Here is a 90,954-nt window from a genome sequence, read left to right on the forward strand (position 1 = left end):
GGTAAGAATCGTGTGCAAGGTATTGAGTTAGGCTTGTCTGGTAATGTGACTGAGAAGTTGAGTGGTCAAGTGGGTTTTGCGATGATGCACTCAGAAACACTGGAAGCATTTGACCCGGCAGATGAAGGTAAAGCAAAAGCCAACTTTGCCAAGCGTAGCTTTAACGGGCAATTGAAATATCAATCCACACCGAAATTTGCATTCGGTGGCGGTGTTACCTACTCAAGCGGCATGTTTGGTGGACAGCCCGATGCAGCAGCGAATACGGATATCAGTATTCCGGGCTACATTGTCTATGATGCCTTTGCGAGTTATGACATCAATAAAAACATGACCGTACGCGCTAATATCCTTAACCTGTTTGATAAGGATTACTACACGGCCTTGTACCGTGGCGGTAGCATCGTATACAAAGGCGATGCACGAAGTGCAAACGTAAACCTGACTTATAAGTTCTAAATTCGGGTTATGATAGCGGGCCTACGGGCCCGTTATTTTTTTGGAGTTTTCTATGCTTATTGCCATTCCTTCTGTTTTCTCCAAAACGGAAATCAGTAAGCTAAATCAGCACCTGGCACAAGGTGAGTGGACCAGTGGTCAAACCACTGCTGGCGAGCAGGCTCGCACTGTAAAGCAAAATCAGCAACTGGCAGATGACTCAACACTTGCTCAACAACTGGGCGATATCGTTTTAGATGTCTTGGCGCGTCATCCTCTATTCGTCTCAGCCGCGTTACCATTAAAAATTTTCCCACCGATGTTTAACCGTTATCAGGGCGGAGAGACGTATGGTCAACATGTTGATAACGCGGTACGTTTTGTACCGGGTACGGCAACACGTGTGCGAAGTGATTTATCGGCTACCTTATTTCTTAGTGAACCTGAGGACTACGAAGGTGGAGAGTTAGTGATTGAAGAGCAGTTTGGTCAACAACAGGTAAAACTCGGGGCAGGGGACATGATTTTGTATCCTTCAAGTAGTCTGCATCAGGTCACGCCAGTAACAAGCGGTAACCGAGTATCAGTTGTGTTATGGATGCAGAGTATGGTGCGTGATAATGAACAACGCGCTATGTTGTTCAATCTGGATCAGAGTGTGCAGTCGTTGACCCGCCAACATGGGCATCAGGATGAGAACGTCATGCAACTGACTGCTTTATACCAAAACCTAATCCGTCAATGGGCAGATACATGAGTATGCAGTATGTCCCGTTCTTAGATGCCATTCCGCAAGATTTAGTGAGTGCCTCAGACTATGCACGTTATGCTAAAGAGCATCTTCCTCAGGCGATTTATGAATACCTAGTTGGTGGTGGCGCTGATGAAATTACACTCAACCGCAATAGGCAGAAATTAGATGAGATCCTCATCAATCCTAGTTTACTTCAGGACTGCACGAATGGCGGCACTGATACAGTCTGTCTGGGCGAGAAATTCCGTCATCCCTTACTACTAGCGCCTGTTGCATTTCAGCAGTTAGCACATCCTGATGGTGAGATAGCAACAGCACAAGCAGCCGATTTACTTGAAACCGGCATGATCGTCAGTACGCTGGCGACACAGCCACTGGAAGACATTGCTGAAAATTTAACGCAGCCGAAATGGTTTCAATTATATATCCAGCAAAGTCGTGACTTTACCTTGAGTCTGGTACAGCGCGCAGAAAAAGCCGGTTACACAAAATTGGTGGTAACAATTGATGCACCACTACACGGTATCCGTAATCGTGCTCAACGCGCGGGCTTTGTCTTGCCCGAAGGCATCTCGGCAGTCAATTTAAAAGATCGACCGCCATTGCCCCGTCAGAGCTTCGATCCAAGTCAAAGTGTGGTGTTTCAGGGAATGATGAGTGAAGCACCGACGTGGGATGATATTGCTTGGTTACAACAACAAACCTCTCTACCTATTATTTTGAAGGGTGTGCTGTCGGTGGATGATGCTATCAAAGCCAAGGCGATGGGAATTGCAGGCATTGTTGTTTCCAATCATGGTGGTCGTACACTTGATTGTCTGCCGGCTTCGATCGAGATGTTGCCATTAATTCGGCAAGCGGTAGGGCCTGACTATCCATTAGTGTTTGACGGTGCTGTCGAACGTGGCACCGACATTTTTAAAGCATTGGCCTTAGGGGCAAATTTAGTTTGTGTTGGCAGGCCACAGTTCTATGCTTTGGCCGTCGCGGGCGCTTTAGGTGTAGCACACTTATTGAGGGTGCTAAGAGAAGAGCTGGAAGTGTGCATGAGTCTGGCCGGCACTCCTCAAATCGCCGATATTCACGCTGATAAACTCTGGCGCCCCTAGTATCAACCGTATCCTATGGCGGCTGAGTACAAGCCATGCCTCATTAAAGAGGAAGCGTTTCAATTACAAGCAATATTGTCAGTGTGTGTAATCTTGCACCGAGATGCAGAGCATAATGCTATGCTTTGCACACACAACGATATATTCGAGGATTGAATGCGAGTTGATTGGCATCAAAGCTATGCGGCTATCTGGCGAAGTCATAGCAACAAACTCAAACCCGTACATCGGCTGGATCCCGTTCGGCTTGCCGATTTGAAAGGCATAGATAAGCAAAAGCAAGCGATAGTCGATAACACCCAACACTTTATTGATGGTAAAACCAGTAACCACGCGTTGCTTTGGGGTGCCCGTGGCACGGGCAAGTCATCGCTGATTAAAGCCTTGTTGAATGAGCTGGCACCGAGTGGATTGCGTGTGGTGCAAATAGATAAAGATGACTTGGGTTATCTGCCTGAAATTCTGGATGCACTTGAGCAGGAAGATGAACAGTTTCGTTTTATTATTTTCTGCGATGACTTGTCTTTTGAAGAGGGCGAGTCCAGCTATAAACCACTGAAAACATTATTAGAGGGTGGGCTAGAACTGCCTCCAGAACATGTGCGTTTGTATGCAACGTCAAACCGACGTCATTTACTGCCGGAAAAAAAATCAGAAAACCAACTGAGTGGTCTGGTTGATGGTGAAATTCATTATGCCGATAGCTTGGAAGATAAACTGGCCTTATCGGATCGGTTTGGCCTGACCCTATCTTTCTACCCGGCAAATTGGGAAAGCTATTTTGATATCGTGATGTCTTTATTTACTGGCGTGACTGTCGATAAGGAACAGTTACATGAAGCGGCTAGACTCTATGCGATGGGCCGGGGTAGTCACAGCGGTCGGACCGCAAGGCAGTTTTATCAGTTTTATCGAGCCAGTCTGAGCGATTAAGCGCTGATAAGCAGACTTACATGATGACCGTCAGCCTGTGGCTGGTTTTCATATTGCCAATCTAATCGTTTACAAAGCTTTTCAGTGAGTTGTAGCCCTAAACCAAAACCCTGATCCTGACTCTTCACATCGTTGTTAAATAGCTGGCACTGATTATCGATTACCACTTGATTGCCTTGTTGTTGAATAGTGATGTGCCCTTCCCAGGTATGTTGGAACGCATTGCGGATGAGGTTACCGATAATAATTCTGACGGCGGCGGGTGATTGAGTTATCTCGGTGGGGCTGGTGTGAAGTTCGATTTTAACTGGCTTGTCTCTTAACAAATAACGCATTTCATCCACTATCTGCGAAATCAGCTGATCAAGGCTGAAGCGTTGTTTTTCGAGTTGCTGTGGTTGTTCTCGACTCAACCACAACAAAGTCTCAGTCAAATGCTTCATGGTCAGGCTGGCGCGATCAATCCGGTCAAAGATTTGCATCTGTTTATCAGGTAAAGACTGGCCGTGCTGTTGTCCTAGTTTATGAGATAACTCAACATTGTTTCGAATAATACTGATGGGGGTACGTAACTCATGACTGGTAAAACGCAGGAACTGCTGTTCACGTTCTAAAGCAGAATGAACCGTCGATAATGAACGCTGTATCAGCGCTGCCATTTCATTGAGTTCTGGATAAGAAAAATCAGGAATGTCTTGTTTCAATTGATCGGGCGAGAGCTCATGCGTCCAGCGAGTCAGTCTCGACACCGGTTGTGAAACATGGCGGATCAACACCCAGACAATCAGTGCTAATAGCACTGAAATACCGATACTCAGCAGTAAAACCAACTGCCGACTCTGTTTAGCATTTCGACCGATTAATGGTGATACTTGGTCGCGGCTGATTGAGCGACTGATAAAAAAGACTTCATCACCCATGTTGAGCTTAATGAGAAAATTGATAAGATCCGGCGGCGTAAACCAGGTTTTATGGGCTTGCTTTTGGAGTCGAGCAGATAACTCAGGGGCCACAGTGAAAGCTTGGCGAATGGCTGCGGGTTGCTGTGCCCAGTCCTGACTGATGAAATAACCACTAAATTCCTGACCTTGTTTACGTTCCTGTTTAGACGTTGTATCAACATAACTGGCAAGGGCTGTTTCCATATTTGAGGCAAGCAGGCTATCCATACCCCGGAAAAAAAATTGTACGCTAAGCATGGAATAGCCCAACACGATGACAAGGCCCATCGCTAAAAAGGCCACTGCAATCGAGAGTTTAAGACTGAGTGGTCGTTTCATTATCTTGTCTCAAGGCAAAACCATGACCGGCAATGGTATGGAGAAGAGGGTGCTCAAAAGGAGCGTCAATCGCCTTACGTAGATGAAACAGGTGCACTTTCAGACTGTTGCTATCTGGTGTTTCATCGCCCCATACGGCGACTTCAAGCTGTTGTTTTGTCACCACGGCAGGCGAAGCTCTAAGCAGGGTTTCAAGTAGTCGCCAACTGGTTGGTGACAGCTTCAGGGGTTGCGTTGCCCGAGTGACGGTTCGAGTATGTAAGTTCATTTCCAAATCAGCACAGCTCAATAGCTGTACCTGTCCGCTTCTTCTGCGAGCGAGCGCTTTGAGTCTGACGACTAATTCGTCGAGTTCGAAGGGTTTCACCAGATAATCATCGGTGCCAGCTTTAAACCCCGCTAACTTATCATTGATTTGGTCTCTTGCTGTTAACATCAAAACGGGAATGTCTTTGCCTTGTTGCCGAAGTTGTTCACAAACATTCAGACCATCCATCCGGGGAAGGTTTAAATCCAGCAGCAGCACATCAAACTGGTTCTCAGCAAGCAGGTTAAGACCGGCAATACCATTACTGGCATGATCACAACGAATCGACTCAAGGCTAAGGTAATCGATGACGGTTTGTGCCAAGTCCAAATCATCTTCAATAAGTAATGTGGTTAGCATGGTGTGGACTTTATAGGTTGAGGACTATTTTTGCCAACGCCAAACAGTTTGGCGATATCAATCTGAATCAGTAATAAGCTGGGTATCAAAATTAATGTAATGATTGTAGCAAACATGATTCCATAGCCAAGTGATACCGCAGCAGGAATCAGGAACTGTGCCTGACGTGAGGTTTCACCTAATAGTGGCATAAGTCCGGCAAAGGTCGTGACTGAGGTCAGTAATACTGCACGTAAACGACCACGACAGGCTTCGCTGATAGCTTGTTTAACATCCGGAATTTCCTGTCTGATGTCATTAAAACGTGAGACCAGTAGCAGGCTGTCATTGACCACCACCCCACTGAGAGCAATGATGCCATTCAATGACAAAATGCCAAGTGACAGATCATTGAGCCAGTGGCCTAAAATAGCACCGACGATACCAAATGGAATAGCCGTCATAATGATAAAGGGTTGTATGTAAGAGCGAAGCGGGATCGCCAGTAACATATAGATAACTAACATTGCGATAGCAAACATTTCAACCATCGAGGATTGCGTTTCTGCCTGCTCTTCCGCTTCACCGCCAAACTGCACATCTAAGCCGGGGTATTGGCGAAGTAGTTGTGGCACAGTTTGTTGTTGTAAAGCACTAACCAGTTCCGTTGATGATAACTGCTCTTTATCAACATCAGCGGTGATATAGACCGCCCGTTTTTTGTCGATACGAGTAATACTGTCGCGGGTATAGCCAAAGCTTACCGTGGCAACGCTGGAAACTGACACGACATCACCGTCAGGCGTTCTGACTTTCGCATTAAGCACGTCAGATGGGTTTTGGCGTTGTGCTTCCGGGTAGCGAACTTTAACTTCAATTTCGTCATTATTACGTTGAAAGCGTTGTACAACCTGACCACTGAAGGCTTGTAGGATTTGTGATGCCAGCATATCCGTGGTCATGCCCAACGCCAGACCTTGCTGATTTAATTTAAGATGCAGCTGAGGCTGGCCAGGTGCCAGGTTATCTTCAATGCCACTCACGGCCGGTATGGCAGATAAGGCTTGTTTAATGTCTTCTCCAGCCAAAGCCAGAATTTGATCATCATTGGCACGTAACTCCACACGCAGGTCATCGGTTGATCCACGAGCATTTCTGACACTGATGCTGCGCGCTGCTTCAGGCATAGCAATCAGTTGTTGCCAATGGCGAGTAAATTGATTGATATCATATGGAGCCGATTTTTCCAGCTCAACAGTGACTCTTCCTGACTGATCGGCTTCAGATAATATTTGCAGATTGGCAATACTATTATTGCCGCCCAGATCACGATCCGTCTGGTGTGCCTGCTGTTCCATAAATAACAAATTACTGTGGGTTTGACCAAAGCTGGCATCATTTTGCATGATGAGTTCAGCGCGTACCGTATCGCCTGGAATGGTGGGGAAAAAACTGAGTCTGACGGCACCGGTCATTGGCATGGTAATGACCAGAATAAACAATGCAAAGAACATCAACATGACACTGTATCGAAAATTCAAAGCGTGCTCGATAACGGGACGATAGCAACGGGCGGAAAACCATTGAAGTCCGTCGTCCATCAGCTTTTGTAGCTTGTTCCAGTGATGTAACACAACGTTTTCAGGCTTCTTATGTTGTGTGTTGAGATGAGCAAGGTGAGCTGGCAGGATCAGCTTAGACTCGATAATAGACATGATCAGACACAAGGTGACCACGGCGGCAAACTGTGCATATAACTGGCCTAAGCCACCTTCGAGTTGCGCGAGGGCAAAAAAAGCAGCAACAGTGGTGAAGACGCCAAATAAGGTCGGGACGGCAACTCGCATTGTGCCCTTAATGGTATTGGCTAAGGTATCTCCCTCTTTGGAGCGAACCTCATATATCGATTCCCCCACCACGACAGCGTCATCGACAATGATCCCTAAGGCCAGGAGAAAGCCAAAGGTTGTGAATTCATTTAAAGAAAGCCCCAGGAAGCTATCACCCATTAGGTACAGCGTGCCAAAAAACACAAAGGGTAGGCCCATCGCGACCCAGAAAGCGACGGTCAGATTGAGAAACAACGCCAGTAAAATAAACACTAGGGCAATACCGGTTAAGGCATTTTTAATGAGAAGCTGAAGCCGATCTTCAATTTGTACGCTGCGGTCGTACCAGCTTTTTAAACTGACATTTTCGGGCAACTTGCCTGTTTGCTGCCAGTTTTGGGTGACCTGTCGGGCAGCCGCCACTGAGTCGCTAATGTCTTCCATACCGGTGGTAATGACTTGTATCGAAATACTATCCTTACCCTGATAGCGTGATAACACAGAGCTATCGTCATCAAAACTATCACGAATCACGGCAACATCGCCCAATAGGAGTTGTTGTCCGTTAGTGGTGTTCATCAAAGGAATCAGGCTAAAGTCTTGTTTCAGATACGCCTGTTCAGATGCTTTGAGTTGCAGGTAGGTAGACTCATTGCGAAGTACTGCGGTCATGGTATTTGAAGAGCCAGCATTAATGGCTGCTTCAACATCCGACAGAGATAAACCGTAAGACTGCAATTTACCCTCGTCTATTTCAATCACCATCATGGGATCCAGCCAGCCTGAAATAGTGACGCGACTGATCTTTGAGTGAGCGACTAAATCGGTTTTCAACTCATCAGCTAATTGCTGCAGACTATGGCGATCGGTATCACCGTATAGTTGTAACCACAGGGCATGCTCTTCGCGTTGGGCCTTTTCAATAACAGGGTTTTTTGCATCGGCGGGAAATGTCGAGATCGCGTCAACTTTTGTTTTAACATCGCGTAATAGCGTGTCAAGATCATAGTTATTCTGCATTTCGACGGTGACAGTAACACCAGAACCGGTAGAGCTACTGGTAATGCTTTCTATACCACTGACGTCTTCCAGCTGCTCTTCAATTTTAATTGCCAGACCTTCTTCTGACTGTGTGGCAGACCCACTATCATAAGAAACAGAGATAGTGAGGGTATCAGGCTCTCGACTGGGGAAGGCCTCTTTTCTTAATTGGCCGGTTTCAAGCACACCAATAATGATGACCAGAATCATCAATAAGTTGGCTGCAACAGGGTTGGAGGCGAACCAACCGATAATGCCACCTTTAGAGTTTGGATTATTCATAGTCGTTATTTTCTACTTGGTTTACAGCCATACCCTTTAAGTAACTATTCAAAGGGTGAGCCAGAACGGCTTTGCTTGTGTTGTTAAACTCTGCTGGTGGTTTGATGTAAATGTCACTGGCTTTGGTGAAAGCGGTCGTGGCAGTGAATTTATCCAGAGTGCTGTCATCAGTGACATACCAGATTTCACCTCGCTGGCTTAATGCAGAACTTGGCAGTTTCCATAAGCCATCGACGGTTAAACCCTGAATTTCGGCTTTGACAAAGGTGCCCGGATACAGTCTGTTTTCCTGATCAAAGGGCTTATCGACGGCAAGCACTAAAGCGCGTTGGCGAGTATCTCCATCAAGGTGTTGTTCGCTACGTAATACATAGCCTTGCCATTGTTGATCATGCTCGACACTGATTAAGGTCGCTGGCCATTTAGTGGTGTTTAACATGTCATGAGAAGGCAGCTTTTGCCAGTCAGTGGCTGCCAGTGAAACGGCAACCTCAACCCGATCGGTACTGTAAAGTTCAGCTACTTCAGTGCCGGTCTGAACATAACTGCCGGGGGCAATTTTACGATCTACCACTAGGGCATCAAATGGCACTTTAAGCAGTGATTGTGCTAGATCTTGTTCAGCACTCTTCAGATTTGCCTGGGCTTGTTCGACGCTCTGTTTAGCAGCCTCAAGCTGCGGTTTTCTTAGTACCAAATCAGAATCAGGCTGCCCCTCAAGTCCGGAGGACTGCCATTCAGTCAAGGCCTGTAAACCTTGTCGTTCTTCTTCCAGCAACGTGACCTTGGCTTCAGCTAATGCTTGTTTTGCTGAATTCACGGCTGCCTGATAATCACTGTTTTCAAGTTGGGCTAGCCAGTCACCTTGATGCAGCCGTTGACCGTTCTCAAACTGCGTATTAATTTGCTCAACCTGGCCGGCTACTTGCGCCGTCAAGGTAATATCGAAATGTGCTTGCGCGGCACCGAACGCTTCGATTTCAGCGGTATAACTGCCTGTTTCAGCAATAATTACCGAGACCTCAGGATTGGCTACCTTATCGGGTTGCATCGGCATAGGCCGTTCAGACTGGGCGGCCATCATAGTACGAGCATAGAAGATCACCGCCACTAGCAATACGATGGCGAATAGGAAAACAATCAATTTTGTTGGGTTAAATTTCACGATGTCACTCCAAGGCCCAAAGCCAGACCTAAGTTAATGCGGTTGCTGAGTTGTTGATAGATAAGGTCATCAAGCTGTGCCTCAAGATCATAGGTTTGCTGTTGTATGGCGAGCAGATCAAGAATATCTACCAGACCATTTCTATAGCTACGCTGATATTGCTCAAGACTATTTTGAGAGTTTTTCAGTGCTTGACGAATATGTTGTTGCTGAATATCTAAAGTTGTTTCGAGACTCAAGGTTTGTTCAATTTCATTTATCGCAGTCAACAAGGTTTCTCGGTAGCTCTGATAACTGTATGCCGTATTCAGCTCTGCAATTTCTGTGGCAGCTCGCAGTTCGCCACCCTGAAACAACGGCGCAGTAAGCTGGCCAAGCAATGACCATACAGGAGAGGCTAGTAGTGACTCATGGGGTGTCGATGCGCTGTCAGTCAGCGCCGCGCCCAGATCAAGACTGGGTAAAAGATCTTTGTAGGCAACTTCCGTCCTAAGCGATGCAGCCTGAATAGCAATATAGGCTGCTTGTAAATCCGGCCGTCTAGCCAATGTTTGTTGTGGCATGTCAGCCAGACTCAGCTGTACCTCAGGATAGGTCGGAGTCTCAATGATCGACGGTAGTTCAGATTGGCCTAAGAGTTGTCTGAACTGTCTGTGTTGTTGACGGTAGGACTCGCGATTATTTTCGAGTGAAGCTTTCGATTGAGATACGGCACTCCGGGCATTATCGAGATCTTCCAGGTTGCCTATACCACTGCGGTAACGCTGCAAAATGAAGGTTTCATTTTGAGTCAATGTGGACAGACGTTTTTGCTCAATTTCAATTGCGTGTTGTGTGGCGGTCAGATTCAGCCAGGCATTAATGACCTGAGAAGCCAGCGTGTCGCGTGCGGATTGATACAATAAGTGCTGTTGTTCGATATCAAGGCTGGCAGCCTGACTGTCTGCTTTCAGCTTGCCCCATAAATCTAGTTGCCAGTTAATACTGATGTCACTGCTATAACTCGCTGTCGTATCCTGCTCATTAGCGGCAGAGAAACCGGCCGAAATCTGTGGCAACCTTGCTGCATCTGTCTGACTTAACTGTGCTTGTCGTATTTGTAACGTTAACAAGGTTTGTTGCAAGCTGGGGTTGTTTGCAAAGGCGGTCTCTAGCAATTGATCCAGTGACTCAGACTGAATCAGGTCAGTTAATGCGGTCTGGGTTGTTGCCGTGTTGATTTGCGTCCAGGGCGTGACCTGACTCTGCTCATGTTGAATTTGTTGCAGATAATCTTCTTGCGCGGGCATCGTGACACATGCTGTAACAAAACAGAGAGTCGGTAGAAGACTGCACAAGCGTCGATAGCGGGTTGATAGTGACATACGTTTAAATCCAGTTTGCAATAACAGCCGTAAAAGACTGGTTGAGTTTGCAAGCAGATTAAACGGGTCACGGTTAAAGTCGGGTTAACGCATAACAAAAAGTGATGTTATTTACCGGCTTGTACTAAAAAACGCAAAAGTGGAGCGGTGGCAGCACAGGTGAACATCACTAAAGCCATTGGGAACGCAGTGCCATCGCCTAAAATCCCGACAATGGCGCCTGCTATGGCACCCGTTGTGAAACCTGCCGCACCAAGTAAAGCAGTGGCTGTGGCACTGTTGGTCGGAAAGAATTCAACCGTGCTTGAGGTTGCATTGGAAACAATAAGACCCATAATGCCGATAAAAATAATGATCAATGGCGTCACTATGTACAAACTGGGCGTGCTGCTCAAACTGACATAGGCTAATAGCAAACTGGCTGTAATAACTTGACCTGCCTGTCCTACACTAAGAATCACTCGGGGCTGATGTTGTTTTAACAAGCGCACATTAAGCCGGTTAAACAACATCATTGCCACCACATTGGTACCAAATAGGAACGGATAGACTGTTTCGCTGACACCGAAAAAACCCATATAAACGGACGGTGAGCCAGTGATAAAAGCAAACATACCGCCGAGAGCGAAACATTGTGAGAATAGAAAGCCGACTGCGTATCGGTTTGATAACACCATCCAGTAGCGCCTGAAGGCATTAGGGCGATCCTCAGTCTTGATACGGGTTTCCGGCAGCTTGAAAAATAAAGTGGCGCCGATAAGTAGCCCGTAGAGCAGTAAGAAATCGAATACCAGTCTCCAGCCACTGATATGCAATAGCAGCATTCCAATTACTGGCGCCAATAAGGGCGCCAGCATCATAATAATGGCCATATTTGATAGATGTCTGGCGCTTTCCTGCCCTTTACTGAAGTCCCGAATAATGGCGGCAGAGTTCACTACAGCTAGGCCACCGCCTATCGCTTCGATTATCCTGAACCCCCATAACCAGGCGATAGATGGACTGAGAATAATGCCTAAGGTCCCCAGACAAAATAAGCTGATACCAATTCCGGTAGCAGCCCGACGGCCGAAATGATCGGAAAACGGACCACCTATGATTTGTCCGATAGCAAACCCAGCGAGAAACAAACTCAAGGACAACTCAATGTCATGGATGCTGACTGTAAAAAAATCGGCCATTTGCGGCATGGCAGGCAAGTAAGCGTCGATTGCCAGTGGTGCCATAGCCGTCAATGCAGCTAATAACAGGATCATGGAGCGGACGGATAAGCTAAATGTTGTCATGATTCGGTATCTAGTCGACAGTCAATATTCAGCATGGTTTTTTTGAGTAAGCGTTGCAGTTGATTTTTTTCAGCTTCTGTCAGGCCACCGAGTAGCTGATCAGTCAACTGGAAATGATGTGGGTAAACCGTATCAATGACTTGTTTTCCGGCATCTGTCAGCGACACTTTGATACTACGCCTGTCCTCAGTGCAGTGTTGTCTAACGATCAGTTGTTTCGTTTCTAATCTGTCTAATCGACTGGTCATTGCACCTGAACTCAACAGCATAGCCTGATGAAGTTGCGACGGTGTTAAATCTGCCTGGGCTGAACGCTTTAATGCAGCAAGCACATCAAACTCACCTTGATTGAGCTTGAATTTGCTATGCAATTTACCGAGCTCAGCTTCCAGAGTTTTGTTTAAACGTAGAATTCTGGCGATGATTTGTAAGGCGGAATAGTCTGCTTTCAGACCAAGTTGCTGCCACTGATCAGAAATGATGTCGATATCGTCATTGTTTTGCAGGGACATTGGGCGTTAACTTTTTGCCAAAATGCCATTCTATGCTGATAGCTTTATATAAACAATCTTTATATAAAGATAAAATGGCTAAAGCAATTAAAACAGCTTTAAATTGTGTCTATGTGAATAATCAGCGAAAATAGCGTGTTTTACTCCTTTCTTTAAGAGCCGTACTTCATGTCATCCAGTCCAGTGCAACAAGCTGCATCCAAGCGCCGAACCTTTGCGATTATCTCGCATCCTGATGCGGGTAAAACCACGCTGACAGAGAAATTGCTGTACTTCGGTGGCGCTATTCAGATGGCGGGTAGTGTGAAGTCACGTAAAACAGATCGTCATGCGACCTCTGACTGGATGGAAATGGAGAAAGAGCGGGGAATTTCCGTAACCTCGTCAGTGATGCAGTTTCCCTATAACGATCGTATCGTCAACTTACTTGATACGCCGGGCCATGCTGACTTCTCCGAGGATACCTACCGTACCCTTACCGCAGTTGACTCAGCCTTGATGGTGATTGATAGCGCTAAGGGTGTTGAAGAACGAACAATTAAATTGATGGAAGTCTGTCGCTTACGTGATACGCCGATCCTTACCTTTATTAATAAGTTGGATAGGGAAGGGCGCGATCCTATTGAATTGATGGATGAAGTGGAAACGATCCTCAATATTCAGTGTGCACCTATTACCTGGCCGATTGGGATGGGTAAGGGCTTTAAAGGTATTTTCCACCTATTGAATGACAGCGTGCATTTATTTGAGCCGCACAGCAAAGAAGCGGGCGAAGTTATTGAAGGTTTGAATAACCCAAGATTAGATGAGCTGTTTGGGAGTATGGCTGAGGAGTTGCGTGAAGAGATTGAGTTGGTGCGTGGTGCCAGTCATGATTTTGATTTAGATGCCTTTTTGGCCGGACGCCTAACGCCAGTATTTTTTGGCTCTGCCATGAATAATTTTGGTGTCACTGAATTGATGGATTCCTTTGTCGAATATGCGCCAGCACCACAACCTCGAGCAACGAAAAGTCGTGAAATTGCGGCCGAGGAAGAGGTCTTTAGTGGGTTTGTGTTTAAAATTCAGGCCAATATGGATCCTAAGCACCGCGATCGTATTGCCTTTATGCGTGTGTGCTCAGGTAAATATACCAAAGGCATGAAAATGCATCAGACTCGTATTGGCAAAGATGTAACCGTCGCCAATGCGGTAACGTTTATGGCCGCAGAACGCGAACAAGCAGAAGAAGCGTGGCCGGGTGATATTCTGGGCTTACACAATCATGGCACGATTCAGATTGGTGATACCTTTACCCAAGGTGAAGATCTTCAGTTCACGGGGATCCCTTACTTTGCACCGGAATTGTTCCGTCGCGTTCGACTCAAAGACCCACTGAAAAACAAAGCCTTGTTAAAAGGGTTACAACAATTGAGTGAAGAGGGAGCAACACAGCTTTTCCGTCCGCTTGATAATAACGATCTCATTTTAGGTGCTGTCGGTGTGCTGCAGTTTGATGTGGTCGTGCATCGTTTGAAAGGTGAGTACAACGTTGAATGTGCCTATGAACCGGTGCAAGTCTATACGGCCCGCTGGGTGTATGCAGACGATGAACGTAAACTGGAAGAGTTTAAGAAAAAAGCCTCGACCAATTTAGCTTATGATGGGGCTGGCAATCTTACTTACATCGCACCAACCCGAGTGAACCTCGACTTAACGGTAGAGCGTTGGCCGGACATTGATTTCCGTGCGACCAGAGAGCATCTCTAAAGCCACTTGCTATTATCCGTAAAACTCAAGCAGAATAGCGTTAAGCAAATCTGCTGAAAGGGGCGAACGGATGAAAGTCAGGTCGATCACCAAAAATAAGGGTAAACCCGTTATCGGTTTATCGCCTTCTGACTCGCTGGATAAAGCAGTCAATCTGATGATGGAGCATCGTATCGGGTCGTTAGTGGTGACGGACTACGATGGTCATTTGGTCGGCATATTATCAGAGCGTGACTTGTTGAATATCCTGCACCAGAAACATGCCATGTGGAGTCCGGTCACAGTCGCCGACGCGATGACACCTGAGCCTTACGTCTGCGAACCTGATAATACCTTGGAAGAAGTAATGAATATCATGGTGGATAATAATATCCGTCATCTACCGGTGGTATACAAAGCTAAATTAGAAGGCATGCTGTCGATTACCGACATTGTTGAAGAGTTACTGAAGAAAGCCAAGTTTGAGAACAAGTTACTAAAAAACTACATCCAGAACTGGCCTGATGCGGAGCACGAATAACTAGGTGTCTTGATCCAGAGGGAACTGGTCGGTACGGTCAACCTGTAAATTATTATCGTCAGCAAACTCAATCAGAAAGTCGAATAACATTTCGTCATTCTGTTCCAGCATTGCGTCAATCACCACGCATTTCACGCCATCGATCGATGCCAGCCTGACATTAGGGTGAAAAATAATTCGGCGTCCAGGACCATATGAAGCAACGGCGCCGCATAGACGTTCTGCCCAGTCACTAGGGCGAAATTTGCCGCCGTCCTGAGTTAAACCGCGAATAATCACCTTTTCCGATGTGGACATATGCAAGTCAGCTCGTAGTGTGAAGACGATATAAAAGCCATATTCTACTGTATATAGCGGCTGTTGCATAAGCAGGCCAGAGAAATAAAACTGCTTTCAATGATTTAGGTACGCCTAAAAAATCCGTATAATCATCGCTTTTGGTGATTCGAGAACAACGAGAAGCTTGTGGCCGACTACAAACAAACATTAAATTTACCTGCAACGCCATTTCCGATGAAGGCGGGTTTGCCTAATCGCGAGCCACAAACACTCCAGCACTGGCAGGATATTGACCTCTATAAAAAGTTGCGTGAAAACGCTAAAGGTCGCCCACTTTTTGTTCTGCATGATGGTCCTCCATATGCCAATGGCGATATTCATATTGGTCATGCCGTTAACAAAATCCTAAAAGACATCATTATCAAATCCAAAACCTTGAGTGGTTTTGACGCGCCTTATGTGCCGGGATGGGACTGTCATGGTTTACCGATTGAACTGAATGTTGAGAAAAAAGTAGGTAAGCCCGGCGTTAAAGTGACGGCCAAAGAGTTTCGTGATGCTTGCCGTCAATATGCAGCAAAACAGGTCGATGGTCAGCGTGAAGACTTCAAACGACTTGGTGTACTGGGCGAGTGGGATAATCCTTACCTCACCATGGATTTTAGCTTTGAAGCAGATATCATCCGCACGCTGGGACAAATCATCAAGCAAGGTCATCTGCACAAAGGTGTGAAACCTGTTCATTGGTGTGTCGATTGTGGTTCTGCATTGGCCGAGGCTGAAGTGGAATATGAAGATAAAACCTCGCCAGCCATTGATGTGCGCTTTAAAGCTGTCGATATCGCCGCCTTTGAAGCAGCCTGTGGTGCCAAAGGTGAAGGTCAAATCAGTGTGCCTATCTGGACAACCACGCCGTGGACGTTGCCGGCTAACCAAGCGGTTGCCTTAAACCCAGAGCTGACTTACGTGCTTTTGCAATGTGGTGAAGAGCGTTTATTGCTTGCCGAAGCTTTGTACGAAAGTGCCTTGGAACGTTATGGCAAAAGTGGTGATGTACTGGTTCGAGTTAAAGGTGAACAGCTCGAAGGTCTGTTGTTACAGCACCCGTTTTATGAGCGCCAAGTCCCCGTTATTCTTGGTGACCACGTTACCAGTGATGGCGGTACAGGTGCTGTTCATACTGCGCCGGGACACGGTCAGGATGATTACACAGTTGGTTTGAAATACAATCTGGAAGTTGATAACCCGGTGGGCAGTAATGGTTGTTTCCTTGAAGGTACACCGGTTTTTGCTGGTGAGTCAGTATTTAAGGCGAACCCACAAGTTATCGAGTTACTGAAAGAAAAAGATGCCTTGTTAGCGTATGTCGATATTCAACACAGCTACCCTCATTGCTGGCGACATAAAACCCCGATTATTTTCCGGGCCACGCCGCAATGGTTTGTCAGTATGGATCAAAAAGGTCTGCGCCAAGCGGCAATGAAGGCTATTGCTGATACTGACTGGATGCCTGACTGGGGCCAGAAGCGTATTGAAAATATGGTTGAAGGTCGCCCTGACTGGTGTATTTCACGTCAGCGTACTTGGGGTGTGCCGATTCCTTTGTTTGTCAATAAACAAACGGGTCAACTACATCCTGACACGGAACACTTTGTTGAACAGGTGGCAGAAAAGGTTGAAACGGGTGGTATCGACGCTTGGTTTGAGATGGAAGCTGAGGAGCTCTTGGGCGCTCAAGCGTCCGACTACGACAAAGTCACCGATACCCTCGATGTTTGGTTTGACTCGGGCGTTTCGCATGCCTGTGTATTAGCACGTCGTGACTATCTGAACCGGCCTGCTGATTTATATCTTGAAGGCAGCGACCAACATCGTGGCTGGTTCCAATCATCACTCCTGACCTCTGTTGCTACAACCGATTCGGCGCCTTATAAAGCTGTCTTGACGCATGGTTTTACTGTCGATGCACAGGGCAAAAAAATGTCTAAATCCAAGGGCAATGTTGTTGCCCCGCAGAAGGTTATTAAAAACCTGGGTGCTGATATTATTCGTCTTTGGGTGGCAGCGACCGACTACAGTGGTGAAATGCATGTGTCAGATGAAATTCTGAAACGCACCGCAGATTCATATCGTCGTATTCGTAATACCGCACGTTATTTATTGTCGAATCTGAATGATTTCGACCCGTCATCAAACCTGCTTGATGTCGACAAACTATTGCCATTGGAGCGGTGGGCCCTGGATCGCGCTTATCATGTGCAAGCCGATATTCTCAAAGCGTATGAGAACTATCAGTTCCACACCATCTATCAGAAAGTGCATAACTTTTGTGCCAATGAAATGGGCAGTTTGTATCTGGATATCACTAAAGATCGCCAGTACACCATGCAAGAAAATAGTTTGGGTCGTCGTTCATCACAAACAGCGATGTATCACATCCTTGAAGCATTAGTTCGCTGGATTGCCCCCATCCTCAGCTTTACCGCTGATGAGTTGTGGAGCTATTTGCCCGGTGAGCGTAACGAGTCAGTGCAATTGAACACATGGTATGAGCCGTTAGTACCGATGCCAGCTGATAGCCAGTTTGATCTTGCTTTTTGGAATCAGGTGTTTAGTGTTCGTGATGCGGTTGCCAAAGAACTGGAAAATCAACGCAATGCAGGACACATTAAAGGTGGTCTGACGGCTGAAGTGACGTTATATGCAGACGATGCTTTACACAAGACGCTGCAGCAGTTGGGTGATGAACTGAAGTTTGTTTTGATCACCTCACAAGCACGCTTACAAGCGATTGTTGATAAACCTGATAATGCAGTAGAGACCAGTGTCAATGGTCTGTATGTCACGATTGCTGCTTCACAACATCAACGTTGCGATCGTTGCTGGCATCAGACAGCAACCGTCGGCAAACATGCTGATCATCCTGACTTGTGTGATCGGTGTATCGATAATATTGAAGGAGCAGGTGAGCTTCGTCAGTTCGCCTGATATCCAGCATGTTGAAATGGTTAAATCTGTCTGTGTTGATCGTTATTTTGGATCAGCTCACTAAATGGATCAGTGTAAGTGTGCTGGATCTATATGAAACCGTCCCGGTAATGCCATTTTTTAATTTTACGATGGCACACAATTACGGTGCAGCGTTCAGCTTTCTGTCTTCGGCTGGTGGCTGGCAGCGCTGGTTTTTTGCGGCACTTGCCGTCGTCGTGAGTGTGGCGTTGACCATCTGGATGAAAAAACTCAAACCAAACGCAAAGATGGAAGCGGCAGCCTTGGCTCTGATTATTGGTGGAGCGGTGGGCAATGTCATCGATCGCTTTGTTCATGGCTACGTTATCGACTTTCTAGATGTGTATTACGGTAGCTATCATTGGCCAGCATTCAATATTGCTGATTCTGCAATTTGTATTGGTGCTGTGTTGTTGATCCTAGATAGCTTCAGAAACAAAACGGAGTCTCAATGAGTTTTTGTGATCTGGCAGTCAGCGGTGTTGCTGAACTACAGCCTTATGTACCAGGTAAACCGATTGAAGAGCTTCAACGTCAATATGGCGTGCGTGATGTCATTAAACTGGCCTCCAATGAAAATCCACTAGGCCCATCTAAAGCAGCTTTAGCTGCTGTGGCGTTGTCGTCGAAAGAGATGACACGTTATCCCGATGGCAATGGTTACGCGTTGAAAATGGCGTTGGCGGATAAAAATCAACTGGCGCCTGAGCAAATCACTTTGGGTAATGGTTCGAATGATGTGTTGGAGCTGGTGGCACGTGCGTTTGCCGGCGCAGGTGATGAGGTTGTTTATTCAGAACACGCCTTTGCGGTGTATCCGATTGTTACGAAAGCCATTGGTGCGACAGGCGTTGTAGCAGCTGCGAAAGACTATGGGCATGATTTGGCTGCAATCTTGAAAGCGATTACCAGTCGTACCAAAATTGTGTTTATTGCCAATCCGAATAACCCAACGGGTACTTGGATAGCAGCCGCTGAGATTAAAGCGTTTCTGGAAAAAGTACCAGAAAACGTACTGGTAGTACTGGATGAAGCCTATGTGGAATATCTGGAACAGCAGGAGAATACGATTGCCTGGCTACAAGATTTCCATAATCTGATTATCACACGTACTTTTTCTAAGGCCTATGGTTTAGCTGGGTTACGCATTGGTTATGCGATGTCGCATCCAGAAGTCGCAGATTTATTAAACCGCGTCAGACAACCATTTAATGCAAACAGCTTGGCGCAGGCCGCTGCTGTGGCAGCATTGGGTGATGACAATTATCTGCAACAGGCACGTGAAATCAACGCTGCCGGTATGAAGCAATTAATCGCTGGCTTTGAGAAGCTGGCACTGCAATATATTCCGTCAAAAGGTAATTTCATTACTGTGAATGTGCATAGCAATGCGGCTGAAGTATTTGATGACTTGTTATATGAGGGGGTAATTGTGCGTCCCGTAGCCAATTACGGCTTACCTCAACATTTACGCGTCAGCATCGGTTTGCCTGCAGAAAATGAACGTTTTTTAGAAGCACTGACTAAAGTGTTGGGACGTGGTGAATGATTAATCGTCTTGCCATTATCGGTGTTGGTCTGATTGGCGGCTCGCTGGCGTTAGCCTTAAAGGGCAAGGGCGCTGTTAATGAAGTGGTCGGTTATTCACGTAGTGAAGATGCCCGCCAACAGGCATTAGATTTAGGTATTATCGATAAAGCCGCCGACTCTTTGGCAGAAGCTGTCAGCGGTGCGGATTTGGTGTTCGTTGCGGTGCCGATGGGGGCAATGAATAGTGTCTTTGAAGGTATTGCCGACTATTTATCACCCGAAGCGATTATCACCGACGGCGGCAGTGCAAAAGCACAAGTAGTCGCGGCAGCAAAACAGTGTTTAGGCGAGAAGTTTAAACAGTTTGTGCCTGGCCATCCGATTGCCGGTACTGAGAAAAGTGGCCCCTCTGCGGCATTTCCAACCTTGTATGAAAAGCATCGCATTGTGTTAACGCCTGTATCTGAGACAGATTCGGCAGCAACGGCAAAAGTGAAAGCGATGTGGCAACTGACCGGTGCCGATGTTTTTGAGATGAATGTTGAACACCATGATACTGTCTTGGCGGCGACTAGCCACCTGCCTCATGTGTTGGCATTCAATTTGGTTGGCATGCTCGCCGAACGTAATGATTGCGATGAGGTTTTACGTTATGCCGCTGGTGGATTTCGTGATTTTTCCCGTATTGCGTCCAGTGATGCGGTGATGTGGCGAGATATATGTCTTGGTAATCAAGACGCTATTCTCAGCTTGCTCGAACAATACCATCAGGGTATCAAACAAATAGAAGAAGCCATCCGTAACCAAGATGGTGATTACCTGATCGACGTATTTTCCCGTGCTAAAAAAGCCCGCGATAGCCGATTTGCCGATCCGAACCTAATTGATAACAGTGAAGTGTGAGATAAAAGCCACGTGTCTAGCGAGATAAATAAGAAGTATATCGTTCACCCCGGTGGACAAATTCAGGGTGAATTGCGCGTACCTGGCGATAAGTCGATCTCTCATCGTTCTATCATGTTGGGTTCCCTAGCAGAGGGAACGACAAAGGTTACTGGTTTCCTTGAGGGCGAAGATGCCTTGGCAACGCTGGCGACTTTTCGTGCTATGGGCGTCGATATTATCGGCCCAGACAAAGGCAAGGTAACGATTCACGGTGTGGGCATGCAGGGACTGAAAGCACCAGAGAAAGAGTTCTATGTTGGTAACAGTGGTACATCCATTCGCTTATTGAGTGGTTTGTTGTCAGGACAACAGTTTGATTGCACGCTGAGTGGTGATAAGTCGTTATCAGGTCGCCCTATGAAGCGGGTTACCGATCCGTTGGCGTTAATGGGCGCGAAGATTGACACTAAGGAGGGCAAACCGCCGCTAAAAATTCATGGTGGCAGCTCACTGAAAGGGATTGATTATCTCTTACCGATGGCCAGTGCACAGGTGAAATCGTGTTTACTTCTGGCGGGCATGTATGCCGAAGGGAAAACCAGCGTGACAGAGCCGGCTCCAACCCGTGATCATACTGAGCGTATGTTGTCAGGTATGGGGTATGCCGTTGACGTTGAGGGCAGCACGATCTCGATTACCGGTGGTGGTAAACTGACAGCAACCAATATTGATGTACCTGCTGATATTTCATCAGCTACCTTTTTCATGGTGGCAGCAGCCATCGCGCCGGGTTCCGATATTACGTTAAAGCATGTTGGTATTAATCCAACCCGTATTGGTGTGATCAACATTCTTAAGTTGATGGGTGCCGATATCAGCCTGACAAATGAAGCGGAGACAGGCGGCGAACCGGTTGCTGATATTCGAGTACGTTATGCCCCGTTAAAAGGAATTCAGATCCCTGAAGATCAAGTGCCTTTGGCGATCGATGAGTTCCCCGCTTTATTTATCGCGGCCGCCTGTGCCGAAGGTCAGACGGTACTAACTGGAGCCGAAGAGTTACGAGTTAAAGAAAGCGATCGTATTCAAGTCATGGCCGATGGCTTGCAGACCTTAGGCATTGATGCGAAACCGACTGAAGACGGTATTGTGATTCATGGTGGCATCATAGGCAGTGGTGAAGTAGATAGTCATAGTGACCACCGTATAGCGATGTCATTTGCGATTGCGGCTTTACAGGCCGGTGGCAGTATCCAAATTAACGATTGCGCTAATGTGGCGACATCCTTCCCGGGTTTTGTTGAAATGGCGAGTGAAGTCGGACTAAATATCGAGGAAATCGATGGCTGAGATACCCGTTTTAACCATTGATGGTCCGAGTGGTTCAGGCAAAGGCACCATTGCTCAAATGGTGGCACAGCAACTGGGCTGGCATTATTTAGATAGTGGTGCAATCTACCGTGTTTTAGCGCAAGCAGCATTAAAACATCAGCTGGATCTGAGCGACGAAGCTGCTATTGGAAAACTCGCTGAAGGACTTGATGTGCGATTTTCTATCGCAAATGATGAGTTAAAGGTCATGCTGGAAGGCGAAGATGTCAGTCTGATCATTCGCAGTGAACAAGCGGGCAATGCCGCCTCAAAAGTAGCTGCATTACCGGCTGTGCGTGCTGCGCTGTTACAGCGACAGCGTGACTTCAGACAACTTCCGGGCTTAGTAACTGATGGTCGCGACATGGGCACAGTGGTGTTTCCGGATGCGCCTTTTAAAGTATTTTTAACGGCGAGTGCTGAAGAGCGTGCACAGAGACGTTATAAGCAGTTGAAACAGAAAGGAATTGAGAGTAACCTTTCTGATCTAATTGCAGAAATCTCCGAACGTGATCGACGCGATAGCGAACGCGAAGTAGCCCCGCTGAGGCCTGCTGAGGGTTCCCTTATTCTCGATTCGACCCAACTTGGGATTGATGCGGTATACGAACAAGTCAGGGCTTTATTAGACTGATATGTAATTTTGGTGCCTGTTCGGCCATGCCGAATGGGATGTTTAACGATCCTGCAAGAGCAGGTGATAATTTTTGGTGATTCTGTTTCCCCAAACAGGGTCAAGGATATTTAACAATGAGCGAAAGCTTTGCTGATCTCTTTGAAGAGAGTCTAAATTCAACTCCAATGCAACCAGGCAAGATTGTTACCGGTACGGTAGTCAATGTTGGTCCTGACGTTGTTATGGTCAATGCCGGTCTGAAATCAGAAGGCGCAATCCCAGTTTCCGAATTTCTTAATGAAAGCGGTGAAGTCAGTGTTTCAATTGGCGACTTGGTTGATGTGTCTCTGGAATCATTAGAAGATGGTTTTGGTGCAACCCAACTGTCTCGTGATAAAGCGAAAGCGGCCGAAGCATGGACTAAATTGGAGCATGCATTCGAAGCCGGTGATACGGTTACAGGTATGATTTCTGGTAAGGTCAAAGGTGGCTTCACCGTTGATCTGGAAAACATCCGTGCCTTCCTGCCGGGTTCTTTGGTTGATGTTCGTCCTATCCGTGATACATCTCACTTGGAAGGTAAAGATCTCGAATTCAAACTGATCAAACTGGATCGCCCACGTAACAACATCGTTGTTTCTCGTCGTGCGATCATGGAAGAAGAAAACAGTGCAGAACGTGAAGCGCTGCTGGAAACCCTGGAAGAAGGTAAAGTCGTTAAAGGTATCGTTAAGAACCTGACAGACTACGGCGCCTTCGTTGACTTGGGTGGCATCGACGGTCTGCTGCATATCACTGATATGGCGTGGAAACGTGTTAAGCACCCATCAGAAGTGGTTGCTATCGGTGACGAAATTGAAGTTCAAGTTCTGAAATTTGATAAAGAGCGTGAGCGTGTTTCTCTGGGTCTGAAACAAATGGGTGATGATCCTTGGAAAGATATCGCACGCCGTTATCCAAACAGCACTCGCATCCACGGTAAAGTGACTAACATTGCTGACTACGGTTGCTTTGTTGAAATCGAAGATGGTGTTGAAGGTTTGGTTCACATGTCTGAAATGGACTGGACCAACAAGAACGTTCACCCATCTAAACTGGTTTCTTTGGGTGATGAAGTTGAAGTAATGGTACTGGATATCGACGCAGAACGTCGTCGTATTTCTCTGGGTATCAAACAATGCCAAGCCAATCCTTGGGAAGAGTTTGCAATGACTCATAACAAGGGTGACAAAGTAAGCGGTGGCATCAAGTCAATCACTGATTTCGGTATCTTCATCGGTCTGGATGGTGGTATTGATGGTCTGATTCACTTGTCTGATATCTCTTGGGAAGAAGACAACGAAGAATTGATTCGCGACTTCAAGAAAGGCGATGACGTTGAAGCGGTTGTCTTGGCAATTGATCCAGAACGTGAGCGTATCTCACTGGGTATCAAGCAATTGCAAGATGATCCATTCTCAGCTTACTTGTCTGAACATCCTCGCGGCACAATCGTTAACGGTAAAGTAACTGCTGTTGATGCACGCGGTGCGACGATTGAATTGGCAGAAGGCGTAGAAAGTTACGTTCGTGTTGCTGATATCGCTCGTGAGCGTGTAGAAGACGCAAGCAAAGTGCTAGCTATTGGTGACGATGTTGAAGCGAAATTTACTGGCATGTCTCGTAAAGACCGTACTTTGACTTTGTCTATCAAAGCGAAAGACGATCAAGAGAATCCGAAGCTGTGAAGGATACAGCAATGTCTCTTCAGGCAACACCACTTTAGGTGATTTGCTTAAAGAGCAAATGGATCAAAAAGACAGCTAAGTTAGCGTTTTTAAGAGATGAACACCCGGCTCCGGCCGGGTGTTCTTTCTTTACCTGAAGCAACGGATTGATAAACATGCTTTACACAGGTGTTTACGCTTTGAATCCAGGAATTTTAAAGACATGACCAAATCAGATTTGATTGAAGTTTTATCTGAGAAACAATCTCTATTGAATTACCGTGATGTTGAGCTTGCCGTGAAATTGATTCTCGAACAGATGAGTGACAGTTTGTCACAAGGTGATCGAATTGAAATTCGCGGGTTTGGCAGTTTCACATTACATCATCGCCCGCCTCGTGTAGGTCGTAATCCAAAAAGTGGTGAGTCCGTCAAACTTGACGAAAAATACGTACCTCATTTCAAACCAGGCAAAGAGTTACGCGATCGTGTCAATGATGGCGCTGGTTTTTAATTGAAATAAAGATATGAAACTGAGTCTGGAAGCGGTTTCCGAGTTTAACCAAATCCATTCCTACGACGATAACAATGTGGTTATCCGTCCCCAACATCAAGACCGTCTCGATGCTATCGAGACTAATTTTATCCTCACTGCCGATACGTTAATACGTGACTGGGCGGTCAGCGATATACAACAGCTTTCAGCTGCACAAGTAGCCGAACTTCAAAGACTGGATCCGGAAGTGATTTTATTTGCGACCGGATCTGGCTTGACTGTTGAACATCAAAAAATCGCCCAATTGTTTATACCGCACCATATTGGTGTTGAGTTTATGGACTTGGGACCAGCCTGCCGTACATTTAACCTTCTCGTAACAGAACAAAGAAAAGTCCTACTGGCAGTTTGTTTTCAATCAGTTTAACTGCTGTCCCGATTACCGCATTCCTCAAAATTGTGACTGATTTTGATATTTCTTTTTTTTTACGATAATCGGCTAAGTAATTGTTTTCATTACCCGCTCATATGCGGGGGCATCGCGTTCGTCTGGTTAGAACTTGACCAGATTTGGCGTTCTTAGGAAAATTCACGGTTACGCAAATACATAAGGCATATCTGGCAAGCTTAACGCTTTGTAATGGAATCCTGATTTAGATCAAGATTTTGCTGCAAAGTAGTGGGGCTGTTTGATGTAAAATTCATGCTGCTTTATCTATAAGTGTGAAGAAAAGGGTCCCGGCTTCAACAAAACAAGAAAGAAGCTGAGAGAGAGTTTTCCAAAGAGAGAAGGTGTGGTCGCTATGCAAGCGGAACAACAGCAGTATAACTATCAGGTGGTCAAGTGGTTCGCCTATATGGCGTGCGTGTACTTGGTCATCGGCACCGGGGTCGGTGTCTATATCGCTTCGGAACTGGCTTGGCCAATTTTGAACTTCGATAACCCATACATTAGTTTCGGACGCTTGCGTCCAGTACATACCAACACCGTTATTTTTGCATTTGGCGGTTCCACCTTAATGGCGACGGCCTTTTACATCGTGCAGCGCACATGTAGCACTCGTTTGTGGAGCGACAAGATGGCTTGGTTCACCTTCTGGGGGTGGAATCTGGTTATTATCGGTGCTTTTATTACTTTGCCTCTTGGTTTGACACAATCAAAAGAATACGCCGAGCTAGAATGGCCTTTAGATATTCTGATTGCTGCGGTCTGGTTGGCGTACACGTTTAATTTCATCATGACCATTTCGATTCGTAAGGTGTCTCATATTTATGTGGCAAACTGGTTCTTCCTTGCCATGATGATCATGATTACTTACCTACATGTTGTTAACAGTTTGGCTATTCCGGTTGAGTTGTTTAAATCCTACTCAATTTTTTCAGGTGTTCAGGATGCGATGATTCAATGGTGGTGGGGTCATAATGCGGTAGGTTTCTTCCTGACTGCGGGCTTCCTTGGCATCATGTATTACTTTGTGCCGAAACAGGCTAACCGCCCAGTATATTCTTACCGTCTATCTGTTATTCACTTCTGGGCATTGATCTTTGGTTATGTATGGCTGGGTGCTCACCACCTTCAGTACACAGCTTTGCCAGACTGGACAGGTTCACTGGGCGCAGCGATTTCTTTGGCGATGATCATTCCTTCCTGGGGTGGTGCTATCAACGGGATGTTCACCTTAAGTGGTGCGTGGGATAAATTGCGTACCGACTATATTTTACGTTTCCTGATTGTGTCTTTGGCGTTTTATGCGATGTCTACTTTCGAAGGCCCAGTGATGGCATCGAAAACAGTGAATGCGTTGTCTCACTATACTGACTGGACAATCGGTCACGTACATTCAGGTGCCTTAGGTTGGGTTGCGATGGTGTCTATTGGTGCCTTGTATCATATGGTTGAGCGTATGTGGGGAACTACCATGTACTCAATTCGTTTGGTCAATCTACATTTCTGGATGGCAACTATCGGCACGGCTGTCTACATCACAGCAATGTGGGTATCAGGCATCATGCAAGGGTTGATGTGGCGTGCGTATGACGATTACGGCAATTTGGCTTATACCTTTGTCGAATCTGTCGCGCAAATGCATCCTTATTATGCAATGCGCGCTGTGGGTGGCCTGATTTTCTTCCTGGGTGCCTGCGTCATGTTATTCAACGTCACGGTCACTATTCGTCGTGCGATCGCCAAACCATCTGTAGAGATGGCAACTGCAGCTAACATTTAAGGAGACTGGAATGTCTGATCATAATTCTAATAAACCAGTTACCTTTCAGGAGAAACTGGAGAAAAATATCTGGGCTCTGGTGTTGGCAACAGCATTGGTAGTATCAGTTGGTGGTATTGTCGAAATCGTTCCTTTGTTTTATTTAGACACCACGTTTGAAGATGATGTATTCCCTGAATATGAAGAACTGAAAGGGGTACGTCCATACACGGCGCTGGAATTAGCAGGCCGTGATATTTATCAGCGTGAAGGTTGCTATTTATGCCATTCACAAATGGTACGACCGTTCCGTGATGAAAAAGACCGTTATGGCCATTATTCCTTAGCCGTTGAGTCTAAGTACGACCATCCTTTCCAATGGGGCTCTAAGCGTACGGGACCTGACTTGGCGCGTGTCGGCGGTAAATACTCTGATGCATGGCAAATCCAACATTTACGTGATCCACGTTCAGTCGTTCCTGAATCTGTCATGCCCGGCTATCCATGGCTGGATAAAGCGACAGTTGATGGCGTAGGTATGGAAAAGCGTTTGCGTGCAATGAAAGCGTTGGGGGTTCCTTATACCGATGAGCAAATCAATGCAGCAGCAGAAACGGTTGAAGGCAAGACCGAAATGCAGGCACTGGTAGCTTATCTACAAGTATTGGGCACCATGGTGAAATTTGAGCCGGGTAGAGATTATCGTGACTAAACTTCAAGAGTATTTTCATACTGACTGGAGTTCAATGTCTGGAACCGACTGGTTCGGTTTGATATTCACCGTAGTCATTTTTCTATTGATGTTAGGTGCCTACATCTGGGTGTTTAATCCAAAGAATAAAGACGAGATTGAATCTCACCGCACCATGCCCCTTGACGACGACGAGAAAAATTCGGAGAAAAAAGATGGCTGATAATAAAAAAAATCCTAATGACGTGCCTGATACTGGTCACGAATGGGACGGCATCAGAGAGTTAGAGAACGAACCACCACGTTGGTGGACCAATGCACTTTACCTGAGCGGTTTGCTCGTGTTGGTGTACTTCATTTTGTATCCTTCATTACCCTTGATTAACGATAGTACTAAGGGCTTGTTGGGATGGACTCAAATTAATGAGTACAAAGAGAACTTAGCTAAAGTTCAAGAAAAGCGAGCGCCATTTGAAGAAAAACTGGCCGCGATGACCGCCGAAGAAATTTTGGCTGATCCCGAAATGCGTAACTATGCCGTTGGCTCAAGTAAAGTTCTTTATGGGGATAACTGTGCGGCTTGTCATGGTACGGGCGGTATTCCTGCTGCAGGTTCTGGCTACCCAATTTTGGCTGATGATGATTGGCTCTATGGTGGTGATGTCAATACGATCGTGGCAACCCTAGCCCAAGGTCGCCAAGGCATGATGATGTCGCATGCAAAAACATTGAAACCAGAAGAAGTTGATGGTCTGGTGAAATTTGTGATGAATGCGGCTGAAGGTAATGCTACTGAGGCAGGATGGAAACTTTTCAATGAGAAAGGTTGTGTCGGTTGTCACGGTGCTGATGGTAAGGGTATTCAGCAGTTAGGCTCTGCCAACCTGACCGATCAAATCTGGCGTTTCTCTGGGGAAGAAGCAGAAATTCGTCACACTATTTTGCATGGTGTGAACGATCCTTCTGATCCACAAACCCGTATCGCGGTGATGCCGTCTTGGAATGAAAAGTTAGCGGTCAAACTGGAAGCCTTACAGTGGGAAGAAGAGCCTGAATACGACGGTACGGAAACAGAACGTCTGACTGAAACAGAAATCAAGAAGCTGGCAGTGTATGTTCACCAGTTTGGTGGTGGTGAAACCCTAGAATAGAGATGGCAAATAAGCTGTACCAAGTTTCACTGAATCAATAAAATCAAAGGATTAAGTTATGGGGTTTGATGCCGTTGTTATCGGTTCTATTGCTAGCGTTGTGATATGCATCGTCGTTGTGGCGGTGATTGTCTATAACATAGTAAAAAATATGGATGATAAATCACAAGACTGATTGTCAGTGTTTTCATCCAAAAAAAGCCGACACACGTCGGCTTTTTTTATCACCACGGTATAAAGGCATAGTGCCTATAACGTACGTCGAAAGCAGCCTTATTTGGCCTATTTAACGGGACTGAGCATGAGTGAAGAGCAATCTAGTAGTGTGATCGATACCTCTGCTATTTACGACGAAGTCTCCGACTGGCACATTAATGCGGGTGGCGAAAAGGTCGTAGCCAAGCGTCTGAAAGGCCGCTTTAGGAATCTGAAATGGCTTGGCATGTCGATTTGGTCGATCTTCTTTATCGGTCCTTATCTGCGTTGGGATGGCCAGCAAGCCATCTTGTTTGATATTCCCAATCGCCAATTCAACCTGTTCGAACTCACCGTCTTTCCCCAAGACATCTGGATGTTATCGTTAACGCTACTGTTTTTTGCCATCTTACTGGCCGCGGTGACCAGTGTCGCCGGACGCGTGTTTTGTGGCTACTTTTGCTTCCAGACCGTCTGGACCGATATCTACACCTATATTGAAACCAGGTTTGAAGGCGACACCCCGCAAAAAGCCCATAAATTCAAACAAGCCCCATGGAGCATCGACAAACTCTGGCGTGTTAGTGCCAAACACAGCCTATGGATAGCCATCGCCTTACTCACCGGTATCTCCTTTGCCGCCTGGTTTACCGATGCCTTCGCACTGTGGGGTGACATCTTCACCTTGCAAGCCCCGTTGCCTGTGTGGATATCCATGGCCACCTTTGGCATATTCACCTATGTCTTTGCCGGCTTTATGCGCGAACAAGTCTGCTTCTGGCTATGCCCCTATGCCCGCCTGCAAGGCGTTATGTATGACCAGGACACCGTCTTACCTGCCTATGATGCTGAACGTGGTGAACCTCGCGGTAAACTCAAAAAAGGTCAGGTGGATACCAGCAAAGGCAGCTGCATTGACTGCAAAGTCTGCGTGGCTGTCTGTCCGACCGGTATAGATATCCGTAAAGGCCAACAAGAAGGCTGTATTACCTGTGGCATGTGCATTGATGCCTGTGACAGCATCATGGACAAAACCGACCAGCCACGCGGACTTATCCGTTATGCCTCGTATAAGGAACTGCATCACGATGCCAACCTCTTACCCTTATACAAACGGCCGCGCGTGATTATTTACAGCGTTATCTTACTCACTGCTCTGGCCGGCATAATGTATGGTTTTGCCACCCTGTCACCGACCGAATTTAAAGTTATCCATAACCGTCAGCCATTGTTCGTTAAACTCAGTGATGGGTCGATACAAAACAAATACACGCTGAAGCTGCTGAATAAAACCCAACAAGCGATAGAAGTGCGTTATCAGTTGAGTGGTCTTGAGGGCGCGACCTTGCATGGTATGAATGACCAAATCACCGTGGAGCCGGGTAAAGTCGTGCCGTTGACGGCGTTGGTGCGCGTTCATGCAGAGGATATTAACAAAGCCTTAACCTCGATTGAGTTCAAGGCGAATGTGATCAATAACCCGGAGATCTCCACTGTTTATGAGAGTATCTTTATGGGGCCTAAGTAAATGAGGAACAGCATGAAAATTTCACAAGAAAACCCGCAGGCTTTGCGTAACCCTTGGGTGTTAGGCATGTTGGTATTTTTGGTTGTATTTCTGACAGCCAATGCTGTTTTTATCTATTTGGCATTTAAATCGCCACCGAATCTTGTGGTTGAAGATTTCTATGAGCGTGGTGAAGCTTACGAGAAAACACGTGAAAGAATCGAGAAAGAAAAAGCACTAGGCTGGTCTGGCATGATGATGGTACCAACGACGTCACGTGTGAACCAAAAACAAACCTACGAAGCATTAATTACCGGTAAAAACTCAGCGGGTTTGTTGCTCGATTCCGTGACTTTATTTGCATACAGGCCCTCAGATGCCGATGCGGACTTTCAAGTCGAGATGCAAAAGTCTGGTCACGGTAGCTATGTTGCTGACATTAGTTTTGATTTGCCAGGCACGTGGGACATTATTGTGGAAGCGAAACGCGGCGAGGATGAGTTTGTTGTCACACGACGTATAAGAATTGATCCATAACTTTTTTGCTTAAGTTGATCGTTTCAATGTCACCAATTTGGCCGAATTAGTTTTGTCTGAATCCTGTTATCACTGTGGTTTGCCTGTCGATGTTGTAGGTGAATTCACTGCAACGGTTGCTGAAGAGCAGCGCGAGTTTTGCTGTCATGGCTGTTTGTCCGTTTGTCAGACGATATACGCTGCAGGCCTTCAAAGCTTTTATAACAAAACACCTGAAGGCGAAAAGCTAGCCCCGCCGCCGGAAATGCCTGCTGAACTGACCACCTACGATTTGGATGATGTGCAGGCTGAATATCTCGACACCAGTCGATCTCATCGCACTATTCATCTTTTAGTTGAGGGGATTCATTGTGCTGCCTGTGTTTGGCTGATTGAACATGCATTGTCAAAACAAACCGGTGTGATCCAAGCTGACGTTAATCTGACAGCAAAACGGCTTCAACTACGTTGGGATAATGCCCAAGTAAAATTATCGCAGTTGCTGCAAAAGCTTGCTGAAATTGGCTACTCAGCTGTGCCCTTTGATCCAGAAACTGCCGAGGGGGCGTTAGCCAAACGTCACCGTGGTTTGTTATATCGCATGGCATTTGCTGGCTTTGCCATGATGAATATGATGTGGATCTCCATCGCCTTATATAGTGGGGCAGACGAGGGGGCATTTCGTAGCTGGTTCCATTGGATAGGCTTGCTGATTGCCACGCCTACCTTGCTGTACTCCGGCTACCCCTTTATCCGAAATGGCTTGATCGGTTTACGCCGCCGCTATTTGACAATGGATCTGCCAATCGCAATTGGTGCCACATCGACGTATATCTATTCGTGTTATGTCACCTTGACACAATCGGCTAGCGGCCATGTTTACTTTGATACGGTTGTGAACTTTCTATTTGTGATTTTGGTGGGGCGTTACTTAGAAGCTATATCTAAAAGACAGGCCTTATCTGCTACGCGAAGACTGCTTGAGTTACAGCCTAAGTTCGCAACATTAGTGGAGGGTGAACATAGCCGTGTTGTACCAATCCGCAGTGTGCAGATAGGGGACCTGTTATTAGTTAAACCGGGAGAAAAAGTCCCTGTGGATGGTGTGATTGAGCAAGGGCAAAGTGCTGTTGATGAGTCGATGTTAACCGGTGAATCGCTTCCCATTGCCAAGCATGATGGTGAACGGGTTGTTGCTGGTAGTATCAATGGTGAGGGGGCATTCCGAGTTCGTGCTGAAAAAGTACTGCGTAATACCGCATTAGCAAAAATTGTCACGTTAATGGATGATGCGCAGGCTTCAAAAGCGCCTATTCAAACCACGGCAGACAAAATTGTACCTTGGTTTGTCTTAGCCACACTCACGTTGGCCTCGCTGACGTTTATTTACTGGTCACAGTTTGATTTTGAAACGGCGTTATTAGCTGCCACCTCAGTACTCGTTGTCACCTGTCCATGTGCTTTTGGTTTGGCCACGCCGATGTCGGTTGCAGTTGCTACCGGCATCGGCGCGAACCGAGGTGTGCTGATTAAGCAAGGCGAAGCCTTGGAGCAATTATCACAAGTCACCCATTTTGTATTTGATAAAACGGGTACCTTGACCGAAGGTCGGCTGCAGGTCGCCTCAATTCAGTGCTTTGGCGATATGACTGAGGCGACCTTATTACAGTTGGCGGCCTCAGTAGAGCAGTACTCAGAGCATGGTATTGCCACAGCTATCTGTGAGGCAGCCAAAACGAAGTCACTTCGGCCGTTGTCCATTAGCAATTTTCAGTCAACGCCGGGTAAAGGGGTGATGAGTTCGGTTGAACAAGACACCGTATATGTCGGGACGCTTGCATGGTTACACAGTCTGGGTATCAAGCTGCCTACGCAGTATCAGCCAATGCTGAACCAACTTGAAACTGATGGTATTAGCTGTGTGTTAATTGCCGTTAATGGACGTATTGAAGGTATGTTAGGGCTTGTTGACAGTTTGCGGTCGGATGCCACAGAAACCGTTCAGCAATTGCTGAATGCGGGGGTGAAAGTAACGGTGTTGAGTGGAGATAAGAAAGCTGTGGTCAATGCCGTCACCGCCTGTCTCGGCGATGTGACACGACAAGCCGAAGTGTTACCGAAAGATAAATCTGATGTGATACGTGCTCTGCAGCAGTCTGGTGATATCGTTGCTATGGTTGGTGATGGTATCAATGATTCGCCTGCTTTGATTCAGGCTGATGTCGGGATTGCCATGGCATCGGGTACCGATGTGTCTGTTGAAAGTGCTGATGTTGTGTTATCGCACCAAATGTTGAGTAAAGTGGCTGAAGCACGACTGCTTGCTGCTCGAACGTTACGAACCATCAGACAGAATATTGTACTATCGATTAGTTACAACGTTATCATGGTACCCCTAGCCATGATGGCTTTGGTGAGTCCACTCGTGGCTGCGATAACGATGCCGTTGAGCTCATTATTGGTGATTGCTAACGCAGCCAGAATTGGTCGACACTTCAAACAGCAAGTAAATTAAGCTAAGCCACTAAGTATACGAATCTTAATGAGGGTGTTATGGAAGTCATATACGGTTTATTGCCAGGCATGCTTTTACTCGGCATTATTGGTGTAGCGGTATTTTTCTGGGCCGTTCGTAATGGGCAATATGATGATATGGATGGTGCAGCGAATCGCGTGCTAATGGATGACGATGATGATCCAACACACGCTAAGACAAAACAATCAGAAACAGCTGCCGATAACGAAGATACTAGCCAATAATGTCAAACCATTGAGGTAAGACGATAAGGGAATGTCGTATCAGGGGACACACCATGATTAAAAACTGGAGCATCAAATTTCTGCTCCTGTTCTGGGCAACCATCACCGTCGTTGTTGTGCTGGTGATGGCTCTAATGGCTAATTACGCCAATAGTCTCACCTCTTCAACGCAGCATGTTTTTTCAGACAAGCTGTTACCACTCCATAACAGCAGCCGTGAACTGAGTACAACTGCCTCGTCTTTAATCAGTAGACAAAAACAATTCTTAGCCACGGACTCAATACGGGCGATTGAACAATTTACTCAGCGTAGCTTATGGGAACAGGCCTTTCATCAGAATTGGCTGCGCTTGTCCGCAATCTTTAGTCATGATGCCGACAATGCCACATTAATTAACAGTCTGTTTAGCTACTATCAGGACTTTTTGAGTTTGGATAGTGAGCTCTATCAGCTAAAAAAAGATGGATTGCTGCTGAAAACGGAGTTGAAGCAATACCGTGATGATGTTGATTTTCAGGCAAAGGCTATCAGACAACAGCTCGATGAGATAGAACAACGACTGCATCGTGAAAACTTATTGTCGGTCATTAGGCAGACGTTCGCGATTCGTGCTGATCTCTATCAGTTGGAAGCACTGATTACAGAGACATTTTTAACATCCAATAGCGAACAGTTAGAGGCATTGCTTGAGCACAGACAACAGCCGCTTAAGACAAACATTCAATCAGATCTGAGCGCGTTAGAACGTCGTTTGGCTGGTCTTCCTGCCCTTGAAAAGCAAGTGGCTGCGATGAACAACGACATGCAAACTTTTTACGCACTGATATTTGACGAGGCAAGGCTTTACAAACTGCATCAGCAACGATTACTAAACCACGCTTTGCTAGAACAAGGCGAAGAGTCGGCAATGGCCGTGATGTCAGTATTGAACGACAAAATTGTGTTGTTGAATGACAGCGTGGATCAGCAGACCTATCAGGCCGTTGCAAAAAATGTGCAGTTAGCGGATAGGACACGTTGGCAAATTGTCATTCTAGGCGGCTTGATAACAGTCGGGATGATTTTGTTTGCCTTATTTTTGTTCAGTCGCATTAGTAAGCCGCTGCATAAGATTCGTGAATCGATGCATGATCTGTCGGCAGGCCGGTTTGAGACACACATCGAGCAACATCAATCACATAATGAAGTATTGAGACTGGCGAAAGATTTTACATTTTTTGCCGGTAATACCGAGCAACTGATCACAGAGCTTGCTCAGGCTAAGGAGTCATTAGAAAACCGTGAACAACATATCCTGGCCATATTGAATGGCGTGCCGGAGGCTATTCTGACTTTGGATGTGAACGGGAAAATTGAGCAAACCAATCCAGCGGCAGAAAGGATCTTTCATGCCACGGAAAATGCGCTAGTGGGTGAAAACATTTCTCGCTTTTTTGCTCACTCAGAGACCGTAACAAGCTTTAATGACATCATTGAGCAAGCAGCCGAAGGGAAGGAGTTTGACGGACAGCGATATGATGGCTCTGACGTATCAATGGTTTTATCATTAAGCCAAATCCGTGCAGCAAAGGGTGAGGTCTGGGTGTGTGTGATTACGGATATTTCCACCAGAAAACGCACTGAACTCCAGCTGCAACAGACGACCACCGAGTTAAATGCAATATTGGACAATGCGATGGTGGGCATTGCTTTTCTACGCGATCGACAGTTTGTTCGTGTCAATGAAAAGTTTGAGGAGTTATTTGGCTACACGCGAGATGATATTGAAGGCCAGAGTGTCCAATGTTTGTATCTCAACGAAGATGCCTATCTGCAGTTTGGCGAAGAAGCCTATCACCAATTAACATCAGGCGATAATTATGAAGCGCAGCTTGAAATGGTGCGTAAAGATGGACAAGTTTTCTGGTGTGGCATTTCGGGTAAAGCGATTGATGCGGGAAGCCCAAAAGCAGGGACGATCTGGTTGTTTGAGGACATTACCATACAGCGCCAGAATGAAGAGCACCTGACACGTTTAGCGAGTATTGATGGCTTGACGGGCTTGCCTAACCGGGCTGTGTTTACCGATCGTGTCGAACATGCGATTCACAAATCAATGCGTAATTCGGGCAGGTTAGCGGTATTTTTTCTCGATCTGGATCACTTCAAACACATTAACGATTCTTTGGGGCATAAAGCGGGCGATATCCTATTAACGGAAGTCGCTGGCCGAATCAAGGCGTGCGTACGTGAAGGTGACACCGTTGCGCGTTTAGGGGGGGATGAATTTACCTTACTGCTTGAAGATGTTCGGTCAGCAGAATATGTCGGCAAAGTGGCAGAGAAAGTCATTAAGTCCATGACACAGCCGTATCAAATAGAAAATACAGAAGTTAATATTAGCCCGAGTATAGGGATTAGCCTTTATCCTGCTGATGGTCGTGATGTCGATATGCTGGTACGCAATGCGGATGCAGCCATGTACCACGCTAAAAAAGTGGGACGCAATAATTTCCAGTTTTATTCTGCCGAAATGAATGCCGAGGCGGCGAAGAGACTTGCCATGGAAACGGCCTTACGGCGTGTTGTTGAGCAGCAAGATCTGCATTTGCATTACCAACCCCAGGTCAACCTACAGACAGGGAAACTGGTCGGTGCTGAAGTGTTACTTCGATGGCAGAGTGAACAGTGGGGGAATGTTTCACCGGCTGAATTTGTACCGATGCTGGAAGATACTGGAATGATAACGCAGGTGGGTGAGTGGATTCTAAGGCAAGCTTGCGCGACTTATTTAGAGTGGTCAGAGCGTTTACCGGACAACTTTATGATGGCGGTTAACTTATCGGGCAGACAGTTCAAAGGGGGCTCTCTGGCGGCCTTTATTCGTCGGCTTTTAGATGAGACGGGCATGCCAGCGGCGCATCTGGAGCTAGAAATTACCGAAAGCATGTTAATGGATGATACCGAGTTGGCGACAATTACCTTAGCCGAGTTAAGCGCCATGAATATCAGTCTGGCGATTGATGATTTTGGTACCGGCTATTCCTCGTTGTCATATCTAAAACAGTTTCCGTTAAATGTACTCAAGATTGACAGTAGCTTTGTGCGGGATGTGACCAGTGATAAAGATGATGCGGCCATTGTTGATGCGATTATGGCGATGTCAAATAGCTTAGGATTGAAAGTGGTAGCAGAAGGGGTAGAAACGGCTGAACAGCGTCAATATTTACTTCGTCATGATTGTCGTTTAGCGCAGGGTTTTTTGTTTAGTAAAGCAGTTGATAAGGACAAATTTTCTACTTTAATTGATCAGGCGACGTTGATTTAGCGCGATAAATCAGCACGGTTTTCTCTTTTTCAGAAAAGTTTACCGTCAGCATAGCGCTTGTGTAGTGCCAACTGTTAATGGTGACACCGTCGGGATCGGTGGTTTGCTGTTTCGTGTCAGGCTCACCAAATCGGGACATAATCATCGTTTCATCAAGTCGAACTGTTGGAATATACGTGATAGCGTTGACAGGCGTCTTCAATAGCGCGATTCGGTCGACTTCAGCAATGTCATGTTGGTACGCACCGCTAGGTTGTAACTTCCCGGAGGTGGCTCTTTTCAACATTGTTTCAAGTTGCTCTGCTTTTACATCTAAATTTAAAACCAGTTTCGCAGATAAGCCACTCAGATTAATACTATTAAAAAAGGCTTCGACACTCAGACTGTTATTGGGATCCCGAAAAATAGCTGTTTCACCAAATGTGCCCAATGTTTCTTGTGCTGTTTTGTATGTGGTGTTCGCAAGGTGAATGCCTAATACCTGAACATTGCCATCAGGCATGATAGTGACTTCCCATGGCTTAGCGGCAGGTGGCTGTGGTGATGGAATAAACAACATCGCTGCTATAGCGCCAATGACCAGAATCAGCCCAATAATGAAATTTCTCAGTGTTCGCATGAATCAATCCAGATTAAGAGCGGTTTTTATTTGTCTGTAACCAAAACGTGACAGGGCCATCATTGGTGAGGCTAACCTGCATATCTGCTCCAAAATGGCCTGCAGCGGTGTTGGGATGGGAAAGCTTGGCTTGCTTGACCATGTATTCAAATAAATCATTGGCCTGTTGCGGGGGCGCAGCAGGAGTAAAACTCGGACGAGAACCTTTTCGTGTATCTGCCGGTAAGGTGAATTGCGGGACGAGCAATAAGCCGCCGTGGATATCGTGTAATGATAAGTTCATTTTGTCAGCATCATCAGCAAACACGCGGTAGTTCAATAGCTTATTTAGTAATGTATCTGCATCGTGTGGTTGATCGTCTTTTTCTACCCCGAGCAACACTAATAAGCCTTGTTGGATTTCTGCGACACGTTTGTCGTCAACATGGACTTCTGCATGTGTAACGCGTTGTAAGAGGGCGATCATGTCAGTGCCTCAGCGAGGTTATCTGTCGCGCCTACCAACGCTTCAATCATTGCGGGTTCGCCGGCTGCATGACCGGCAAGGGGCAAAATATCTAAGGTAATATCTGGCCATGCTTGTTTTAGTTCCCACGATTGCTGCATGGGACAGACGATATCGTAGCGACCGTGAACCACCTGTGTCGGAATCGATTTAATCGCATCCAAGTCAGCCAACAGCGGTCGATCGCTAATAAAGCATTCATTCAAGGCATAATGAAGTTGCACCCGAGAGTGTGCCAGCGGCCCCGGCTCTTGTGTTAAATCAGGTTGGTATTCTTCATCTCGTAACATGACGATGGTGCCTTCCCACACGTTGAGTCTTTGCGCCGCTGAGTTTTGAACGGCTTGGTCGTCGTCAGTGAGTTTGTCGAAATAGGCTTGCAACGGCCTTTTCCTCTCGGCTTCAGGCAGCTCAGCAACCAACGCTTGCCAAGCATCAGGAAACAACCTTGATGCGCCACCTTCAGCGTAAACCCAATCAATATCCTGCTGACGGCCCAAGAAGGTACCGCGTAAAATCATCGACAGAACAGTGTTGGCATGATCCCGAGCATAGGCTATTGCCAGTGTCGCTCCCCAGGAACCACCAAATAACACCCACTGATCAATGTTCAAGGTGTCGCGGATATACTCCATATCTGCGATTAAAAATGGAGTGCTGTTATTTTCCAGTTCGCCACTGGGTAAAGAACGCCCGCAGCCCCGCTGATCAAATAATATGATGCGATATTTCTCCGGGTCAAAATAACGGCGGTGTTGAGGTCGGCATCCCGAGCCTGGGCCGCCATGCAAAAAGACTACTGGAAGACCATTCGGATTACCGCATTCTTCAACATAGATCTGATGTCGTCCGCCATGACTGAGCTTTTCTCTGGAGAATAGATGCGTCTGGTAAGGTTCAATATCGGGATAAAGTGACAACATAAAAAAACCGTTAGTAATTATCGGCCTGAACTATATCACGAGCAGAGAGAGTTGATGAGGGCTGTGCAAAGGCAATGTCGAAAAGCAGAATAGTTTTATTCGCTAAAATAAAGCGCTGCAAACGATGGTAATTATCCTTATATTGCGAGAAAATATAAGGTTTACACAATGAGCTTGTTGCACAGCACTGTGCATAAGCACGTAAACCAGTCGAGACAAAACGGCTAAATGATAATCAAGGCTAGACTAAAACAATGAACCTGCATGAATTTCAGGCGAAACAATTATTTAACCGTTACGGTGTGCCTACCCCACAAGGGCAAGTGGTAACCGAAGCTGCCCAAGCAAGACAAGCCGCTGAATTGCTGGCTGGCGAACGCTGGGTAGTCAAAGCCCAAGTGCATACAGGGGGGCGCGGTAAAGCGGGTGGCGTTAAAGTTGTGAATCAGCTGGATGAGGTCGAAACAGCGGCCAGCGCAATGCTGGGGCAACACCTTGTTACGCATCAAACCACAGCTGAAGGCTTACCCATTCATCAAGTGTTAGTTGAAAAACCAACGGATATAGCGCGGGAAATTTATCTAGCCGTACTGCTTGATCGTAGCAGCCAACGCATTGTGTTTATGATTTCAGCACAAGGCGGTATGGACATTGAAGCGGTTGCCGAAGAAAGCCCTGAAGCTATACTTAATCTTTATGTTGACCCTATCGTTGGTTTGCAAGGTTATCAGTGTCGTCGTGCAGGCTTCTTTTTAGGCCTGACAGGGGCAGCATTCAAGCAATTACAACAGGTAATGCAAAGCCTCTATCAATTATTCACTGAAAATGATGCCAGTCTTGTTGAAATTAATCCCTTAGTTGTAACTGGAGAAGGTGATTTATTGGCTGTGGATGCCAAAATTAACCTCGATGATAACGGCTTATTCCGCCATGCGGATTTGGCTGAGATGTTTGATCCCACGCAGGAAGATGATGCTGAAGTCATCGCGCGTGAATATGGACTGAACTACATTTCTCTGGACGGTAATGTTGCCTGCATGGTGAATGGCGCCGGTCTGGCTATGGCAACGATGGACTTGATTCAAAAAGAAGGTGGTGAACCGGCGAACTTCCTTGATGTGGGGGGCGGCACGACGGCCGATCGCGTGGCAGAAGCATTCAAGCTGATTTTATCGGATACCAAGGTGAAGTCTATTCTGGTTAATATTTTTGGTGGCATTGTTCGTTGTGACTTAATTGCTGAAGGCATCATTCAGGCAGCAAAAGAGGTCGATCTGACACTGCCCGTAGTGGTGCGCCTAGAAGGCACTAATGCCGAGCAGGGCCGTGAGTTATTGGCCAATAGCCAGATGAGTATTTATGCGGCACAGGATTTAACCGATGCTGCTAGAAAAGCGGTTGCTGCTGCCCAGGAGTCAAATACATGAGCATTCTTGTTAACCGTGAAACCAAAGTGATTTGTCAGGGCTTTACCGGCAAACAAGGTACCTTTCATTCTGAGCAAGCGATTGCCTATGGCACTCAGTTTGTGGGCGGGGTGACACCCGGTAAAGGTGGCCAGCGACACCTAGATAGGCCTGTGTTTAATACTGTGCATGAAGCCGTCGCGGAAACAGGTGCTGATGCGACGATGATATACGTTCCTGCGGCGTTTGCGGCTGATGCCATTCTGGAAGCTGCAGATGCTGGCATCAAGGTCATTGCATGCATCACCGAAGGTATTCCTGTACAGGATATGCTGCGTGTGAAACATGCCCTGAATGGCAAAGATGTGTATTTGATTGGCCCGAACTGCCCGGGTTTGATCACGCCAGGTGAGTGCAAAATTGGCATTATGCCAGGGGTGATTCATCAGCCGGGTAAAATCGGAATTGTTTCGCGCTCAGGCACATTGACTTACGAAGCGGTTCATCAGACGACACAGAATGGTTTAGGCCAAAGTACCTGTGTCGGTATCGGCGGTGATCCGATTCATGGCATGAACTTTATCGAATGTCTGGAAATGTTTGAAAACGATCCTCAAACCGAGGGTATTGTCATGGTGGGCGAAATCGGTGGGCACGCAGAAGAAGATGCGGCAGCTTATATTCAGCAACATGTGACGAAACCCGTTGTAGCCTATATCGCAGGTTTGACGGCTCCTCCAGGTAAACGTATGGGGCATGCTGGCGCTATTATTAGCGGTGGAACCGGCACGGCTGAAGCTAAATTGACTGCTTTAGAAAGCGCTGGCGCAAAAATTGCCCGCTCACCGGCTGAAATCGGTGATTGTATGCTAGCAGCGATGGAAGCCAGATAGGTGAACGATGTAACTCTGGTCATGGGGCAAATCAATCCTGTGGTTGGGGATGTGGCTGGCAATGTCGTCAAAATTATTACCTCAGCACACCAGGCACGTGATCAGTTCGGTGCCGATTTGGTTGTTTTTCCCGAGTTAACCTTAACGGGCTATCCACCAGAAGATTTATTGCTCAGACCGGGGCTACTAAAGCGTGTAAATAAAGCACTGGACACATTACAAAAGCATGTAGAGGGTGTTGCCATCATCATTGGACATCCTGATGGGGAGGTTCGTAAGGAGCTGTATAACGCGGCGTCAATGATTGTTGATGGTAACCGTGTTGCTACTTACTTCAAACATAAGCTGCCTAACTACAGTGTGTTTGATGAGAAGCGTTATTTTGTCGAAGGCAAAGAAGCGTGTGTCGTTGATTTCAAAGGCATTCGATTTGGCCTGACTTTGTGTGAAGATATCTGGTTTACTGAGCCCGCTTGCCAGGCTGCTGATGCCGGTGCTGAGATACTCATTAACCTCAATGCATCACCTTACCGTATGGGCAAGTGGCAATTGCGCGAAGCCGAAGTTAAAAAGCGTGTTTTGGAGACTGGCTTGCCCGTTGTTTACGTGAATCAAGTGGGTGGTCAAGACGAGTTAGTATTCGATGGCTGCTCGTTTGCCTTAGATCACCGCGGTGAAAAAGTCGCCCGTGCCCCTGCCTTTGAAAGTGGCTTGTATCCTTTAACCGTTAACCGTAGTGAAAACGGTATCGTGCAAATACATGGGCAAATGGCAATAAAAGAAAACGAACACGCCATGATTTATAAAGCACTGACGACGGGCTTACGTGATTACATCGAAAAAAACCACTTTCCCGGGGTGGTAATCGGTTTATCAGGCGGTATCGATTCAGCATTAACATTGGCCTTGGCTGTTGATGCGATTGGCGCCGAGAAAGTCCATGCGGTCATGATGCCTACTCGCTATACCGCACAAATCAGTCTTGATGATGCTAAAGCAATGGCTGATGGATTAGGTGTCCACTACAGTGTCATGTCAATTGAACCGGTATTTGAGTCTTTTCTGACAACATTATCTGATCAATTTACCGGTTTACCTGTCGATACCACTGAAGAAAATATTCAGGCACGTTGTCGCGGTATTATTCTTATGGCGCTATCAAACAAGACCGGTTCGATGGTGTTAGCGACGGGTAATAAAAGTGAAATGGCCGTTGGTTATTCGACATTGTATGGGGATATGGCTGGCGGCTACTCACCATTGAAAGATGTATATAAAACGATGGTGTATCAGCTTAGTCATTATCGCAATACACGCTCCATGGTAATTCCAGAACGCATCATTACGCGACCGCCATCGGCAGAACTCGCTGCCGATCAGTTAGATCAAGATAGTCTGCCGCCTTATGAGCTTTTGGATAAAATTTTAGAACGGTACATTGCGGATGATAGCTGCTTTGAAGACTTGGTTGCTGAAGGCTATGATGCCGAAGTGGTTGCAAGGGTGATCAAAATGGTAGATCGTAACGAATATAAACGACGTCAGGCACCGCCAGGTATTCGTATTAGTAGTCGTGCATTTGGACGCGACCGACGATATCCGATTACGTCAGGTTACACTGTTACTTCAACTATAGAGTAAGGAAATGCGATGAAGAAAATTGAAGCGATTATCAAACCTTTTAAACTCGATGATGTTCGTCAGGCTTTGTCGGAAATCGGTGTTACTGGGATGACGGTAACCGAGGTCAAAGGCTTTGGTCGCCAAAAGGGGCATACCGAATTCTATCGGGGTGCTGAATATGTCGTTGATTTTCTGCCTAAGGTTAAACTCGAGATTGTGGTGTCTGATGATGTCGTTGACTCGGTCATTGAGAGCATCACACAGGCTGCACACACAGGTCGTATTGGCGACGGTAAGATTTTTGTGACATCACTGGAGCGTGCGATTCGAATCCGCACCAGTGAAGAAGGCGACGAAGCCATTTAAAATAAAAAAGGCCGCTTAGCGGCCTTTTCTTTATTGAACGTTTGTTTGACTTACTTCCGCCACACCTGGATGACCGGGGTAGTTCAATTCCAGCACGCGCAAAGCATCTTGCGACAAGTCGTGCATATCCAATACCTTATACGCTTTTGCCATGACCACTAATGCTTCCGGCATGGATGGCGTACGCGGGTAATTTTCCAATACATATTTACCGCGGTTTGCTGCTGCAATGTAAGAGCCGCGACGCATGTAGTAGTTTGCTACGTTAACTTCGTGCTGTGCGAGACGGTTACGCAAGTAGACAATGCGTTGTGTAGAGTCTTCTGCATATCGGCTTTGAGGAAACCGGGTGACCAGCGTTTTAAAGTCGCGCAGGGCATCTTCGGCGGCACCGGGATCACGTTGAGACTCGTCGCGCGGGATATATTTTTCAAAGAAACCAATATCTCTGTGGAAACTTGTTAAGCCACGTAAGTAGATGGCGTAGTCGATATTGGGGTTGAGCGGATAAACGCGCATGAAGCGATCAAGTGTCGCGATAGCCGTCTCTGGATCATCATTCTTATAGTGTGCGTATGCTGACTCAAGCAATGCTTGTTGAGCATATTCACCAAACGGAAATCGTGCTTCTAATTGTTCATAGTAAGTGATGGCTGTCTCATAGTCGCCAAGCGTCAATGCGGCGTTGGCTTCGGAGTATACGCGTTCTACTGTCCAGCTTTCATCCGCTTTAATTTCTTCTTTTTTAAAAAAAGAGCAACCAGAAAGGGATAACGTGGTCAGAGAGATAATTAGCAGGAGATAATATTTTTTCATCGGCTTAGATTACGCTAGCTACATATTTGAGGTAAAGGCTGATCTTAGCCCTTTTTGTGTGTCAAAGCACGTTTTTACTAATTAACAAACATCACTTGATAGTGCGATCCAGTACAATAGCGAGTTTGAATGTCTAAACAGGAATATTCCATGCCTCGTCGTCTGCTGTCTATTGCGGTTGGCCTTATCTTATCGGCACCGCTTGCTGCCACAACCTTTGAAATGACGGATCCCAATGCTGCTGTCATCGGACACAACATGGTTGTATACAGTCGTTCAGAAGATACGTTGCTCGATATCGGCCGTCAATTTGACTTGGGTTATCGTGATATTACCGATGCCAACCCCGGGGTTGATGCTTGGCTACCAGGTGAAGGCACGCGCGTTGTAGTGCCAACCCGCTTTATTTTGCCCGATGCGCCACGTGAAGGCATTGTTATCAATATTGCCGAGATGCGTCTTTATTATTATCCGAAAACAGCAAAAGACAGCTTGCAGCAAGTTGTTACGCATCCTATCGGTATTGGCCGTGAAGGCTGGGCCACCCCCTTAGGAAAAACGCGGATCACCAATAAAGTGAAAAATCCGACGTGGACGCCGCCTGAGTCGATTCGTAAGGAACACTTGGAAAATGGTGATCCATTGCCAAAAGTGGTGCCAGCTGGTCCAGATAACCCACTAGGTGCATATAAGATGAACTTATCGATGCCGGGGTATTTATTACACGGCACCAATAAGCCGTTTGGGGTTGGGCTTCGCGTTAGTCACGGCTGTATTCGATTGTATCCAGAAGATATTGAACACTTATTTCATCTTACGCCCAGCAATACCGGTGTCGAAATTTTGTATCAGCCGCATAAAGCAGGGCTGAGGAATGGGCAGTTATATTTGGAAGCACACAGACAGCATAAAGATGTTGATGTGCGAGAAGGTAATAACATGACGCCAATGGTGAAAGCTATTTTGACTGCACAAGATAGTTTGGTGTCTGATGAACAGTGGCCACTCGCAGAAGATATCGTGCGCGATCAGAAAGGTGTGGTGATACCTGTTGGCCAGAAGCAATTGGATATTGTGGAAAACTTATGGTTTTTACATGCTGGCGTCAATAAACAAGCCGTGAGCAAAATGCGCCAAGCCATTATTACTTTACAGCTCGATGATTTATTTTGGCCTGTGCGCTCTGGCCCCAAAGAAGAAACCTTAATTGGTCCGTTTAATACGCGTGAAGAGGCCGATATTATGGGCAAAGAGGTCGCTGCGGTGGCAGGTACACCGGTTTGGACAGTGCAGGTATCGAGTGATGCTTTATAAATGCACTGTTAAATTTTAGATAAAAAAAAGCCGGAACAAATGTTCCGGCTTTTTTGCATGTGGCAAGAAGAATTATTTGCTCATTGCTTTTTCAAACATACGGTCGATTTTTGCACAGCATTCTTCGACTGTTGCTTGTGCTTCATCAGCAGATTTCTGGGCGTTCATCGCAGCCAGTTCTGCATCTGTAGCAGTACGTTGCGCTGTATCAGCAGTGCTTTGAGCATTGCGTGCAGCTACCAGTGCAGAATCAGCGGTTGATTGAGCAGATTCAACAGAGGCTTTCAACGCTTCCATTTCAGCTGTGTTGGCACAAGCGGTCAACAGAGCCAAAGGCAGGATTACAGCACTCAGTTTTGCTAATGGTTTCATATTATTCTCCTTAAAAGTACCAGTTATATAATTGGCGTGGGTATTATATTGCTAATTTATTAATTCGCAACATAAATCATAAGCTAGCAAGAATTATTTTTTATGTCTATTAAACCTCAATAAAAATGCGAACTCTATCGATAAAGCTACATCCCTAATAGCAAATACTTGTTATAATCTTCTTTTTTTAGATGAACGCAATTATTACAACGCGATTTCATCACGCTCAATCTGCTCTGGAAAAATTTGTCTATGCACCCAATGCTGAATATCGCGATTCGGGCAGCCCGTAATGCTGGCAGCCTGATCATGCGATCATTGCAACATGTTGAACACCTTGAAGTGACCACGAAAGGACGTAACGATTATGTCTCGGACGTTGATCATTTGGTTGAACAAGAAATCATTACGGTTATCAAGAAAGCCTACCCAGACCACGCCATTATGGCCGAGGAATCGGGTAACAGCGGAACAAATGATACGGTTTGGATTATTGACCCCATTGATGGCACTACCAATTATTTACACGGATTCCCGCATTATTGCGTTTCCATCGCAGTCCGGGTCAGAGGGCGTGTAGAACATGCAGTTATCTACGACCCGCGTCGTGATGAGCTGTTCACGGCCAGTCGCGGAGAAGGCGCCAAATTAAACGATCATCGTCTGCGTGTGACAAAACGTCGCGAACTCAACGGTGCATTGCTTGCCACTGGTTTTCCATTCAAATTCCCGCAACACCACGAACGCTACTTAGCTAGCTTTAGTGCTGTATTTCCGCATGTGGCAGATATTCGGCGTGCAGGATCGGCCGCATTAGACTTGGCCTATGTGGCGGCAGGTCGTCTCGATGGCTATTGGGAAATTGGTTTGCAAAACTGGGATTTGGCAGCCGGCTTGTTATTGGTGGAAGAGGCTGGTGGTTTAGTCACTGATTTCGCTGGTGACGAGAAACTGTTCGATAAAGGCAATGTTGTCGCCGGTGGCTTTGGTGTGCACAAATTGCTGCTGGAAAAACTGCAACCGCATTTGCAAGAACCCCTCAAATAAGTGCCTGCGGGCTTCATTTTTATCGCATGCCAGGCATGCCAATACAGAATTCAAGATAATGACAAATAACAGAGATATTTCAAAACTGCGCAATATTGCAATCATTGCGCACGTTGACCATGGTAAAACAACGTTGGTCGACCAATTACTGCGTCAGTCAGGCACATTCGGTGAGCACGAAGAGCTGACGGAACGCGTTATGGACTCCAATGATTTGGAACGTGAGCGTGGTATTACCATTCTTTCTAAAAACACGGCGATTCGTTGGAATGACTATCACATCAACATCGTTGATACACCGGGACATGCCGACTTTGGCGGCGAGGTAGAACGTGTTTTATCGATGGTGGACTCTGTTTTATTGCTGGTCGACTCAGCAGAAGGTCCAATGCCTCAAACACGGTTTGTGACGCAAAAAGCGCTGGCTCTAGGCTTAAAACCTATCGTTGTTATCAACAAAATTGATAAGCCTTCAGCACGACCTGACTGGGTATTGAATCAAACATTCGATTTGTTTGTGAATCTTGATGCAACAGATGAACAGCTAGATTTTGATGTGATTTATGCCTCTGGTCTGAATGGCTTTGCGGGTATGGATGATAGTGTCCGTGATGGTGATATGACACCGTTATTTGAATTGGTTGTGGATAAAGTTAGCCCGCCTGATGTCGATGTTGATGGTCCATTCCGGATGCAGGTTTCATCACTGGATTACAATAGCTATGTCGGTGTTATCGGTGTGGGGCGTATTCAACGTGGTCGTATCAAAACCAATACACCTATTACCGTCGTGGATCGTGAAGGTAAAACCCGTAATGGTCGTGTCCAACAGGTCATGGGCTTCCTCGGCTTACAGCGAGAAGAAGTCAGTGATGCACAGGCTGGTGACATCATCGCCTTTACTGGGGTGGATCCACTGAATATTTCTGACACTTTATGTGATCAGAATGCCGTTGAGGCTTTGCCACCGTTGTCTGTGGATGAGCCGACGGTGACCATGACATTCCAGGTGAACAACTCACCGTTCGCGGGTAAAGAAGGTAAATTCATCACTACCCGTCAAATTAAAGAGCGTTTGGATCGTGAGTTGATCCATAACGTGGCTCTGCGAGTTGATCAGGTACCGACAGACCCTGATAAATTTAAAGTTTCAGGACGTGGTGAACTGCATTTATCCGTTCTTATTGAAAATATGCGCCGCGAAGGTTTCGAACTGGGTGTTTCACGTCCAGAAGTTATCATTCGCGAAGTGGATGGGGTCAAAGAAGAACCATTCGAAGCCGTGACAATTGATGTTGAAGACGAACATCAAGGTACTGTCATGGAAAAAATGGGTGAACGTGGTGCTGAACTACGTGATATGGCACCAGATGGTAAAGGCCGCGTCCGTCTCGACTTTATTATTCCTTCCCGAGGCCTGATTGGTTTCCGTACCGAGTTTTTGACTGCAACGCAGGGTACAGGCCTGATTTACAGTGTTTTTGATCACTATGCGCCGATGAAGACAGGTAGTTTCGGCAAACGTATCAACGGCGTGTTAATTGCCAATGGTGTGGGTAAAGCAGTCGCGTTTGCGATTTTCAACCTGCAAGAACGTGGTCGTATGTTTATTGGTCATGGTGATGAGGTGTATGAAGGCATGATTATCGGTATTCATTCACGTGACAACGATTTGGTTGTTAATCCGCTTAAAGGTAAGCAATTAACTAACGTACGTGCATCAGGTTCTGACGATGCGGTAACGTTAGTACCACCGATTCGCATGAGTCTTGAGCAAGCGTTGGAGTTTATTGGTGAGGATGAGTTACTGGAAGTCACTCCTCAGTCATTACGTTTACGTAAAAAACTATTGCTTGAGCATGAGCGAAAACGTGCATCAAGAGGCTAATTAGCCCAATAGTAACACGAAAAAGGGTATCCTATCGGGGTACCCTTTTTTTTGAGGTGAAAGATGCGAATTCTGGTTCTACTGGCCATTGGTTTATTACTCTATATCATCATTAGCAATCTACTGCGGAAAGCAAAACAGTCCCCGATTACATCAACAAAGAGTGAGCGAATGGTGCGCTGTGAGCATTGCGGTCTTCATATCATTGAACAAGAAGCGTTAGAAGACAACCGCCAGTATTTTTGCTCGAATGAACATCTAGAGGAACATCGCCAGTCGCGATGAGAGAGGCTGATTTTACGCTGCCATTAGAGCAGGATCCGGCTACATGGCGGGCATTAACCGTCTTTGCTGGCTATCGATTCTTTTTGGCGGCAGTGCTCTTTTTTGTTTTCTACCTACAGTTACCGCCAGCGTTTCTCGGCGCGGTTGATCCCAAGCTTTACGCAACGGTTAGTCAGGCTTATCTGCTAACAGCACTGTTTTTGTTGATTTTTACCAGTAAGCGCTGGGGCGATGTCGAAAAACAAATTAAGCTACAGCTACTTATTGATATCGTTGCACTGACGATTATTATTCATGCCAGTGGGGGCTTAGCAACTGGGTTAGGCTCATTATTATTGGTCGTGGTTGTCGCAGGTGGCGCACTTATCCCTGGACGCCTGGCCGCATTCACTGCCGCCATTGCCACCTTAGCCATGTTATTAGAAGTAAGCTACTCCCAAATATCCGGTGATGGCGTAACCAAATATAGCCAAGCAGGTTTTTTAGGTGCCACATTTTTTGTGACAGCCTGGTTGGCTCAGTGGCTTTCTCACAAAATGCAGAGCTCGCAAGTATTGGCAGAGCAAAGGGCTAGAGATGTCGCCAATCTTGCCGTGCTTAATCAACATATCATCAGTCGTATGCAAATCGGTGTGATGGCTCTCGATGCCCATGGCATCGTTACTATGTTCAATCAATCAGCCAGAGATTTGTTAGGTATAGAGCGCACTTTCCCAGGTTTTAATTTACGTCTGGCAGTACCACAGCTCGCGGAGCAGTTATGGTTATGGCAGCACAATAACCCACGCCCATTTGAGGCTTTTCAAGCACGATCTGATTTGCCCGAAATACGTGTGTCAGCATCGAAATTGGATAGTGGTGAAACCCTCATCTACATTGAAAACACCTCCGCCATGGCGCAACAAGCGCAACAATTAAAATTGGCATCGTTGGGGCGGCTCACAGCAAGCATCGCGCATGAAATACGTAACCCGCTGGGCGCAATCAGCCACGCTGGTGAGTTGTTGGCTGAAAAACAGGCGTCGGATCCGAGTATGAGCAAGTTGACAGATATTATTCAACGTCATAGCCAGCGCGTGAATAGTATTATCGAGACGATTTTGCAAATGAGTCGGCGTAAAACCGTTGAACCTTCAGCCGTTGTTCTAGCGACATGGCTAGACAATTTCGTGGCGGAGTTTAGTGAAATAAAAGCCGTTAAACACAATGATATTGTTCTCAACATTGATTCACCATTAGCGAAAGTGGCCATGGATCCTGAACAACTCCACCAGGTGATGTGGAATTTGCTGGATAATGCGTGCCACTATTCTGATCCCGATAAAGCAGGCCCACGAGTTGAGGTATTACTCACACGTTCAGAAAAAGAGATTTACATTGAGGTATCAGACAATGGTGCAGGCGTGAGTCAAGCTGCACGTGAGCACCTTTTTGAGCCGTTTCACTCTAAGCGTCAAGGTGGCACTGGATTAGGCTTATACTTAGCCAGAGAGTTATGTCAGGCGAATGGTGCACGGTTAAGTTTTCTTGCCGATGAGTTGCAAAGCAGTCGTTTTCGTATAAGCTTTCCCAGTGAATGGCAGGAATACATAGCATAATGAACCGACAAGCATTAGTCATAGACGATGAGCCGGATATTCTTGAACTGCTCACCATGACACTGTCAGATATGTCGATTGACTGCGTGACAGCGGAAAGTTTGGCGCAGGCACATCAGGCTCTCAAACAGCAAAAATTTGATCTCTGTTTTACCGATATGCGTTTGCCAGACGGTAATGGCCTCGATTTTGTTAAAACGATTCAGAAACAATGGCCTGAACTGCCTGTTGCTGTGATTACTGCGCACGGTAATGTGGACTTGGCTGTCGAGGCATTAAAGTCCGGCGCATTTGATTTTGTTTCTAAACCATTGAAACTCAGAATGTTGAGGGACCTGGTCACTGCAGCACTTAAACTGTCCCCTGAAACACCACAACTAAAAGAACGTCGTTCCAGAGATAAGTTACTTGGCGAAACGGATGTGATGTGCTCGTTACGAGGAAAAATCTCGAAACTGGCGCGTAGCCAAGCGCCCGTTTATATCACCGGCGAGTCAGGTACGGGTAAAGAGTTAGTCGCTCGCTTGATTCATGAATTAGGTGTTCGAGGCGAACAAGCGTTTGTGCCAATAAACTGCGGTGCAATACCCGCTGATTTAGTTGAAAGTGAGCTTTTCGGGCATAAAAAAGGTGCCTTTACAGGTGCTATTGCCGACAAACAGGGCTTGTTTCAGATCGCAGACGGCGGCACGTTATTTCTGGATGAAGTGGCAGACCTGCCGTTGATGATGCAAGTCAAGTTACTGCGCGCGATTCAGGAAAAAGCAATCAGACCTGTTGGTGGCCACGAGGAGATTAATGTGGATGTGCGAATTCTATCGGCTACCCATAAAAATCTTGCGAAGTGTGTCAGAGAGGGCAGTTTCAGGGAAGATTTATTCTATCGTCTGAACGTTATTGAACTCACCGTCCCCGCATTACGAGAGCGCCAAAAAGATATTCCTCAGTTAACGACTCATATTCTTAAACAGTTTGCCGAACGTCATCATCATGTTCAGCCAGCCATAGCGGCATCGGCAATGCAGGCATTACAATCCTATGTGTTTCCGGGTAACGTCCGTGAGCTTGAAAATATCTTAGAGCGAGCCTTGACCTGGTCTGATGGCACCACAATTCAGGCTGATGATTTGATGTTACCTGAGCATCAACCTGCCACGCCAACGCCAACTAACGAGCCGACACTCTCTGCAAACATAGCGAGTACCGCTGTTGATTTAGAGTCAAAGCTGGAAGATCAAGAAAAACACTTGATTATGCAGGCACTGGAGTCGACACGCTGGAATAAAACGGCTGCTGCTAAAAAGCTTGGCATTACATTCAGGGCATTGCGTTATAAGCTGAAAAAGCTAGAGCTTGATTAACCTTCATCGTTGACTAATGCTGTCAGCTCAGTAACCGCATTGCCTCCAATATTGGCTTTTGTCGAAATCGCAGATAGTTTCATGCTTACTTGGCAGAGTAGCGTGTTGTCATGAGTTGTTTGTGCCTGAACGACATGGCCTAGCGTGTTATCGTCATCATCTGAAACCGGGGTGTTGGCTTGAGGTAACTCACCGCTACCCACTCTTGCCAGAAACATTCTGCGATTGGGTGAGCCTAGGTAGTGAAGGCGAGCAACAACCTCTTGGCCTGGATAGCAGCCTTTTTTGAAGCTAACACCACCGACGAGCTCCAGATTCACCTGTTGTGGTGTGAACTGTTCTTTACTGTCATTAAAAATGGCCGGCACGCCAGCCTCAATATCTAGTAACTGCCAGAATGCCTGGGTTGTCAGTTGCCAGCCGTCTGTGAGCCACTCACTCAGTAAAAGCGTTTTGTCTTTTTCACAAATCGCCAGAAAACGGGGTGATTGGCCAGCTTGTTTTATTAATAAACCAAGCTCCGTCTCGCTGCCTTGCATGGTTGTTGACGGCAAGTCTGTCATTTTATTATCAGGGTTGATAATACCTACTGCGGCTAACGAGTCTGATAGTGCGATATCCACTTTGCTGCGTAATTTAAACATGGACAGACGTTGCGCGATAGCTTCAGCAAGTTCTGCAGGCAGCACAATAAGGTAATCTTGTTCGCGCTTGATTAACTGGAAAATAGCGAGCAATCGGCCTTTCGGGCTACACAATCCGTTAAGTTGTGCCTGATGGGGTTTTAGCGCATTCACAGCATTAGTGAGAAGGTTTTGTAAAAAACTTCCTGCATCATCGCCTGACACGATGATAATACTCAGATCAGCTAAGGGAGTTAATGCTGATTGAGATTCTTTTGGGAAAGCCACTGCTTGTTGTTGAATTAGGTTTTTCCAGCTCATGGTAGATCGCTATAGTTAATTGGTTGTAGGCCGCCACATGAATTGCGATCTCTCGCCACATGAATTGCGATCTGTAGTTTAATCGTCAGTTGGCGAAACTACTCCTCGCTTAACCAAACGTCTCAGCAAAATCCTAGCGACTTGGTCTGGCTTCATACCTCCAAGAGTGGTGAACTCGACCTCTGGCTTATGAGGGTCACCTAGATCACCATAAACCCGAACCACACCACCAACTTCATGGTACTCAGACTCATAGAGCTTCCCTTCGACCTCAACAGAAACAAAACCAGACATAACAAACTCCAAACTAACTATAGGTAATTAATGATCTATTTAAGCTGCTTTATATAAGAAGTAAATGCAGAAGATTCATCATAACTGCCACCTAAACGATCAAGTGGTTTTAAGTTCTCTCTAGTGAGAAACACTCTGGCAAAGAGAATGATTTGTGTGGCTTTACTGACTAAAGAGTCAACCTCTCTAACCCACTTCGCCCATTTCTCTAAATCTTGATAACTGAGCTGATTTATATCGGCATCTCTCAATTGATTGAGATTGCTTTCAAGCTGAATAACCACCAACTCTCTGATGTCGTTCTCATCATACAAAGCCTCTAAGCCAGCAATTTCAGCAACAGGACGTTCAACATAATGAGGCCTTTCAAGGGTTACATTTTGAGCAGCCTCAATAGCTTCAACCTCTTGCACAGTAGCTTTCACGGTAATTATAAGTTGATTACTCCGTGTCTTGATCATGCTAGACAAGGCTTTAGATATGGTAGGAAATTTATTCTGTTTAAACGGGCTAAGTTTAGAATTAGCCCAATTGGCACCTTTTTCCTGAGCCTTTAGTTCCGAAACCTGTTGTTGAACAGAATCAATATCAAACTCTCTTAATGTGGCACGGTTTTCAGATTCAGTAACAAAACGGTCGAAGCGTTTCGATAGAGTGTTGAATTCAACACCGAAGTAACTGGCACCACATAACTGGCCGATGTTAGTGGTATAGCCATCTTCAGTTGAGACAATATAGCCTTTGTTATGAGGCGAATGACAAGTTGATAAACCACAACGAATTTTTTCAGTAAAAGTATAATTACCTAGAATCTCCTTTAATTTATGGTCTGATGGATCGAGGTTTTCCTCAAAACCAGCTAAGTCTTGAATATCTCCCCATGAATCAACACGGATTAAGCCTTTCTCGGTATTTAGTGTAATCATCGCTTAAGAATGTGACTCCATTTGTTAATTATCACCAATTCCATATTAGCAGCTCACGGGATGCTTTTTTATTGTGATTTCCACCTACCGTGTAATTGATATTTAAAGGCTTATTTGAGAGGCCTTTAAAGACCTTTTTAATAGTGTCGTGGTCGTTGATGCTGATGAGCATTTTGCCTTGGATAGTTTGGGCCAGTTCTGCCATGGTTTCGTATTGTTCTAAACCAAAGTCTTGACCGTAACCTGCGGTTTCATAGTACGGTGGATCCAGATAGAACAGTGTGCCTGGTCGATCATATTTCTGAATGCAGCGCTGCCAGTCTAGGTTCTCGACGTTGGTTCTGGCCAGGCGAAGGTGAGCGGCGCTCAGATCCTCCTCGATGCGGAGTAGATTGAGCCGTGGCGGACTGGTAGTGGCGGTGCCATAGCTCTGGCCGTCGACCTTGCCACCGAAGGCAAGCTTTTGCAGATAGTAGAACCTGGCTGCACGCTGGATATCGGTGAGCGTTTCGGGTGTTTTGGCTTTTTCCCATTCAAACAGTTGTCTGCTGGATAAGGCCCACTTGAACTGCCGGACGAATTCTTCAAGGTGGTGCTGAACAACCCGGTAAAGGTTGGTCAGCTCACCATTGATGTCATTAAGCACTTCGACTTTGGATGGTTCCTTTTTGTAAAAGAGCGCTGCGCCACCAGCAAAGACTTCGACGTAGCATTGATGTTCCGGAAACAGGGGCAGGATGTCTTTTGCGAGTCGGGTTTTACCGCCCATCCACGGGATAATTGGTTTGGCCATGTTTTTCCTCTATTGGTCTGGCACTCGCTGGTGCTGGATTAAGAGGCTCAATGGCCTTCAGGTTGTTGAGTGTCTTACATCGCGGACACTTGATTTCGATTTGTACGTATTCAGCTTTAGCCAGTAACCGGCTGCAGCCACCACATCTAACTTCTTTCATGTGAGCCTCTATCTGTTTGTGCTAGGCTGGCCCGGCTGCGTCGACGCGGCGGGATGGCCTTGGTTGGCTCACAGGGTATGTGCCTGTGGGTTGACGGCTCGGCAGTGTTGGCGCACTGCCGAGTCGCTGTCTCTTCCTTTACTTCAGTATTTGGTCTAGCGATTTGTATTGGCCATCTTCAAAATGAAAACGGCCAAAGAAGCGAACCAGACCATAGAACCCAACAGCTTCTATAGCTGCTGGCAATTGTAATGACCAATGCAGCCGCTTGACATCTCGCAGCATGGCTTTAAAAAAGCCTCGGTCAGCTGAGAGACGATCCTTATCACCACCACCACGTTGGTAGTTAAAATCGTGATGACGGCAACTCGCCTCGAAGAACCAGCCAAATAACAGCTTAGCAACTGGTTCGGGTAGCCAGTCAGGGCCACAGCCATTTCCAAAACTGATTTTTTGTTCCGGTGTCAGGTCTGACCAGGATATTTTTGATTGCTTAGGCATTAGCTGTAATCCACAACAATCGCGTCAATATCAGCTTGAATCACATCCGGCTGCTGCTCATCTTCGTGCTGTGTTTGAAGTGCATAGAGCAAGTCTTCATAGTCCTGCTTTTTTCCAATAGCTGGGCCAGCCACACTTTTATAATTGGACGCATTGCTAATGATTCGTCCGACTAGGGTTGCTTTATCAACGCTGGCTCTCTCTGCAACAATGAAGTCAATCAGTGGCGTCGGCGCGGCATTGTCCGACTGCCAAGCTATTGCTTCTGGCTCTTGCGTTGGGAAGCTAGCAATTTCTTCAGCCGTATAAAGACTCGTGACTGGAGCCATGGCTAGTTTGAATTTCTGAACAATCTCAGAATGCTTATTAGCAAGCCGATCATCGATTATTAGTTTTGAATCTATGACAGATTGAATTTCTGACTCATCAATTTCAGTCATGCCAGACTTAATTAAATGATCTTGTGAGCCATCGGATTCAAATGCAAAGACATTATTATTTTCGTCTTTAAAATATTTCATTATCTAAGCTCCCACCAAACATCAAATCCCGAAAGAACTCCAGCTCCGGCTTGATATGTGCTACCGTTCGGAATAATCAAATTAACGTATTGTTCATCAGAATCACCTGCGATAGTGCAGATAACTTCACCGTCAACAAGGAAATTACGAGGCCCACTGCCAGCGCTTAGAACTATCGCCAGTTGAATAGATCTACCAGTAGTGTTTGTATAAGTAACACCCTCTGAACGACTGACAAAAACGTCTTGCCAGACCTGCCCCTCGCCAATAGCCATCGTTTTGATTTTGGCATCAAGCTTGTCGGGGCTGATAATACTCTCAGTCGTATCGGTTCCCGTATTCCATGTCGTCTGATCCTGAATAGGCGTACCGGCAATCGGGTCAATATCAACAAACATCACGGTGGCTGATTTAGCCAGACCGACGACCACCTTTTCGGATGGCGCAGTTGCAGTAATTTCCCCCTCCGTACTGCCAGACAGATAATACTTGTCACCCACCGTCAGGCCGGAGAACAGCGCCGAACGACCAAACGCTTCGACCAGGCTGTTGGTGACATCCGCAAAGCCGACCATCTTCTGTTTGTCGGTACCGTCGGCAATGGCACGGTCATAGCGGCTGTTGGCAGTGTCCCAGTACACGGCATCGCCATCGGCTACTGATGGACCAAAGGTGACATCTTCCAGCCGTACAACGTGGTTGGTGGCTGAGACCAGCTTGACGATGGCTTTCTGCAGCAGGTTTAAATCACCATCATCAGGTGTGAGGCCTGCATTAGTGATGACGTTGCGTAGTGACTCGCCCATTTTGTAGAACCAATGCGCGCCGGGCCATGTCGCTGGTGTACCGGATGTAGGATCACCATTTGTTGGATAACCAACTGACGGTACTGCTGGGGCATCAGGAGGTGATGCTGAAGCATCCGCTTCATAATTACGTGGTTCCATTATTATCCTCCGTAGGAAAAAATGAGTGTGGTGTGATCGGGTTTTAATCTATGGAGTGTGCATTCGAGGCGCTTATTGCCCCATGATGCTAATGGCTCATCGACGCGGCCATTCACTCTCCAATAGCTAATCGTTTCTTCAGGCGCATTGACCTGCCATGCAAACTGCCAAGACTGCCCATAAAGCGGTTTATTGACTCGGTCTGCGACTGTCCAGCGCGAAAACTCGGTGATAGTGACTTGATAGCCAATCGATTCTGCAATGGCTATAAAATACGGGATGCTTTGCCCCCCTTTATTGGTCACTTTGGCGTATAGGCTAGCCAGTCGCTGCTGAAGGGTTTGCACGTCATCTACGCACGGATCGGGCAGCGCGTAAGCGGCTTCCCACTCATTAAGCATTTCATAGGTGGTACGCGGGTCTGCTTCGTCTAACAGGTCATCTTCACGGGCGTGAAGGATGGCAAGCTCTTCAGCGGTTGATTCGAACAAGCCGATAAAGTCAGGATCGTGTTGCAGATCGTCCCAAAGCAGGCCGCGAGGCATTAAGGCCATCAGCATAGTGAGGTATTGCTGGGTTTTTATTGCCATGTGATATCACCTGGCACGAGAATTTGGCCTAGCGTTAGCGTGACGTCTTCTGTCGGGCTAACTAAAACATGATCGGTCTCACCAGCAGCGATACTAATCGCTTCTCGGATATGGCTGACTTTGATAGTGCCTTTGCCATTACCATCTTCTGGAATCGCTTCTCGCGAAAGTAAGTCGGCTATTTCGGATTCAACGGCTGCTTTGACAACCGTGGTATTCGGTGTCAACGCGATAGTTAAATCTAAAGCGACAGGGATGGGGGCAACAACATAGATCCCGGCTGTAACAGGGTGCTGTTCAAAAATATAGTCATACACCGCTTCCACTTCAGTCGCATCAGGGATGATGCTGTCATCGTTATCTCTCACGAAACGAACGGTGACAGTGCCTTCACCCATCTCACCCGGATATTGCCATGCACGGGTAACACCTGGCACTTGTTTTGACCATCTAATGTAGTCATGTGCCGCGCCACCTTGAGCCGGTTGCTGGATGTTTTCGATATGACGTTGACGCCAACTTTCAAGCTGCTCGATGTCGGTACCATTGTTAATACCGTCTGCGTCAACGATGGCTTGGCCATTAATACCGGCAAGGGTATCGACAAAGGTTAAGGCAACGCCAGCGATGGCATTGGCTTCAGCGCCTGGCAAAACGGCTGTGACTGAAATAACGGCTTCACCACCGACAATAGTGACTTCATCATCGACTGTGTATTCAACCGCATCAGCACGTTTTAGAGTTTTACCGGCTTCGATAACAGCGCCATTGGTGCCGGTGACTTCACATTGGCCGATCGCGTATTCGAATGGGTTTCGCTCGGTGCCTTCAATTGATGCGAGACGACCAAAGTGCGCTTCATCGGCGCTATCAGGCAATAACTGCTTCGCTTTATAGGCTTGATAGCCATACATCTCATGCATGCCACCCGCCATGACCGTGGCAAAGATATTAAACGGTGAACGGCGCAGACGTGGCTGACCATCGGTTCTGCTATCAATATTCGCCGTTAAACGGGCATGTAATTCTGCCAATGAAGGACGTTTAAACGCCATTGAAAGCCTCCCAGGCATAATTGAAATTTAAAAGCTGGCCGTCTGCTGTTTCGATGTCGATATCTAAGGCTAACCATTCAGCGCGTGGGTAACTGGCTGTGACTTGCACGGAATCAACCACTTCATCATCAATGAGATGCTGCAAGGCTTCATCGGCATAGTCTTCAGCGGCTTTTCGCACAGGCTCGGTTTGCTTTTCACGTTGTAACAACCAAAGCCGTGAGCCGATCAAGTCACCAGAAACAGACGCCAAGGCATCGCCCCACCAGCCACGTTTATCATTGGTGCCATCGGGGATGACGTCATCTGAGTCGGCTTGTCTGTCAGTGAAAAGCGCCACGATGACGGCTGTTTCCAGTATCGCGACGTAGGTAATTTTTAATGGATCGGTTTCCAGCACAAAGCGTGGACGACCATTTTTATTCACCATTTTGATAACAAAATCCATCATGGTGTCATACTCTGATTAGGGTTACTGGTGGTGCCGCCACTATCGCCATTATGATTGTGGCCGTTATAAGTAGAACGCATGCTCGCCATGGTCAGACCATCGCTATCGACGTGATCGATAATGTCGCCGGTGACGTTCAGTTGGCCTTCGATACGAAAAACCGGCACTTTGGCCGTGATTTGTGTGTTGGCAATCAACTCCATCAGGCCACCCTGCTTGAGGTGAACGAGTTGTCCTTGACTATCGTAGAGTGCAACTTCGCCCGGCTTGAGACTGACTTGACGATAGCGCTTATCATCCATCTTGATGCAAACATAGCCATTGGTTTTACCGCCAATAGCCGCGACGACACCTTTTGCTCCGGGTAGTGGCACGGATGTTATGCCGTAATCTTGAATGCGAGGCACCTCAATCACCTCACCAGATAAGGTTTCGATCTGCACCATTTGAATCGGTGGTGCGTCATTGACTTTAAGCAAGGCACCGACACGTAGCATTTGTTGCAGGCCACGTTTTAATGGTGACAGTAATTTCTGTAAGCGACGCATTACCAGACACCGCCTTCATCGTTTGGCTCTGGCAGGGCTTGTAGTTCAAACGCTTCAGGCAAACCAAGGATCAGCTCAGCGCGCAGCCCTTTATCATCAACTATATAGGTGATGCCTACGATCAATAGGTCACGATTGACATTCAGGTAGTGGTCTTTCACTGCGATAAGGCAATTGGGTTCGATCAATTCATCGTCTAAATACCAGCTCAGCATCGTGTAATTAAATGTCTGAGCTTTCGCTGCAGAAATATTTCTATGCCATGTGGCTCTGGCTTTGCAGCCAGCGGCATCTAAGGCATCTTCAGCTAGAATAATTTTAGGTCGATGACGAGTAACGGCTTTATCTGCCACGGTAGCTGACACCGATACCGTATCTATCCAGGCACTGCTGGTTTGGCCTTTAACCGTGTAGTGACTAAAGCGTTCGCGTGATGAGCGTTTACGACTACCGGCTTTAATGTTGACACCGGTTTCTAAACTGCCTTTCAGGCGTCGGGTTCCGGAACGTGTGATTTTTAGGCCACCCAAACCATCAGACACTAGCAGTACTGCTCTGATTTTAGCGACGGTATCGAGCACTTCAAAGGTGCTTTCACCTTCATCTGATTTCATTGTGGCAAACGGTTTGCTGGTATCAACCGTTGAGGACACCGGAATACCGTATGGCTCACAGAGTACTGACGCACCCTCTAATTGGTTACGACCAGCCCACTGAAACGATGGCGCGCTACAATCAACCAGGTCACCGGTTGCATCACGCCCTGCTACTTGAATGCCATTAGTGCTGTCATCATAGCTATGATCAACTTCATCAATATAGCCAGTGATGACCGTGTGATCATCAATCGTCACCTTGCAGGAATCGCCATCGTTAATAGGGCGTGGCGCGCTGTTTTCAGACCATTTATCAGTCAGCTTGAGATTAAACTCATTCGCAATTTGAACAATTGAACGATTGATCCGAACCTCTTCCCAGCCATACCAGTCCAGACCATTCACTTTCAAGGCGACATCATGCATCCAACACCTCCAAAGTCTGACCACCGGGTACAAATCCGGGGTGACCGATGTTATTGCGAGAGACGATATCGGTTGCACGATCAGCGTCTTGGTAGAGCTGATGCGCAATCACTAATGAGGGCAATGTCGCTTGTGGTGTATAGCGACGAACTTGCTTGAGGTTGGCGGCACGTTCTGTCAGGTCTTGAACCATGGAAGCCCGTAAATCTTGCAGTGCGATATAGGTCTCATCGTCTGCCGCTTGCATTTGCTCATCTAATACCTCAGACAGTTCATCACGTGCGGCAATCGCATCTTGAGCCGAGTCATAATCACGGGTACTAGCCACTCTGGCCGCTTCAATTTGTGATGATTGTTGTACCAGGTTAATGATTGCCTGCTGATTTGAGGCTTGCTGAACACGACTTGGCGTGGTGGTTGGCACGGCGGCTGATTCGCTACCAAAGCTGAACAGTTTACGAAACTGAGTCATGGCAGAAAGACTGCCGACACTGCCAATCACCTGCCCCGCTAAGGCATCGGGCAAACCAACAAAATCGGCAATGGTGGCATCGATAACACCTAATCCGGAAAAGCGTGACTCGATATCGGATAAGACGGTTTTCGCCTGTTCTTTCACCCAACCTGGAAAGCCGGTAACGCTGTATGCCGATGTAAATTGTTGCTTCACTACAGCTTGTGCGTTTTTGGCCGCTGCATTGACGCGTTGTTGCGTGTCAACTTTTGATGTTGGCTTGGCGCGTGACTCAGCTTTGTAAAAAGTCAGAGTAAATCGGGCAATACCACCTTCTTTATTGGTTTCACGCAAACTGCTGGGGCCAGCCTGCACACGGACACGTCCGAGGTAACGATGAACTAAGGTGCCAGAGCCTTTTTTGTTTAAAGCCTCAATCAGTTTGTCACGCTGCTGCCTGTAATCTTCACCCACTACAAAAGCAGGAAAGGAGTACACAGCATCTTTGCCGCCTAAGTCTTCGGCATAGGCATCATCTTTAAAGGGATAATCATGCAACTGGACACGGCGACCAAATTCGAGCGTATGGTCATCAACATAAAACTCAACGCCACGGAATGAGGATTGTTGAAGTTGCTCGCGCCATGTCAATACTTGTTCGGCCATTACAGATTCCCCACTGTAGGGCCAGTATCGACATTAATATCCATGTCATCGCTTTGGATATTTTTGACCTGGACACGCTTATCGGTGACTTCAATTTGCAGTTGGCTGCGTTTTTCCGCACTTAATGCGGCCTGAGCATTATCATTACCAAACAAAGCCAAGGCTTTAGCAATCGAACGGCCTAATGCGTCAGCAAACTCAGTGCCTTCTAATGCATTATCATAAATAACCTTACCGGCTCCGTAACCTGCCAAACCAGCAGCGCCAACTGCTAAACCAGCAGTACCCATCGCTCCGGCACCCATCGCTGCTATTGTTTTCATATTTGGCGCTGCTCTAAGCATTTGCCTACGATTAGGTTTTTTTACTTTTGGTTTCTTTTTTGGATCCATACCCGTTGGATCCATGCCGCCGCGCATATTGACAACATAAACAGGCGTTACCCCATCCATCCCGCCTAGTGCACCACCCATGGCGGATTTAGCTTTGCTGCCTTTAACAAAGTCGGAGATACCCTTGCCACCTTTATAGAGTTTCCTCGCTAGGATAGCTGTGCCACCGACTGCAACCAGACCTGCTGCACCTTTGATGAGCATATCCAGTGTTTCTTTATCAATGTCATTGATCGTGTCCGCCAATGATTGAATGTAGGTAGTCAGGTTTGAGTCAGCAAATTGTTGCCAGGCAGTGTAGAGGTTTCGCATAGCGCCTGCGGCATCATTTGCTGCTCTGGTCGAGTCTTCTAATGTGGTGGTGCCATCAGCGTGGACATTCATGAATTTATCTAAGCTTTCCAGCCCACCAGTGCGCTGGAACTCGGCAGTGGAAGAATTGAATGCACGCATGGCTTCTGCATCAAACACGGTGCTTAACAGTGTTTTTTTGCCTTGTGTTTTTTTGATAATGTCGACCATGATTTCATTGATTGGTCGCAACACTTCTTCGCCACGACTTAAAGCTTCAGCATCAAATATTTTGATGCCGCCGCTTTTGAGCATGTCTATTTTCTTAGCATCACTCAGTGTCCGCATTAAGGCTTCAAAAGCCGTCGCTGCCATCTCTGATGAGCCGGTACCCTGACGGATAACCTGCAATGCCGCACCCATCTCACGAATAGCAGGAATACCTTGCCGCCCCATCGAGGTGTAAGCGGTGACAACACGAGGGCCTAATGCCGCAATATTTTGCAAGGTGAACGCGCCTTCTTTACCTTGCACATTGAGTGTGTCGAGTGCCGTAAGCACGTCTTTTTCCAAGACGATGCCCATTTTCTGGAACTCACCTAGCACTTCACCAATCGATGTGCCTTCTGCACCGGTTGCCTGGATGGCTAAACCAATGTTGCGGATATTGGCTTCAGCAAAGTCCAGGTCACCGGTTTTCTCGACAATAGATTCAATCGCGCTGGTGATTTGACTTGGGTCAACTCTGATGTCGGGTGATTGTGCCGTTTCATAGATTTTCTTTTTCAGTTCATCGATTGCTTCAGCACCGATATTGGCTTGAATGCCTAGCCGAGTGAAGCGACGCTCAAGCGAGACTAAAAACTTGGCTGTTCCGGCACCAGCGGCACCGGTCAATAGTGCGGTGTAACGATTGCCTAACTTATCAAGCCCGTTACCAAAGCTGCTGACACTTCTACGCAACACGCCCATTTGACGTTGGCCTGTTTTGCTAAAGCGTTTCCAACGGTCTTCATTAACACGCATCTGGCGGCCGAAGTTACCTCCGGCGTTGATGTTGATGCTGGTTGTTAAGTCGTTTTGGCTCATCGTTTCATTAGCTGCGTATAAAAGAGTCTTAAAGGTCTATTTAATGTGTAGTTAAGAGGCGTCTGGCTGTACTGGCTGAACTTAATCGTCTGCCAGTTCAGGTTCTCCGCCAGACGCATCATGCTTCCCCCGCTGCATGACAGACTCCAGCACTGCCTGGTCTAATCGTTCTGCATGAAACTGAAGCAGCTCAAAATCTTCACGGTGAAATTTACGCAGGTCATCAATATCAACAATGCCGTCATAATCACCAATAGATTCAATCTGCTTCGCCAAGGTATGAAGCCCCATCAATGTCGGACTGACAGCAAACACATAGCCATCATCTGATGCCGTGACACGTTCAGACGCTAGCCCCGCATCAATGATGTCTCCAGGGGTTAACTCTCGCAGCAAGACTGTAGTGTGGGTTTTATCGCCCATTTTGACGCCGTGTTCGAGTGAAATTGTTATCGTGGCCATGCGTTTATACCTTCTCCGCCATATCGCCTGACATCTCGACATCCGCACTGGTCATGCCATGCTCAATCACATTCACAGTGAAGGCGTTACGCATTAAATAACGTTGGCCGGTATCAGTGATAAACGTGACGGTTTTGTTTTTCCACTTATTCACCTCTGTCACGTCAACCGTTGACGTGAGCAGGATTTTAAACTTCAGGTTCGGTGGTGAATCTGATTCGGTGAAATAGGTTTTGCCACCATGGCTCGACGGTTCTCTTGAAACACCACCCGGATCTAACGTGGCTTCGTTTTCTGACTCAATAACACCGCCGTCAATTCTGACTTTTACTTTTCCTGTGACTTGTTCGCTCATTGCTTACTCCTAAATTTAACGACGATATTCAGTGTGCACAGCCGTGACACGTAGGTTATTGATGAGTTTTGGTGAGTCATACATATCCAGACGGTCTGGATCGTCATCATGAATTTCAGCGATGATTGTGGCTTTATAACCTTCATAATCCTGGCACCAGCCGCGATCCATAAAGACGGTATACAAGGCTAAAAACTCATCTTCCATGGCATTAGGCGTCACCACCGCCTGACCGGCTGGAATATCAAAATCATCATCCGCCAGCTTGTGACGCGGGAATTTTTGAGACACCATTGCCCGTTGCTCAAAGCGGATGCGTTCTAATGTTTCTGCCGTGTTGATGTTGAGATAACTGTCATCAGCAAAGCCGGACGCATTGGTTTGATACATACTGATTTGACGTTCAATTCGTACCAATCCACCACGATCAACACTGTAAGTAGCAATACCATCGAACAGCAGCTGATTACGCTCGGTACCATCCCAACGCAGTTCTTTTTTCGGTGGCTTAATACCAGGCAATGCCAGCGTTCTTAGCTGACGTGCCGGGTCAATTTGCAAGGAAGCGGCAGCGACAACACAATTGACGCCAGCCCATAGATAAGGCGGAGTCGGTGAGTCATTGGTACCCATGCAGGTGACGTGTGGGCCATTTCGTCCACTGCCAAAAGTCCCGGTTTCTGAGTGGGTGCCTTTAAACGCAGTAAATGCCCGAAAGCCGATGGCACGCATTGGCCCCCAGCGACTTTCTGCTTCGGCTTCTAGCACCACTAAGTTGGCTGTATCGGTATAAGGCACTGCAAGCCAGTTGTACCATTCATCACCAATAGCAGTGAACACATCAGTAAGATCAGGATTACCGGTACCGCCAGACATGGCCACAAAGGTGAGGCCGACACCATCAGGCAAGGCTTCATCGTAGAAATTGAGTCGCATATCAATATCGTTGCCGGTTTCACCTTTCCACTTACAAGTGATATCGACCTCAGTCGACTCTGCACCATTAACTTCGGCTGTTACCGGTAAGGTCGTCTCTGCCGTAATGGCTGCAACGATAGCGCTGGCAATATCTTCATCCGTGTCAGCAGCGTCAACACCAATGAGTAAGCGATAGCCTGCGATGTAAAGAAAGACTGTGCCTCCTCGCGTGGCCGGGCCAGTAACGGTGATTGACCCGGTTGCTTGTTCACCGCCTGATGCATCATCTAAAGCCAAGAACCACTTTTCAGTAAACTGATCGGCATTGATTTGTGCCTTGCCCATTTCAGCCAACATAGAGCCTCGACCAAAATACGCTTCCAATTCTTCAGGGCTATTGGCACGAACTGCTTGCCCCGCTGGAATCGTGCCGGTTGACAGTCGCTGACCGATAACCAGCATTTTAAAATCAATATTGGCATTACCTGCCAACCGATTACTGAACTCAATGGCTGTAAACGGTAGACGTAATTTTTCAGGAATCGTATCAAAAGAAATAGCCATGCTTATGCATCCTTATCAGTTGAATCTGTGGGTTTGGCAGCAACGGCTTTTTTGGCATCCGTTTTAGCCTTGGCCAACGCTTTTTTAATGTCGGCGTCACTGGTTAGCTCAATCGCATCACCGTCTTTTATCCGCTTCAGGTAATACACTTCACGTGGCACGTATTCACCGTGCTGATTTAACAGACCGCCGCGTAGCTTTCGCACATTGACAGCCTGCTTGGCGGGTTTGATAAAAATTCGGTCTGGCATGGTTTATTGCTCCAATGTTATGTGGTCAATAGCGTCGGGTTCGTCGTCGCCGTCGACCAATGAATGTTCAGCATGAAAGGTGACAAAATCAGCCAACGTTGATGGGTCAAAGTCATTAGGAAATGGCATATTTGGCAACTCAAAAGTGACGGCATACATCGTGGCTTTGAAGCTTTGCTCCAGCTGCATTGAAAACAGATTCCTGACATTCTTCAGCGCCAGTGAACCGACCCCTGCAATCGTCGATTCATGCAGCTTAGGAATCAGTGCCGCTAAAATGTCATAAGCACCAATGGTGGTTGTGTCACCTCGACGCCGGGCGCTGTGGTTACCAACGTGACGGGTGATGACATACACATCAAAACGGCCATTGAGGCTACCGCGTGAGTTGCCTTGACCACCGAGAAACGTGGTGTAAACGCCCGGCGTTCTGTTTGAGGCAACCAACTGTTTCAGTACTGCCAAGTTCAACGCGCTGGGTAACACTTCAGCAGCGCTTAATGTATTGCCAAATAACGCCTGTGCTTTTTCAATGATGTGATCTTCAACGGTGCTAATGCTGTTCATATAAAGCTCTTATCTTTACGGTTAAAGACATTGCCACCGGTGTTGATTTTCACTGTGTTTTGGCTGAGAGGTTTGGCACCTTCTGTACTGATACCAATGCTCAATTCGCCACGGGCGATGCTTTTGAGTGACTTGACTGCTTCGTTGTACCGGTCTTTTACTTCATCGGGCGCTAGATTTTCGTACAAGTAATAGCGTGTAATTTCGCAAGCAATACGCACCAATGACCTTGGCAGCGGGTCAATCGGCAGGCTGTAACGGCCACCCAGATAACCATCAATCATGCTGTCTGAGTCGGCAATGGCTAAATTAATGACGTCCGTGTCCAGCTGACCCGTGTTTTGCTTATCCGTAAGCTGGATCAGTTCATCCTCTCCATATCGGGTGACCAGGTCTTGTTGTGTGCAGTAAGGCATCGTTGAGATATCCGCTTATAGCTCGACAACGCTGAACATCGGATCGGCTTCCAGGATGGCGACCTCTTCTTCGCTCAGCTCGACATCATCACTGCCTGACCAGGCACGACCTAAACGACGAAACCCATCCCGCATCACGGTCACACGGTAGTGTGGTAAAGCGTTCTGTTTGGTGCTTGGTTTAGAATCAGGGTCACTGTCGGTTGTAGTGGTTGTTGTGGTTGTGCTGTTTTTGTCTGAGTCACCGCCACCCCCATTATCATCAGCTTCTGAATTCGTTTTAGACTGAGCCTGCTTTTCGTCCTGAATGACTTTCCAGGCTTCATCACGCTCTTTGGCTGTAATGCTGTCCAGACCATCAAACTTTTTCAGTTCTTCGACGGTAGGCTTTTTGTCGAATGCCTTCTCACGTAGCAGTTGTAGTAAGTTTTCCATCATGCGTTCCTTATCTTGGTTATCAGGGCGGAAAACCGCCCTGATAAAGTTGTCTTAAAGGCTGATTAACTACGCGCCGCCGGTGGAACCGACAGACAGTTGCCAGAAGCCATACACGCCAGTCGCTCGCGCTTCGGCACCAAACTTGTATTCACGCTTATTGAATACATCATCGTTTTCCATATCCGTCTGGCTGACGAAGACAGGCTTCTTACGCATCTGGATAATGAAAGGCTTCACAGCGTTGCGGGTGTGGTGGAGGAACCAGACAGTATCAGACGTTAACCCCGGATTGACTTCAATTTTGGCTGTGCCTTTGTAGGGGTTCGGGCTGTCATCGTCGAGCTTGTCGGCTTCGACCAATTTACGTGCGACAGCTTCCAAAGCCGGTGGCACTTCGAGCAAGTCGGGTACCAGACGCAATGGCATGCCTTCGTCATCGGTGAACTTCATCATTGCAGTACGTGCCGCACCGTAAGACGCCGCTGCAGCCGCTGATGTTGCCGCGCTCAATGCCACTGTCAGTTTGTTCGATACCGAATCTTCATTCACTTCATGATCGGTGTCATAGAAGTACTGACCATCAAGACCTTCATTAATAAAGGCGTTGTTTTTCAGATCGTCCAAGATGATGTCGTGCAGTTCACCCGCTGAGTCACCCGCCATATTGGCTTGGGTGTTGTAGATACCCAAGGTGTCATCTTCGATATCGTTACGATCAACCGCGATGGTCGTTTCCCAATCTTCATTGGTGGCAGTGTATTTACCGGCTTTCAAGGCTTTGACATGCTTTTCACCCACCCATTTACGCATTTTCGGGAAACGTTCTAACCAGGCGTAGTCTTCGGTCTTGGTGCTAGACATGACCTCCATCGCAGTCAGTTGCCAGTTACTGGTTCGGGCTTTGAGTGCGTTATGGAAGACGGTTTTCAGGCCAATAAAAATATCTTGAATAGCCTGTTTGTTAATGATGATGCCGCCAAACGCCAGCATTGGCATTGCATCACCCATCATGGCCGTATTCAATGAGGCAGGGCCGGTCATTAGGCTGGCTGGCAATGACCAGTCAGCCGCCATCGCGGAGGTCATCATTACGAGAGCGCCGACGATGGCCATCGGCAAGAGAATCAGTTTTTTCATGGTGTCATCCTTATTAATTAGCTAAACCAGTGAAGTCTTAGTCGAATTTGACCCAGACGCCGTCAACATCAACGTCGACAATCTTGCCTGCAGCACTACGGGAGCCGGTGTCGTCAGTGTTAGCCACTGTCTGGTCATCGACGATGTAAGCGGTGGCTTCGATATCGGTGCGGTCAATCGAGCCATCGTTTGCAAACAAGAACGTGCCTTTGCGTACATCAATGGCTTTATCACCGGCAGAGCCAGCACCGTTATCAACGTGCTGGTCTGCACGGCCTACGGCTTTCAAACCGGTTGCCGTTGAACCAGCCTCAGCATTGCCAGATGAATCAAGCACAACAATAGAGCCAGCAAAGATGACACTTGATGCCGCCACTGGATGGTTGTGAACTTCACCTAACCGTTGCGGGGTATTACGGTCTTTGGTTAATGCGGCCATTACTTATCTCCTTTGAGTGATTTGGCGTATTCGGCTGGCTCGACACCCAATTGCGTACAAACCGCCAACTGCGCATCAGACAGAACGGGGTTGCCGTCGTCATCGACTTGCTGTGTGGTGGTTTGTTTACCTGTCAGGGCGGCAATGGGGGCGGCTGATTTAAGGTAGGACTTCAGCACATCAACCGGCTGGTCTTTAGCCCACAGCTCCATGGCGGGAGTGAGCTTGCCATCTGCTTTGGCTGCGGCAATCATGGCGTCCTTGTCATTGCCATCCAGGCGCGCTGTCAGAGCAGCAATTTCTTCGCCTTGCTCTTTAATAACAGCCATAGCGGTGTCGGGGGTAGCCGCAGTGGCAGCAGCAACAGCTTCATCAGCGCTATCGGCTTTTTTCTTTAGCTCACCGAGAGCATTGCTAACCGCTGTCAGCGCAGCAAGCCCTGAAGTGTCTTTCAGCTCCAATGTGGTTGCCATGTTGGTAACCTGCTTATTCATAGCAGTCAGAGCTGCAGTCACCGCTGATTCATCGGCATCAGCTGCAAGGCCAAATAATTGGCGTAACAGCTTTAAAGTCTCCTCGTTCATAGAAGCGTCCTCTTGTTTTGGTTGCGGGAGAAGGGAAGCCGCTGCCAATACATCATCCATTCCATCAATGGCTGGGTTATTGGTTAACGCGACATGAAGTAAATCCAAGACATGACCTGTTTTGGGGTCATAGGTGAAAACGGGTGAAATATATTTATATTCTTTGTTGGTGATGAAGCCGTTGGCTTTTGGTGTCCATTCAGGACTAGACAACATGAGACCTTTATCAGGCACCCAACTCAACGCGGCAGGCTTACCCCAACCGGCAGCGGGTGCAGGCTGACCATTTTTAGCAGCCAACAAAGTTTGGTGTTCGTAATCGAAAACGATGTCGTTCTTGCGTGATTGAACGCGATTAATAAGTGCAGCTGCAGAAACATCATCAAGATACCAAGGGCCACTCCCTGCCATCGCACCGCGAGGGGCATCGAACTTGCCAGCAGGAAATAACTGGACGGCACCATCAGTGCCGACCAGTAGTGAGCAGATTGCAAGCGCTACGTTATGCATAGCGACCTTGAGGGAATGATGTCATGGCGAGTCTCCTGTTCGTCGTTTATTTCAAGAACAGGTGCCACTCTACGAATGCGGGGCAAAAAAAATGCCCTGAAACAGTTCAGGGCATTAAATATTTGTTGTTATTGAAGATACCGTCTACGCATAAAAACGGCAACAATCAGAAGTTAAGATGCAACCGCTTGACCTATGCAATTAGCTTCAGCATCCAGCATTGTCCATTTACTACGTACACTTTTTGACGTGACAGCATTATCAATCTTGCGATTTTTTAGAATTAGGAGCAATGCCGTCATATATAGTACCGCCCTTAAAAAGAGTGAACCTCTGACAATGTGATAAAAGACAGTAAGGTGCATTTCTTTTTGGGCTTTTAATATCAGTTTCTTTTGATGCTCTGACTCTGTTTTTAAGAAAGCATCCTCCCAACGCTCTTGATAACGTTTTAACTGAGGACTATTTTTAATATCATTCCGGCCCAAAAATAACGTCAGGATAAAATGCATCGCACTTAACTGATGGGTGTATCTAATCACCCCATTCAAAGTCGTGCGTGTAATGCAATACAATTCATTATCAAAATCAATTTCTCCCGCTTCAGCGGCATTGAATAATTGATCACGTATATCAAAAAGGCGCTGACGAGTAGAGTCGTTCAAATAGCTTCTATACTCAACAAACCAGGCGTACCAAATCCCAATAAATAACGCGATCAGTAATATTGAATCATTCAATTGTGAATCCATCACACATCCTCCGGTCTTGTTTCGCCTCTTGGCGTTAAGTCACTAGATGTTCTCTTACTGTCCACTTCTTTTTCATACATCTCTTTATATGGTTGATAGCGTTCAACCACATTTTTTCTATGTCTTGACTGACCTCTACCATATAAAATCCCGAACACACCAAAGAGACCACCGAGCAAGCCAACTAGATAACTACTCTCTTCAGCTGACTTTTCATCCTTGTTAATTTCAGCGTGGATTTTCGCGTTAATGCCAATATCAGCTTTTGTTGTTTTACCAGCCCATGAAATTGCAACTGGCGATAAAAGATATAGCCCTAAAACCAATGCTGACCCAGCAATAAACCACCTTATAGTTTTTGACCACTCAGCAGCTCGCATTGTTGCGATACTTCCCCGAAGCGATGCATTTTCAACGAGTAAGTCTGTTCTTGATTGATATTTGTCTGCCATCAGGCACAAAAAAACCCGACACCAATCAAACCATCAGCATCAGGGTTACTCCCTATTAGTAGTTATCCATAATAAGGCATATTGTCACAGTTTTACATATCCAAGCAATAGCAACACTATTAAAGACCGCTTAACCCCGTTTAAATTCCCGCACAATCGTTTAATACTTTTATATTCCAATACTGACCGCACATCAACAGTTAAAACAGCTTAGAACGGCACACAGAGATTCAACGTAGTGCATCTTGAAAGTGTTCGTAAAGGGTATCAATTATCATTTGTTCATCGTCTTCTGACACACCCAAGTAGGGCCTGGCGGGAATACCTCGGTCTTCATCACCGAACTGATGGGTCGCGCCCTGGATAAGGTTGGTACCCATTTCCATACTCTGGCTGCTGGTGTTATAGGCTAGCGTGTCACGCATGAATCCTTCTAGCACCAGCACCTTGTCGGCGTTTTTCTTTTTACGTGCCTGATATTTCGGATCGAGTGGCTCCCATGGGTTACTTTCAGGATCGACTTGCTGATCCCATCGATCATGGGTGCTGTTAAGTAAACCTTCACCGATATCGATAAAGGCGGGTTCCAAGTCTTCACCGGCATCGACCAGGGCGCGTAGCCGGGCGGCGATGGCTTTATCCGGGAAGCTATAGTCGATACTGATTGATGCGCCTGCCATTATTCACCTATACTATGTTTATCGGTTGCGATGCTGGCGCGTACGCCCATAGCATCAAAAACCCGCCAACCTGGTGCGTCAGGAAAAGTGGCCCCATCATTCTTCATCCCCATACACCAGATACCCCTTACGCTGACTGTTCAGGTAATTACGGCGTGATGTCGGGATAAACGTCCAGCTTTCCAGTAACCCCTTTCTCACATTGGCCACCGCGACCAGGTACCGGCCTTTACCGATATCGTAGGCTTTGACAATGCGAGAGCGCAGCACCACTTTGCCAGTGCCGTTGTGTTGCTGGAACGATAACCAGACTTCATAAGGATTGGTCAGCAAGTCGTCCAGTAACGGCAGGAACTCAGCACGGGCGGGATCAATATGTTCTGATAATGCCTTGCTGTTGAGCAGAAACGGTAAGCCTCCGGGGGTGTAGAGTTTCTCTTCACCCACTTGTTTTTGCAGCTGCTCATATACTTCTGCTTTTTTATTTAAGCGTGATCCCAACTTCACCGGCGACTTGGTGAAAGGTATCTGTTGTTCTCTGCCAGCTTCAGCCCAGCCTTGTGGTGTGAGCGTTGTCCACTGAGTGCGTGTTTTTGTGTATTGCGCCATCACATCATCAGCCAGCTGCTCACCAAAAGCGGCTCTGCCTGGATTATAGGCGAAGCCCGGATCAACACCTTTGGGTACGCTTACGGTACGAGGCGACGGGCCTCGGACACCGACCACTTTATCTTCCAGTTCTACTGCAGGAGCGTTATCCGGGCCAGTTTTACCGAGCTTATCCATATCGCGTTTGCTGAGTGTTCTGACCCGACACTTGCAACCCCAGCCGTTCTGGGGGTAATGGGTCTGCCAGAATGGGTCGTCGGCATCAAGGATTAATCCGTCCCAGGCTACATGCTCTGGCCGTGGATGCTCGACAGCATCATTGTGTATGTACTGCCAGAATGGTCGAGTGTGTTTGACTTGCTGCATCTGGGCATATCGACCAGCGTTATGGCTTTGATACAGATTGGTCTCGTAGATAACCCGGCTGCGCCAGTTGCGACCACCGTTATAGCCCCAGCCGTGCTTGCTGACTATCTGATCAAAGTCTTTGCGAAAGTCCTTCAGGCTCATGCCTTCAGTAATCACTTTGTCCATTGATGAACGAAAATCGTTAAGCAGGTCTTCTTTCATCGCCCCGGCAATGACAAAGGCACGGGCATGCTGGCCCTCATAGATATCTGTCCAGGATGCCGTCGGCAGGTTCAGCTTGTCACGAAACGCATCAACCGCTTTATTGAAAGGCATGGAGCCGTAATTGATGTTCATTTAGCCAGCTTCATGCAATTTTTGCTTCAGCAGATAACCTTCCAGTTGCCAGATTTTATTTTTGGCATTCTCATAGGCTATCTTCTCACCTATTTCAGCGTCGAAGTTTTCTGGACTAGCGCAAGCTGATTCACCTGTTACAGTAAAGCCATTTTGTAAAGTTAAGCAGCAGACAGTTAATTGGCTTCCTTCAAATACGTGATACTGCTCTGACTTGATTACAGCCTGAAGCATATCTGGAGTTAACCTTGGAGCGTTAAGTTCTTTCTTTTGAATTTCATTTTCTATTTCAGTCATTTTCAGACACCTCATAACGCCCAGCCAGCTCAGCGGTGGCCAGCGCCATTTGAATCACGTCAGCAAGTTCTTCCGGGTCAAGAAAACCGAATGCTTCGACCAGGCGATCCTGAAAGTCTTCTAGCGTGCCACCGTTATCATCCACTTCCTCTAATAAGGATTTAATACGGTTATAAAGGTCGTCTAACGGTGACTGTGCTTGTGTTGCCAGTTGATTCACAACACCATCTAACTCTGTTTCATTATCACCGGCTTTGGCTGCAGCGGTAGCGGCGGCATTCGGGCGTGCAGCATCATTTTGTTCAGGGGTGTTAGTTGGAACCGGTTCATAGCCTTCACCATAGATCTCCGTCAGTTTTTCTTGGTTAAGCCGGTAGCCCATATCGAACAAAAGCTTATCGCGTTCGGCGCGTTCGTTAAGTTCTTCACCTTCCTCAGAGATGAACTTGATACGTGGGCCACGGCGTGGATCGGCACCGGGAATATTGAGTGCAACCATTGGCCAAAGTAGGTCACGGTTTAAGGTGCCAGCAATTTGCCGCACGTCACTGACCAGCAGATCATGACGCACTTCATTATGGATATCACCCAGGTTAGAACCCAGACCGGTATTTTGTGCCGTACTGGTTAAGGTGCCACCGAGAATCGCTTTAGACTGAACCGACTCGCACCAGTTGATCATAAACTGGTATGGGTCGCTGGCTCCCTTGGCGGCCTCTTTAAAATCGACATCCATACCATCGGGCATGATGCCTGCAGCACTGTGGCCGATACCAATGACGGCGCGAAGCAAGGTATTTTTTTCTTCATCACTGGCACCGCTGGGGTAAGTGCCGAGTCGCATTGGTATGCCATAGACTTCCAGAAACTCGGCCAGATCCCGAATGCTGTAGTTTTTAAACAGGTATGGCCATGCGAGGATACGATGCAAACCGCCACGGGCAATGCTGCCAGACTTGGCTTTATGAACATGCGTTACCCAGCCAAACGGCCACAATTCATCACCTCTGCCACCACTGTTACGCAGCAGAATCTTTTTGCGATCATTTTCATCGATGGTAAATAGGCGTGCTGATTGATGCTCTAGCGTTGGTAACAGCGTTTTACCCAGCTTATGCCAACCGAGTTCCAGCATCGAATAGCCTTTGCCAATCGCATCACCGATATCGAAAAGGTGATCTTCGAAGTCTTCCATGTCAAGCAGCCACTCTTTGACCTCTTCGGCAAGCGCTTCTTCTTTTTTATCGGCATTACGCGGTGCGACCACATCCCAATCGACACCCATCAACGCCCGTTTTCGCTTACTCATTTCCGCAAAGACATGGGCATCTTTTTCTTCCATATCTTCAAACAGGTCGGCCTGTTCGACCAGATTGCCTTGTTCAGCTGCTTGCAGAATGCTGGCTAACTTGCGTGGTGTTAAACCACCTGAAGGATGGTTCTCAAACTCTTTACTGATAAAGCCGAGCTTGGATGTTTGCTCTTCACTCAGTGCTTCTCGCACCTGTACTGGCTTACCAGCGGCATCTACGATTTGACTTGTTCTTACTTGTTCCATTGTTACCATCCACCGCCTTTTTGCATCAGGCTGCTGTAGTCGTTGTCGGGGTTGTCGCGTTCGGTTTTGCTGGGGGCTGCTGTCCACTCAATCGGTGAAGCCAAATCAAAGCTGGCAGCATGCGCCATGACCAAACTAATCGCTGCGTCACCGTGTCGGCTTTTGGCAGCATCGGTTTTACCATCGGGCAATTTCGGTACACCTTTAATCACTTGCAGCGCACCGATATCGTCTGCGACATCGGCATCACGCGGGATAAGAATGGTGTCGTCCTCAAACGCAGCTTTGAACTTGGGCATATTATCCAGGTACCAGCTTTGGCTAAGCATCACTTCTTCGACCACATTGACGCCATAGCGGTACTTGGCTTGCTCTGCCAGATACTGACCATTACCACGGGCATCCAGCTTGGCCGCACTGAATCGAGGCAAACGATCACAGATATAAAACAGCACCTGCTCTTGCTGCTTGAACGGCACGTTGTGCAGTTCAACCATAAATGGCACTACGCGCCTGAGCTGCTGACTGATGGTCATCGGTGTCAGCACGGTTAAGTCACCGGAGCGACCAAAATCTTCGCCTAAAACGTGGCGTAAATTGGGATTTAACTGGTCTAAAAGCGGCTTTAAATTAACCTCACACCAGGCCAGCATTTCTGCCTGGCGAAGATGCTCTGGCCACAGGTTGAACTCGGCGGTACCGGAATAGCGCAGCACCGGCACATCATGCATGCGGGACTCACGTAGGGCGCGGCTGATATAGGTGCCACCGCCTTGTTTGGGGACGCAGTCATATTCTTCTTCGGCATCTTCGGTACTGGCAGTATTTTTACGAAGCCCAGCTTTCCATTCGTCTTCGCCTTCTTGTGTCCATTGAATTTTCTGAATTTGGCAGATGCGTTTATAGAGACCCATTTCACACGCATCATCCAGTGTGATTCGATGAACGCTGTAATCTTTTTTTCCAGATCGACTGTCTTCGATGAGTTCATTGAACAGGTTTTCTACGCCATTATGCGTAGAGATGATTCGAATTTTGCTGCCCCACATCGTCAGAGCTAACGCAGCTTTTAAAAGCTCATCAAGTGCATCATGGAATGCCGCCTCATCAATGCAGACATTACCCTGACGACCACGCATATTGCTGGGTCGTGAGCTGAGTGCCTGAATCTTAAAGCCGCTGGCAAAGCGAATAGTGAAGGTGAGAATATCTTTGTCTTCATCTTCAAAGATTTCCTCTTCAATGGCTGAGGCAGCCTTATTGAATGACTTAGCCCACATCGAACAAGCATCAATAAACTCTACGGCCATCTCTTTATTAGAACCAACGTAGTAGCAGTTGGTACCGCCCGCAGCCTTTGACGATGAGGCGGCTAATACTTGATCGGCTGCTTCAGCCCAAGTTAAACCTGTACGTCGTGACTTTTCAGCAAGCTTAAGAATACTGTCATCTGCCATCCAGTTCTTTTGATATGGCAGCAGGACATCATTCGGATCGTAATCTTTGTATATGGCTAAAGCAGCGCCCATCGCTTAACCCAGCCCCAGTATTTCTGTCTTGATTGAATCAATTGCTTTTTGGCTCATGCCTTGGCTGACCATAGACTTTTCAGCTGTCGCTGCAGCTTCGTTAGCGGCTTCGGCTCTGATGGCTTTCTCTCGCTCTTCATTCATATTGGCCGCTGACTCCAGTCGCTGAACAGCGAGTGCCAATTGAGCCAGCATTTTTGGCTCTACAGGGGTATCACCTTCAGCCATATGCATTGCTGAATCAAACGCCATCGTGCGGATGATTTCATTGACTAACTTACCAACCTGGCCTTGCGGTGCAGCGCCCAGCTTGCCGATCCACATGCTGGCCAGTTCGCGTGATTGCTGTAGTTTGGCTCCGACATCTTTCATCTTGACGGCATATCGATTGACCGCAGACTTGCTGACGCGATCATCAGTGCCGAGCTGTTCAAGGATGGCATTGATTTGTGCTGTGGCATCCAGTTGTGAGACTCGCGGATCTCGCAACAGGGTTTGCAGCTGCTCCAGAATATCGGCTGGCAATTGCTCAATGGATGAGGCGCGAGCCATTATTCAGTCGTCTCTACGCTGATGGTGATGGGTGAATAAGAATGTGACATCCCAACACCAAAGAAATAACCAGCGGCAATGATGTAGCAAAAAATAACCACACTCTTTAACACTTCTTTGCCGAAGCTCTTTATATCTTGCTGTAACAGCCAGTTCTTTAATTTTCTAATCATGGTCGCGCTCTCCCAATACCATCAATTCGGCTCCGCCCCAGCGCAACATCGACGCCACGCTGAGTCACCTTGGCAATCAACAATTCACCAACCGTTGTAATCGCCAGCAGACCTTGCTCTTCCAGCCAGCGCAATTCGGTACGAACACGATCAGCAGACACATCATGACCAACACTGGCCAAAATCATTTGCAAGATGTTTTCGTTATGCGAGTAGCCAGGGTCTTGCTCCAATGCCTGCAATAAGGCAAGACGAATAGATTCTGTGAGTATTTGATTAAAGCTCACCGCTTATCTCCTCGTAACAGATAGTCATTGATTAGCGTTAGCTGGGTTGTCATGGCTTTCAAAGAGCCAGTCATTTCGCTGATGTTTTCACTCATTCCATTCATGCGATTGTAGATATTGCTAAGGTCGGTATGCGTTGGTGCACCATTCATTCGCTCTTCAACGATATCCATTCGGCTAACTACTTTAACTATCTGCTGGCTCACTTCTTTAATCTCTGTTTTATTCACGCGATGGCGATTGATTAGCCAGGTGTAAACCCAATTACCTGCAAACAAAAAAGCCAGAAACACATCAAACCAAAACCTGTATGCGGTGTAATCTAATTCCATTTATCGCTCCCGCTTAGCCTTAATGTTTTGACAGTCCACACAGCGCACCGCGTCTGGTCTTGCTTCCAGTCTTTTATTTGGAATCGGCTCACCACAATCCAAGCAATAGCGAATACCGTTTTCTTCATCAGGTTGTTCTGTTTCTCTGCTACTTCGAAGCACCGTCTGAATCGCGATATCCCTGTCTTTTTGTTCGCGCTCCTGGGCGCGGTCGAACACGTCCACCATGCTTATTTACTTTCCTTGTTACGGCTTAAAAGAGTAGATAGATTCTGAAATACGCCCGGAGGTGGCGTTTGTCCGGCTGACACTTGTTTATCATCAGAACGCTTTTTCACTGAGACACCCAGCACAGCAAGCGCGATTGCCCACATACCAGATAGGTTGACCATGGCATTGATAACAGCAGGAGCGTCATTCGGTGAAATAACGATCACAATGCCCAAAGCAGACATTTGTACAAACCATGTCACGGCAATGGTGTAACCGAAGAAAGGTCTCCAGCGACGGACGAATGAATCGCCAGAGGTGTACTCGGTTCGCATGGTGGCGTTGATGGTGGCCAACTGCTTGTTCTCGGCTTCTAGTTCGGCGAGAACGATAACGTTCATTTCTTTTTGCAGTTTTAGTTGAAGCTCTGGATCATGCTTTATTTTGGCTAAGGCTTCATCAGCGTTACCTGCGCCCGTTACTGCATTGGCTGCTTTAACAACCTTATCAGCGACGTTACCAGCCCTATCCCCCATTAAAAGCCGGGTTAGCCCCGGCACGAATTGCGCTAATCCTAAAGCAATGCTAATCGGCTCCATGAGTCACCTCTGTATTGATAAATTGCTGCAACACAAACAGACGGCGCATCCAGCCCATAATGAAGCGTTCTTGTGATGGGTTTTCAACGGCGAGGTCATGATAGAAGTCAGCCCGATAGGCAAGGCTGAGAGTGAGCTTGTTAGTAAGGTAGTCTTCGTTATTAGCGAAACGTCTGATAGCGCCAAGCGTTTCATCACCGATCACACCATCTACTTCCACGCGATAAGCGCATTGAAGGAATTTGATTGCTGTTTTGGGCCGGTGGTTTACTACCGAGTCAAACAAGAAACAACCAATGACTGGTGGCAAATCGCCACAGCCATAGGCTTGCCAGTAGTCACGGAAATAGAGTGCAATGGCATCATCTAATGTCAGCAGTCTGATATTAAGATGGGGGTATTGACGCTTGCTGATGCCGTAGTTGGTTTCGCCACCGGCATCGTTTGGATCATCCACATAGCCGCCTTCAATCTTCAAGACATGATTGACTGCTTTGAGGAAAAGTTCTGGGTAGGTTTTGTTTGTGTCCATGGGTTGCATGATGCTTTCTGGCACAAACAAAAACGCCCTGAATGAGTTCAGGGCGCTGGGGTGTTACTACAATTTAGTTAAGCAGGTTTTAGAAGTCTGGGCAATCTTGAGTTATTTTTTTCAGACTGGCTGGAAGTTATAACCAAGCTGGAAATTTACCTATAAGATTCATTGGACTTGGTCTTTCAGCTGACACCGTTGAACCCAACCGTTTGACATTGCATCCATATCTACTTTTTCAAAACTCTGCCCGGAACGGGCTGCAAATCTCTCAGCTGCCATTCGGTAGCTATTATTTACCCAGTTACTACGCGACTCATACTGCTCATCATTCAATGTACTGGGGCTGCCATAAATGCGATTCGCTGCCAAACTCACCATACCCTGAGCAGTGAAAGCATCACACCATGGCTGGAAGAGTGAGTCATCGGCTGCAAAAACTGATGAAGAAAGTAGTAGCGCATAGATACAAAAAGCGAGTTTTTTCATTTTTAAGTTCCTTTTATCAACAACCGATACAACCGCTACAACTTAGCAGATAGGTTGTTCGCGTTGTAGTGGTTGTTAAACCAAACTATAGGTGTAAGCACCTTTTATTTTCTCAGATTGCCAGTGAATACGGTCAAAGCGATCTAGTCTATCACGGGCGGTTTTATCATCTTTTTTGTGACCGCAGGCGTCCAGTAGCTTGGTTTTATTCAAACTACCTTGCTCCTTCAGCACGGTTTTTACCTTGTCGATAAACGCTCTTTCTTCATCGTTGAGTGTGACTTCGTCGAGATCCAGTTCGGTTAAAAACAGATCTGCCACTTCTATTCTTAGTGCGATATTGGCAATGGCAGCACGTTCTTTTTTAACTTCGAGCAGCCAGCGAATTTCACCTTCGGGCGAGTCCGCTTTGATAAGACGGTACATATTATCGACGCTGTTACGTAGGTTGTTTGATCCTTGATAGTTGCTGCCGTTCTTGGTGGAGTGATGCAACACAATAATGGTGGCACCGGCGTCACGTATCTTTTTCAGCTTGTTGCCGATCCGCATGGCTGTCAGGTCATTATTGATATCACCAAAGTCTCTGAGACTGTCCAGCATCAGCAGCATGTTTTTAAACGCGTTGCCATAGGCTCTGTTTTCAAGCTCATCCAGCAGTTCGAGTGGCTCACCATTGAACTTACTGCGGTGCGAGTAGGTTAGATTCGGGCAGGCTTCGATCAGTTTATGTTCGATGCCACGCTCTTTCAGCACACTGATGGGGTTATCGACATCGATGTACAGCACATTCATCGCGCCTTGCTCACTACCACTGTTGTGTTCAGTGGCATATTTTGCCAGCCCGAAAAGCAACCAGCTTTTACCCATGCCGCCATCGGCATAGATCATAGTGATTTGTTTTTTAGGCAAAAAATTAGGGTATAAAAACTCAACACTATCGTTGAAGTCATCAGTTGTGAGTGGATTGATAAAATCGAACATTAAAAGAGATCCTGTTGTTTGTCATTTTCAAGTTGACGCTGTTTAGCCTGGCGTTTGTAGACAGCGCGTTCAGTAATTTTTTGTGTCCGGGCGACTTCTGCTTTGGTAAAGCCTTGATCAAGCAGACGGCTTGTCTCTGCCAGATCCACTTGGTATAGCCTTGCTTGAAGCTTGGGGATGGCGATTTTCTCATTACGGAAGGTATGCACGAACTGTTTGTATTGATCTGGACTAAGCACTTGCTTTAGGTCACCTTGCCCCGGCACTCGAATAGTGACACCACCGAACTGTTTCACCAGACGCAACAGTCCATCAAGACCGATCACATCGGCTATCTCTCTGGCTACAGGTGGTAAATAATCAGGTAAATTCACTGGCTCGGTACCTTGCTTATGGCAGCGCTACTTGAGTGGCACGTTCAAACGCGACTTTGTCATTAAGGTGATCGACGATGGCATTGAGTAGCGGCACATTACGACGCCACTTGCTGGCATTCGCACGGCCTGCTACCAGCTTCTCGACATAGCTTTCGCTCAGGTTCATGGCATCCAGTAGGTACTCAACGGTTTGCAGCAGGCTGCGTTTTTTCTGTTCCTGATATAACGCGGCAATGATCGCTTCAAACTGCTGACGCTTGTGCACCCACTCCAGACGTTCAATACCAGGACGGCCTGTTGTTGCATGGCCTTTACCACCGGTGACGTGCCAGGCTATGGTTTCAGCGTATTCCCAACTGAGTTGCATATCGGTCAGTAAGGCTTCAATTTTTGCCATATACGGGCTGCGATTGAATGGCTTTCTGCCTGCGCGTTTAGGTGGTTTAATCGCTTTGGCATCACGTAGCAAATTGACTAAATGTTTCAATTCTTTGTCCGTCATCTTGCTGCACGAACGTTCACCGGTATGGTCTCCTTGCCATGTGCGACGAGCTTCTTCGTCCTTAAACAAGCGGCTAGCGCCGATATGAACAAGCTGGATTAGCTTTTGTCTTGAACTCATAGCTGCCCCACGATTTGTAGATAACGGCCAACAAACATTAAAAACGCTGTGCTGGGAGACACTGGTTCAATGGCTTTTTTTAATGGCTCAATATCTTTAATTAACGGCCATTCATCATCGTGTGGTGCCATCAAGTCACGCTGCTCTGTGGCTAACAAGACCAAGTCTGCGTGCTTCACTTCTGCAGGCATCTCAGCGTCTAACCCAAAACGGCCTAACACGGCTTTTTCAACACGCTTCTCTATTTCACGATAATCGGGCAAGAGGTTTTTCAGTGGTCTGGCCACATCACCAACAAACGCCTCTGCGGCATCATGCAGCAGTCCGTGCAAAGCCATTTCAGGCGGTACAATTTCAGACACATAAACCGAATGTTGGGCTACGCTGTAGAACTTATTAGTGTGGCCAGCGAAGCGGCAAATGTTTGATAGGCCATGAGCGGCAACGTAAATGTCGAACTCAGACTCTTCAGGACACATAAAGTTAAAGTATTCACCACTGATAGTGAGTATGTCTGGTCGCATCTCGCTTGCTTCTTTCATGTTCATTATTTGGATTCCTCTAACGATCCCCAGCTCCATGCAATGGAGTTATGGCCACAATGTTTACAGCGGAGGATATGAATGTTTTCCGGTGTAACCTCTTTTGCTGTTTTGTACTTGTGACCAGATATATACCGACCACGACTAAGCGACCGCCAGATGCAACGTGCAAAACAGATTGGGTTCCTTAATTCATCCATATCATCTCCCGGATTTTTCACTGCCTTAACCCCAACGAAGGGGCTAAGTAATCCGTCTCGTGGATCAGTCGGCGTTGCCCGGCGGGGAGAAAGGTTATAAAACCCACCGTCTCAGCTGCAGTCTGTTAGTTTTTTGCTGGCACCACCTGTCTGCTGACGCGCCGTTGGTTAAGCGGATTTAGGCTGAATATCGATGACGCGATACTTCAACTGTCGTTGAACCCCATCACGGGGACTGGTGACGGTTGGTCGCTCACCAACTTTTATGTCTGATACAAACGTGCCACTCCAGATACCAGCCTGAAATGGTCTTGAATCAACAACGACGCCATCTTCATCGATGTCCCACTCCAGAAAGTCCTGGCCCCTGTCTTCGAATACAATCATTTCCATAGAAGACCTCACAGAGCAGCCATATCGAGAGCCAGATTCTGAAACTTGCTCTCGGTGGTCGGGCGGTAATAGAAACGCACATAGGCGCTGGAGCCAGTGATTTGCATCGAATCTTTCAGCGCCTCCATGGCTTGCTTCCATTTGTGATCGTCAATCTCCAGCCGCAGCAGTCCGAGGATTCGGGCAGCACTAAGCTGGCCTTCAGTGTTGGTTTTGAAGGCGTGATCGACCAGGGCTTTGATATTGTCGTTGCTGCCTTCTGACCATTCTTGAATGCATTCATCAATCAGGGATTTAGCTGCTTCAGCACGCTCATCGAAGTGCAACAGCTCGGCCATTTGAATGCGAATCTGGCGTTTACCGTCATAGCTGGTGAGGCTGATATTGCCTTTTTTGCCACCGAGCTTGGCATCGTATTTTTCTGCAACAAGCTCGACGAAGGCATAAACGTCATTCATCGCCTGAGCTTTGAAGGCGACCATCTGCTCTCGCAGCAACTCGGCCTTACCAAACAGTTCTTCGATAAGATCATCACGATCCAGATCGATTTGTTTGATTTTGCTAATGGGTACAAGGTGACCTTGTGCGTTCACCTTGTGTTGCTCTGTATTGATAGCTGTATTCATGGGTTACTCCTGTTTAAGCCACAACTTTCCACTGCACCTGGCAGCCGCTGACTTCTGTGGCGTAGGTTTCGAGACGACGTAGGCCGGTTTTAATGCGGGTTTTTGTGCCGCCCTTAAGTCCACCTGGACTGTCGTTGTAGCCGACGATGGTGATGGTCGGCTTTCTGGCTTCACCGATGTTGATATCGGTAATGGTGAGGCCACGTCGTGCTAGTTCTGCTAAGCAGTGGCGAACGTCTTCTACTTTTTTGCTGATGATGTCGTTACCCAAATTCTTGTTCATGATTAGGCTCCAATTTTGCTGTGTTCACAGCCGCCACGGCAGGCTCTATAAAGTTGAATGCGTGTCGGGTTTGTTGCTGCATACGGGCGGCTTTGGTATTCAATGCATTGGTCGCTGGGGATAGCACCAACCACCGGGCATTGCACACTGCCGGACATAAACTTGCCTTCAATGAGTGCTTGCAGTCGGTCAGTTCTGCCGGGGTATTTACTCTTGATGACCTGGTTAATCACGGTTGGTGAAGGAAAGCCATCATTCTGTCTGAGAACAGCGGCCACCTTGGCTTGTGATGTTTTCTCACATTCGGTTTTGAGTACTTGTTTCCAGTCGCTCATTTGTTGTCATCCTTTTCTTTCTGAATGCGGTTATAAATTTCTTCACGATGAACAGAGACATCTTTTGGGGCTTCAACCCCGATCCGGACTTGATTACCTTTGGTACCAAGCACATTCACGACAACGTCATCACCGATAATCAGGGCTTCGCCCACACGTCTTGTTAAAATCAGCATTACTCACCTTCCTTTAATGAAATGGGTAACTTGCCAAGCAGTGACAAACTAATCTTCACGCCTAAATGAACGCCTTTGAGCACCTCCGGATCGGTTATTTCAATCTCTTCACCGATTTTGATAGAGGCACCTTTTTGATCCACTATCAGCTGCAATTCATCAACTCGTTTCTGGTGCCATGCCATTAATTGTTGAATTACGTCTACTGTCGCTTCATCCATTACTCACCATCCTTTGGCCATACGACCTTGTTTAAATTGGGATCAAAGACTTGTTTAATGCGTTGAATCATCGGCGGCTTTGGACCGGTATTCATCGCGGGTAATAGTTTGTATCGCGCCAGACCACCACCATGGTTGGCTGGGATTATCTCTTTGAGATAATTCGCCTTAGCCAGAAAGGTGATGTAATCCTTGGCAGTGTTCGGTTCGATAGGTGTTTCTTCCGTAGAGGCTGATGCCACCAAATCACGCCAACTGAAATCACTCAGAATTCGCATGGTTCGCCACATCTGTTCACGGCTCTCGCCACCAGTGACGTGGTCACCTTTGCGGTTGACGCGAGGTGCATTCACACCGACATCACGAGTCAGCCTCCAGACAATGGCACCGCCCATGCGCTTGGTGGTGCGTTCCAGATAGCCAGCACCTTCCAGCCCTATCACGTAGGTTCTGGCTGTTCGGCGATTCACTTCATTCAGCTGTTTGTGATCACTGGTGTGTGCTTCCAGGTCAAGTAAAGAAAACACTTTCAATTCACGTATGGCTTGCCAGCAGGCATCTCTACCTGACAGCTTGCCGTTTGCTCTTGTGATATGAACAGGCTGTGTCATTTAACCTTCCTCCTGGGTGCGTCGCCGGTATAGAGGGGACGGTTACCCCAGAGTTTGACGTCGATTTGGTCGGTACCAGCTGAGTAGGCGGCTTGCTGAACTTGGTTGAGATTGACGCAGATTCGACGGGCGACGCCCATGCTTTCACGCTGGATGCGTTCGAGCAGGTCATCAGCAATGGTGATGTCCGGGCAGTAAAGTTGGGACAGTTGTCGTGTGTCTTCCAGATCGGCAGGTTGAGCGCCTTGCCAAGCCAGCATTCGATTGTGGAACCGTTCCCACTTGAGCAGCTTGGTCGGGAGCTTCTCTTCACCGATCAGCAGGATGGCAGCGTTTGATCCTTCATAAATGTCACGCACTACTTCGACGGCTTTCTTTTCGACGATGTGATCCATCTCATCGATGATGAGCGGCAGACCACTCAGCGCCAGCTGCTGACTGATTTGCTCGACCATGTCATAGTTGGTCTTATCTGGCTGGATGCCCATTTCTTTGAGAATGGAAAGGAGCAGCGCTTTTTTTGTCCAGGTGCTTTTGCATTCAACGTAGTAAGCGCGGTATTTATTCGCTGCATAAGCTGCAGCAAACGATTTACCCCAGCCACTCGGGCCAAAGAAAGTGACCATACCTGGTAGATGTGCTGGGCGATTCATCGCTTGTTCCAGCAATCGTGTACAGAGCATGACGTTTTTCAGTGGTGCCGTGGTGACAGAGGCTTCGACTCTGTCTCCCAAGTTGACCACGTTTTGATTTGTTGTCATTATTTACCTCATCACGTTTTACTTACCCGCCTGCCAGCGGGTTTGTTTTTTTATGCCTCGACAGTTTCGTCGAAGCTCTCAAAGTCAGCGCTGAACTCGCTCATAAAGCGGAACTCATCGCCTTTCTGGTACATCGCCCAGAATTTCTGATCAGCTGCTGAGAGTTGACTCCCTTCTCGCAACCGACGGTCTAAATTGACCCAACGCTTGTAGCGCGCTCTGGGGTCATCATTTCTTATGATTTGTGCTGCAGGCTCTTGTGGCTGTTGGAACTCGGCTTGGAATGTAGCCAGATCCTGTTTTTGTTCGTCAGTTAGTTGTGGCTGCGGTATGTGTCGGCCTAGTTCTGGCGCTGGGCGAAGTGGTCTGACCACTTTCGGGTTGGCGACTTCAGGCTGTGGCTGCAAAGGCAGGCGACTTGCCACTTCCATTGCATCCATCGCGACTTCGGCTTTCGCTGCCAGCTTGGTGGCCTTGATAAAGCGAGTGCGATGCTTGTTGAAGCTTCGAGCCGCTTCAGTATCACCAAACCCAGTAGCTTCAATACATTGCGCCTCACCGATATAGCGATTATCTAAGGTGTAGGCATAGACGATTTCATGCAGCGCTTGAGGGTCAAAACGAACGGTAATCTTCTGGCCTGCAAAGTCGAGCAACGCTGGCGCGTGGTAGCGGTTTTTGCCTTGTCCTGTGGCTGATCCGGCATCAAGATTAAATGATCCATCTTTCTGCACTTTGATGGCTTCAGCCATCAGCAGCCACATGCGACGTTGTTCTTGGTTAGCTGTTTTGATAACGGCGGTTTGATAGCTTTCGGTGAAAGCTTGATCAAAACTTTTTGTGCCGTTGCAGATTTCAGTGCGTCGAGCCGGTTTGGCATTCCAAGCAATGATTTCTTGTTCCAGTACTGCTAGGAACGTTTCAATGGGTACCGCTTTTTTGGCGTAGTTTTCTGGCTTGGCCATTGGGTTTGGGCCGGTATAGGCACCTTCAAACTTAGGATGCTTGTCCAGATATTCACCAAGACCACCAACACCAAAGGCACGTTCGACAGGTTTAGCCTGACCGTGTCCTTTGCCGCCAATCACTGATGTCCAGTGCACTTTGATACCGAGCGTAGGGAATAGGCCGAGTGGATCATCTTCTTTTACGGTGAAGCGATAGCGGTTTTTAACGCCACCGGTCATCCATTTATTGGCTGCAGCGCGGGTGTTATCAATAGTGACGTGTTCGGGTATGCCGAACTGATCCACAACATCGCCAAAACTGGCTCGGATTGAGTCGGTGTTTTCTGATTCATCGACGCGGTAAGCCAGTATTTTGCGGCTGTAGACGTCCTGCCAGAACCACGTTTTCATGCGCGTTACATCGCCATTTGGCAATAGAACAAACACGTTGTGTTGGTAGCCATCACCATTGATCCACTCAAGCGCATGTAGCTCTTGGACTGTTCGCTGTTGGGCAGGAAACAGTTTGATCAAACCGGCTTCACCTTCACGTAGATAAACGCGGGTTGCCAGCGGTATGGCTTTGATGCGACGTTCCAGTGTTTTTTTGCTGGGGATTTTCCAGCCTTGTTCGGCTGCAGTACGTTGTAGTCGGTAGTAACAGGCTTCGAACTCTGGCTGCTCCAGGCGAAGGTAATCGGCTTTGTAAAATTCCCAAGCCTCAGTATCCATATCTGCTGTGACCGTTCGGCCAACAAAGCCGGGTACCAGCGCGGCTAACCAGTCTTGACGAGCATAGAATTTCACCCCTTTCTTGCTCTTGGTACCGTGATACCAGCCTTGCATGGTGCGTTCACTAATGTCGTTTTGATCAGCCACCAGTAAGAAGGCATTCTTAAGTGTGGCGCCACCGTTTTCTGTCAGAGCCATGACCTGCAAAAGCAGGTTGAGTTTGTTCTGAGCTGCGTCCTTTTGTTTTTGTGGCTTGTTGTCATAGTGCTGCCATAATGCTTGAGGATCGTAGCTAAATTCAGTGCTTTCCGAGCTGCTCTTAACTGGGGTCGGCAGGTGTTGTTTTATCAACGCGGCCTGAGTTTCTACTGGCAGGCTGGAAAGGTGGTATTCATTTGCTGATCCACCTCTTACTTTTACTTGCCTTGTATTCCAGCCTTGTTTTGAGGCCTGCTGATTAACGCCACGCTTGTACTTTGGAAGACCTGGTTTGTTTGCTAATTCAGTTGCTGTGAACCATTCCCTGTTTTGTTCAGTCATCTTCACCGCCCTCAAAATCTAGACCTGGCTGACTCTGAGAGATAACATTTTCTCTGTGGTATGCCACGCCAGCTAACAGTCGAGTGAGCGCTGAAGTAAGGATATCTACCGACTCACCCTCACGATAAAACTTGATTAGCAAACTCATTGCATCTGCAGAAAGCTGCTGTAGTTCGGCTAAACCTAGTTCATCCACTTTTTTCCCTGTGGGGATTTGAATCATCAGCTTGTTACTTCGGTAACCCAGATATTGGGTGACATAATCCATCTCACAGATATGCTCATATGCCGGGATAAAACTGACTGGCATATCACCAGTAGAGAGCCATTTGTATAAGCGGTCTTCACTGACAGCCATCAGTTCAGCGATAGCTGGAACAGTTAGCCTTTTGAACTGTCTGGCGTACTCTTTATTAAGCCGCAGCGCGTCTTTTATATTGTTCGGCTGGATGCGTTTCCAAGCCACCTTACTTTTTGGAATTCTCATCACAACACCACTTCCAAATTTATTGATTGTTGCGGCAGTACTGCACGGGATAGGCTGGTTCTGCGTTTTAACCAAACAGGAGATAACAAAGTGAAAACAACCAGACCAGCACCCGTCAGTGCCGCGTATTTACACGGGCAGAATGATGGATTCATCATCATTTCATCGACCATGCTTTTATCCGAGCTATCAGCTTTTTTAAAAGCATTGAAAGTTGACAAATCGGACATACGTGAACCGGACAATTCAGAGGAACTTCCACAACTCGCTGAGACTGTTGCTTGGCAAGTTGTTGAAAACGTATTGCCGCCTTCATCCGCGACGCTTTGTAAGCAGATTGGCGATCTGGATCACCAAACCCAGGAGAAACTGGCATTCCGTCTTTATCAACTAAAAAGTTTGATTGCGACGTTGAAGCGCACTCATCCAGCCGATACTTACCTTGTGCCGCCGAACTGGAATCGCCGTTGGTTTGAACTGCTTTGTGGGCGCGTGCTTTTTGCGGATGTAAGTGCTCTTGATGCGGATAGTTATCAACCATGATTAGGCGCTCTCAGCAAGACCGGCTTCTGCCAGACGCGCTTTTGCTTGATCAATTTTGGCTTGGCGATCAGTTTTTACATCAGACTGATAGCGGGGAATATCCGGAAAAACTGCTGCAATATCTTTCTCGATTAGCACGGATATTGATCGTGCAACTCTTAAACTTTCCGCTCGTCTTGCACAAACATTCATTACATGCTGATGAGTGCAACCAATTACTTCACCAGCGACTAACCAAGAAAGACCTTTGGCTTTCAATGCTTGATGTATTTGCTTGTAGTTCATTGTTACAATCCGTAATTAAATATATAAGCGTTTACATAAATGCAAACAAAACATAACACCTGCAAAAATTATGTACACATAAAATAACATTGTCAAGGGCTTGTAATGGAATCATTAGTTTACATTGGCGGCAGAATACTAGAGGAGCGTAAGCGTCTACGCTTAACCCAGCAGGATGTTGCTGACTTTGTTGGAATCACAAGGCAGTCACAAGCCAAATATGAAAAAGGTGAACGTAGCCCTGATGCTATTTATTTAGAAAAAATATTAGGGCTTGGGTTTAATTCGTATTACGTGCTGACGGGGAACGAAACCTTTCCAACTCGATCCCACTTAGATGTTGATGATAATTCATCATCAACACATAGAAATTCAAACGAATCAGAAACTTATGAAAAGCGGGATCGAAAATCTAAAGTGGGGCAAGTCGATCCCACTTCCAACGAAGAAGTGGGATCGAGCATCAAAGACTATTCAGCAGGAACTGGTAGCATTATGGAAACATTCGCCCACATCCCACTGTTTGATGTAAAAGCATCAGCTGGCAACGGTTATGTCATTCACGAGGAAGAGGAAACTGATGCACTTATATTCAAAAAAGAATGGATATATAACGAGCTACACAGCAGCCCAGCTAATTTATATCTGATTTATGTAGAAGGTGAGAGCATGGAGCCTGCATTGCGTCCAGGCGACGTTATACTCGTTGATCACACTGACAACGTTGCTAAACGTGACGGCATCTATGTAATCAGAATGGGTGAGTCATTACTAGTTAAACGGCTACAGCGCCTACCAAGTCAGCGGTTAAAGGTTACCAGTGATAATCCAGCTTATGAGCCTTTTGAGATATCACTGGATTTTGATTTGCAGAACGAGCTTTCGATTATTGGGCGAGTTGTTTGGAGTGGTCGTCGTCACTAATGAGCTTGATCGCAATTCATGTGTCTAAATGTTTACTATATTTAAAATGATCGCGATCCATAATTAATTATTAAATAAGCTTTAAATGTTACTCAAACCCTCATTATTAAAAGCTTCTTCCCATTTAAAACCATTAAATCCCGTTATATCCCGTCTTACTTAATCCATCTGTC

At 47.0% G+C, this 90,954-nt stretch carries 103 protein-coding genes and 1 pseudogene; 36 read left to right on the forward strand and 68 right to left on the reverse strand.

Translation table 11 applies throughout. The annotated features are described in order from the left end of the window. The 4 genes from MDMS009_RS16360 to MDMS009_RS06410 all read left to right on the forward strand — a co-directional run. The coding region (locus MDMS009_RS16360) for a TonB-dependent receptor domain-containing protein (protein ID WP_043888009.1) at positions 1-459 on the forward strand (459 nt) is incomplete at its 5' end. Positions 460-511: 52 nt separating this feature from the next. Then, positions 512-1,195 carry a Fe2+-dependent dioxygenase gene (locus MDMS009_RS06400; protein ID WP_008290856.1) on the forward strand — a complete coding sequence of 228 codons (684 nt, stop codon included), beginning with the start codon at positions 512-514 and terminating at the stop codon, positions 1,193-1,195. Beyond that, positions 1,180-2,301, forward strand: a complete 1,122-nt coding sequence (locus MDMS009_RS06405) for an alpha-hydroxy acid oxidase (RefSeq protein ID WP_237700488.1) — start codon at positions 1,180-1,182, stop codon at positions 2,299-2,301. Before MDMS009_RS06400 ends, MDMS009_RS06405 begins: the two co-directional genes overlap by 16 nt. A gap of 156 nt (positions 2,302-2,457) precedes the next feature. Continuing rightward, positions 2,458-3,234, forward strand: coding sequence for an ATP-binding protein (locus MDMS009_RS06410; RefSeq protein ID WP_008290853.1), 777 nt, complete (start codon positions 2,458-2,460; stop codon positions 3,232-3,234). On the opposite strand, the gene MDMS009_RS06415 is transcribed toward MDMS009_RS06410, so the two are convergent. The 7 genes from MDMS009_RS06415 to MDMS009_RS06445 all read right to left on the reverse strand — a co-directional run bounded on the left by MDMS009_RS06415 (position 3,231) and on the right by MDMS009_RS06445 (position 12,639). Then, a complete protein-coding gene (locus MDMS009_RS06415) occupies positions 3,231-4,514 on the reverse strand; it encodes a sensor histidine kinase (RefSeq protein ID WP_008290820.1) in 1,284 nt (427 codons plus the stop codon). The two genes, MDMS009_RS06410 and MDMS009_RS06415, sit on opposite strands and share 4 nt — an antisense overlap. Next, the gene (locus MDMS009_RS06420) at positions 4,492-5,181 is read right to left on the reverse strand and encodes a response regulator transcription factor (protein WP_008290818.1); all 690 of its coding nucleotides are present in this window, start codon (positions 5,179-5,181) and stop codon (positions 4,492-4,494) included. Before MDMS009_RS06420 ends, MDMS009_RS06415 begins: the two co-directional genes overlap by 23 nt. Continuing rightward, a complete protein-coding gene (locus MDMS009_RS06425; RefSeq protein ID WP_008290849.1) occupies positions 5,175-8,312 on the reverse strand; it encodes an efflux RND transporter permease subunit in 3,138 nt (1,045 codons plus the stop codon). Before MDMS009_RS06425 ends, MDMS009_RS06420 begins: the two co-directional genes overlap by 7 nt. Beyond that, complete coding sequence (locus tag MDMS009_RS06430; protein ID WP_043888010.1) at positions 8,305-9,477, reverse strand: efflux RND transporter periplasmic adaptor subunit; 1,173 nt, start codon at positions 9,475-9,477, stop codon at positions 8,305-8,307. The genes MDMS009_RS06425 and MDMS009_RS06430 overlap by 8 nt, the downstream gene beginning before the upstream one ends. After that, positions 9,474-10,766 (reverse strand): TolC family protein, encoded by a 1,293-nt coding sequence (locus tag MDMS009_RS06435; protein ID WP_008290819.1) that lies wholly within the window; start codon positions 10,764-10,766, stop codon positions 9,474-9,476. The genes MDMS009_RS06430 and MDMS009_RS06435 overlap by 4 nt, the downstream gene beginning before the upstream one ends. A gap of 182 nt (positions 10,767-10,948) precedes the next feature. Next, a complete protein-coding gene (locus tag MDMS009_RS06440) occupies positions 10,949-12,127 on the reverse strand; it encodes a multidrug effflux MFS transporter (RefSeq protein ID WP_043888014.1) in 1,179 nt (392 codons plus the stop codon). Continuing rightward, on the reverse strand, positions 12,124-12,639 hold the full coding sequence (locus MDMS009_RS06445; protein ID WP_008290824.1) for a MarR family winged helix-turn-helix transcriptional regulator: 516 nt from the start codon (positions 12,637-12,639) through the stop codon (positions 12,124-12,126). The genes MDMS009_RS06440 and MDMS009_RS06445 overlap by 4 nt, the downstream gene beginning before the upstream one ends. 168 nt (positions 12,640-12,807) lie before the next feature. Here MDMS009_RS06445 and MDMS009_RS06450 point away from each other — a divergent pair, with 168 nt between their 5' ends. Beyond that, positions 12,808-14,388: a peptide chain release factor 3 gene (locus MDMS009_RS06450; RefSeq protein WP_008290861.1), complete on the forward strand. Its 1,581-nt coding sequence runs from the start codon at positions 12,808-12,810 to the stop codon at positions 14,386-14,388. A 70-nt stretch (positions 14,389-14,458) separates the two neighbouring features. After that, a complete protein-coding gene (locus tag MDMS009_RS06455) occupies positions 14,459-14,908 on the forward strand; it encodes a CBS domain-containing protein (RefSeq protein ID WP_008290854.1) in 450 nt (149 codons plus the stop codon). On the opposite strand, the gene MDMS009_RS06460 is transcribed toward MDMS009_RS06455, so the two are convergent. After that, complete coding sequence (locus tag MDMS009_RS06460) at positions 14,909-15,205, reverse strand: DUF3579 domain-containing protein (RefSeq protein ID WP_036314093.1); 297 nt, start codon at positions 15,203-15,205, stop codon at positions 14,909-14,911. Between the two features lie 168 nt (positions 15,206-15,373). Here MDMS009_RS06460 and ileS point away from each other — a divergent pair, with 168 nt between their 5' ends. The 18 genes and pseudogenes from ileS (at position 15,374) to MDMS009_RS15805 (ending at position 37,135) form a co-directional block, all read left to right on the forward strand. Then, positions 15,374-18,175, forward strand: a complete 2,802-nt coding sequence (gene ileS / locus MDMS009_RS06465; RefSeq protein ID WP_008290850.1) for an isoleucine--tRNA ligase — start codon at positions 15,374-15,376, stop codon at positions 18,173-18,175. An 8-nt stretch (positions 18,176-18,183) separates the two neighbouring features. After that, positions 18,184-18,651 (forward strand): signal peptidase II, encoded by a 468-nt coding sequence (gene lspA / locus MDMS009_RS06470; RefSeq protein WP_008290834.1) that lies wholly within the window; start codon positions 18,184-18,186, stop codon positions 18,649-18,651. Continuing rightward, the gene (gene hisC / locus MDMS009_RS06475; protein WP_008290826.1) at positions 18,648-19,745 is read left to right on the forward strand and encodes a histidinol-phosphate transaminase; all 1,098 of its coding nucleotides are present in this window, start codon (positions 18,648-18,650) and stop codon (positions 19,743-19,745) included. Before lspA ends, hisC begins: the two co-directional genes overlap by 4 nt. Beyond that, positions 19,742-20,629, forward strand: a complete 888-nt coding sequence (locus tag MDMS009_RS06480) for a prephenate dehydrogenase (RefSeq protein WP_008290811.1) — start codon at positions 19,742-19,744, stop codon at positions 20,627-20,629. The genes hisC and MDMS009_RS06480 overlap by 4 nt, the downstream gene beginning before the upstream one ends. Before the next feature lie 12 nt (positions 20,630-20,641). Next, entirely contained in the window at positions 20,642-21,961 is a 1,320-nt protein-coding gene (aroA, locus tag MDMS009_RS06485) for a 3-phosphoshikimate 1-carboxyvinyltransferase (RefSeq protein WP_008290858.1), read from the forward strand. Then, positions 21,954-22,616 (forward strand): (d)CMP kinase, encoded by a 663-nt coding sequence (cmk, locus tag MDMS009_RS06490; RefSeq protein WP_008290840.1) that lies wholly within the window; start codon positions 21,954-21,956, stop codon positions 22,614-22,616. Before aroA ends, cmk begins: the two co-directional genes overlap by 8 nt. 116 nt (positions 22,617-22,732) lie before the next feature. Continuing rightward, a pseudogene (rpsA, locus tag MDMS009_RS06495) lies at positions 22,733-24,404 on the forward strand (30S ribosomal protein S1). 123 nt (positions 24,405-24,527) lie between these two features. Continuing rightward, positions 24,528-24,818, forward strand: a complete 291-nt coding sequence (locus MDMS009_RS06500) for an integration host factor subunit beta (RefSeq protein WP_008290812.1) — start codon at positions 24,528-24,530, stop codon at positions 24,816-24,818. 13 nt (positions 24,819-24,831) lie between these two features. Next, positions 24,832-25,227, forward strand: coding sequence for an Mth938-like domain-containing protein (locus tag MDMS009_RS06505; protein WP_008290817.1), 396 nt, complete (start codon positions 24,832-24,834; stop codon positions 25,225-25,227). Between the two features lie 376 nt (positions 25,228-25,603). After that, complete coding sequence (gene ccoN, locus MDMS009_RS06510; RefSeq protein WP_043888017.1) at positions 25,604-27,028, forward strand: cytochrome-c oxidase, cbb3-type subunit I; 1,425 nt, start codon at positions 25,604-25,606, stop codon at positions 27,026-27,028. Positions 27,029-27,038: 10 nt separating this feature from the next. Beyond that, on the forward strand, positions 27,039-27,719 hold the full coding sequence (ccoO, locus tag MDMS009_RS06515; RefSeq protein ID WP_008290847.1) for a cytochrome-c oxidase, cbb3-type subunit II: 681 nt from the start codon (positions 27,039-27,041) through the stop codon (positions 27,717-27,719). Between the two features lie 34 nt (positions 27,720-27,753). Further along, entirely contained in the window at positions 27,754-27,921 is a 168-nt protein-coding gene (locus MDMS009_RS06520) for a cbb3-type cytochrome c oxidase subunit 3 (RefSeq protein WP_008290841.1), read from the forward strand. After that, positions 27,914-28,849: a cytochrome-c oxidase, cbb3-type subunit III gene (gene ccoP, locus MDMS009_RS06525; RefSeq protein WP_008290832.1), complete on the forward strand. Its 936-nt coding sequence runs from the start codon at positions 27,914-27,916 to the stop codon at positions 28,847-28,849. Before MDMS009_RS06520 ends, ccoP begins: the two co-directional genes overlap by 8 nt. A gap of 301 nt (positions 28,850-29,150) precedes the next feature. Then, on the forward strand, positions 29,151-30,572 hold the full coding sequence (gene ccoG, locus MDMS009_RS06530) for a cytochrome c oxidase accessory protein CcoG (RefSeq protein ID WP_043888019.1): 1,422 nt from the start codon (positions 29,151-29,153) through the stop codon (positions 30,570-30,572). A gap of 12 nt (positions 30,573-30,584) precedes the next feature. Next, positions 30,585-31,088 carry a FixH family protein gene (locus tag MDMS009_RS06535; protein ID WP_008290813.1) on the forward strand — a complete coding sequence of 168 codons (504 nt, stop codon included), beginning with the start codon at positions 30,585-30,587 and terminating at the stop codon, positions 31,086-31,088. Between the two features lie 37 nt (positions 31,089-31,125). Beyond that, complete coding sequence (locus MDMS009_RS06540; protein WP_237700489.1) at positions 31,126-33,582, forward strand: heavy metal translocating P-type ATPase; 2,457 nt, start codon at positions 31,126-31,128, stop codon at positions 33,580-33,582. Positions 33,583-33,620: 38 nt separating this feature from the next. Then, on the forward strand, positions 33,621-33,827 hold the full coding sequence (ccoS, locus tag MDMS009_RS06545) for a cbb3-type cytochrome oxidase assembly protein CcoS (RefSeq protein ID WP_008290828.1): 207 nt from the start codon (positions 33,621-33,623) through the stop codon (positions 33,825-33,827). Between the two features lie 53 nt (positions 33,828-33,880). Continuing rightward, the gene (locus MDMS009_RS15805; protein ID WP_008290831.1) at positions 33,881-37,135 is read left to right on the forward strand and encodes an EAL domain-containing protein; all 3,255 of its coding nucleotides are present in this window, start codon (positions 33,881-33,883) and stop codon (positions 37,133-37,135) included. Here MDMS009_RS15805 and MDMS009_RS06555 read toward each other — a convergent pair. From MDMS009_RS06555 to pip, 3 genes are read right to left on the reverse strand one after another with little or no spacing between them, the layout of a single operon-like run. Beyond that, on the reverse strand, positions 37,104-37,754 hold the full coding sequence (locus MDMS009_RS06555) for a hypothetical protein (protein ID WP_052298148.1): 651 nt from the start codon (positions 37,752-37,754) through the stop codon (positions 37,104-37,106). The two genes, MDMS009_RS15805 and MDMS009_RS06555, sit on opposite strands and share 32 nt — an antisense overlap. 13 nt (positions 37,755-37,767) lie before the next feature. Beyond that, the gene (gene dtd, locus MDMS009_RS06560; protein WP_008290848.1) at positions 37,768-38,220 is read right to left on the reverse strand and encodes a D-aminoacyl-tRNA deacylase; all 453 of its coding nucleotides are present in this window, start codon (positions 38,218-38,220) and stop codon (positions 37,768-37,770) included. Further along, a complete protein-coding gene (gene pip / locus MDMS009_RS06565) occupies positions 38,217-39,182 on the reverse strand; it encodes a prolyl aminopeptidase (protein ID WP_008290830.1) in 966 nt (321 codons plus the stop codon). The genes dtd and pip overlap by 4 nt, the downstream gene beginning before the upstream one ends. Positions 39,183-39,436: 254 nt before the next feature. On the opposite strand from pip, the gene sucC reads away from it, so the two are divergent. From sucC to MDMS009_RS06585, 4 genes are read left to right on the forward strand one after another with little or no spacing between them, the layout of a single operon-like run. Further along, positions 39,437-40,609: an ADP-forming succinate--CoA ligase subunit beta gene (sucC, locus tag MDMS009_RS06570; protein WP_008290825.1), complete on the forward strand. Its 1,173-nt coding sequence runs from the start codon at positions 39,437-39,439 to the stop codon at positions 40,607-40,609. Continuing rightward, entirely contained in the window at positions 40,606-41,481 is an 876-nt protein-coding gene (gene sucD, locus MDMS009_RS06575) for a succinate--CoA ligase subunit alpha (protein ID WP_043888020.1), read from the forward strand. The genes sucC and sucD overlap by 4 nt, the downstream gene beginning before the upstream one ends. Next, positions 41,482-43,122, forward strand: coding sequence for an NAD+ synthase (locus MDMS009_RS06580; protein WP_008290836.1), 1,641 nt, complete (start codon positions 41,482-41,484; stop codon positions 43,120-43,122). A gap of 9 nt (positions 43,123-43,131) precedes the next feature. Further along, entirely contained in the window at positions 43,132-43,470 is a 339-nt protein-coding gene (locus MDMS009_RS06585) for a P-II family nitrogen regulator (RefSeq protein WP_008290860.1), read from the forward strand. Between the two features lie 30 nt (positions 43,471-43,500). On the opposite strand, the gene MDMS009_RS06590 is transcribed toward MDMS009_RS06585, so the two are convergent. Then, complete coding sequence (locus tag MDMS009_RS06590; protein ID WP_008290835.1) at positions 43,501-44,286, reverse strand: outer membrane protein assembly factor BamD; 786 nt, start codon at positions 44,284-44,286, stop codon at positions 43,501-43,503. A 150-nt stretch (positions 44,287-44,436) separates the two neighbouring features. Here MDMS009_RS06590 and MDMS009_RS06595 point away from each other — a divergent pair, with 150 nt between their 5' ends. After that, positions 44,437-45,600, forward strand: coding sequence for a L,D-transpeptidase family protein (locus MDMS009_RS06595; protein ID WP_052298149.1), 1,164 nt, complete (start codon positions 44,437-44,439; stop codon positions 45,598-45,600). A 72-nt stretch (positions 45,601-45,672) separates the two neighbouring features. Here MDMS009_RS06595 and MDMS009_RS06600 read toward each other — a convergent pair whose 3' ends face one another. Then, entirely contained in the window at positions 45,673-45,972 is a 300-nt protein-coding gene (locus MDMS009_RS06600; protein ID WP_008290844.1) for an Lpp/OprI family alanine-zipper lipoprotein, read from the reverse strand. A 252-nt stretch (positions 45,973-46,224) separates the two neighbouring features. On the opposite strand from MDMS009_RS06600, the gene suhB reads away from it, so the two are divergent. The 5 genes from suhB to MDMS009_RS06625 all read left to right on the forward strand — a co-directional run bounded on the left by suhB (position 46,225) and on the right by MDMS009_RS06625 (position 52,151). After that, complete coding sequence (gene suhB / locus MDMS009_RS06605) at positions 46,225-47,019, forward strand: inositol-1-monophosphatase (protein WP_043888021.1); 795 nt, start codon at positions 46,225-46,227, stop codon at positions 47,017-47,019. A 58-nt stretch (positions 47,020-47,077) separates the two neighbouring features. Beyond that, a complete protein-coding gene (gene typA / locus MDMS009_RS06610; RefSeq protein ID WP_008290864.1) occupies positions 47,078-48,907 on the forward strand; it encodes a translational GTPase TypA in 1,830 nt (609 codons plus the stop codon). Between the two features lie 63 nt (positions 48,908-48,970). Beyond that, entirely contained in the window at positions 48,971-49,192 is a 222-nt protein-coding gene (locus MDMS009_RS06615) for a PP0621 family protein (protein WP_036315558.1), read from the forward strand. Further along, positions 49,189-50,790: a sensor histidine kinase gene (locus tag MDMS009_RS06620; RefSeq protein ID WP_008290838.1), complete on the forward strand. Its 1,602-nt coding sequence runs from the start codon at positions 49,189-49,191 to the stop codon at positions 50,788-50,790. Before MDMS009_RS06615 ends, MDMS009_RS06620 begins: the two co-directional genes overlap by 4 nt. Beyond that, complete coding sequence (locus MDMS009_RS06625) at positions 50,790-52,151, forward strand: sigma-54-dependent transcriptional regulator (RefSeq protein ID WP_008290843.1); 1,362 nt, start codon at positions 50,790-50,792, stop codon at positions 52,149-52,151. Before MDMS009_RS06620 ends, MDMS009_RS06625 begins: the two co-directional genes overlap by 1 nt. Here the strand turns inward: MDMS009_RS06625 and ygfZ are convergent. From ygfZ to MDMS009_RS06885, 54 genes are all read right to left on the reverse strand, one after another. After that, a complete protein-coding gene (gene ygfZ / locus MDMS009_RS06630; protein WP_008290837.1) occupies positions 52,148-53,095 on the reverse strand; it encodes a CAF17-like 4Fe-4S cluster assembly/insertion protein YgfZ in 948 nt (315 codons plus the stop codon). The genes MDMS009_RS06625 and ygfZ overlap by 4 nt on opposite strands. A 78-nt stretch (positions 53,096-53,173) precedes the next feature. After that, entirely contained in the window at positions 53,174-53,389 is a 216-nt protein-coding gene (locus tag MDMS009_RS06635; RefSeq protein ID WP_008290137.1) for a hypothetical protein, read from the reverse strand. A 35-nt stretch (positions 53,390-53,424) separates the two neighbouring features. Beyond that, positions 53,425-54,315: a hypothetical protein gene (locus tag MDMS009_RS06640; RefSeq protein ID WP_008290170.1), complete on the reverse strand. Its 891-nt coding sequence runs from the start codon at positions 54,313-54,315 to the stop codon at positions 53,425-53,427. A gap of 31 nt (positions 54,316-54,346) precedes the next feature. Continuing rightward, a complete protein-coding gene (locus tag MDMS009_RS06645) occupies positions 54,347-55,108 on the reverse strand; it encodes a DNA adenine methylase (protein WP_008290345.1) in 762 nt (253 codons plus the stop codon). After that, positions 55,074-55,268: a Com family DNA-binding transcriptional regulator gene (locus MDMS009_RS16725; RefSeq protein WP_081443579.1), complete on the reverse strand. Its 195-nt coding sequence runs from the start codon at positions 55,266-55,268 to the stop codon at positions 55,074-55,076. The genes MDMS009_RS06645 and MDMS009_RS16725 overlap by 35 nt, the downstream gene beginning before the upstream one ends. A 138-nt stretch (positions 55,269-55,406) precedes the next feature. Then, entirely contained in the window at positions 55,407-55,769 is a 363-nt protein-coding gene (locus MDMS009_RS06650) for a hypothetical protein (protein WP_008290144.1), read from the reverse strand. Next, positions 55,769-56,290: a hypothetical protein gene (locus MDMS009_RS06655; RefSeq protein WP_008290664.1), complete on the reverse strand. Its 522-nt coding sequence runs from the start codon at positions 56,288-56,290 to the stop codon at positions 55,769-55,771. The genes MDMS009_RS06650 and MDMS009_RS06655 overlap by 1 nt, the downstream gene beginning before the upstream one ends. Beyond that, a complete protein-coding gene (locus MDMS009_RS15810) occupies positions 56,290-57,237 on the reverse strand; it encodes a hypothetical protein (protein ID WP_008290149.1) in 948 nt (315 codons plus the stop codon). Before MDMS009_RS15810 ends, MDMS009_RS06655 begins: the two co-directional genes overlap by 1 nt. A gap of 2 nt (positions 57,238-57,239) precedes the next feature. Next, on the reverse strand, positions 57,240-57,827 hold the full coding sequence (locus tag MDMS009_RS06665; protein WP_008290129.1) for a YmfQ family protein: 588 nt from the start codon (positions 57,825-57,827) through the stop codon (positions 57,240-57,242). After that, positions 57,818-58,882: a baseplate J/gp47 family protein gene (locus tag MDMS009_RS06670; protein ID WP_008290140.1), complete on the reverse strand. Its 1,065-nt coding sequence runs from the start codon at positions 58,880-58,882 to the stop codon at positions 57,818-57,820. The genes MDMS009_RS06665 and MDMS009_RS06670 overlap by 10 nt, the downstream gene beginning before the upstream one ends. Beyond that, positions 58,872-59,333 carry a phage GP46 family protein gene (locus MDMS009_RS06675; protein ID WP_008290120.1) on the reverse strand — a complete coding sequence of 154 codons (462 nt, stop codon included), beginning with the start codon at positions 59,331-59,333 and terminating at the stop codon, positions 58,872-58,874. Before MDMS009_RS06675 ends, MDMS009_RS06670 begins: the two co-directional genes overlap by 11 nt. Further along, positions 59,330-59,881: a phage baseplate assembly protein V gene (locus MDMS009_RS06680; RefSeq protein WP_008290167.1), complete on the reverse strand. Its 552-nt coding sequence runs from the start codon at positions 59,879-59,881 to the stop codon at positions 59,330-59,332. The genes MDMS009_RS06675 and MDMS009_RS06680 overlap by 4 nt, the downstream gene beginning before the upstream one ends. Further along, the gene (locus tag MDMS009_RS06685) at positions 59,881-60,903 is read right to left on the reverse strand and encodes a phage baseplate assembly protein (protein WP_008290121.1); all 1,023 of its coding nucleotides are present in this window, start codon (positions 60,901-60,903) and stop codon (positions 59,881-59,883) included. The genes MDMS009_RS06680 and MDMS009_RS06685 overlap by 1 nt, the downstream gene beginning before the upstream one ends. After that, complete coding sequence (locus tag MDMS009_RS06690) at positions 60,896-62,023, reverse strand: DNA circularization protein (protein WP_008290153.1); 1,128 nt, start codon at positions 62,021-62,023, stop codon at positions 60,896-60,898. The genes MDMS009_RS06685 and MDMS009_RS06690 overlap by 8 nt, the downstream gene beginning before the upstream one ends. Next, complete coding sequence (locus MDMS009_RS06695; protein WP_008290161.1) at positions 62,023-63,795, reverse strand: phage tail tape measure protein; 1,773 nt, start codon at positions 63,793-63,795, stop codon at positions 62,023-62,025. Before MDMS009_RS06695 ends, MDMS009_RS06690 begins: the two co-directional genes overlap by 1 nt. An 81-nt stretch (positions 63,796-63,876) precedes the next feature. Then, entirely contained in the window at positions 63,877-64,257 is a 381-nt protein-coding gene (locus MDMS009_RS06700; RefSeq protein WP_043887794.1) for a phage tail assembly protein, read from the reverse strand. Between the two features lie 4 nt (positions 64,258-64,261). After that, the gene (locus MDMS009_RS06705) at positions 64,262-64,612 is read right to left on the reverse strand and encodes a phage tail tube protein (protein ID WP_008290154.1); all 351 of its coding nucleotides are present in this window, start codon (positions 64,610-64,612) and stop codon (positions 64,262-64,264) included. A 15-nt stretch (positions 64,613-64,627) separates the two neighbouring features. Further along, complete coding sequence (locus MDMS009_RS06710; protein ID WP_008290164.1) at positions 64,628-66,094, reverse strand: phage tail sheath subtilisin-like domain-containing protein; 1,467 nt, start codon at positions 66,092-66,094, stop codon at positions 64,628-64,630. A gap of 2 nt (positions 66,095-66,096) precedes the next feature. Next, positions 66,097-66,345, reverse strand: coding sequence for a DUF2635 domain-containing protein (locus MDMS009_RS06715; protein ID WP_008290139.1), 249 nt, complete (start codon positions 66,343-66,345; stop codon positions 66,097-66,099). Positions 66,346-66,348: 3 nt separating this feature from the next. Beyond that, positions 66,349-66,912 (reverse strand): phage protein Gp37, encoded by a 564-nt coding sequence (locus MDMS009_RS06720; RefSeq protein ID WP_008290165.1) that lies wholly within the window; start codon positions 66,910-66,912, stop codon positions 66,349-66,351. After that, a complete protein-coding gene (locus MDMS009_RS06725) occupies positions 66,909-67,328 on the reverse strand; it encodes a gp436 family protein (protein WP_008290132.1) in 420 nt (139 codons plus the stop codon). The genes MDMS009_RS06720 and MDMS009_RS06725 overlap by 4 nt, the downstream gene beginning before the upstream one ends. A gap of 15 nt (positions 67,329-67,343) precedes the next feature. Continuing rightward, positions 67,344-67,766: a hypothetical protein gene (locus MDMS009_RS06730; RefSeq protein ID WP_008290141.1), complete on the reverse strand. Its 423-nt coding sequence runs from the start codon at positions 67,764-67,766 to the stop codon at positions 67,344-67,346. A gap of 66 nt (positions 67,767-67,832) precedes the next feature. Next, entirely contained in the window at positions 67,833-68,903 is a 1,071-nt protein-coding gene (locus MDMS009_RS06735; protein ID WP_008290173.1) for a Mu-like prophage major head subunit gpT family protein, read from the reverse strand. A gap of 37 nt (positions 68,904-68,940) precedes the next feature. Then, positions 68,941-69,342 carry a hypothetical protein gene (locus tag MDMS009_RS06740; protein ID WP_008290156.1) on the reverse strand — a complete coding sequence of 134 codons (402 nt, stop codon included), beginning with the start codon at positions 69,340-69,342 and terminating at the stop codon, positions 68,941-68,943. Then, positions 69,342-70,436, reverse strand: coding sequence for a phage protease (locus tag MDMS009_RS06745; RefSeq protein WP_008290138.1), 1,095 nt, complete (start codon positions 70,434-70,436; stop codon positions 69,342-69,344). The genes MDMS009_RS06740 and MDMS009_RS06745 overlap by 1 nt, the downstream gene beginning before the upstream one ends. A 173-nt stretch (positions 70,437-70,609) precedes the next feature. Beyond that, positions 70,610-71,188, reverse strand: a complete 579-nt coding sequence (locus MDMS009_RS06750; RefSeq protein ID WP_008290118.1) for a hypothetical protein — start codon at positions 71,186-71,188, stop codon at positions 70,610-70,612. Continuing rightward, a complete protein-coding gene (locus tag MDMS009_RS06755; protein WP_154646946.1) occupies positions 71,188-71,640 on the reverse strand; it encodes a hypothetical protein in 453 nt (150 codons plus the stop codon). The genes MDMS009_RS06750 and MDMS009_RS06755 overlap by 1 nt, the downstream gene beginning before the upstream one ends. 230 nt (positions 71,641-71,870) lie before the next feature. Then, on the reverse strand, positions 71,871-72,320 hold the full coding sequence (locus MDMS009_RS06760; RefSeq protein ID WP_008290150.1) for a phage virion morphogenesis protein: 450 nt from the start codon (positions 72,318-72,320) through the stop codon (positions 71,871-71,873). A gap of 96 nt (positions 72,321-72,416) precedes the next feature. Continuing rightward, positions 72,417-73,634, reverse strand: a complete 1,218-nt coding sequence (locus MDMS009_RS06765; RefSeq protein WP_008290145.1) for a PBECR2 nuclease fold domain-containing protein — start codon at positions 73,632-73,634, stop codon at positions 72,417-72,419. Beyond that, positions 73,635-73,931, reverse strand: a complete 297-nt coding sequence (locus MDMS009_RS06770; protein ID WP_008290712.1) for a Gp49 family protein — start codon at positions 73,929-73,931, stop codon at positions 73,635-73,637. It abuts the gene before it with no gap. Next, the gene (locus MDMS009_RS06775) at positions 73,924-75,489 is read right to left on the reverse strand and encodes a DUF935 domain-containing protein (RefSeq protein ID WP_008290130.1); all 1,566 of its coding nucleotides are present in this window, start codon (positions 75,487-75,489) and stop codon (positions 73,924-73,926) included. The genes MDMS009_RS06770 and MDMS009_RS06775 overlap by 8 nt, the downstream gene beginning before the upstream one ends. Positions 75,490-75,491: 2 nt before the next feature. After that, positions 75,492-77,018 carry a terminase large subunit domain-containing protein gene (locus MDMS009_RS06780; protein ID WP_008290169.1) on the reverse strand — a complete coding sequence of 509 codons (1,527 nt, stop codon included), beginning with the start codon at positions 77,016-77,018 and terminating at the stop codon, positions 75,492-75,494. Positions 77,019-77,021: 3 nt separating this feature from the next. Continuing rightward, positions 77,022-77,570 carry a DUF3486 family protein gene (locus tag MDMS009_RS06785; protein ID WP_008290117.1) on the reverse strand — a complete coding sequence of 183 codons (549 nt, stop codon included), beginning with the start codon at positions 77,568-77,570 and terminating at the stop codon, positions 77,022-77,024. Next, a complete protein-coding gene (locus MDMS009_RS16245; protein ID WP_008290347.1) occupies positions 77,570-77,743 on the reverse strand; it encodes a hypothetical protein in 174 nt (57 codons plus the stop codon). The genes MDMS009_RS06785 and MDMS009_RS16245 overlap by 1 nt, the downstream gene beginning before the upstream one ends. Beyond that, complete coding sequence (locus MDMS009_RS06790; protein ID WP_008290323.1) at positions 77,740-78,030, reverse strand: VpaChn25_0724 family phage protein; 291 nt, start codon at positions 78,028-78,030, stop codon at positions 77,740-77,742. Before MDMS009_RS06790 ends, MDMS009_RS16245 begins: the two co-directional genes overlap by 4 nt. Continuing rightward, the gene (locus MDMS009_RS06795; protein ID WP_008290353.1) at positions 78,027-78,362 is read right to left on the reverse strand and encodes a DUF2730 family protein; all 336 of its coding nucleotides are present in this window, start codon (positions 78,360-78,362) and stop codon (positions 78,027-78,029) included. The genes MDMS009_RS06790 and MDMS009_RS06795 overlap by 4 nt, the downstream gene beginning before the upstream one ends. Continuing rightward, the gene (locus MDMS009_RS06800) at positions 78,363-78,590 is read right to left on the reverse strand and encodes a TraR/DksA family transcriptional regulator (RefSeq protein WP_081443580.1); all 228 of its coding nucleotides are present in this window, start codon (positions 78,588-78,590) and stop codon (positions 78,363-78,365) included. 2 nt (positions 78,591-78,592) lie between these two features. After that, positions 78,593-79,171: a 3TM-type holin gene (locus MDMS009_RS06805; RefSeq protein WP_008290135.1), complete on the reverse strand. Its 579-nt coding sequence runs from the start codon at positions 79,169-79,171 to the stop codon at positions 78,593-78,595. Next, positions 79,158-79,703 carry a glycoside hydrolase family 108 protein gene (locus MDMS009_RS06810; protein WP_008290134.1) on the reverse strand — a complete coding sequence of 182 codons (546 nt, stop codon included), beginning with the start codon at positions 79,701-79,703 and terminating at the stop codon, positions 79,158-79,160. The genes MDMS009_RS06805 and MDMS009_RS06810 overlap by 14 nt, the downstream gene beginning before the upstream one ends. Before the next feature lie 168 nt (positions 79,704-79,871). Beyond that, complete coding sequence (locus MDMS009_RS06815; protein ID WP_043887798.1) at positions 79,872-80,192, reverse strand: hypothetical protein; 321 nt, start codon at positions 80,190-80,192, stop codon at positions 79,872-79,874. Between the two features lie 75 nt (positions 80,193-80,267). Then, positions 80,268-81,176, reverse strand: coding sequence for an AAA family ATPase (locus MDMS009_RS06820; RefSeq protein WP_008290124.1), 909 nt, complete (start codon positions 81,174-81,176; stop codon positions 80,268-80,270). Then, a complete protein-coding gene (locus MDMS009_RS06825) occupies positions 81,176-81,550 on the reverse strand; it encodes a hypothetical protein (protein ID WP_008290342.1) in 375 nt (124 codons plus the stop codon). Before MDMS009_RS06825 ends, MDMS009_RS06820 begins: the two co-directional genes overlap by 1 nt. A 16-nt stretch (positions 81,551-81,566) precedes the next feature. Continuing rightward, complete coding sequence (locus tag MDMS009_RS06830) at positions 81,567-82,175, reverse strand: regulatory protein GemA (protein WP_008290338.1); 609 nt, start codon at positions 82,173-82,175, stop codon at positions 81,567-81,569. After that, a complete protein-coding gene (locus MDMS009_RS06835) occupies positions 82,172-82,723 on the reverse strand; it encodes an HD domain-containing protein (protein ID WP_237700449.1) in 552 nt (183 codons plus the stop codon). Before MDMS009_RS06835 ends, MDMS009_RS06830 begins: the two co-directional genes overlap by 4 nt. 362 nt (positions 82,724-83,085) lie before the next feature. Beyond that, complete coding sequence (locus MDMS009_RS06840; RefSeq protein ID WP_008290122.1) at positions 83,086-83,310, reverse strand: hypothetical protein; 225 nt, start codon at positions 83,308-83,310, stop codon at positions 83,086-83,088. An 8-nt stretch (positions 83,311-83,318) separates the two neighbouring features. Beyond that, entirely contained in the window at positions 83,319-83,936 is a 618-nt protein-coding gene (locus MDMS009_RS06845) for a DUF3164 family protein (protein ID WP_008290166.1), read from the reverse strand. A 13-nt stretch (positions 83,937-83,949) separates the two neighbouring features. Then, entirely contained in the window at positions 83,950-84,219 is a 270-nt protein-coding gene (locus tag MDMS009_RS06850) for a hypothetical protein (RefSeq protein WP_008290127.1), read from the reverse strand. 2 nt (positions 84,220-84,221) lie between these two features. Then, a complete protein-coding gene (locus tag MDMS009_RS06855; protein WP_043887799.1) occupies positions 84,222-84,554 on the reverse strand; it encodes a hypothetical protein in 333 nt (110 codons plus the stop codon). Further along, positions 84,551-84,730 carry a carbon storage regulator CsrA gene (csrA, locus tag MDMS009_RS06860; protein WP_043887800.1) on the reverse strand — a complete coding sequence of 60 codons (180 nt, stop codon included), beginning with the start codon at positions 84,728-84,730 and terminating at the stop codon, positions 84,551-84,553. Before csrA ends, MDMS009_RS06855 begins: the two co-directional genes overlap by 4 nt. Next, positions 84,730-84,951, reverse strand: a complete 222-nt coding sequence (locus tag MDMS009_RS06865; protein ID WP_008290147.1) for a hypothetical protein — start codon at positions 84,949-84,951, stop codon at positions 84,730-84,732. The genes csrA and MDMS009_RS06865 overlap by 1 nt, the downstream gene beginning before the upstream one ends. Then, a complete protein-coding gene (locus MDMS009_RS06870; RefSeq protein WP_008290358.1) occupies positions 84,951-85,562 on the reverse strand; it encodes a hypothetical protein in 612 nt (203 codons plus the stop codon). The genes MDMS009_RS06865 and MDMS009_RS06870 overlap by 1 nt, the downstream gene beginning before the upstream one ends. Beyond that, the gene (locus MDMS009_RS06875) at positions 85,559-86,323 is read right to left on the reverse strand and encodes an AAA family ATPase (protein ID WP_008290142.1); all 765 of its coding nucleotides are present in this window, start codon (positions 86,321-86,323) and stop codon (positions 85,559-85,561) included. The genes MDMS009_RS06870 and MDMS009_RS06875 overlap by 4 nt, the downstream gene beginning before the upstream one ends. Before the next feature lie 50 nt (positions 86,324-86,373). After that, on the reverse strand, positions 86,374-88,542 hold the full coding sequence (locus tag MDMS009_RS06880) for a transposase domain-containing protein (RefSeq protein ID WP_008290354.1): 2,169 nt from the start codon (positions 88,540-88,542) through the stop codon (positions 86,374-86,376). Further along, positions 88,535-89,104 carry a hypothetical protein gene (locus MDMS009_RS06885; RefSeq protein ID WP_008290339.1) on the reverse strand — a complete coding sequence of 190 codons (570 nt, stop codon included), beginning with the start codon at positions 89,102-89,104 and terminating at the stop codon, positions 88,535-88,537. The genes MDMS009_RS06880 and MDMS009_RS06885 overlap by 8 nt, the downstream gene beginning before the upstream one ends. A gap of 15 nt (positions 89,105-89,119) precedes the next feature. Here MDMS009_RS06885 and MDMS009_RS06890 point away from each other — a divergent pair, with 15 nt between their 5' ends. Continuing rightward, complete coding sequence (locus tag MDMS009_RS06890) at positions 89,120-89,572, forward strand: hypothetical protein (protein ID WP_008290335.1); 453 nt, start codon at positions 89,120-89,122, stop codon at positions 89,570-89,572. On the opposite strand, the gene MDMS009_RS06895 is transcribed toward MDMS009_RS06890, so the two are convergent. After that, a complete protein-coding gene (locus tag MDMS009_RS06895; protein ID WP_043887910.1) occupies positions 89,573-89,857 on the reverse strand; it encodes a hypothetical protein in 285 nt (94 codons plus the stop codon). It abuts the gene before it with no gap. 105 nt (positions 89,858-89,962) lie between these two features. Between MDMS009_RS06895 and MDMS009_RS15815 the strand changes: the two genes are divergently transcribed. Further along, complete coding sequence (locus MDMS009_RS15815) at positions 89,963-90,781, forward strand: XRE family transcriptional regulator (protein WP_008290350.1); 819 nt, start codon at positions 89,963-89,965, stop codon at positions 90,779-90,781. The last annotated feature ends 173 nt before the right edge of the window (positions 90,782-90,954 follow it).

The organism is Methylophaga thiooxydans DMS010 (assembly GCF_000156355.1).
Classification (GTDB): domain Bacteria; phylum Pseudomonadota; class Gammaproteobacteria; order Nitrosococcales; family Methylophagaceae; genus Methylophaga; species Methylophaga thiooxydans.

Excerpts from the sequence above, each read along its gene's own strand:
- MDMS009_RS06400 (WP_008290856.1), top strand. The coding sequence starts at position 512 with ATGCTTATTGCCATTCCTTCTGTTTTCTCCAAAACGGAAATCAGTAAG.
- MDMS009_RS06405 (WP_237700488.1), top strand. The coding sequence starts at position 1,180 with ATGGGCAGATACATGAGTATGCAGTATGTCCCGTTCTTAGATGCCATT.
- MDMS009_RS06410 (WP_008290853.1), top strand. The coding sequence starts at position 2,458 with ATGCGAGTTGATTGGCATCAAAGCTATGCGGCTATCTGGCGAAGTCAT.
- MDMS009_RS06415 (WP_008290820.1), bottom strand. The coding sequence starts at position 4,514 with ATGAAACGACCACTCAGTCTTAAACTCTCGATTGCAGTGGCCTTTTTA.
- MDMS009_RS06420 (WP_008290818.1), bottom strand. The coding sequence starts at position 5,181 with ATGCTAACCACATTACTTATTGAAGATGATTTGGACTTGGCACAAACC.
- MDMS009_RS06425 (WP_008290849.1), bottom strand. The coding sequence starts at position 8,312 with ATGAATAATCCAAACTCTAAAGGTGGCATTATCGGTTGGTTCGCCTCC.
- MDMS009_RS06435 (WP_008290819.1), bottom strand. The coding sequence starts at position 10,766 with ATGCCCGCGCAAGAAGATTATCTGCAACAAATTCAACATGAGCAGAGT.
- MDMS009_RS06440 (WP_043888014.1), bottom strand. The coding sequence starts at position 12,127 with ATGACAACATTTAGCTTATCCGTCCGCTCCATGATCCTGTTATTAGCT.
- MDMS009_RS06445 (WP_008290824.1), bottom strand. The coding sequence starts at position 12,639 with ATGTCCCTGCAAAACAATGACGATATCGACATCATTTCTGATCAGTGG.
- MDMS009_RS06450 (WP_008290861.1), top strand. The coding sequence starts at position 12,808 with ATGTCATCCAGTCCAGTGCAACAAGCTGCATCCAAGCGCCGAACCTTT.
- MDMS009_RS06455 (WP_008290854.1), top strand. The coding sequence starts at position 14,459 with ATGAAAGTCAGGTCGATCACCAAAAATAAGGGTAAACCCGTTATCGGT.
- MDMS009_RS06460 (WP_036314093.1), bottom strand. The coding sequence starts at position 15,205 with ATGTCCACATCGGAAAAGGTGATTATTCGCGGTTTAACTCAGGACGGC.
- lspA (WP_008290834.1), top strand. The coding sequence starts at position 18,184 with ATGTTGAAATGGTTAAATCTGTCTGTGTTGATCGTTATTTTGGATCAG.
- hisC (WP_008290826.1), top strand. The coding sequence starts at position 18,648 with ATGAGTTTTTGTGATCTGGCAGTCAGCGGTGTTGCTGAACTACAGCCT.
- MDMS009_RS06480 (WP_008290811.1), top strand. The coding sequence starts at position 19,742 with ATGATTAATCGTCTTGCCATTATCGGTGTTGGTCTGATTGGCGGCTCG.
- cmk (WP_008290840.1), top strand. The coding sequence starts at position 21,954 with ATGGCTGAGATACCCGTTTTAACCATTGATGGTCCGAGTGGTTCAGGC.
- MDMS009_RS06500 (WP_008290812.1), top strand. The coding sequence starts at position 24,528 with ATGACCAAATCAGATTTGATTGAAGTTTTATCTGAGAAACAATCTCTA.
- MDMS009_RS06505 (WP_008290817.1), top strand. The coding sequence starts at position 24,832 with ATGAAACTGAGTCTGGAAGCGGTTTCCGAGTTTAACCAAATCCATTCC.
- ccoN (WP_043888017.1), top strand. The coding sequence starts at position 25,604 with ATGCAAGCGGAACAACAGCAGTATAACTATCAGGTGGTCAAGTGGTTC.
- ccoO (WP_008290847.1), top strand. The coding sequence starts at position 27,039 with ATGTCTGATCATAATTCTAATAAACCAGTTACCTTTCAGGAGAAACTG.
- MDMS009_RS06520 (WP_008290841.1), top strand. The coding sequence starts at position 27,754 with ATGTCTGGAACCGACTGGTTCGGTTTGATATTCACCGTAGTCATTTTT.
- ccoP (WP_008290832.1), top strand. The coding sequence starts at position 27,914 with ATGGCTGATAATAAAAAAAATCCTAATGACGTGCCTGATACTGGTCAC.
- ccoG (WP_043888019.1), top strand. The coding sequence starts at position 29,151 with ATGAGTGAAGAGCAATCTAGTAGTGTGATCGATACCTCTGCTATTTAC.
- MDMS009_RS06535 (WP_008290813.1), top strand. The coding sequence starts at position 30,585 with ATGAAAATTTCACAAGAAAACCCGCAGGCTTTGCGTAACCCTTGGGTG.
- ccoS (WP_008290828.1), top strand. The coding sequence starts at position 33,621 with ATGGAAGTCATATACGGTTTATTGCCAGGCATGCTTTTACTCGGCATT.
- MDMS009_RS15805 (WP_008290831.1), top strand. The coding sequence starts at position 33,881 with ATGATTAAAAACTGGAGCATCAAATTTCTGCTCCTGTTCTGGGCAACC.
- MDMS009_RS06555 (WP_052298148.1), bottom strand. The coding sequence starts at position 37,754 with ATGCGAACACTGAGAAATTTCATTATTGGGCTGATTCTGGTCATTGGC.
- dtd (WP_008290848.1), bottom strand. The coding sequence starts at position 38,220 with ATGATCGCCCTCTTACAACGCGTTACACATGCAGAAGTCCATGTTGAC.
- pip (WP_008290830.1), bottom strand. The coding sequence starts at position 39,182 with ATGTTGTCACTTTATCCCGATATTGAACCTTACCAGACGCATCTATTC.
- sucC (WP_008290825.1), top strand. The coding sequence starts at position 39,437 with ATGAACCTGCATGAATTTCAGGCGAAACAATTATTTAACCGTTACGGT.
- sucD (WP_043888020.1), top strand. The coding sequence starts at position 40,606 with ATGAGCATTCTTGTTAACCGTGAAACCAAAGTGATTTGTCAGGGCTTT.
- MDMS009_RS06585 (WP_008290860.1), top strand. The coding sequence starts at position 43,132 with ATGAAGAAAATTGAAGCGATTATCAAACCTTTTAAACTCGATGATGTT.
- MDMS009_RS06590 (WP_008290835.1), bottom strand. The coding sequence starts at position 44,286 with ATGAAAAAATATTATCTCCTGCTAATTATCTCTCTGACCACGTTATCC.
- MDMS009_RS06595 (WP_052298149.1), top strand. The coding sequence starts at position 44,437 with ATGCCTCGTCGTCTGCTGTCTATTGCGGTTGGCCTTATCTTATCGGCA.
- MDMS009_RS06600 (WP_008290844.1), bottom strand. The coding sequence starts at position 45,972 with ATGAAACCATTAGCAAAACTGAGTGCTGTAATCCTGCCTTTGGCTCTG.
- suhB (WP_043888021.1), top strand. The coding sequence starts at position 46,225 with ATGCACCCAATGCTGAATATCGCGATTCGGGCAGCCCGTAATGCTGGC.
- typA (WP_008290864.1), top strand. The coding sequence starts at position 47,078 with ATGACAAATAACAGAGATATTTCAAAACTGCGCAATATTGCAATCATT.
- MDMS009_RS06615 (WP_036315558.1), top strand. The coding sequence starts at position 48,971 with ATGCGAATTCTGGTTCTACTGGCCATTGGTTTATTACTCTATATCATC.
- MDMS009_RS06620 (WP_008290838.1), top strand. The coding sequence starts at position 49,189 with ATGAGAGAGGCTGATTTTACGCTGCCATTAGAGCAGGATCCGGCTACA.
- MDMS009_RS06625 (WP_008290843.1), top strand. The coding sequence starts at position 50,790 with ATGAACCGACAAGCATTAGTCATAGACGATGAGCCGGATATTCTTGAA.
- ygfZ (WP_008290837.1), bottom strand. The coding sequence starts at position 53,095 with ATGAGCTGGAAAAACCTAATTCAACAACAAGCAGTGGCTTTCCCAAAA.
- MDMS009_RS06635 (WP_008290137.1), bottom strand. The coding sequence starts at position 53,389 with ATGTCTGGTTTTGTTTCTGTTGAGGTCGAAGGGAAGCTCTATGAGTCT.
- MDMS009_RS06640 (WP_008290170.1), bottom strand. The coding sequence starts at position 54,315 with ATGATTACACTAAATACCGAGAAAGGCTTAATCCGTGTTGATTCATGG.
- MDMS009_RS06645 (WP_008290345.1), bottom strand. The coding sequence starts at position 55,108 with ATGGCCAAACCAATTATCCCGTGGATGGGCGGTAAAACCCGACTCGCA.
- MDMS009_RS16725 (WP_081443579.1), bottom strand. The coding sequence starts at position 55,268 with ATGAAAGAAGTTAGATGTGGTGGCTGCAGCCGGTTACTGGCTAAAGCT.
- MDMS009_RS06650 (WP_008290144.1), bottom strand. The coding sequence starts at position 55,769 with ATGCCTAAGCAATCAAAAATATCCTGGTCAGACCTGACACCGGAACAA.
- MDMS009_RS06655 (WP_008290664.1), bottom strand. The coding sequence starts at position 56,290 with ATGAAATATTTTAAAGACGAAAATAATAATGTCTTTGCATTTGAATCC.
- MDMS009_RS15810 (WP_008290149.1), bottom strand. The coding sequence starts at position 57,237 with ATGGAACCACGTAATTATGAAGCGGATGCTTCAGCATCACCTCCTGAT.
- MDMS009_RS06665 (WP_008290129.1), bottom strand. The coding sequence starts at position 57,827 with ATGGCAATAAAAACCCAGCAATACCTCACTATGCTGATGGCCTTAATG.
- MDMS009_RS06670 (WP_008290140.1), bottom strand. The coding sequence starts at position 58,882 with ATGGCGTTTAAACGTCCTTCATTGGCAGAATTACATGCCCGTTTAACG.
- MDMS009_RS06675 (WP_008290120.1), bottom strand. The coding sequence starts at position 59,333 with ATGATGGATTTTGTTATCAAAATGGTGAATAAAAATGGTCGTCCACGC.
- MDMS009_RS06680 (WP_008290167.1), bottom strand. The coding sequence starts at position 59,881 with ATGCGTCGCTTACAGAAATTACTGTCACCATTAAAACGTGGCCTGCAA.
- MDMS009_RS06685 (WP_008290121.1), bottom strand. The coding sequence starts at position 60,903 with ATGCATGATGTCGCCTTGAAAGTGAATGGTCTGGACTGGTATGGCTGG.
- MDMS009_RS06690 (WP_008290153.1), bottom strand. The coding sequence starts at position 62,023 with ATGGCCGAACAAGTATTGACATGGCGCGAGCAACTTCAACAATCCTCA.
- MDMS009_RS06695 (WP_008290161.1), bottom strand. The coding sequence starts at position 63,795 with ATGAGCCAAAACGACTTAACAACCAGCATCAACATCAACGCCGGAGGT.
- MDMS009_RS06700 (WP_043887794.1), bottom strand. The coding sequence starts at position 64,257 with ATGGCCACGATAACAATTTCACTCGAACACGGCGTCAAAATGGGCGAT.
- MDMS009_RS06705 (WP_008290154.1), bottom strand. The coding sequence starts at position 64,612 with ATGAGCGAACAAGTCACAGGAAAAGTAAAAGTCAGAATTGACGGCGGT.
- MDMS009_RS06710 (WP_008290164.1), bottom strand. The coding sequence starts at position 66,094 with ATGGCTATTTCTTTTGATACGATTCCTGAAAAATTACGTCTACCGTTT.
- MDMS009_RS06715 (WP_008290139.1), bottom strand. The coding sequence starts at position 66,345 with ATGCCAGACCGAATTTTTATCAAACCCGCCAAGCAGGCTGTCAATGTG.
- MDMS009_RS06720 (WP_008290165.1), bottom strand. The coding sequence starts at position 66,912 with ATGAACAGCATTAGCACCGTTGAAGATCACATCATTGAAAAAGCACAG.
- MDMS009_RS06725 (WP_008290132.1), bottom strand. The coding sequence starts at position 67,328 with ATGCCTTACTGCACACAACAAGACCTGGTCACCCGATATGGAGAGGAT.
- MDMS009_RS06730 (WP_008290141.1), bottom strand. The coding sequence starts at position 67,766 with ATGATGGAAAACTTACTACAACTGCTACGTGAGAAGGCATTCGACAAA.
- MDMS009_RS06735 (WP_008290173.1), bottom strand. The coding sequence starts at position 68,903 with ATGAAAAAACTGATTCTCTTGCCGATGGCCATCGTCGGCGCTCTCGTA.
- MDMS009_RS06740 (WP_008290156.1), bottom strand. The coding sequence starts at position 69,342 with ATGGCCGCATTAACCAAAGACCGTAATACCCCGCAACGGTTAGGTGAA.
- MDMS009_RS06745 (WP_008290138.1), bottom strand. The coding sequence starts at position 70,436 with ATGCATAACGTAGCGCTTGCAATCTGCTCACTACTGGTCGGCACTGAT.
- MDMS009_RS06750 (WP_008290118.1), bottom strand. The coding sequence starts at position 71,188 with ATGGATTCACAATTGAATGATTCAATATTACTGATCGCGTTATTTATT.
- MDMS009_RS06755 (WP_154646946.1), bottom strand. The coding sequence starts at position 71,640 with ATGGCAGACAAATATCAATCAAGAACAGACTTACTCGTTGAAAATGCA.
- MDMS009_RS06760 (WP_008290150.1), bottom strand. The coding sequence starts at position 72,320 with ATGGCAGGCGCATCAATCAGTATCGACTATAGCTTCCCGGATAAAGCC.
- MDMS009_RS06765 (WP_008290145.1), bottom strand. The coding sequence starts at position 73,634 with ATGAACATCAATTACGGCTCCATGCCTTTCAATAAAGCGGTTGATGCG.
- MDMS009_RS06770 (WP_008290712.1), bottom strand. The coding sequence starts at position 73,931 with ATGACTGAAATAGAAAATGAAATTCAAAAGAAAGAACTTAACGCTCCA.
- MDMS009_RS06775 (WP_008290130.1), bottom strand. The coding sequence starts at position 75,489 with ATGGAACAAGTAAGAACAAGTCAAATCGTAGATGCCGCTGGTAAGCCA.
- MDMS009_RS06780 (WP_008290169.1), bottom strand. The coding sequence starts at position 77,018 with ATGGGCGCTGCTTTAGCCATATACAAAGATTACGATCCGAATGATGTC.
- MDMS009_RS06785 (WP_008290117.1), bottom strand. The coding sequence starts at position 77,570 with ATGGCTCGCGCCTCATCCATTGAGCAATTGCCAGCCGATATTCTGGAG.
- MDMS009_RS16245 (WP_008290347.1), bottom strand. The coding sequence starts at position 77,743 with ATGATTAGAAAATTAAAGAACTGGCTGTTACAGCAAGATATAAAGAGC.
- MDMS009_RS06795 (WP_008290353.1), bottom strand. The coding sequence starts at position 78,362 with ATGGAATTAGATTACACCGCATACAGGTTTTGGTTTGATGTGTTTCTG.
- MDMS009_RS06800 (WP_081443580.1), bottom strand. The coding sequence starts at position 78,590 with ATGGTGGACGTGTTCGACCGCGCCCAGGAGCGCGAACAAAAAGACAGG.
- MDMS009_RS06805 (WP_008290135.1), bottom strand. The coding sequence starts at position 79,171 with ATGGAGCCGATTAGCATTGCTTTAGGATTAGCGCAATTCGTGCCGGGG.
- MDMS009_RS06810 (WP_008290134.1), bottom strand. The coding sequence starts at position 79,703 with ATGGACACAAACAAAACCTACCCAGAACTTTTCCTCAAAGCAGTCAAT.
- MDMS009_RS06815 (WP_043887798.1), bottom strand. The coding sequence starts at position 80,192 with ATGAAAAAACTCGCTTTTTGTATCTATGCGCTACTACTTTCTTCATCA.
- MDMS009_RS06820 (WP_008290124.1), bottom strand. The coding sequence starts at position 81,176 with ATGTTCGATTTTATCAATCCACTCACAACTGATGACTTCAACGATAGT.
- MDMS009_RS06830 (WP_008290338.1), bottom strand. The coding sequence starts at position 82,175 with ATGAGTTCAAGACAAAAGCTAATCCAGCTTGTTCATATCGGCGCTAGC.
- MDMS009_RS06835 (WP_237700449.1), bottom strand. The coding sequence starts at position 82,723 with ATGAACATGAAAGAAGCAAGCGAGATGCGACCAGACATACTCACTATC.
- MDMS009_RS06840 (WP_008290122.1), bottom strand. The coding sequence starts at position 83,310 with ATGGAAATGATTGTATTCGAAGACAGGGGCCAGGACTTTCTGGAGTGG.
- MDMS009_RS06845 (WP_008290166.1), bottom strand. The coding sequence starts at position 83,936 with ATGAATACAGCTATCAATACAGAGCAACACAAGGTGAACGCACAAGGT.
- MDMS009_RS06850 (WP_008290127.1), bottom strand. The coding sequence starts at position 84,219 with ATGAACAAGAATTTGGGTAACGACATCATCAGCAAAAAAGTAGAAGAC.
- MDMS009_RS06855 (WP_043887799.1), bottom strand. The coding sequence starts at position 84,554 with ATGAGCGACTGGAAACAAGTACTCAAAACCGAATGTGAGAAAACATCA.
- csrA (WP_043887800.1), bottom strand. The coding sequence starts at position 84,730 with ATGCTGATTTTAACAAGACGTGTGGGCGAAGCCCTGATTATCGGTGAT.
- MDMS009_RS06865 (WP_008290147.1), bottom strand. The coding sequence starts at position 84,951 with ATGGATGAAGCGACAGTAGACGTAATTCAACAATTAATGGCATGGCAC.
- MDMS009_RS06870 (WP_008290358.1), bottom strand. The coding sequence starts at position 85,562 with ATGACACAGCCTGTTCATATCACAAGAGCAAACGGCAAGCTGTCAGGT.
- MDMS009_RS06875 (WP_008290142.1), bottom strand. The coding sequence starts at position 86,323 with ATGACAACAAATCAAAACGTGGTCAACTTGGGAGACAGAGTCGAAGCC.
- MDMS009_RS06880 (WP_008290354.1), bottom strand. The coding sequence starts at position 88,542 with ATGACTGAACAAAACAGGGAATGGTTCACAGCAACTGAATTAGCAAAC.
- MDMS009_RS06895 (WP_043887910.1), bottom strand. The coding sequence starts at position 89,857 with ATGAACTACAAGCAAATACATCAAGCATTGAAAGCCAAAGGTCTTTCT.
- MDMS009_RS15815 (WP_008290350.1), top strand. The coding sequence starts at position 89,963 with ATGGAATCATTAGTTTACATTGGCGGCAGAATACTAGAGGAGCGTAAG.